The organism is Curtobacterium sp. MCBD17_026, assembly GCF_003234895.2.
Lineage (GTDB): Bacteria > Actinomycetota > Actinomycetes > Actinomycetales > Microbacteriaceae > Curtobacterium > Curtobacterium flaccumfaciens.
The window spans coordinates 849845-965187 of the sequence record NZ_CP126281.1 but is presented as its reverse complement, the minus strand read 5'-3'; the positions used below and the strand labels follow the sequence as shown (position 1 = coordinate 965187).

At 71.0% G+C, this 115343-nt stretch carries 100 protein-coding genes, 2 tRNA genes and 2 riboswitches (2 of these 104 running past the window's edge); of the genes, 39 read left to right on the top strand and 63 right to left on the bottom strand.

All coding sequences use genetic code 11. The features are described 5' to 3' along the window. Positions 1-171 carry the end of a LuxR C-terminal-related transcriptional regulator gene (locus DEI85_RS04590; RefSeq protein WP_111124220.1) on the top strand. 492 nt of this gene lie to the left of the window's left edge, so 171 of the gene's 663 nt are visible here — the last part of the coding sequence; its start codon lies beyond the left edge, outside the window; the stop codon is at positions 169-171. Between the two features lie 15 nt (positions 172-186). Here DEI85_RS04590 and DEI85_RS04585 read toward each other — a convergent pair whose 3' ends face one another. From DEI85_RS04585 to DEI85_RS04570, 4 genes are all read right to left on the bottom strand, one after another. Then, complete coding sequence (locus tag DEI85_RS04585) at positions 187-1035, bottom strand: ABC transporter permease (protein ID WP_051596514.1); 849 nt, start codon at positions 1033-1035, stop codon at positions 187-189. Continuing rightward, on the bottom strand, positions 1032-2033 hold the full coding sequence (locus tag DEI85_RS04580; RefSeq protein ID WP_111090623.1) for an ATP-binding cassette domain-containing protein: 1002 nt from the start codon (positions 2031-2033) through the stop codon (positions 1032-1034). Before DEI85_RS04580 ends, DEI85_RS04585 begins: the two co-directional genes overlap by 4 nt. A 59-nt stretch (positions 2034-2092) precedes the next feature. Further along, on the bottom strand, positions 2093-2884 hold the full coding sequence (locus DEI85_RS04575; protein ID WP_258370309.1) for a hypothetical protein: 792 nt from the start codon (positions 2882-2884) through the stop codon (positions 2093-2095). 120 nt (positions 2885-3004) lie between these two features. Continuing rightward, the gene (locus DEI85_RS04570) at positions 3005-4591 is read right to left on the bottom strand and encodes an inositol monophosphatase family protein (protein ID WP_181430110.1); all 1587 of its coding nucleotides are present in this window, start codon (positions 4589-4591) and stop codon (positions 3005-3007) included. A 585-nt stretch (positions 4592-5176) separates the two neighbouring features. On the opposite strand from DEI85_RS04570, the gene DEI85_RS04565 reads away from it, so the two are divergent. After that, positions 5177-5599 (top strand): DUF3054 domain-containing protein, encoded by a 423-nt coding sequence (locus DEI85_RS04565; protein WP_111192599.1) that lies wholly within the window; start codon positions 5177-5179, stop codon positions 5597-5599. Positions 5600-5606: 7 nt separating this feature from the next. On the opposite strand, the gene DEI85_RS04560 is transcribed toward DEI85_RS04565, so the two are convergent. Further along, positions 5607-6260: a spermidine/putrescine ABC transporter substrate-binding protein gene (locus DEI85_RS04560; protein ID WP_110862720.1), complete on the bottom strand. Its 654-nt coding sequence runs from the start codon at positions 6258-6260 to the stop codon at positions 5607-5609. Positions 6261-6330: 70 nt separating this feature from the next. Further along, positions 6331-7308 (bottom strand): DUF3097 domain-containing protein, encoded by a 978-nt coding sequence (locus DEI85_RS04555; protein WP_111090626.1) that lies wholly within the window; start codon positions 7306-7308, stop codon positions 6331-6333. A gap of 80 nt (positions 7309-7388) precedes the next feature. Between DEI85_RS04555 and DEI85_RS04550 the strand changes: the two genes are divergently transcribed. After that, positions 7389-8438 carry a zinc-dependent alcohol dehydrogenase family protein gene (locus DEI85_RS04550; RefSeq protein WP_111124219.1) on the top strand — a complete coding sequence of 350 codons (1050 nt, stop codon included), beginning with the start codon at positions 7389-7391 and terminating at the stop codon, positions 8436-8438. A gap of 105 nt (positions 8439-8543) precedes the next feature. Here DEI85_RS04550 and DEI85_RS04545 read toward each other — a convergent pair whose 3' ends face one another. The 9 genes from DEI85_RS04545 to mnmA all read right to left on the bottom strand — a co-directional run bounded on the left by DEI85_RS04545 (position 8544) and on the right by mnmA (position 21711). Continuing rightward, complete coding sequence (locus tag DEI85_RS04545; RefSeq protein ID WP_111124218.1) at positions 8544-9266, bottom strand: methyltransferase domain-containing protein; 723 nt, start codon at positions 9264-9266, stop codon at positions 8544-8546. Continuing rightward, positions 9263-10426: a type III polyketide synthase gene (locus tag DEI85_RS04540; RefSeq protein WP_111124217.1), complete on the bottom strand. Its 1164-nt coding sequence runs from the start codon at positions 10424-10426 to the stop codon at positions 9263-9265. Before DEI85_RS04540 ends, DEI85_RS04545 begins: the two co-directional genes overlap by 4 nt. Before the next feature lie 109 nt (positions 10427-10535). Then, on the bottom strand, positions 10536-12041 hold the full coding sequence (gene gatB, locus DEI85_RS04535) for an Asp-tRNA(Asn)/Glu-tRNA(Gln) amidotransferase subunit GatB (RefSeq protein WP_111124216.1): 1506 nt from the start codon (positions 12039-12041) through the stop codon (positions 10536-10538). Beyond that, entirely contained in the window at positions 12041-13588 is a 1548-nt protein-coding gene (gene gatA / locus DEI85_RS04530) for an Asp-tRNA(Asn)/Glu-tRNA(Gln) amidotransferase subunit GatA (RefSeq protein WP_111090630.1), read from the bottom strand. The genes gatB and gatA overlap by 1 nt, the downstream gene beginning before the upstream one ends. Before the next feature lie 11 nt (positions 13589-13599). Next, a complete protein-coding gene (gene gatC, locus DEI85_RS04525) occupies positions 13600-13899 on the bottom strand; it encodes an Asp-tRNA(Asn)/Glu-tRNA(Gln) amidotransferase subunit GatC (RefSeq protein ID WP_017887005.1) in 300 nt (99 codons plus the stop codon). 131 nt (positions 13900-14030) lie between these two features. After that, positions 14031-16343 carry a transglycosylase domain-containing protein gene (locus DEI85_RS04520; RefSeq protein WP_111124215.1) on the bottom strand — a complete coding sequence of 771 codons (2313 nt, stop codon included), beginning with the start codon at positions 16341-16343 and terminating at the stop codon, positions 14031-14033. Positions 16344-16573: 230 nt separating this feature from the next. Continuing rightward, a complete protein-coding gene (locus tag DEI85_RS04515) occupies positions 16574-18028 on the bottom strand; it encodes an alpha/beta hydrolase (RefSeq protein WP_111124214.1) in 1455 nt (484 codons plus the stop codon). Positions 18029-18207: 179 nt separating this feature from the next. Continuing rightward, on the bottom strand, positions 18208-20538 hold the full coding sequence (gene ligA / locus DEI85_RS04510; RefSeq protein ID WP_111124213.1) for an NAD-dependent DNA ligase LigA: 2331 nt from the start codon (positions 20536-20538) through the stop codon (positions 18208-18210). Between the two features lie 66 nt (positions 20539-20604). After that, complete coding sequence (mnmA, locus tag DEI85_RS04505; RefSeq protein ID WP_027464605.1) at positions 20605-21711, bottom strand: tRNA 2-thiouridine(34) synthase MnmA; 1107 nt, start codon at positions 21709-21711, stop codon at positions 20605-20607. Between the two features lie 56 nt (positions 21712-21767). Here mnmA and DEI85_RS04500 point away from each other — a divergent pair, with 56 nt between their 5' ends. From DEI85_RS04500 to DEI85_RS04490, 3 genes are all read left to right on the top strand, one after another. Beyond that, complete coding sequence (locus DEI85_RS04500) at positions 21768-23075, top strand: MFS transporter (RefSeq protein WP_111090634.1); 1308 nt, start codon at positions 21768-21770, stop codon at positions 23073-23075. 100 nt (positions 23076-23175) lie between these two features. Further along, positions 23176-23256, top strand: a tRNA-Leu gene (locus DEI85_RS04495). Positions 23257-23401: 145 nt separating this feature from the next. Beyond that, positions 23402-24109 (top strand): DedA family protein, encoded by a 708-nt coding sequence (locus DEI85_RS04490; protein WP_111124212.1) that lies wholly within the window; start codon positions 23402-23404, stop codon positions 24107-24109. Between the two features lie 120 nt (positions 24110-24229). On the opposite strand, the gene rdgB is transcribed toward DEI85_RS04490, so the two are convergent. The 3 genes from rdgB to murI are packed head-to-tail and all read right to left on the bottom strand — an operon-like array spanning position 24230 to position 26399. Continuing rightward, on the bottom strand, positions 24230-24823 hold the full coding sequence (gene rdgB, locus DEI85_RS04485) for an RdgB/HAM1 family non-canonical purine NTP pyrophosphatase (protein ID WP_027464602.1): 594 nt from the start codon (positions 24821-24823) through the stop codon (positions 24230-24232). Further along, on the bottom strand, positions 24820-25557 hold the full coding sequence (gene rph, locus DEI85_RS04480) for a ribonuclease PH (RefSeq protein ID WP_027464601.1): 738 nt from the start codon (positions 25555-25557) through the stop codon (positions 24820-24822). Before rph ends, rdgB begins: the two co-directional genes overlap by 4 nt. Next, positions 25554-26399 carry a glutamate racemase gene (gene murI / locus DEI85_RS04475; protein ID WP_027464600.1) on the bottom strand — a complete coding sequence of 282 codons (846 nt, stop codon included), beginning with the start codon at positions 26397-26399 and terminating at the stop codon, positions 25554-25556. The genes rph and murI overlap by 4 nt, the downstream gene beginning before the upstream one ends. Before the next feature lie 115 nt (positions 26400-26514). Between murI and DEI85_RS04470 the strand changes: the two genes are divergently transcribed. Continuing rightward, positions 26515-27804, top strand: a complete 1290-nt coding sequence (locus DEI85_RS04470) for a nicotinate phosphoribosyltransferase (protein WP_111124211.1) — start codon at positions 26515-26517, stop codon at positions 27802-27804. A gap of 173 nt (positions 27805-27977) precedes the next feature. Here the strand turns inward: DEI85_RS04470 and DEI85_RS04465 are convergent, their stop codons facing one another. The 3 genes from DEI85_RS04465 to DEI85_RS04455 form a co-directional block, all read right to left on the bottom strand. Further along, the gene (locus tag DEI85_RS04465) at positions 27978-28238 is read right to left on the bottom strand and encodes a DUF3039 domain-containing protein (RefSeq protein ID WP_099051947.1); all 261 of its coding nucleotides are present in this window, start codon (positions 28236-28238) and stop codon (positions 27978-27980) included. Positions 28239-28345: 107 nt separating this feature from the next. Further along, positions 28346-29917, bottom strand: coding sequence for an ABC transporter permease (locus tag DEI85_RS04460; RefSeq protein ID WP_111124210.1), 1572 nt, complete (start codon positions 29915-29917; stop codon positions 28346-28348). Further along, a complete protein-coding gene (locus DEI85_RS04455; protein WP_258376400.1) occupies positions 29893-31146 on the bottom strand; it encodes an ABC transporter ATP-binding protein in 1254 nt (417 codons plus the stop codon). The genes DEI85_RS04460 and DEI85_RS04455 overlap by 25 nt, the downstream gene beginning before the upstream one ends. 297 nt (positions 31147-31443) lie before the next feature. Here DEI85_RS04455 and DEI85_RS04450 point away from each other — a divergent pair, with 297 nt between their 5' ends. The 4 genes from DEI85_RS04450 to DEI85_RS04435 all read left to right on the top strand — a co-directional run bounded on the left by DEI85_RS04450 (position 31444) and on the right by DEI85_RS04435 (position 34194). After that, positions 31444-32139, top strand: coding sequence for a phosphocholine cytidylyltransferase family protein (locus DEI85_RS04450; protein WP_110862735.1), 696 nt, complete (start codon positions 31444-31446; stop codon positions 32137-32139). A gap of 43 nt (positions 32140-32182) precedes the next feature. Beyond that, positions 32183-33007, top strand: a complete 825-nt coding sequence (locus DEI85_RS04445) for an ABC transporter permease (protein WP_258370020.1) — start codon at positions 32183-32185, stop codon at positions 33005-33007. Continuing rightward, entirely contained in the window at positions 33007-33777 is a 771-nt protein-coding gene (locus DEI85_RS04440) for an ABC transporter ATP-binding protein (protein WP_111124209.1), read from the top strand. The genes DEI85_RS04445 and DEI85_RS04440 overlap by 1 nt, the downstream gene beginning before the upstream one ends. Positions 33778-33891: 114 nt before the next feature. Then, positions 33892-34194 carry a hypothetical protein gene (locus tag DEI85_RS04435; RefSeq protein ID WP_110860501.1) on the top strand — a complete coding sequence of 101 codons (303 nt, stop codon included), beginning with the start codon at positions 33892-33894 and terminating at the stop codon, positions 34192-34194. 47 nt (positions 34195-34241) lie between these two features. Here DEI85_RS04435 and DEI85_RS04430 read toward each other — a convergent pair whose 3' ends face one another. The 5 genes from DEI85_RS04430 to DEI85_RS04410 all read right to left on the bottom strand — a co-directional run bounded on the left by DEI85_RS04430 (position 34242) and on the right by DEI85_RS04410 (position 40430). Next, complete coding sequence (locus tag DEI85_RS04430) at positions 34242-35474, bottom strand: CDP-glycerol glycerophosphotransferase family protein (RefSeq protein WP_110860503.1); 1233 nt, start codon at positions 35472-35474, stop codon at positions 34242-34244. 42 nt (positions 35475-35516) lie between these two features. Next, on the bottom strand, positions 35517-36392 hold the full coding sequence (locus DEI85_RS04425) for a glycosyltransferase family 2 protein (protein WP_110860780.1): 876 nt from the start codon (positions 36390-36392) through the stop codon (positions 35517-35519). 44 nt (positions 36393-36436) lie between these two features. After that, complete coding sequence (locus tag DEI85_RS04420) at positions 36437-37258, bottom strand: CDP-alcohol phosphatidyltransferase family protein (RefSeq protein WP_110860505.1); 822 nt, start codon at positions 37256-37258, stop codon at positions 36437-36439. A 4-nt stretch (positions 37259-37262) separates the two neighbouring features. After that, positions 37263-38306 (bottom strand): glycosyltransferase family 2 protein, encoded by a 1044-nt coding sequence (locus DEI85_RS04415; RefSeq protein ID WP_110860507.1) that lies wholly within the window; start codon positions 38304-38306, stop codon positions 37263-37265. Positions 38307-38489: 183 nt separating this feature from the next. After that, complete coding sequence (locus DEI85_RS04410) at positions 38490-40430, bottom strand: S1C family serine protease (protein ID WP_258376324.1); 1941 nt, start codon at positions 40428-40430, stop codon at positions 38490-38492. Positions 40431-40621: 191 nt separating this feature from the next. Here DEI85_RS04410 and DEI85_RS04405 point away from each other — a divergent pair, with 191 nt between their 5' ends. Further along, positions 40622-41830 (top strand): aminotransferase class I/II-fold pyridoxal phosphate-dependent enzyme, encoded by a 1209-nt coding sequence (locus DEI85_RS04405; RefSeq protein WP_111123354.1) that lies wholly within the window; start codon positions 40622-40624, stop codon positions 41828-41830. Positions 41831-41862: 32 nt separating this feature from the next. Here DEI85_RS04405 and DEI85_RS04400 read toward each other — a convergent pair whose 3' ends face one another. The 4 genes from DEI85_RS04400 to DEI85_RS04385 form a co-directional block, all read right to left on the bottom strand. Beyond that, positions 41863-42702 carry a carbon-nitrogen hydrolase family protein gene (locus DEI85_RS04400; RefSeq protein ID WP_110860511.1) on the bottom strand — a complete coding sequence of 280 codons (840 nt, stop codon included), beginning with the start codon at positions 42700-42702 and terminating at the stop codon, positions 41863-41865. Between the two features lie 172 nt (positions 42703-42874). Continuing rightward, positions 42875-42951, bottom strand: a tRNA-Met gene (locus DEI85_RS04395). Positions 42952-43014: 63 nt separating this feature from the next. Further along, positions 43015-46002, bottom strand: coding sequence for a UPF0182 family membrane protein (locus DEI85_RS04390; protein WP_181436338.1), 2988 nt, complete (start codon positions 46000-46002; stop codon positions 43015-43017). 165 nt (positions 46003-46167) lie between these two features. Then, complete coding sequence (locus DEI85_RS04385) at positions 46168-47277, bottom strand: YlbL family protein (protein WP_111123355.1); 1110 nt, start codon at positions 47275-47277, stop codon at positions 46168-46170. A 152-nt stretch (positions 47278-47429) separates the two neighbouring features. Between DEI85_RS04385 and DEI85_RS04380 the strand changes: the two genes are divergently transcribed. Both DEI85_RS04380 and DEI85_RS04375 read left to right on the top strand, forming a co-directional pair. Further along, positions 47430-48848 carry a zinc-dependent metalloprotease gene (locus DEI85_RS04380; protein ID WP_111123356.1) on the top strand — a complete coding sequence of 473 codons (1419 nt, stop codon included), beginning with the start codon at positions 47430-47432 and terminating at the stop codon, positions 48846-48848. A gap of 60 nt (positions 48849-48908) precedes the next feature. Beyond that, entirely contained in the window at positions 48909-49766 is an 858-nt protein-coding gene (locus DEI85_RS04375; RefSeq protein WP_111123357.1) for a TOMM precursor leader peptide-binding protein, read from the top strand. Here DEI85_RS04375 and DEI85_RS04370 read toward each other — a convergent pair. Both DEI85_RS04370 and nudC read right to left on the bottom strand, forming a co-directional pair. Beyond that, a complete protein-coding gene (locus DEI85_RS04370; RefSeq protein ID WP_181435550.1) occupies positions 49657-51423 on the bottom strand; it encodes an ATP-dependent helicase in 1767 nt (588 codons plus the stop codon). The two genes, DEI85_RS04375 and DEI85_RS04370, sit on opposite strands and share 110 nt — an antisense overlap. Beyond that, positions 51420-52355, bottom strand: coding sequence for an NAD(+) diphosphatase (gene nudC, locus DEI85_RS04365; RefSeq protein WP_111123358.1), 936 nt, complete (start codon positions 52353-52355; stop codon positions 51420-51422). The genes DEI85_RS04370 and nudC overlap by 4 nt, the downstream gene beginning before the upstream one ends. 116 nt (positions 52356-52471) lie before the next feature. Between nudC and DEI85_RS04360 the strand changes: the two genes are divergently transcribed. After that, positions 52472-53470 carry a phosphotransferase gene (locus tag DEI85_RS04360; RefSeq protein WP_111090644.1) on the top strand — a complete coding sequence of 333 codons (999 nt, stop codon included), beginning with the start codon at positions 52472-52474 and terminating at the stop codon, positions 53468-53470. Between the two features lie 349 nt (positions 53471-53819). On the opposite strand, the gene DEI85_RS04355 is transcribed toward DEI85_RS04360, so the two are convergent. Together DEI85_RS04355 and DEI85_RS04350 are read right to left on the bottom strand one after the other, a co-directional pair. Continuing rightward, positions 53820-57131: an ATP-dependent DNA helicase gene (locus DEI85_RS04355; protein ID WP_258376326.1), complete on the bottom strand. Its 3312-nt coding sequence runs from the start codon at positions 57129-57131 to the stop codon at positions 53820-53822. After that, the gene (locus tag DEI85_RS04350; protein ID WP_111123359.1) at positions 57128-60283 is read right to left on the bottom strand and encodes a UrvD/REP family ATP-dependent DNA helicase; all 3156 of its coding nucleotides are present in this window, start codon (positions 60281-60283) and stop codon (positions 57128-57130) included. Before DEI85_RS04350 ends, DEI85_RS04355 begins: the two co-directional genes overlap by 4 nt. A 127-nt stretch (positions 60284-60410) precedes the next feature. Here DEI85_RS04350 and DEI85_RS04345 point away from each other — a divergent pair, with 127 nt between their 5' ends. Then, positions 60411-60635, top strand: coding sequence for a DUF3107 domain-containing protein (locus DEI85_RS04345; protein ID WP_110860791.1), 225 nt, complete (start codon positions 60411-60413; stop codon positions 60633-60635). 4 nt (positions 60636-60639) lie between these two features. Continuing rightward, entirely contained in the window at positions 60640-60936 is a 297-nt protein-coding gene (locus tag DEI85_RS04340) for a hypothetical protein (protein WP_111123360.1), read from the top strand. Between the two features lie 37 nt (positions 60937-60973). Here DEI85_RS04340 and DEI85_RS04335 read toward each other — a convergent pair whose 3' ends face one another. Beyond that, complete coding sequence (locus DEI85_RS04335; RefSeq protein WP_027464579.1) at positions 60974-61690, bottom strand: ferritin-like fold-containing protein; 717 nt, start codon at positions 61688-61690, stop codon at positions 60974-60976. A 135-nt stretch (positions 61691-61825) separates the two neighbouring features. On the opposite strand from DEI85_RS04335, the gene DEI85_RS04330 reads away from it, so the two are divergent. Further along, a complete protein-coding gene (locus DEI85_RS04330) occupies positions 61826-63334 on the top strand; it encodes a DEAD/DEAH box helicase (RefSeq protein WP_071246524.1) in 1509 nt (502 codons plus the stop codon). 154 nt (positions 63335-63488) lie between these two features. Here DEI85_RS04330 and DEI85_RS04325 read toward each other — a convergent pair whose 3' ends face one another. After that, positions 63489-64361, bottom strand: coding sequence for a PHP domain-containing protein (locus DEI85_RS04325; RefSeq protein ID WP_111123361.1), 873 nt, complete (start codon positions 64359-64361; stop codon positions 63489-63491). A gap of 70 nt (positions 64362-64431) precedes the next feature. Between DEI85_RS04325 and DEI85_RS04320 the strand changes: the two genes are divergently transcribed. After that, entirely contained in the window at positions 64432-65916 is a 1485-nt protein-coding gene (locus DEI85_RS04320; RefSeq protein ID WP_111123362.1) for an aminopeptidase P family protein, read from the top strand. A gap of 15 nt (positions 65917-65931) precedes the next feature. After that, positions 65932-66402, top strand: a complete 471-nt coding sequence (locus DEI85_RS04315) for a GNAT family N-acetyltransferase (RefSeq protein WP_181420080.1) — start codon at positions 65932-65934, stop codon at positions 66400-66402. A gap of 472 nt (positions 66403-66874) precedes the next feature. Here the strand turns inward: DEI85_RS04315 and DEI85_RS04310 are convergent, their stop codons facing one another. Further along, positions 66875-67786, bottom strand: a complete 912-nt coding sequence (locus DEI85_RS04310; RefSeq protein WP_111123363.1) for a YflT domain-containing protein — start codon at positions 67784-67786, stop codon at positions 66875-66877. Positions 67787-67916: 130 nt separating this feature from the next. Here DEI85_RS04310 and DEI85_RS04305 point away from each other — a divergent pair, with 130 nt between their 5' ends. The 5 genes from DEI85_RS04305 (at position 67917) to DEI85_RS04285 (ending at position 73259) form a co-directional block, all read left to right on the top strand. After that, positions 67917-69236, top strand: coding sequence for a magnesium transporter MgtE N-terminal domain-containing protein (locus DEI85_RS04305; protein ID WP_027464574.1), 1320 nt, complete (start codon positions 67917-67919; stop codon positions 69234-69236). 52 nt (positions 69237-69288) lie between these two features. After that, a complete protein-coding gene (locus tag DEI85_RS04300; protein ID WP_042539423.1) occupies positions 69289-69786 on the top strand; it encodes a DUF1003 domain-containing protein in 498 nt (165 codons plus the stop codon). Next, positions 69779-70939 carry a P-loop NTPase gene (locus DEI85_RS04295; RefSeq protein ID WP_111123364.1) on the top strand — a complete coding sequence of 387 codons (1161 nt, stop codon included), beginning with the start codon at positions 69779-69781 and terminating at the stop codon, positions 70937-70939. The genes DEI85_RS04300 and DEI85_RS04295 overlap by 8 nt, the downstream gene beginning before the upstream one ends. 10 nt (positions 70940-70949) lie before the next feature. Continuing rightward, complete coding sequence (locus DEI85_RS04290; protein ID WP_111123419.1) at positions 70950-71798, top strand: class I SAM-dependent methyltransferase; 849 nt, start codon at positions 70950-70952, stop codon at positions 71796-71798. A 162-nt stretch (positions 71799-71960) separates the two neighbouring features. Continuing rightward, entirely contained in the window at positions 71961-73259 is a 1299-nt protein-coding gene (locus DEI85_RS04285; RefSeq protein ID WP_220038930.1) for a carbohydrate-binding protein, read from the top strand. Positions 73260-73429: 170 nt separating this feature from the next. Here the strand turns inward: DEI85_RS04285 and DEI85_RS04280 are convergent, their stop codons facing one another. After that, positions 73430-73798: a twin-arginine translocase TatA/TatE family subunit gene (locus DEI85_RS04280; RefSeq protein ID WP_027464570.1), complete on the bottom strand. Its 369-nt coding sequence runs from the start codon at positions 73796-73798 to the stop codon at positions 73430-73432. A gap of 64 nt (positions 73799-73862) precedes the next feature. On the opposite strand from DEI85_RS04280, the gene DEI85_RS04275 reads away from it, so the two are divergent. Then, positions 73863-74495 (top strand): O-methyltransferase, encoded by a 633-nt coding sequence (locus tag DEI85_RS04275; protein ID WP_017887052.1) that lies wholly within the window; start codon positions 73863-73865, stop codon positions 74493-74495. A gap of 27 nt (positions 74496-74522) precedes the next feature. On the opposite strand, the gene DEI85_RS04270 is transcribed toward DEI85_RS04275, so the two are convergent. The 4 genes from DEI85_RS04270 to dapE all read right to left on the bottom strand — a co-directional run bounded on the left by DEI85_RS04270 (position 74523) and on the right by dapE (position 77994). Next, positions 74523-75242 carry an AAA family ATPase gene (locus DEI85_RS04270; protein ID WP_258369883.1) on the bottom strand — a complete coding sequence of 240 codons (720 nt, stop codon included), beginning with the start codon at positions 75240-75242 and terminating at the stop codon, positions 74523-74525. Positions 75243-75364: 122 nt separating this feature from the next. Further along, entirely contained in the window at positions 75365-75535 is a 171-nt protein-coding gene (locus DEI85_RS04265) for a DUF3117 domain-containing protein (RefSeq protein ID WP_017887054.1), read from the bottom strand. A 147-nt stretch (positions 75536-75682) separates the two neighbouring features. Then, entirely contained in the window at positions 75683-76927 is a 1245-nt protein-coding gene (locus DEI85_RS04260) for a hypothetical protein (RefSeq protein WP_111123365.1), read from the bottom strand. After that, complete coding sequence (dapE, locus tag DEI85_RS04255) at positions 76912-77994, bottom strand: succinyl-diaminopimelate desuccinylase (protein ID WP_027464567.1); 1083 nt, start codon at positions 77992-77994, stop codon at positions 76912-76914. Before dapE ends, DEI85_RS04260 begins: the two co-directional genes overlap by 16 nt. A 152-nt stretch (positions 77995-78146) precedes the next feature. On the opposite strand from dapE, the gene dapD reads away from it, so the two are divergent. Next, positions 78147-79112, top strand: coding sequence for a 2,3,4,5-tetrahydropyridine-2,6-dicarboxylate N-succinyltransferase (gene dapD / locus DEI85_RS04250; RefSeq protein WP_111123366.1), 966 nt, complete (start codon positions 78147-78149; stop codon positions 79110-79112). 468 nt (positions 79113-79580) lie between these two features. On the opposite strand, the gene DEI85_RS04245 is transcribed toward dapD, so the two are convergent. The 7 genes from DEI85_RS04245 to typA form a co-directional block, all read right to left on the bottom strand. Continuing rightward, positions 79581-80879 (bottom strand): citrate synthase, encoded by a 1299-nt coding sequence (locus DEI85_RS04245; RefSeq protein WP_110860547.1) that lies wholly within the window; start codon positions 80877-80879, stop codon positions 79581-79583. 164 nt (positions 80880-81043) lie between these two features. Next, on the bottom strand, positions 81044-82162 hold the full coding sequence (gene dapC, locus DEI85_RS04240) for a succinyldiaminopimelate transaminase (RefSeq protein WP_181420066.1): 1119 nt from the start codon (positions 82160-82162) through the stop codon (positions 81044-81046). Positions 82163-82173: 11 nt separating this feature from the next. Continuing rightward, positions 82174-82491 carry a ferredoxin gene (gene fdxA, locus DEI85_RS04235; RefSeq protein ID WP_017887060.1) on the bottom strand — a complete coding sequence of 106 codons (318 nt, stop codon included), beginning with the start codon at positions 82489-82491 and terminating at the stop codon, positions 82174-82176. A 35-nt stretch (positions 82492-82526) separates the two neighbouring features. Continuing rightward, positions 82527-83711, bottom strand: coding sequence for a PIG-L family deacetylase (locus DEI85_RS04230; protein ID WP_111123367.1), 1185 nt, complete (start codon positions 83709-83711; stop codon positions 82527-82529). A 19-nt stretch (positions 83712-83730) separates the two neighbouring features. Then, entirely contained in the window at positions 83731-84279 is a 549-nt protein-coding gene (locus DEI85_RS04225) for a hypothetical protein (protein ID WP_111123368.1), read from the bottom strand. Positions 84280-84396: 117 nt separating this feature from the next. Continuing rightward, on the bottom strand, positions 84397-85590 hold the full coding sequence (locus DEI85_RS04220) for an amidohydrolase (protein ID WP_220038931.1): 1194 nt from the start codon (positions 85588-85590) through the stop codon (positions 84397-84399). Positions 85591-85690: 100 nt separating this feature from the next. Further along, positions 85691-87613 (bottom strand): translational GTPase TypA, encoded by a 1923-nt coding sequence (gene typA, locus DEI85_RS04215; RefSeq protein ID WP_110860555.1) that lies wholly within the window; start codon positions 87611-87613, stop codon positions 85691-85693. A gap of 121 nt (positions 87614-87734) precedes the next feature. On the opposite strand from typA, the gene DEI85_RS04210 reads away from it, so the two are divergent. The 3 genes from DEI85_RS04210 (at position 87735) to DEI85_RS04200 (ending at position 89828) form a co-directional block, all read left to right on the top strand. Then, the gene (locus DEI85_RS04210) at positions 87735-88484 is read left to right on the top strand and encodes a CPBP family intramembrane glutamic endopeptidase (RefSeq protein ID WP_110860558.1); all 750 of its coding nucleotides are present in this window, start codon (positions 87735-87737) and stop codon (positions 88482-88484) included. Between the two features lie 119 nt (positions 88485-88603). Beyond that, complete coding sequence (locus DEI85_RS04205; protein ID WP_110860560.1) at positions 88604-89083, top strand: peroxiredoxin; 480 nt, start codon at positions 88604-88606, stop codon at positions 89081-89083. A gap of 193 nt (positions 89084-89276) precedes the next feature. Then, positions 89277-89828, top strand: a complete 552-nt coding sequence (locus DEI85_RS04200) for a PH domain-containing protein (RefSeq protein WP_181436340.1) — start codon at positions 89277-89279, stop codon at positions 89826-89828. Between the two features lie 139 nt (positions 89829-89967). Here the strand turns inward: DEI85_RS04200 and DEI85_RS04195 are convergent, their stop codons facing one another. Continuing rightward, positions 89968-91686 carry an ABC transporter family substrate-binding protein gene (locus DEI85_RS04195; protein WP_111123371.1) on the bottom strand — a complete coding sequence of 573 codons (1719 nt, stop codon included), beginning with the start codon at positions 91684-91686 and terminating at the stop codon, positions 89968-89970. 247 nt (positions 91687-91933) lie between these two features. On the opposite strand from DEI85_RS04195, the gene DEI85_RS04190 reads away from it, so the two are divergent. The 3 genes from DEI85_RS04190 to DEI85_RS04180 are packed head-to-tail and all read left to right on the top strand — an operon-like array spanning position 91934 to position 96002. Continuing rightward, positions 91934-92923: an ABC transporter permease gene (locus DEI85_RS04190; protein ID WP_309147149.1), complete on the top strand. Its 990-nt coding sequence runs from the start codon at positions 91934-91936 to the stop codon at positions 92921-92923. Between the two features lie 3 nt (positions 92924-92926). Then, the gene (locus DEI85_RS04185) at positions 92927-93865 is read left to right on the top strand and encodes an ABC transporter permease (RefSeq protein WP_111123372.1); all 939 of its coding nucleotides are present in this window, start codon (positions 92927-92929) and stop codon (positions 93863-93865) included. Then, the gene (locus tag DEI85_RS04180; RefSeq protein ID WP_111123373.1) at positions 93858-96002 is read left to right on the top strand and encodes an ABC transporter ATP-binding protein; all 2145 of its coding nucleotides are present in this window, start codon (positions 93858-93860) and stop codon (positions 96000-96002) included. The genes DEI85_RS04185 and DEI85_RS04180 overlap by 8 nt, the downstream gene beginning before the upstream one ends. Before the next feature lie 105 nt (positions 96003-96107). Here the strand turns inward: DEI85_RS04180 and DEI85_RS04175 are convergent, their stop codons facing one another. The 8 genes from DEI85_RS04175 to gcvT all read right to left on the bottom strand — a co-directional run bounded on the left by DEI85_RS04175 (position 96108) and on the right by gcvT (position 107142). Beyond that, positions 96108-96614 (bottom strand): PH domain-containing protein, encoded by a 507-nt coding sequence (locus DEI85_RS04175; RefSeq protein ID WP_110860573.1) that lies wholly within the window; start codon positions 96612-96614, stop codon positions 96108-96110. Positions 96615-96676: 62 nt separating this feature from the next. Next, positions 96677-98419: a dipeptide ABC transporter ATP-binding protein gene (locus DEI85_RS04170; protein WP_110860575.1), complete on the bottom strand. Its 1743-nt coding sequence runs from the start codon at positions 98417-98419 to the stop codon at positions 96677-96679. After that, positions 98416-99366, bottom strand: coding sequence for an ABC transporter permease (locus tag DEI85_RS04165; protein ID WP_110860577.1), 951 nt, complete (start codon positions 99364-99366; stop codon positions 98416-98418). Before DEI85_RS04165 ends, DEI85_RS04170 begins: the two co-directional genes overlap by 4 nt. After that, positions 99356-100285, bottom strand: coding sequence for an ABC transporter permease (locus DEI85_RS04160; protein WP_110860579.1), 930 nt, complete (start codon positions 100283-100285; stop codon positions 99356-99358). Before DEI85_RS04160 ends, DEI85_RS04165 begins: the two co-directional genes overlap by 11 nt. A gap of 223 nt (positions 100286-100508) precedes the next feature. Further along, positions 100509-102137, bottom strand: coding sequence for a peptide ABC transporter substrate-binding protein (locus tag DEI85_RS04155; RefSeq protein WP_111090654.1), 1629 nt, complete (start codon positions 102135-102137; stop codon positions 100509-100511). Between the two features lie 559 nt (positions 102138-102696). Further along, positions 102697-105618 carry an aminomethyl-transferring glycine dehydrogenase gene (gene gcvP / locus DEI85_RS04150; protein ID WP_111123375.1) on the bottom strand — a complete coding sequence of 974 codons (2922 nt, stop codon included), beginning with the start codon at positions 105616-105618 and terminating at the stop codon, positions 102697-102699. Beyond that, a complete protein-coding gene (gene gcvH / locus DEI85_RS04145) occupies positions 105615-105992 on the bottom strand; it encodes a glycine cleavage system protein GcvH (protein WP_110860585.1) in 378 nt (125 codons plus the stop codon). Before gcvH ends, gcvP begins: the two co-directional genes overlap by 4 nt. Before the next feature lie 4 nt (positions 105993-105996). Next, positions 105997-107142 (bottom strand): glycine cleavage system aminomethyltransferase GcvT, encoded by a 1146-nt coding sequence (gene gcvT / locus DEI85_RS04140; RefSeq protein ID WP_111123376.1) that lies wholly within the window; start codon positions 107140-107142, stop codon positions 105997-105999. A gap of 49 nt (positions 107143-107191) precedes the next feature. Continuing rightward, positions 107192-107293: riboswitch (glycine riboswitch) on the bottom strand. Further along, positions 107294-107414: riboswitch (glycine riboswitch) on the bottom strand. Between the two features lie 96 nt (positions 107415-107510). Between gcvT and DEI85_RS04135 the strand changes: the two genes are divergently transcribed. Genes DEI85_RS04135 through DEI85_RS04120 form a run of 4 tightly spaced genes read left to right on the top strand, consistent with a single transcriptional unit; the run spans position 107511 to position 109406 of the window. Then, positions 107511-107885 (top strand): BlaI/MecI/CopY family transcriptional regulator, encoded by a 375-nt coding sequence (locus DEI85_RS04135; protein WP_111123377.1) that lies wholly within the window; start codon positions 107511-107513, stop codon positions 107883-107885. Positions 107886-107898: 13 nt separating this feature from the next. Continuing rightward, positions 107899-108636: a M56 family metallopeptidase gene (locus DEI85_RS04130; protein ID WP_111123378.1), complete on the top strand. Its 738-nt coding sequence runs from the start codon at positions 107899-107901 to the stop codon at positions 108634-108636. A 36-nt stretch (positions 108637-108672) separates the two neighbouring features. Continuing rightward, positions 108673-109155 carry an FBP domain-containing protein gene (locus tag DEI85_RS04125; RefSeq protein ID WP_111123379.1) on the top strand — a complete coding sequence of 161 codons (483 nt, stop codon included), beginning with the start codon at positions 108673-108675 and terminating at the stop codon, positions 109153-109155. Then, on the top strand, positions 109152-109406 hold the full coding sequence (locus DEI85_RS04120) for a hypothetical protein (protein WP_017887084.1): 255 nt from the start codon (positions 109152-109154) through the stop codon (positions 109404-109406). The genes DEI85_RS04125 and DEI85_RS04120 overlap by 4 nt, the downstream gene beginning before the upstream one ends. A 46-nt stretch (positions 109407-109452) precedes the next feature. On the opposite strand, the gene DEI85_RS04115 is transcribed toward DEI85_RS04120, so the two are convergent. Then, positions 109453-110337: a LysR substrate-binding domain-containing protein gene (locus tag DEI85_RS04115; RefSeq protein WP_111123380.1), complete on the bottom strand. Its 885-nt coding sequence runs from the start codon at positions 110335-110337 to the stop codon at positions 109453-109455. A 68-nt stretch (positions 110338-110405) separates the two neighbouring features. Between DEI85_RS04115 and DEI85_RS04110 the strand changes: the two genes are divergently transcribed. Together DEI85_RS04110 and DEI85_RS04105 are read left to right on the top strand one after the other, a co-directional pair. Next, positions 110406-110894, top strand: coding sequence for a GNAT family N-acetyltransferase (locus DEI85_RS04110; protein ID WP_110860595.1), 489 nt, complete (start codon positions 110406-110408; stop codon positions 110892-110894). 80 nt (positions 110895-110974) lie between these two features. Further along, a complete protein-coding gene (locus tag DEI85_RS04105) occupies positions 110975-111160 on the top strand; it encodes a hypothetical protein (protein WP_017887087.1) in 186 nt (61 codons plus the stop codon). Between the two features lie 29 nt (positions 111161-111189). Here DEI85_RS04105 and DEI85_RS04100 read toward each other — a convergent pair whose 3' ends face one another. The 4 genes from DEI85_RS04100 to DEI85_RS04085 form a co-directional block, all read right to left on the bottom strand. Continuing rightward, entirely contained in the window at positions 111190-111570 is a 381-nt protein-coding gene (locus DEI85_RS04100; RefSeq protein WP_111123381.1) for a hypothetical protein, read from the bottom strand. Positions 111571-111965: 395 nt separating this feature from the next. Continuing rightward, positions 111966-113153, bottom strand: coding sequence for a MalY/PatB family protein (locus DEI85_RS04095; protein WP_258376331.1), 1188 nt, complete (start codon positions 113151-113153; stop codon positions 111966-111968). Between the two features lie 129 nt (positions 113154-113282). After that, positions 113283-114533 (bottom strand): SNIPE associated domain-containing protein, encoded by a 1251-nt coding sequence (locus tag DEI85_RS04090; protein WP_258376332.1) that lies wholly within the window; start codon positions 114531-114533, stop codon positions 113283-113285. A 116-nt stretch (positions 114534-114649) separates the two neighbouring features. Continuing rightward, positions 114650-115343: the 3' portion of a hypothetical protein gene (locus DEI85_RS04085; protein ID WP_258376333.1), read on the bottom strand. Its footprint extends 575 nt past the window's final position; the window shows 694 of its 1269 coding nt (coding positions 576-1269); the start codon falls outside the window, past its right edge; its stop codon occupies positions 114650-114652.

Below are 115343 nucleotides of genomic sequence, written 5' to 3'. Positions count from 1 at the left end.
CAGGAGGTCATGCGGCTCATCGCGCGTGGGTACGCCTACAAGGAGGTCGCGACGGAGCTGTTCATCTCGGTGATGACCGTCGAGACACACGTGTCGAAGGTCCTGCGGAAGCTCCAGCTGTCGAACCGGCACGAGCTGACCGCGTGGGCGCTGCAGCGCAAGCTGCTCTGAGCGCCCACGCCGGCCTCACTTCGCGCTGATGCGGGTGTATTTGTTGACCGCCCACGGGACGAACACCACGAGCATCACGGCGATGCCGATCAGCACCGTCAGCACGGGGTGCTGCATCGTCCAGATGTCCGGCACCGGCGCGGATCCGACGTTGCCGAACAGCTCCCGCGCGGCCTGCACGAGCGACGACACCGGGTTCCACTCCGCGAACACGCGCAGCACCAGCGGCAGGGTGTCGCTCGGCACGAACGCGTTCGAGATGAACGTCAGCGGGAACAGGATCATGAACGAGGCGTTGTTGATGACCTCGGGCGTCTTGACGCTCATGCCGAGCAGCGCCATGACCCAGCTGAACGCGTAGCTGAACAGCAGCAGCAGGGCGATGCCGGCCAGGAACTCGAGCGGCGACGAGTTCACCCGCCACCCGACCGCCAGGCCGGTGAGCATCATGATCGCCATCGAGATCGAGTTGAGGACGAGGTCGGAGTTGGTGCGCCCGACCAGTACCGCGGACGCCGACATCGGCAGCGTGCGGAACCGGTCGATCAGCCCTTCCTTCAGGTCCTGCGCCATCGCCGACCCGGAGAACGTCGCACCGAACACCACGGTCTGCGCGAAGATCCCCGCCATCAGGAACTGCGTGTAGTCGGTGCCCTGCACCTGGATGGCGCCGCCGTACACCTGGCTGAACAGCAACACGAACATGATCGGCTGCAGCACGGCGAACACGAGCATGTCCGGCGACCGCTTGAGCTTGATGAGGTTCCGCTTGGTGACGGTCCAGCCGTCCTCGACCCAGACGGCGAGCGGCGAGGTGACGACGACGGGCAGCTGGCGGCCCGGCGCGAGGGACGTGGTGGTCATCGTGCCGTCTCCTTCTGCTTGGTGGCCGCGGGTTCGTCGGCGGCGTCGTCCGTCGCCGCGTGTCCGGTCAGGCGGAGGAAGACGTCGTCGAGGGTCGGGCGTCGCATGCCGGCGTCGTGGAGCTCGATGCCGGCCTCGCCCAGGTCGGCGAGCACGCGCTGCAGGGCTGCCGGACCGGCCTCCACCGCGATGGCACGGGTGCGGCCGTCGCCCGAGGCCTCGACCTCGCCGACCCCGTAGCGGAGCAGCACCGTGGTCGCCGCGTCGCCGTCGGCCTCGTCGACCAGGGTCACGACCACCCGGTGCCCGCCGACCTGCGCCTTGAGCTGGTCCGCGGTGCCCTCGGCGATGACCGCCCCGTCGTCGATGACCGCGATGTCGTCGGCGAGCCGGTCGGCTTCTTCCAGGTACTGGGTGGTGAGGAGCACCGTCGCGCCCTCGGCCACGAGGTCCTCGATGATGCCCCAGAGCGCCAGCCGGCTGCGGGGGTCGAGGCCCGTCGTCGGCTCGTCGAGGAACAGCACGCGCGGGTTCATCACCAGCGCCCCGGCGAGGTCGATGCGTCGCCGCATGCCGCCGGAGAAGCCCTTCACCGGACGGTCCCCCGCCTCGGACAGGTCGAAGACGTCGATGAGCTCGCGGGCACGATCGCGCGCCGTCCTGCGGCCCAGGTGGTAGAGCCGCCCGATCATCTCGAGGTTCTCGAACCCGGTCAGGTTCTCGTCGACCGCCGCGTACTGCCCGGACACCCCGATGGACCGCCGAGTGGCCTGCGGGTCGGCGATCACGTCGATGCCGTCGATCGTCGCGGTGCCCGAGTCCGGCGTGATGAGGGTGGTGAGCACCTTCACCACCGTGGTCTTGCCCGCGCCGTTCGGCCCGAGCAGTGCCTTCACGGTGCCCTGCGGCACCGACAGGTCGAGTCCGGCCAGCGCGTGCACCGGCCCGGACTTCGACTTGTAGGTCTTGGTCAGCCCGGAGGCTTCGATGATGGCCATGTCGCTCCTTCGTCAGACACGGTGGGTACCCGGGGGTCCGGCGGAGCGACGGACGTCACTCAGACGTCGAAGTCACCACCACCGAAGTCGCTGAAGCCACCGCCGAAGTCGGATCCGCTGTCGCCCCAGCCCGCATTGTCGAAGCCGCCGCCGTCGGATGCGCCGCCGTCGGACGCCCCGGCATCGCCGGATTCAGCACCAGTGTCCTCCGAACCACCGTCACCCGCAGCGTCGGTACCGCCATCGAACGATCCGGGGTCGGGCAGGAACGCGCTCATGATCGCCGAACCGATGACGTAGCCGGCCACCGTCCCGAGGATCGAGGCACCGATCATGCTGCCGAAGGACGGGCCGCCGCGCTGGCCGCCGAAGCGTCCGCCGCCACCGCCGACGCCGCCGAGCGAGCGCTCCATGAACCCCGGCTGGCGGATCTCGGAGCGGGTCGCCGACTGGGCGAGCGAGCGGGGGTCGTCGCCACGGGGCGCCTCACCGGGAGGCGCGGTCCGGGTGAACTCGTCGTAGACCATGCGGCGCTGCTCGTCGGTCAGCTTGGCGAAGGCCTCGGCGTGGACCTCTTCGATGCGCTCCGGCGGTGCCGTGCGGAGCAGGTAGCGGTAGCGCTCGACAGCACGCTCGTCGTCGGTCGTCGCGCCCTGCTGCTGCGTCGGTGCACCGCCCCACTGCGGGACGCCGTACTGGCCGCCCTGCTGTGCGGACGGTGCCGGCTGCTGGTAGGACTGCTGGCCGTACCGGTAGCCCTGCTGCTGCTGCGGCTGCCCCCACTGGTTCTGCTGTCCGTCAGCGGATCGGTCACGCTCCGGACGTCCGAGCAGGCGGTCGAGGAATCCCATGGTCGATGCTCCTTCGGGTGCACGGTGGGTCCGGTCGGACCCGTCGTGGACTGCAACACTACGAACCCCCGGCGTCGGATGACTGAGCGCCCGCTCAGAGTCGGCCGGGAGCGCCGCGGCTCACCCAGCAGCGAGCGCCGCCGTCCACACCGCGTGCAGCTCGTCCGCGGCCCCCGGGTGCGCCACGAGGAACGGCTCCCCCACGGGCGGGAAACCCTCCACGGGGCCGGACGGCGTCAGCACGACGCCCCCGGCCTCGTGCACGAGCAGCACCGCGGCGCCGTGGTCGACCGGGTCGAACGCCGAGACGCAGCCGCCGATCCCCCGCCCGGCCGCGACCTGGGCGATCGTCAACGTGCCCGATCCCTGGACCCGGAGCGTGCACGACCGGTCGGCCAGGGCGTCGAGGAACGCCCCGAACCCCGGCCACGGGCGGTGTCCGTCGAGCTCGGTGCCGACGACGGCGCCGGCGAGCGGCCGGGGTGTGTCGTCGAGTCGGAGCTGGCGGTCGCGCAGGGTGGCGCCCCGGCCACGTCGGGCCTCGAGCACCTCGCCGCGCCAGGGGTCCGCGACGACGCCGACGAGCGGACGGCCGCCACGGGTCAGACAGAGCGACATCGAGGTTGAGGGCACGCCGTTCGCCAGGTTGGTGGTGCCGTCGACCGGGTCGAGGAACCAGCGGTGCCGGTCGCCGGGGGCCTCGCCGTACTCCTCGCCGGTGAACCCGTGCGTCGGGAACACCATCCGCACGCGGGAGCGGACGTGCTGCTCCACCAGGCGGTCGACGTCGGTGACCAGGTCGGCGGGGTTCGCCTTGGTGTGGACCTCGCTGACCGGGTGTTCGCGCGTGTAGGCGATGACCTCGTGGGCGATGCGGTGGGCCAGGGCCTGGGCGCGCGAGGCGACCTCGGTCTCGGTGGGCTCGCGGTCGCGCTCGGGCCAGCCGTCGCGCTCGGCCGCCGACAGGGCCGCTCCGATGGACCCGACGTCGTTCGTGGTGATCGAGTCGACACCGAGCCGGGCTGCCCAGACGGCGGGCTCGACGTCGTCGATGGTCCAGACGGCGACGCGCAGGCCCAGGGCGTGCGCGACCTCGACGGTCTGCGGGGTGAGGAACGCGACGTCGAGGTTGAGCGTCGACGGGTCGAGCGCCTCGAGGTCCGCCGACACGGGCGGGTCGAGCGACTCCCACGCCAGCCAGACGTCGGCGTCGGGCAGCACGGAGCGGACCGTCGCCATCGCCGCCGGCGCCCCGCACCAGGCCACCGCGGTGGAGCCGGTGAATCCCGCGACGGTGCGGGCGGCGACCAGGGCGTCCTCGGCGTCGGTCAGGTCGACGAGCAGGGTCGACCGACACCCGTCGAGCCGTTCGAGCGCACCGTCGAGCCGCGGGATCCGGTCGAGGCCATTGCCGAGCCGGGCGACGTCGCACCAGTCTACGTCGGACACCCGGCGGGCGTCGCCCCACATCCGGCCGAGGGTCTCGTCGTGCAGCAAGACGGCGACGCCGTCGGCGGTGCGGCGGACGTCGACCTCGATCACCTCGGCGCCGAGCGCCTCGGCGACCGCGATGGCGGGCAGGGTGTTCTCACGCCGGACACGCGGTGCACCGCGATGGGCGACGAGGCGTGGCGGACGCACGCCGGGCCTCCCGTCCGGGCTGGCCGGGACCACCTGCGTGACGGGGACCGGCGGACTCGTCGTCATCCGCGCATGTTCCCGGACCAGGGCGAACCGCAGGTGACGCCCCCGTGAACGGTGAGAGCCGCAGCGCGGGCTGTGCCCGCGGGGTGCGAGGTTCCGCGCAGCGTGGTGGCCTCGCGGCCCTGCACGGTGGTGGGAACCTCGCACACTCCGCCCGAGCACCTCGTGCGGTGCGAGCTTCAGCGCCGCATCGGAACGTTGGCCCTGCGCAACTCCTGCCGGAACGCGACCTCGTTCCACAGGTCGCTCCAGCCGAGCCGGACGACGCCTCGCACCACGTCGAACGACCGCTACCGGTTCTCGCGGTGCTTCTCGGCGATCACGGCATGGGCAGCCGTGCCCCCGCGTAGCATCGACGGGTCGCGGTACTTCACCTCGCCGTCGAACTCGATGACGTGGTCCCGTTCGGGCCAAGGGGACCAGGGACAGTCCGGAGCAGTGGGGAACGGTGGAAGTGCACGCATCCATCGACCGTCGCGGCAGCGGGGCACCGTGCGAGTCGGTGCGACCAGTCCGTGCACGGAACCGATCTCTCCACAGGTCCGACGGGCGCGATGGCCGAGGCTCGTCGGCTGCGAGAATGGAGCCGTGACACTTCGCACCTGGGGCTGGCTCGCAGCCGTGATCGACATCGTGCTGATCGTCCTGTTCGCACTCATCGGCCGTTCCTCGCACGGTGAATCGAACTCGGTGCTCTCGTTGTGGACGACGGTCTACCCGTTCCTGGCCGGGTGGGCGATCGCCTACGTCACGAGCGGCGCCTGGTCACGACCGCTGCGCTTCTGGCCGACCGGCGTCGTGGTGTGGGTGCTCACGGTGTTCGTCGGACTGGCGATCCGGGTCGCGACCGGTCAGGGAGACGTCGACGGCAATCCGCTGCCGATCTCGTTCGTGATCGTCGCGACGATCGTGCTCGGGGTGTTCCTGCTCGGGTGGCGCGGGATCGCTCGTCTGGTCCTGCGCGCTGCCGCACGTCGGTCGGACCGAAACGCGACCGTCGCCGGGCGCTGAACACCGCTCAGAACAGGCCCGAACGCGCCCCTTCGTCCGGCCCGTCGAACCCGCGGAACATGTCCGACACCAGCGCCTCGATCTGCGGCTCCACGAGCCGTTCGACGGCTTCGGCGATCCGCGGCCGGTGGTCGATGAGCGCCAGGCACACCGCGGTACCGGTCGACCGCGCACACTCGTCGGACAGCGCGATCTCGTGCCGGAGCGCAGCCTTCGCCTCGTCGGACAACGGCTCGCGCGGCGTCTGCTCTCCCGCACCGGTGCCGGCCAGCTCGCCCAGCGTGAACAGGAACGGCGACCCCGGCGACGGCTCGGGGTCCACGTCCAGGCCCTGGAACTCCGGCGACAACCCCTCGGCCGGCTGGTACCCCGCGTGCCGCTTCCGGGCCGCCGCCCGCTCGAGTTCACGCTGCAGCAGCGGCAGGTTCTTCGCCGTGTAGTCGTCGACGGCGTCCTCGACGATCGTCGAGATCCGCCCGATCAGCGCGTGCTGGACGGCGTGCGGCACGTCGGGTCCGAACCCGGCGGCCGCGGCGATCGGGGACCCGGTGCACTTCCGGCAGATGCGTGTGCGCGGGCGGGCGGTACCGATCTGCCAGCGCGGCAGCCAGCGCAGCCACAGGTCGACCGCGCCCCGCACGCGACCGTCGATGCCGTCCATCCCTCAACAGTAGGCCTGGAGGCGCGGATCACCCCCGGCACACCGCGCCGGTCGGGCAATCCGCCGGTTCTCAGGCCTGTGGTTCCGTCACGAAGTCGATCAGCTCCTCGACACGGCCGAGCAGCTCCGGCTCGAGGTCCGCGAAGGTGCGCACCTGCCCGAGGATCCGCTGCCACGCCCGGGCGATGTCGGCCTGCTCGGCGTGTGGCCAGCCGAGCGCCTGGCAGATGCCCGCCTTCCACTCGATCGAGCGCGGGATCGTCGGCCACGCCCGCAGCCCGACCCGCGCCGGCTTGACCGACTGCCAGACATCGACGAACGGGTGCCCGACGACGAGCACGTGCGCTCCCCACCTGCCACGCATCACGGCGTCGGCGAAGCGGGACTCCTTCGACCCGGGCACCAGGTGGTCGACCAGAACCCCGACCCGGCGCTCCCGCGTCGGCTGGAACTCCTCGAGCACGGCGGCCAGGTTGTCGACGCCGGAGAGCTCCTCGACCACGACGCCCTCGACGCGCAGGTCGGCGCCCCAGACCTTCTCGACGAGTTCCGCGTCGTGCTTGCCCTCGACCATGATGCGGCTGGGGAGCGCCACCCGAGCACGCTGCGACTCCACGGCGAACGATCCGGACGCGGTGCGGAGGCGACCACCGTCGGACGCCTGTCGCACTGCGGGCGCGCCCCCGGGCCTCCAGTCCGCATGCACGGCACCGACGGAACGAGCAGCGCCAGCACGGCCAGCGGAACCAGCAGCGCCAGCCCCAGCAGCACCCGCAGCCGACCGCCCGACCGGCGCCGACGGCCGCCCCAGCGTGACCAGCTCACCCTCGAGCAGGAACTGCCCGGTGAAGGGGAAGGAGCGCGTGCGGCCCTTCCAGTCCTCGAGCGCGATGTTGCCCGCCTCGAGCCCCACCACGGCACCGGCCCACCCGGAGTCCGGGTCCTCGAGCACCATGTCCCGTTCGAGCGGCACCTGCCGCACCTTCTTCACCCCGCGCGAGCGCCAGTCCCCCGAGAGCACATCGCCGCCGTACCGGTCGTCGTCCACCCGCACGAGGGTACTGTCGACGACGGCCCGGACGACGTCGACCGCGCCGGTTCCCCATCATCTCGACGGAAGGCCCGCCCGTGCGCGCAGCGATCATCCACGCCCCGAACGACATCCGCGTCGAGGAGCGCGACCGACCCGGGCTCCTGTCCGGCAAGGACGTCGTCGTCAAGGTCCTCGCGGCCTGCGTCTGCGGATCCGACCTCTGGCCGTACCGCGGCGTCACCGAGAGGAAGCGGCCGCGGCCGATCGGCCACGAGCTCGTCGGCGAGGTCGTCGCCGTCGGTGACGACGTCACCGGCCTGCACGAGGGCGACTTCGTCATCTCCCCCTTCACCATGAACGACGGCACCTGCCAGGCCTGCCGCCACGGCATGACCACCGGCTGCGAGCACCTGTCCGGCTTCGGCGGCACGGACGCCTACGGTGACCCCGTCGGTGGCGCACAGGCCGAGTACGTGCGGATCCCGGACGCGGACGCCACGCTCGTCGTCGTCCCCGGCCCGGTCGACCCGGCCCTGGTGCCGTCGCTGCTCACCCTGTCCGACGTCTTCTCGACGGGGCACCACGCCGCCGTGTCCGCAGCGGTCGGCCCCGGCAAGACCGTCGTCGTGGTCGGCGACGGCGCGGTCGGCCTGTCCGCCGTGCTCGCCTCGAAGCGGCTCGGCGCGGACCGCATCATCGCGATGAGCCGGCACGCCGACCGCCAGGCGCTCGCCCGCGAGTTCGGAGCGACCGACATCGTGGCCGCCCGTGGTGCCGAGGGCGTCGACGCCGTCCGGGAGCTGCTGGGTGGCGATCTGGCCGACTGCGCCGTCGAGGCCGTCGGCACCGAGGAGAGCATGGACCAGGCGCTGCACTCGGTGCGCCCCGGTGGCAACGTCGGCTTCGTCGGGGTCCCGCACGGGGTGCCGACGATCGGCACGCGCTACCTGTTCGACACGAACATCGCCATCGCGGGCGGCATGGCCCCGGCCCGGAAGTACATCCCCGAGCTGCTGCCCGACGTGCTGTCCGGCGCGATCGACCCCGGTCGCGTCTTCGACCTGGAGCTGCCGCTCGACCAGGCCGCCGAGGCCTACCGCGCGATGGACGAGCGCCGGGCCATCAAGGTGCTGCTGCGGCCGTAGCGGCGCGCGTCGCCACCGGCTGGCCGTTCGCGCTCAGCGACAGTTCACGCCTCCGCACGCCCGTGATCTGTCGCTGAGCACGAAAGGTCCGGTCGGCCCGCCCGCTCACGCGTCGCGGATCGCGAGCACCCGGTGCGGTGCGGCCGCCTCGGCCCGCCACCCGCCGGGCAGCACGTCGCGGAGTTCCGGCACGGTGAAGCTCCGGCGGATCGACCGCAGGCCGTCGACGCGGATGAACGTCCCCGCCGCCACGAGCGGCGACGCGAGCGCGTACGCCCGGTAGGCCGCCGTCGACCGCCGGATGTCCGAGTGCAGGCTGCGTCCGCTCGCGAGCTGCTCCGAGTCGGCGAGGAACCCCCGCCGCTCCTCGTCGCCCAGGTGGTGCAGCACGTGGTTCGACACGACGACGTCGAACCGCTCACCCGCCGCGACCAGGTCACCGCTCGACTGCTGCCGGAACGTCACACCGGTCGGGGACGACCGTCGTGCCGCGGCGATGGCGCGTTCGTCCGGGTCGACCCCGACGACCTCGAGGTCGAAGCCGTCGCTCGCCGCCCACCGCACCAGCGAGCGGGCCAGGTCGCCGCCGCCGCACCCCAGGTCGAGCACCCGCCCACGGCCGTTCGCCGGCAACGCGGGCACGACGTGCGAGCGCCAGGCTGCACGCCAGCCGCTCACGAGCGCGTTCACGACGGCGAAACGCCGGAACGTGCGGGCGAGCGCGCGCGGGTCGCAGTCCGGGTCGTCCATCAGTTCGGTCAGGTCGAGCGCGCGGGTGCGCAGGTCGACGGCCGGGAGGCCCGGGTCGTCTCCGGTGCGACGGCTCACGCCACGCCCGTGGTCGCGACCGGCACGCGCGCGGGCTCGACGGCCGGCACGCGCGCGGGTTCGACGGCCGGCGACGCCTCGGTCCGGACGGCGGTGAGCCGGGCGCTCTCCACCGTGAGGCCGGGGCCGAAGGCCAGCGCGACGACGGGGCTGCCGTCCTCGAGACCGGCGTCGACGGCGTCGCGCAGCACGAAGAGCACGGTGGCGCTCGACATGTTGCCGTGTTCGCGCAGCACCCGCCGGCTCGACTCCATCGCAGTGTCCGGCAGGCCGAGCGACTCCTGGGTGCGGTCGAGGATGGCCCGGCCGCCCGGGTGGACCGCCCACACCGGCACGTCCGAGGCGGGCCCGCCGTCGAGCAGCGGTTGCACGGCGCTCGGGACGTGCAGGCCGACGAGCTTCGGCACGGCGGTGGACAGGACCATCTCGAAGCCCTCGTCCCCGATGTTCCACGCCATCTCGGACGCTCCCTCGGGCACCACGGCCGTCGTGAAGTCGTCGAAGCGCAGACCGGCTCCGTCGCGGGCGACCACCGCGGCGGCCGCACCGTCGCCGAAGACGCTGTTCGCGACTATCTGGTCGGGGTCGTTCGAGGCGCGGACGTGCAGGGTGCAGAGTTCACCGCAGACCACGAGCACGACGGCGTCCGGGTCCTGGTCGACGAACGCCGCGGCGATCCGGAGCGCGGGGAACGCGGCGCAGCACCCCATGAAGCCGATGTGGTGCCGGAAGACGCCACCGGGGAGCCCGAGCTGCTCGACGACGTCGATGTCGGGCCCGGGCTGCGTGAACCCGGTGCACGACACGGTGACCAGGTGCGTGACGGACTCCGGTGCGATGCCGGCGCGTTCGACGGCGTCACGGGCGGCGGCGACGAACAGCGGCGGGGCGAGTTCGCGGTACCGGTCGTTACGGGAGCCGGTGGACGGCGAGCGCAGGGTGCCGTCGTCGTCACGGAAGGCACCACCGGCACGTGCGGAGTCGAGTTCCTCGAGCACGGTGTGCCGCTGGTCGACCGCCGACCCGTCGAACGCGGCGGGGACGAGCCGTTGACCGAGCCGCCCGAGGTCGGGTTGGGCGGAGAAGAGGTCACGCACCCGGGGCTGGTCGAGGGTCGTCTCGGGGACGGCGGTTCCGATGGCGCGGATCGTTGCGGACACGACTCATCCTGTCACCCGATCGCTGACGCGTCCCCAGGATGCACACGGCGACCGGGACGCACGGAGGGCACGGCACCGACCGGTGACGTGCCCTCCGTGGTGGGACTGCCTACGACTGCTGCGCGCGCTCCAGCACGAGTTCCCGCACGCGGGCGGCGTCGGCCTGGCCCTTCATGGCCTTCATGACCGCACCGATGATCGCGCCGGCCGCCTGGACCTTGCCGTCCTGGATCTTCGCCAGCACGTCGGGCTGCGCCTCGAGTGCTTCGTCGACCGCAGCCGTCAGGGCGGAGTCGTCCGAGACGACCTTGAGCCCGCGGGCCTCGACGACCTGGGCAGGCGAACCCTCGCCCGCGATGACGCCCTCGAGCACCTGGCGTGCCAGGCGGTCGGTCAGGTCACCGGACTCGACGAGCGCGATGACCTCGGCGACGTGCTTCGGCGACACCAGGTCACCGGGAGCGGCGTCCTGCGCGTTGGCGACGCGGCTGATCTCACCGGTCCACCACTTGCGGGCGGCCTGTGGTGCGGCGCCGGCGGCGACGGTGCCCTCGACCTCGTCGAGGAGACCGCCGTTGACGACGTCCTGGAACTCCAGGTCGGCGAAGCCCCAGTCACCCTTCAGGCGACGGCGACGTGCGACCGGGGCCTCGGGCAGCGAAGCACGGAGCTCCGCGACGACGGCCGGGTCCGGCACGACGGGCAGCAGGTCGGGTTCCGGGAAGTACCGGTAGTCGTCGGCGTCCGACTTCGGACGACCGGCCGAGGTGCGGCCGGTGTCCTCGTGCCAGTGGCGGGTCTCCTGCGTGATCGTGCCACCGGCGGCGAGGATCGCGGCCTGGCGCTGGATCTCGTAGCGGATCGCACGCTCGACGGCGCGGAACGAGTTGACGTTCTTGGTCTCGGTGCGGGTGCCGAGCTTCTCCTGCCCGCGGGGGCGCAGCGAGATGTTCGCGTCGCACCGCAGGTTGCCGCGCTCCATGCGGGCCTCGGAGACACCGAGCGCCCGGACGAGGTCGCGGATGACCTGCACGTAGGCGGCACCGAGCTCGGGGGCACGGTGCTCGGCGCCGAAGATCGGCTTCGTGACGATCTCGACCAGGGGCACACCGGCACGGTTGTAGTCGACGAGCGAGTACTCGGCGCCCTGGATGCGGCCGGTGGCACCACCGACGTGCGTCAGCTTGCCGGCGTCCTCTTCCATGTGGGCGCGCTCGATCGGGATGTTGTAGATCGTGCCGTCGGCGAGCTCGACCTCGACCTCGCCCTCGTAGGCGATGGGCTCGTCGTACTGCGAGACCTGGTAGTTCTTCGGGTTGTCCGGGTAGAAGTAGTTCTTCCGGGCGAACCGCGAGGACTCGGCGATCGAGCAGCCGAGCGCGAGCCCGAGCTGGATCGAGTACCGCACGGCCTGTGCGTTCACGACCGGCAGCGACCCGGGCAGCCCGAGGTCGACCGGGGTGACGTTCGTGTTGGGCTCGCCGCCGAAGAAGTTCGGGGCGTCCGAGAACATCTTGGTCTTCGTCGCGAGTTCGACGTGGACCTCGAAGCCGAGCACCGGCTCGTAGCGCTCGAGCGCCTCGTCGAAGTCCATCAGCGCGTCCTTCTGCGCCATCAGATCACACCTTCCTGCGCAGCGGACTGCTGACTCTGGTCGAGGTCCGGGACGGACGCGATGAGCGGCGCGCCCCACTGCTGTTCGAGCAGACGCTCGAGGGCGGCACCGTAGCGGTACAGCCGGGCGTCCTCACGCTGGGGCGCCATCAGCTGCACGCCGACGGGCAGGCCGTCCTCGGGCGCGAGGCCGTTCGGGATGCTCATGCCGGGGACGCCGGCGAGGTTCGCCGGGATCGTCGTGAGGTCGTTGAGGTACATCGCCAGCGGGTCGTCGATGCGCTCACCGATCGGGAACGCGGTCGTCGGCGCCGACGGGCTGACGAGCAGGTCGACCTGCTCGAATGCGGCCTGGAAGTCCCGCTGCACGAGCGTGCGGACCTTCTGCGCCGAGCCGTAGTACGCGTCGTAGTAGCCGGCGCTCAGGGCGTAGGTGCCGAGGATGATGCGCCGCTTGACCTCGGGCCCGAAGCCGGCTTCACGCGTGGCGGCCATGACGTCCTCGACGGTGGCACCGTTCTCGGGCGTGACCCGGAGGCCGAAGCGCACCGAGTCGAACTTGGCGAGGTTCGACGACGCCTCGGCCGGGAGGATCAGGTAGTACGCGCTGATGGCGTACGCGAACGACGGGGCGTCGATCTCGACGACGACCGCACCGGCCGACTCGAGCAGCGCGACCGTCTCCTGGAAGCGCTGGGTGACACCGGCCTGGAACCCGTCGCCCCCGGCGAGCTCCTTCACCACGCCGACGCGCAGGCCGCGGAGCGTGTCCGCCTGCAGCCCTTCGCGTGCGGCGGCGGCCATCGAGGGCCAGGCGTCCGGGATGGACGTGGAGTCCTTCGGGTCGTGCCCGCCGATGACGTCGTGCAGGAGCGCGGCGTCGAGGACGGTGCGGGACACCGGGCCGATCTGGTCGAGGCTGGACGCCAGGGCGATGGCGCCGTAGCGGCTCACCCCGCCGTAGGTCGGCTTCACGCCGACCGTGCCCGTCACGGCACCGGGCTGGCGGATGGAGCCACCCGTGTCCGAACCGAGGGCGAAGGGTGCTTCGTGCGCGGCGACCGCAGCGGCCGAGCCACCGCCGGACCCGCCGGGGATCCGGTCGAGGTCCCACGGGTTGCGGGTCGGACCGTAGGCCGAGAACTCGGTGGTCGAGCCCATCGCGAACTCGTCCATGTTGGTCTTGCCGAGCGGCACGAGGCCGGCGGCGCGGAGCTTCGCGACGGGGGTGGCGTCGTACGGCGGCACCCAGCCCTCGAGGATCTTGGACCCGGCGGTCGTGGGCATGTCCTGCGTGCACAGGACGTCCTTGACGGCGATCGGCACACCGGCGAGGGGCCCGAGGTCGTCGCCGGCGGCACGGCGGGAGTCGATCGACTTCGCCACGGCCAGGGCGTTCTCGTTGACGTGCAGGAACGCGTGCACGTCGCCGTCGACGGCGGCGATCCGGTCGAGGTGGGCCTGGGTGGCCTCGACGCTCGAGACGTCGCGCGCCACGAGGGCGTCGGCGAGCGCCGCGGCGCTCAGCTTCGTGATGTCGTCAGTCACTGTTCTTCGCCCTACTGTTCTTCGCCGAGGATGGCGGTCACGCGGAACCGTTCGCCGTCGGAGTCGGGCGCCCCGGAGAGCGCCTGCTCCTGCGTCAGCGTCGTGCCGACCACGTCGGGTCGGGTGACGTTGCCGAGCGGCACGGGGTGGCTCGTCGCCGGGACGTCGTCGGTCGCGACCTCGGCGACCTTGGCGACGCTCTCGACGATGTGCGACAGCTCCCCGGTCAGCTTCTCGATCTCGTCGGGCGTGAGTGCGATACGTGCGAGGTTCGCCAGGTGCGCGACCTGCTCGCTCGTGATGTCAGGCATGGTGCTCCGTCGATCGGTTCGTGGAATGCCCCACAGTCTATTGGCTGCGTCGGGCGCGCAGGCGCGGCTGTGGACAACGCCCCGCAAGGCCCGGTGCCGGTCCGCCGGACCGGCACCGGGCCTCCAGAGGATCACTTCCCGTTCTGGTCCCCCGCAGCCGGCACCGCCGGAGCCACCGTCGCGACGGGCGCTGGCGAAGCCGGAGCAGCCGGAGCGGCAGGCGCAGCCGTCGGCGTCGTCTGGTCGTCCTGCGCCGTCCTCTGCCCGGACGAGGACCCCGACGACGAAGAAGACGACGAAGACGACTTGCTCGCCTGTCCGATCATCGCCTGGCTCGGTGCGGGCAGCGCTCCCCCGCCGACGGTCTGGTCCAGGTACGCCATCATCGACTTCCCGACCCCGAACTTCGCGCTGTACCCGGTGGTGCCCTGCAGGAACGGCCAGTTCGCCAGGCTCACGCTCCCCTGCACGTTGCCGACCCAGGTGGCGTTCGTGTACTTCGTCGACGACGCGACCAGCCAGTTCTGCACGTCACCGTCGGTGGTGCCGGTCTTCGCGAACTTCGCCACGCTGTCCCCGGGGTTCGCACTCGCGGCCGTCCCCGACCCGGACAGCACGCCCTGCAGCGCGTAGTCGACCGTGCCCGCGACGTCCGCCGAGACACCCTGCGTGCAGGACGACGGCGTCGGGGTGATCTTCGTGCCGTCCGCATCGGTCACCGAGTCGATCGCGGTGGGCGTGCACACGATGCCGCCGTCGGCGAAGCCCGCGTAGGCCTCGGCCAGGTCGATCGGCGAGAGCTCGTTCACGCCGAGGATCGAGGACGGCGTCTGTGTCAGGTCACCGCCGTCGGCGCGGTGGATGCCCATCGACTGCGCGAGCTGGGCGATCTTGCACAGGTCGAGCTGCTTCCCCATCTGGGCGTACGCGGTGTTGATCGACTCGACCGTCGCCGCCTCGACCGACATCGACGACGGCACGCTCTCGGCGTTGGCGACGTTCCAGGTGCCGCCCGCGACGTTCTGGCAGGTGTTGGTGAACTCGGCGTTCTCGAACTGGTGCTCCGAGGTGGTGACCGAGTCGGACAGGGTGTGCCCACTGGCGAGCCACTCGGCCAGGGTGAACACCTTGTAGGTCGAGCCGGTCTGGAACCCGCCCGAGTTGCCGTACCCGGAGTCGGCGCTGTAGTTCACCGCCGTGGCGCCGGCCGCGGCGTTGTCCCCCTGCGTGTACGTGGTGTTCTGGACCATCGACATGATCCGGCCGGTGCCGGGCTCCACGGTGACGTTCGAGCCGCCGACGTCGACGCCGGCCATCGTGGCCGGCACGTAGGTGGACAGGGCGGACTGTGCCTGTCCCTGCAGGTCGAGGTCGAGCGAGGTGTGGATCTGCAGCCCCTTGGTGTCGAGCGTGGCGATGCGTGCCGCCGCGGTCTTGCCGAACGCGGGGTCCTGCAGCACCTGGTCGCGGACGTAGTCGCAGAAGTAGCCGGCGTCGTAGTTCGTCGCGGCGGTCGAGCACCCGTTCGCGGTCTCGGTGATCTTCGGCGTGACCGGCGTCGCGATCGCCTCCGTCATCTGTGCCTTCGTGATCGAGCCGTGCGCCTGCATCCGGCGGAGCACGTAGTCGCGGCGTTCCTTCGTCAGCTCGTACCCGTTGGCCGTGCCGTTGTCCTTGTCGCTCGGCACGTCGATGCGCAGGTTCGACGGGTTGTTGAGGATCGCGACGAGCGTGGCCGACTGCACGAGCGACAGGTCCTTCGCGTGCACGCCGAAGTAGTGCTCGGCCCCGGCCTCGGCACCGTAGACCCGCCCGCCGAGCCCGACGATGTTGAGGTACCCGGTCAGGATCTCGTCCTTCGAGTACTTCTTGTTCACCGCGATGGCGTACCGCATCTCCTGCAGCTTGCGCTGCGGCGTGATGCCGGCCGCGTCCTCGTAGCAGGCTTCGACCTTCTTCTCGGTGGCGGCCTGGTCCGTGCCCGTGAGCTCCTCGCACTGCTGCACCAGGACGTTCTTGACGTACTGCTGCGTGATGCTCGAGCCGCCCTGCACGTCCCCGCCGACGACGGTCGCGGCGACACCGCGGAGCGTGCCGAGCACGTCGATGCCGCCCTCGTCGTGGTAGCGCGGGTCCTCGGTGTCGATCGCCGCCTGCTTGAGCGGGTCCGCCATCTGGTCGGCCGTCACGTTCGTACGGTTCTCAGCGTAGAACGAGGCGATCTTGACCTGCTTCCCGCCCTTCTCCGCGTACACGGACGACACCTGCTGCGGGGTCTGCACGTCGAGGTAGGTCGGCAGGTCCTCGAAGAACGAGACCGCCCCGGAGGTCCCCTCTCCCACGACGGCGACCGCCGGGGTCACCGCGACGGCGACGAGCATGCCGGCGAGCACGGACATCACCACGAACATCAGGAGAGCACCAGGCCATCGCACCACACGCATGACGGCACCGTAGGCAGCAGGGCTGTACTGGTTCTGCCCTGGAACGAGTGCAGGCTGCGGTCGCGTTCAGGTTGCCCCCAGCCCGTTCCGGGGACGGGTCGCATGCGCACGCGCGTACCGATCCGGCCGGGAGGCCCGCGACGGCTCCGGCACGTCGGCCGCCGGTCACGATCGGGTCACGCCCACCGCGTCGCCACGACCGGCGGGTCCGCCCGGTCGGTCAGGGCCGCTCAGTCACGGGGCTGCAGGTCCTGCGGGCGCACGAGGTACATGTCCGGCGAGGCGCCGACGATGTCGTCACCACCCGACTTCCCGCGTCGGACCTGCTCGCGCACCAGGTCGCCGCGCCCGATGCCGATCAGGGCGACGTCGTGCAGCGATGCCGTGCCCGGCTTGAGGTAGTCGTTGTGCCCCACGGGTCGCCGGAACACGTCACCGGCCGACAGCGCGTCGGCGCCCCCGGCCAGGTCGAGCACGGTCGACCCGAACGACGCCCCACCCGGGTCGGTGCCGAAGTACCCGGAGCCCGCGATGGGGTCGCTGTGCGCACCGCCGACGAAGACCTGCCCGGTGGCGACGGCGAGGTCGGCCGCCGTCCGGACGTCGCTGCCCGGCGACCCGAGCACGGTCAGGGTGTCGGCGGTCATCCGCCCCGACGCCAGGGCCGTCATCGCCGTGGTCGACCCGTACGAGTGCGCGACGATGTTCACCCGCGGTTGGTCGCCCGCGCGGATCACGCGCAGCCCTGCGACGGTCCGTTCGAGCCGCTCCGCCCCGGTCCGTGCGAGCCCGAGCGACAGGATGTTCGACAGGTCCGGCGTCCGGTACCCCATCCACGCGACGACGGCGGCACCCGACCCGTTGCCGGTGGCGGCGAGCGGCGCCAGGGTGGCCTGCTCGCGGGACAGGTCGTTGGCGGTGTTCGTGAAGTCGGTCATCTGCCCGGTCACCGTGAAGAACATGCCCGGCACCACGACGGTGACGTCGGCCGCGGTGTCGAGGTCGCCGATGCTGATCGCCGCACGCCCGGAACCCCGGGTGTCGAGCGCCACCAGGAAGCGCCGCGGGTCGCCCGGCTCCTGCACCAGGGAGTCCCGGACCTGCCCGAGCATCGCGGCCCGGGCAGCACCGAGGTCGGCGTCGGCGAGGCCGGACGTCAGCGTCGCGCGGTTGGCCTGGTCACGGACGGCGTACGGCACGCCCTCGAGGTTCCCCACCAGGGCGGGTGCGTGCACCCGGAGCCGGTCCTGCTCGTCGGCCGGCAGGTGCGACCACCACTGCGCGACGGTCTGCGCGGGCGGCGGGTCGTCCTGCACCGTCGCCACGACACGACGGTCGGTGGCTGCGCTTCGCAGGTCGGCGGCGCCGAGTGCGCCGAGGTCCTCGACGAAGGCTCGTCCGTGCGCGGCGGCGAGGTCGTCGACCCCCACCCCCACCCCCGACGTCGACGCCGACGCCGCCGCTGGTGCCGCCGGTGCCGCCGCCGGTGCCGCCGCTGGTGCCGCCGCTGGTGCCGCCGCTGGTGCCGCCGAGAGCGTGGCGACGACGGGGTCCGCGACTGGGACGATGCGGGTCGCGGCGGTGCTGGTGACCGTGACCTGGTGCGCCGGGGGCATGCCTGGGGCCTCGATCACTCCGAGCGAGTGCACCGAGGCGGTGAGCAGAGCCGCAGCGATGAGCAGCAATCGGGTCTCCCCCGGGAAGGCCGTCCCGACGTCCCCCTGCAGACGACGGGTGATGCTCGGTCGAGTCTATGGAGATGTCCGTCGATCATCCATGCGCGATGCAACTTGTCCCCCGAACTGGGCACGTCCGACGGCGCGCGGCGCTCAGCGGATGCGACCGGGCGTGCTGTGCTTCCCGCTCAGTCCTCGGTCGTCGGCGCTTCCGGTTCGGTGAGCGCCGCCGGCCCCTCGGTCACGAGCAGGTGGAACTGCTCGGCGTCGATGATCCGGACGCCCAGCTGCTCGGCCTTCGTGAGCTTCGAACCGGCACCCGGACCGGCGGCCACGAAGTCGGTCTTCTTGCTCACGCTCGAGGCCGCCTTGCCGCCGGCGGTGATGATCGCCTCTTGTGCACCTTCTCGCGTGTAGCCCTCGAGTGACCCGGTCGCGACGACGGTGACGCCGCTCAGCACGCCGCCCTCGACGTCGGCACTGCCCGGGCCGGGGTGGCCCGGGGTGGCGAACTGCACGCCGGCCGCGGTCCAGCGGTCGATGATCTCGCGGTGCCAGTCGACGTCGAACCAGGCGAGCAGGGCGTCGGCGATGATGCCACCCACCCCGTCGACGGCCGCGAGGTCCTCGCGCGAGGCCGACCGGATCGCGTCGAGGGAGCCGAAGTGGTTCGCCAGGGCTCGGGCGGCGACGGGTCCGACGTGGCGGATGCTCAGGCCGACCAGGATCCGCCACAGGGGCTTCGTCTTCGCGGCGTCGATGTTCGCGAGCATCTCGAACGCGTTCTTCGACGGGTAGCGACTTGGCTCACCGGTGTAGTCGGCGCCCCGCGCCTCGGGGTCGAACGGCGGGTCGGTCTTCTTGCGCGCCCGGCTGAACGGTGTGACGCGCTTCGGGGTGCCGTCGTCGTCGACCTTCTCCATGCCCGTCTCGGCGTCGCGGACGATGACCTCGATCGGGACGATGTCCTGCATGGTCAGGTCGAACAGTCCGGCCTCGGTGACGAGCGGCGGGGTCTCCGGGCGGAGCGGCTGCGTGAGCGCCGCGGCCGCGACCTCGCCGAGCCCCTCGATGTCGAGTGACCCGCGCGAGGCGATGTGCTCGACCCGACCGCGCACCTGTGCCGGGCAACTCTTCGCGTTCGGGCAGCGCAGGTCGATGTCGCCTTCCTTCGCGGGGGCGAGCTCGGTGCCGCATTCCGGGCAGTTCGTCGGCATCACGAACTCGCGCTCGGAGCCGTCCCGGAGCTCGACCACCGGGCCGAGCACCTCGGGGATGACGTCGCCGGCCTTCCGCAGCACGACGGTGTCGCCGATCAGCACACCCTTCGCCTTGACGACCTGCTGGTTGTGCAGCGTGGCCTGGCGGACGACGGACCCGGCGACCTCGGCCGGGGCCATCACCGCGAACGGGGTGGCACGGCCGGTGCGGCCGACGCTGACCACGATGTCCGTGAGCGTCGTGTGCACTTCTTCCGGCGGGTACTTGTAGGCGATCGCCCATCGCGGCGCCCGTGATGTCGACCCGAGTTCCTCGTGCAGGGCGAGGTCGTCGACCTTCACGACGACACCGTCGATCTGGTGCTCGACGGCCGAGCGGCGCTCCCCCGTGGTCCGGACGAAGCCGTTGACCTCGTCGATGGTGTCGAACACCCGGTAGTGGCTGCTCGTCGGGAGCCCCCAGGTCTGCAGCAGCTCGTACACCTCGGACTGGCTGCGGACGTCGGTGCCCTGCTCGAGTTCACGCACGGGCCACGCGCCGATGCCGTGCACGAGCATCCGCAGACGTCGCAGCCGGTCGACCATCAGGGCACGCTTCGCCTCGGACTTGCCCTCTTCCTTCTGGCGGAGGGACCCGGCGGCGGCGTTGCGCGGGTTGGCGAACACACGCTCCCCCGCCTCGCGCTGGTTCGCGTTGAGCTCGTCGAACTCGGCGACCGGGAAGAAGATCTCGCCCCGGACCTCGACCAGGGGCGGGTGCCCGGTGCCCGACAGGCGGTCCGGGATCGTGCCCATCGTGCGGACGTTGCCGGTGACGTCCTCGCCGACCACGCCGTCACCGCGGGTGGCGGCCGAGACGAGCCGACCGTGCTGGTACCGCAGGTTGATCGCCAGGCCGTCGATCTTCAGCTCGGTCAGGAACCGCACCCGCTCGGCGCCGGCGTCCCGCTGCACCTTGAGGGCCCACTCGGTGAGCTCGTCGGGGCTGAAGACGTTGTCGAGCGAGAGCATGCGCTCGGCGTGCTCGACCGGTGCGAACTGCGTCGTCTGCGCCTGCCCGCCCACGGTCTGCGTCGGGCTGTCGGGCGTCAGGAGTTCCGGGAACCGCCGTTCGATCGCGTCGAGGCGGTGCACCAGGGCGTCGTAGTCGGCGTCCGACAGGGGCGAGGCGTTGCCCTCGTAGTAGTCGTGGCGCAGCTCGTTGACGCGGGCGCGCAACCGGTCGACCTCGCGCGCGGCCTGGGCGGCGTCGAGCCCGTCGGGGGCGATGGTCTCGAACGTCGCGTCGGTCTCGCTCATGGCATCAGTTCTACCGTGCACCACCGACGCGGCGTGCAGCGAGCGTGCGCCCCGGGAGCGGCGGGGTCAGGCGTCGACGGGGACGGCGCTGACCGTGGTGTCGATCGTGCACTGGCCGAGCACCCGCGTACCGACGTAGACCACGGCGGTCTGCCCGGGAGCGACACCGTGCAGCGGCTCGTCGACGTCGATGACGAGCACGTCGTCCTGCACCCGGGCGGTCGCGGGCACCGGGTCGGCGTGCGCGCGGATCTGCACGTCGCAGGCGAACGGCGTCGCGGGGTCGGCGGGGGCCGTGCCCGCCCAGGTGAACCGCGAGCCGGACATCGAGGTGACGGCGAGGGCTTCTTTCGGGCCGACGACGACGGTGTTGTCCTTCGGACGGATCTCGAGCACGAACCGGGGCTTGCCGTCGGGTGCCGGGCGGCCGAGGGCCAGGCCGCGGCGCTGTCCGACGGTGTAGCCGGTCGCGCCCTCGTGCGAACCGACGACCGTGCCGTCGCGCTCGACCACGTCCCCGGGGGCGGTGCCGACGCGGTCCGCCAGCCAGCCACGGGTGTCGCCGTCCGGGATGAAGCAGATGTCGTAGGAGTCCGGCTTCTGGGCGACCGTCAGCCCGCGCTCGGCGGCCTCGGCCCGGACCTCGTCCTTCGACGGGGTGGCTCCGAGCGGGAACATCGCGTGCTGCAGCTGCTCGGCGGTCAGGACCCCGAGCACGTACGACTGGTCCTTCGCCCACGCGGCCGACCGGTGCAGTTCACGGGAGCCGTCGGGACCGGTGACGATCGAGGCGTAGTGCCCGGTCGCGACGGCGTCGAACCCCAGGGCGAGCGCCTTCTCGAGCAGCGCCGCGAACTTGATCCGCTCGTTGCAGCGCATGCAGGGGTTCGGGGTGCGGCCGGCCTGGTACTCGGCCACGAAGTCGTCGACGACGTCCTCCTTGAACCGGGCCGAGAAGTCCCACACGTAGTAGGGGATCCCGAGCGCCGACGCGGCGCGCTGGGCGTCCATCGAGTCCTCGATGGTGCAGCACCCGCGGCTGCCGGTGCGCAGGGTGCCGGGCATCCGGCTCAGGGCCAGGTGCACGCCCACCACGTCGTGGCCGGCGTCGACCGCCCGGGCTGCGGCCACCGCCGAGTCGACACCACCGCTCATCGCCGCAAGAACACGCATGCCTCCAGGGTAACCCGCCGACGAAGCGGTACCGCTGGCGTACCGTTGGTCGGGCGATGGCCACGACGGGGAACGACTCATTCGACTTCCGGTCCGTCCTGCTGTCCGGGTTCCTGCCCGCCGCGCTGTTCGCGATCGGCGAGGGTGCGATCATCCCGATCATCCCGATCGCGGCCGACTCCCTCGGCGCCAGCCTGGCGTTCGCGGGCTTCGTCGCCTCGCTCATCCTGGTCGGGGAGCTCATCGGCGACGTGCCGTCCGGCATCGTCGTCGCCCGCATCGGTGAGCGGAACGCGATGATCGGCGCCGCGCTCGTCTCGGTGGTCGGGCTCGTCGTCGCCACGACGGCCGCGAACGCCTGGGTCCTGGCGCTCGGGGTGTTCCTGGTCGGCGTCTCCACCGCGGTGTTCGCACTCGCCCGGCACGCCTACATGACCACCGCGATCCCCCTGCGGATCCGGGCACGGGCGCTGTCGAGCCTGGGCGGCGTCTTCCGCTTCGGCTACTTCGTCGGACCGTTCATCGCCGCCGGCGTCATCCACCTGACCGGGACCACCAGCAGCGCCTTCTGGATCCACGTCGTCTGCTGCCTGGCGGCGGCGACCGTGCTCCTGGTGCTGCGCGACCCGGCGACGGGCACACGCGGCCTGCGGTTGCCACCACGGGCCTCCCGGCTGTCGGCCGACCACGCGACGGACGCGAGCCACCAGGCGACCGAACCGCCCGCCGACACCGGCGCGCAGTTCGTCCAGCAGGAGGCGCAGGGCCTCTTCCGCACCATCCGCGCGAACGGGGCGGTCCTGCTGCGGCTCGGCAGCGGAGCAGGCCTGATCGGCGCCATGCGCGCCGGGCGGCAGGTGATCCTGCCGCTCTGGGCGGTGAGCGTCGGCCTCGACGACTCGACCGCGGCGCTCGTGATCGGCATCGCCGGAGCCGTCGACTTCGCGCTCTTCTACACGAGCGGGCAGATCATGGACCGGTGGGGACGGCTCGCGAGCGCGCTGCCCTGCATGCTCGGCCTGAGCATCAGCTACTTCCTGCTCGCCTGGAGCGGCCACCTGGACGCCCGGGTCGGCTGGTTCGTCGCGATCGCGATGGGCATGTCCCTGGCCAACGGGGTCGGTTCCGGCATCCTCATGACGCTCGGCGCGGACCTCGCACCGCGCGACGCCCCGGCACCGTTCCTGGGAGCCTGGCGGTTCACCGGCGACTTCGGGTCGGCGGCGGCACCGCTCCTCATCTCCGGCGTGACCGCCGTCGCGTCCATCGCGGTCGCCAGCGGGGTGATGGGCGTGCTCGGCCTGGTCGGCGCGGGCATCCTGCTCCGGTACGTCCCCCGGTACCTGCCGCGCCCGCTGCGCTGACACACGGCGGCGCCTGCGTACCGCGCACGGTCCGCACCACGGCCTGGAGGCCCGGCGCACGTCCGCCCCGTACCCCGCGCTCGGTAGACTGCCGCTGCTCGCGGGAGTGGTGGAATCGGTAGACACGCAGGATTTAGGTTCCTGTGCCCCAGGCGTGAGGGTTCGAGTCCCTCCTTCCGCACCGAGTCCCTCCTGCCGCACCGTTGCGGTCATCCGCACGCCTCGAGCGGGTCAGCCCTGCGAGGGATGGCCCGGTCACTTCCGGGCGGTACCCTCGTCCCGCGGGAGTCCTCCCCGTGACCCCCGCCTCCACGACCGGAAGAACCATGCACTCCGTCGCACTCGCTCTGATCCCGTGGCTCGATCCGCAGTACATCCTCGACCACTTCGGGGCCATCGCCGTGCTCGTGGTCTGCGGGATCGTGTTCGCCGAGACCGGTCTGCTCATCGGCTTCATCTTCCCGGGCGACAGCCTGCTGGTCATCACCGGCCTGTTCGCTTTCGACCGCGGCGGCGAGATCGGCGGCATCCCGGTGTGGGTCGCGGCGCTGATGATCGGCGCCGCCGCGTTCCTCGGCGGTGAGCTCGGCTACTACATCGGCAAGAAGGCCGGGCCACCGATCTTCGAGCGCAAGGACAGCGGGCTCTTCTCGAAGGCGAACGTCGAGCGCACCAACGCGTTCTTCCACCGCTTCGGCCCCCTCGCCGTGATCCTGGCGCGCTTCGTGCCGGTCGTCCGCACCTTCGCCCCGATCGCCGCGGGCGTCGGCCGGATGGACTACAAGAAGTACTCGCTCTACAACGCGATCGGCGCCGTGGTCTGGGGCGTCGGCGTGACGTTCCTCGGGTACTTCATCGGCCACATCCCCTTCGTGGCGCACATCGTCCGCGAGTACATCGACATCATCCTGCTGGCCGCGGTCGTCGTGACCGTCGTGCCGATGGCGCTGACGTACCTGCGCAACGCCCGCAAGGCGAAGCACACGAACGAGGCCGAGGCCACCACGGCCCCGACGATCGACCCGACGCTCTAGCCGCAGCACCGGCTGTACCGGCGCTCCCGCGCTCCAGCGCACGACCGAAGTCGCCCCGAACCACGTGATCACGTGGTCCGGGGCGACTCCGGTTGTGCGGAACGGAAAGAGCGCTGGCGCTCAGACGCCGAAGTGCTCCCGAACTATCGGCGCGATCCCCCGGAACGCCTTGCTGCGGTGCGACAGGGCGTTCTTCTCGTCGCGGGTGAGTTCCGCCGACGAGCGGTCGGCGTCGTCCGGTCGGAACACCGGGTCGTAGCCGTGCCCGCCGTCGCCGACGGGCTCGGTCAGCACCTCGCCGTTCCAGACCGCCTCGACCACGTGCTCCTGACCGTCGGGCGTCACGAAGGCTGCTGCGCACACGAACGCGGCGGTCCGCTCGACGACACCCTGCAGGTTCGTGAGCAGCAGCGCGATGTTGTCGGCGTCCGAGCGGGTGCCGGCGTACCGGGCCGAGTGGATGCCCGGTGCGCCCCCGAGGGCGTCGACCGCGATCCCGGAGTCGTCGGCGAGCGCCGGCAGCCCCGTGTGCGCGACGGCGGCACGCGCCTTGATCAGGGCGTTCGCCGCGTAGCTGTCGCCGTCCTCGACAGGCTCGGGGCCGTCGTACCCGACGAGTTCGACACCCTCGCCCAGCGCCGACCCGAGGATCTCGCGCAGTTCGACGACCTTGCCCTGGTTGTGGGTGGCCAGCACCACCTCGCGGGACGTCACGCCAGACCCAGGACCGAACGCTGGATCGCTGCGAGCGACTGGTTGCCGGCCAGGCCGAGGTCGAGCAGGACGTTCAGCTCGTCACGGTCGAACGGCGCGTGCTCGGCGGTGCCCTGCACCTCGATGAACTTGCCCGACCCCGTCGTGACGATGTTCATGTCGGTGTCCGCGGCGGAGTCCTCGGTGTAGGCCAGGTCGAGCATCGGCTCCCCCTTGACGATGCCGACCGAGATCGCCTGCACGCTGTCGGTGAGCGGCGTGGCCTTCTTCGCGATGAAGCCCTTGGCGCGGCCCCACTCGATCGCGTCGGCCATCGCCACGTACGCACCCGTGATCGACGCCGTGCGGGTGCCGCCGTCGGCCTGCAGCACGTCGCAGTCGATGACGAGGGTGTTCTCGCCCAGGGCCTTCGTGTCGACGACCGCGCGGAGCGAACGCCCGATCAGGCGGGAGATCTCGTGCGTGCGACCGCCGACCTTGCCCTTGATGGACTCGCGCTGCATGCGCTCGTTGGTCGACCGCGGCAGCATCGAGTACTCGGCGGTGACCCACCCGGTGCCCTTGCCGGCGAGCCAGCGGGGCACGCCGTTGGTGAACGACGCGGTGCAGAGCACCTTGGTGTTGCCGAAGGAGATGAGCGCGCTGCCCTCGGCCTGCGTGCTCCACCCCCGCTCGATGGTGACGGGACGGTGGTCGGTGGCGGTGCGGCCGTCGACGCGGAGGTTGTCGGTCATGGGGTCCTTTCGGTGCGGGGCAGCGTGATGGCCCCCGTCTGGAGGTGGCCGACGCTCGAGACCTCGGGGCCGAGGAAGCGCCGGGCGAGCCGGATGAAGCCGTTCTTGTCGTCGCCCGTCGCCTCGAACGAGTACGTCGGGGCGGTGGTCGCGGTGCGCTCGAGCCCGTGCTCCACGAGCCGGCGGTAGACGTCGTTCGCGGTCTCCTCGGCGCTGGAGACGAGCGTGACCTCCGGACCCATGACGAACTGGATCGCGGCGGACATGAGCGGGTAGTGGGTGCAGCCGAGCACGAGGGTGTCGACGTCGGCGGCACGGATCGGGTCGAGGTACCCGGCCGCGATCTCGCGCAGCGACGGCGACGAGGTGTCCCCCGCCTCGACGAACTCGACGAACCGGGGGCACGCGGCGGTGGTCAGCGTGACGTCGGCGGCGACCGCGAAGGCGTCCTCGTAGGCGCGCGACGCGATGGTGCCGACGGTGCCGATGACCCCGATGCGGCCCGTGCGGGTCTGCTTGACGGCGGCGCGGGCCGCGGGCTGGATGACCTCGACCACGGGGATGCCGTACGCCTGCTCGTACCGTTCGCGGGCGTCGCGGAGCACGGCGGACGAGGCGGTGTTGCACGCGATCACCAGGGCCTTCACGCCCTGCTCGACCAGGTCGTCCATGACCTCGAGCGCGTAGCGGCGGACGTCAGCGATGGGCTTCGGGCCGTAGGGCGAGTGCACGGTGTCGCCGACGTACCGGATGCTCTCGCGCGGGAGCTGGTCGATGATGGCGCGGGCCACGGTGAGGCCGCCGACCCCGCTGTCGAAGACTCCGATCGGTGCATCCGTCACGGCACCAGCGTACCGACGCTCGCCGACGAGCCCGGACGCGACCACGCGCGCCACCCAGGCCGGGCGCCCGAGGTGATCCGGCCCTCCCGAGGGTCACGTCACTAGTGTCGGAGACGTGACCAGCGCGCTCCTCACCGACCAGTACGAGCTCACCATGGTGGACGCCGCCCTGAAGGACGGCACCGCCGACCGCCGATGCGTCTTCGAGGTGTTCGCTCGGCGGCTGCCGGACGGCCGCCGCTACGGTGTCGCGGCCGGACTCGGACGCTTCCTCACCGCCCTCGGCGACTTCCGCTTCGGCGACGAGGAGATCGGGTTCCTGCGCGACCGCGGCGTCATCGACGCCGGCACCGCCTCGTGGCTCGCCGACTACCGGTTCAGCGGCGACGTCCGCGCCTACCGGGAGGGCGAGGTCTACTTCCCGAACTCGCCCATCCTGCAGATCGAGGGCACCTTCGCCGAGGCCGTCGTGCTCGAGACCCTCGCCCTGAGCATCTTCAACGCGGACTCCGCGATCGCCTCGGCCGCCGCCCGCATGGTGTCCGCCGCCGACGGCCGCCCGCTCGCCGAGATGGGCTCCCGCCGCACCGGTGAGTGGAACGCGGTCGCCGCTGCCCGTGCCGCGTACATCGCCGGCTTCGGTGCGACGAGCAACCTCGAGGCCGGCCGCACCTGGGGCATCCCCACGATGGGCACCGCCGCGCACGCCTTCACGCTGCTGCACGACTCCGAGGAGCAGGCGTTCCGGTCGCAGCTCGACGCGCTCGGCAGCGGCACGACCCTGCTCGTCGACACCTACGACATCGAGGCCGCGGTCGAGACGGCCGTCCGGCTCACCGACGGCAAGCTCGGCGGCGTCCGGATCGACAGCGGCGACCTGCCGTCCGTCGTCGCCGCGGTGCGCGCCCAGCTCGACCGCCTCGGCGCGACGGGCACGAAGATCACGGTGACGAACGACCTCGACGAGTACACGATCGCCGCGCTCCGAGCTGCCCCGGTCGACTCGTACGGCGTCGGCACCTCGGTCGTCTCCGGCTCGGGGCACCCCGCCGCCGGCATGGTGTTCAAGCTCGTCGCGCACCGGGACGCCGACGGCGGCGAATGGGTCCCCGTCGCCAAGAAGTCGGCCGACAAGGCGTCGATCGGCGGCCGGAAGGAGGCGGGCCGACGACTCCGCAACGGCGTCGCGACCGCCGAGATCGTGCTCACGGGTGCGCAGGTCGGCCCGGACGAGCGGCCGCTGCTGGTCCCCGTCGTCACCGGCGGCGAGGTCGACCCGGCGTTCCTCGGCACGCAGGGCGTCGAGGCCGCACGCGCGCACCACAAGCGCGCGAAGGCGGAGCTGCCAGCCGACGCGGCGCGCATCGGGCGCGGCGACCCCGCCATCCCCACCCTGGTGGTCTAGGGCACGCGCGCACGTGCGTCGCGTCGCGTCGCCGCTTCGTGAGCAGCGATGGTCGGGTGTCCGAGGGTGACCCGACCTCTTCTGCTCACGATGTCCGGCCAGCTGACGCAGACGACGGACGGGAGGCCCGTGGCGGCGTCGCCACGGGCCTCCTGTCCGTCTGCTGGTCGCGTCTACTCGGCCTTCATCTTCTCGTAGATGGCCTTGCAGTCCGGGCAGACCGGGAACTTCTCCGGGTCGCGACCCGGGATCCACTTCTTGCCGCACAGGGCCTTGACCGGCTTTCCGGACAGCGCCGACTGCAGGATCTTGTCCTTCTTCACGTAGTGCGAGAACCGCTCGTGGTCACCGGGTTCGATCGCTTCGTCTTCGAGGAGCTTCTCGAGCTCCCGGTCCATCACGTCGAGGCCGCCGCCTGGTTCCGTCATGCTCATGGGTCCAGGGTACGACGGTCCGCCCTCGGGTGCGCCGCTCGTTCGTTGCGCTGTGCCGTCAGTTGCGCTTCGCCGCTCGCTGCGGTGCGGTGCGGTGCGGTGCGCCCCTAGTTGCGCTGGGCCGCGGCGAGCAGGTCCGGGCCACGGCGGTCGAACAGGCGTCCACCCGCGGACACACCGATGACGAGCACGACGGCACCGATCCCGACGCCCACCAGGAGCGTCAGCACCGACCAGGGCTCCGGTCCCTGCACGGCGGCGAGCACCGCGAGGCAGACAGCGGGGACCGTGCAGAGCACGATGCCGATCACCATGGTCGCCTGCGCGACCGTGGCGGTGACGCCGGCGGCCTGCGGCTGCTGGAAGGGGTGGTCGCCCGGGCGCACCGTCGGGTAGGGCATGAGCACGGACACGACGCTCGACAACCCGAGCCCGGACAGCAGCGCACTCGCACTGACGCCGATGAGCAGCGGGAAGGCAGCCCGGTCACCGAACAGCCACGCGGACAGCGCGGCCCCGGCGACGATCGCGGGTGCCCCCACGACCAGCACGGGCACGACCCGACCGAGCCGGTCGCTCCACCCGGGTGCACCGGAGGCGACGTGCAGCCACACGGCGGTGTTGTCGTACGAGACGTCGTTGTGCGGCAGGAACCCGGCGATCAGGGCCATCAGCGGCAGCGGCACGAGGGCGGTCCACTGCCACGGCACCCCGGCGACACCGAGCGGGATGACGACGATCGGCACGAGCAGGATGATCAGGTACGACGTGCGGTACCGCGGGTCGCGGACCCAGTAGGTGAGTGCCCGGGCGGCGACGGCCGACACCGGGGCGGAACCGAACCGGTCGAACCAGCCCAGGCCCTGGTAGCGGCGGGTGCGGGCGCGGTCGTCGACGGTCTCGAGCGCACGGCTGACGAGTGCCCACCACGCCCAGGCGAGGAGCGCGACGACGGCGACCGCGACGAGGAGCTTCACGACACCGGTGCCGACGTGGCCGCTCGCGACCTCGGCGGGCACGGCCCACGCGGCACCCCACGGGGTCCAGCCGGCGACGTCCGCGACGCGCTGCATCTCGGCGCCCTGCGGGTCGAGCCAGTCGACCCGCAGCAGCAGCGCCACCGTCGGGATCGAGAGCGCGATGATGACGAGGGCCACCAGCCACCCGGCGTCGCGGGAGCGGTCCGGCCCGATCAGCCGGGAGCCGACGGTGCAGCAGACGCGGATCAGGAGCGCGCAGGTCACGACGCCGAGCACCCCGCCGAGCACGGCGAGCAGGCCGAGACCGGGATTGCGCGCCCAGGCGACGACCTGGCCGACGGCGACGATGACGACGCCGATCACCGGGATGCCGACGAGTCCGGCGACGACGAGCCCGATCGCCAGGCGACGGCGCTCGATGCCGAACACCGCGAAGCGCCGCGGGTCGAGCTGGTCGCTCCGGCCGACGACGAGCGGCACGACCGTGAACCCGAAGGTGATCAGGGTGCCGACGGGCACGATGACCGCGCGTGCGACGTCCGGGTCGGCGTCACCGAGGGCGATGGTCTGCGACGCGACGAACACGGCGGCGAGGAGTCCGACGAGGCTGGCGAGCACGACGGCGACGGACCGGCGGGCGGTGCCGCGGACCTCGCCCGCGAGCAGGTCCGCCCTCAGCCGGAGAAGCTGTGCAACCATTCCATGCTCTCCGCGACGACACGACCGCCGGCGAGTTCGACGAACTTGTCCTCGAGGCTCTTGCGCCCGCGGACCTGGGCCATCGTGCCGGACGCCAGGACCCTGCCGCCGACGATGATGGCGACCGAGTCGCAGGTGCGCTGCACGAGCTCCATCGAGTGGCTCGACAGCACGACCGTGCCGCCGCCCCGGGTGTACCGGCGCAGGATGTCCGTGATCGTCGCCGCGCTCACCGGGTCGACCGACTCGAACGGCTCGTCGAGCACGAGCACGCGCGGCGAGTGGATCAGGGTCGCGGCCAGGGCGATCTTCTTCGCCATGCCGACGGAGTAGTCGGCGACCTGGCGGCCGAGCGCCTCGCCCAGCCCGAAGGCCTCGGCGAGGTCGGCGCTGCGCTTCCGTGCGGTGGCACCGTCGAGGCCGCGGAGCGTGGCCGAGTAGTAGAGGAGCTGCGCACCGGTCAGCCGGTCGAACAGACGGAGCCGGTCCGGCAGGACGCCGAGACTGCGCTTCGCCGCCGTCGGGTCGGCCCAGACGTCGTGGTCGAGCACGGTCACCGAGCCGGCGTCGGGTCGCAGCAGTCCGGTGACCATCGACAGGGTCGTCGTCTTGCCGGCGCCGTTCGGGCCCACCACGCCGAAGATCGAGCCCTGCCGGATCTCGAGGTCGACCTCGTCGACGGCCAGGGTCTGCCCGTACCGCTTGACCAGGCCACTCGCTGCGAGCACGACGGGCTGGAGCGTCTGCGGCTGCTTCGGTGCGGCGGAGCGGGGCGCGCGCTTCTTGGTCGCGGGCGGGGCGGCGGCGGTCGCCCGGCCGGCGTCGTCCGTCGCGTCGTCCGCGTCGGTCGGGACGGGAGGCTCGGCGCCGGTCCGCGGGGCGGCCTTCGTCGGGCGCTTGGTGCGTCCCTTGCCGTTGCGCGCCTTCGCGGGGCGCGGCGCTGCGGCCGTCATCGCGTCGTCGGTGCGGTCGTCCGTCGTCGCGTCGGAGCGGGCATCCGTCGTCGCGTCCGTACGGGTGTCCGTCGCGTCCGTGCGGGTGTCCGTCGTGGCGTCGGTCATGGCGTCATCAGTGGCGGCGTCGTCCGCATCGGTGTCCCCCGTGTCGTCGTCGGCTGCGTCGTCCTCAGCAGCCGCGGCGGTGTCCGCGTCGTCGACGTCCCCCGCCTCGGTCATCCAGGCAGCGTCGGCCGTGGCGTACACGTCCTCGTTCTCTGCTCGCGCTGGCATCGACCCACCGTACCAACGCTCTCCGACCGTCGGGAACCGTCGCGGCCAGGGTCACGAATTGAGTACGAAGCGCGCAGACCCGTACCCCGCGAGGGGGTGTTTCCGTATCATTCACCAGGGCACGAAGGAGTGTTCACCACTTGGAAACCTGCTCCAGCAGGCGATCCCGGCGGCCTCTTCGCAGCGACGACCCCGTCGACACGAACGGTTCTCGGGCAACTCGGACGTTGGAAGCGCAGACTCGACGAGGCCCGCCCGTACCCCAGGGTGCGCGGGCGGACACCAGAAGGGACCAGCATGACCACGCAGATCGTGATCCTCGCAGCGGGGATGGGCAGCCGTCTCGGCCGCAGCCTGCCGAAGCCGCTCACGGAGCTCAGTGACGGCCGCACCATCATGCAGCAGCAGTTCGACAACATCCGCGCCGCGTTCGGTTCGAGCGCCCGTGTGACGATCGTCGTCGGCTACAAGTCGGAGCACATCGTCGAGGCGTTCCCCGACGCGAACTTCGTCTACAACGAGTCGTACGACTCCACCAACACCTCGAAGAGCCTGCTGCGCGCCCTCAAGGCCACCGGCAAGAGCGGTGTGCTCTGGATGAACGGTGACGTGGTGTTCGACCCGATGGCGCTCGTCCGTGCTGCCGACATGATCGACGAGGGCCGTTCCTTCGTCAGCGTCAACACCGACAAGGTCTCCGACGAAGAGGTCAAGTACACCGTCGACGCCGAGGGCTTCATCCACAAGCTCTCCAAGCAGGTCGTCGGGGGTCTCGGCGAAGCCGTCGGGATCAACTACGTCTCCGCCGCCGACAAGCAGGCCCTCATCCGGCAGCTCGGTCGCGTCGACGACCAGGAGTACTTCGAGGGCGGCATCGAGGCTGCCATCGCCGAGGACGGACTACGCTGGACGCCGATCGACATCTCCGACCTGTACGCGGTCGAGATCGACTTCGCCGAGGACCTCGAGCGCGCGAACAACCTGTTCGCCTGAACCACCCTCAGGATCCCTCGGCGGTTCCGCCCGAAGGGAAATCGTGACCACAGCGAGTGCGCCGACCGCGCCCGTGGCTCCCGCACCCGCGAAGGCCCGGAGCGCCGGTCGGCGCTATCGTCAGGCCCTCTGGCTGCTGACCGTCCGCGACCTCCGCGTCCGCTACTCGACGTCGGCGCTCGGCTACCTGTGGTCGATCCTCGACCCGCTCGTGATGTCGGGGATATACTGGTTCGTCTTCACGCAGGTCTTCCACCGCGGCTCGGTCGGTGAAGATCCGTACATCGTGTTCCTGCTGTCCGCGCTGCTGCCGTGGATGTGGTTCACCGGTGGCGTCTCGGACTCCACCCGGGCGTTCATCAAGGAATCGAAGCTCATCCGTTCGACCACCATCCCCCGCACGATCTGGGTGGCACGGATCGACGCGTCGAAGGGCATCGAGTTCCTGCTGAGCCTGCCGGTCCTGGCCGCCTTCGCCATCGCGACGGGTGCGCACCTGCACTGGCAGGTCGTGTTCTTCCCGCTGGCGATCGTGCTGCAGTGCGCGCTGGTCTACGGCCTGGGGCTCATCGTCGCCCCGCTCGTGGTCTTCTTCCGTGACCTCGAGCGCGCCACCAAGCTCGTGCTTCGGTTCCTGTTCTACGCGTCCCCGATCATCTACGGCACGCACGCGCTGCCGCCCGCCCTGCGGGACATCGCCGCGATCAACCCGCTCACCGGCATCTTCGGCATGTACCGTGCGGCGTTCTTCCCCGGCCAGCTCGATTGGCTCGAGGTCGGCGCCTCGGTGGTCGTGACCGGCATCGTCCTGGTGGTCGGCTTCGCGGTGTTCCGCCGCAGCGAGCACCGTGTGCTGAAGGAGCTGTGATGACCGCGACCGACCAGACCCGACGCACCGAGACCGTCTCCCCGGTCATCTCGGTGCGCGACGCCGGCATCTGCTTCAAGCGCAACCGTCGCGCGAGCCGGAACTTCAAGGACCTGTTCGCAGGACGCGGGCGCCGCAAGCGTGCGGATGAGTTCTGGGCGCTCCGCAACGTGTCGTTCGACGTCCGCCCGGGCGAGGCGATCGGCGTCGTGGGGCGGAACGGACAGGGCAAGTCGACCCTGCTGAAGCTCGTGGCCCAGGTCATGCTGCCCGACGAGGGCCGTGTCGACGTGGGTGCCGGCGTCGCCCCGCTCATCGAGATCACGGGTGGTTTCGTCGGTGACCTCACCGTGCGCGACAACGTGTACCTGACGGCGGGCCTGCACGGCATGTCGCGGGCCGAGATCCGCGATGCCTTCGACGAGATCATCGACTTCGCCGAGATCGCCGACTTCGTGGACACCCCCTACAAGCACCTGTCGAGCGGCATGAAGGTCCGCATCGCGTTCGCCGTGATCTCGCGGCTCGACGAGCCGGTCATCCTGGTCGACGAGGTGCTGGCGGTGGGCGACAAGGCCTTCCGCGAGAAGTGCTACAAGCGGATCGAGCAGCTCCTGGCCGGCGGCCGGACGCTGTTCTTCGTCTCCCACAGCGACAAGGACCTCCGCCGCTTCTGCGACCGGGGGCTCTACCTCGACAAGGGTCGTCTGCAGCTCGACGGCACCATCGAGGCCGCGCTGGCCCGGTACGCGGCCGACTACGGCTCCTGACCGGCCGAGGTACTCCCCCTGCACCAACACGGGTGTCACTGGCTCCCTCCACAGCCCCGGCCCTCGTGGGCGCCCCGGGGTCCCGCCGTCGGACCCTCCCCTAGCGTTCCCCCCATGCACCACCCACCAACCGCGTACGCCGTCCCGTTCGCCGTCGACCGATCGCACGCACCGCGTCGGTACGACCTCGTCAACACCGGCCCCGAGCCGGTCGACGGGCTCTCCCTCACCCACCTGGGCAACGGCTACTGCCCGCCGCTCGCGGTGCGCCGCCTCGACCCGGGTCGATCGTTGTCCCTGGCGGTCTTCGGCGCCGACCCCGAGGACACGGGGGTCGTCATCGTCCGGTGGCGTCGACCCGACCGGTCCGAGTACCTCTGGCGGATGTCACTCGTCGGGCCGGGGATGCAGCCGTGACGCCGCACCGGCCTCCGGCACGGAGCACCCGGGGTGACGATCGACCGTCAGCGCCCGTCGCGTTCGGCGGCGACGGTCCGCCACCGCTCCAGCAGCCACTCCACGGCCGCGTGGAACCGCTCCGTGGCGGCGCCCGGCGTCGTGTCGCCGAAGTACCGGGCGACCCAGTGCTGCAGGCGCGCGAGCTCCTCGGCGTCGCTCGCGGCCGCGTCGACACGGGCCAGCACCGACGGGGCGTCGGCCGCGGTCAGCCAGTTCGCGGCGCTCAGGTAGCCCCGCTCGTCGACGTCGGCCTCGGGCGACACCGGCCGCGTGACGATGAGCGGCTTGCCCACCGCCAGCCGGTCGTAGATCATCGCGCTGATGTCGGTGATCGCCACGTCCGCGTCCGCCAGCTGCCAGCCGAGGTCACCGCCGTCGTCGTACAGGTGGTGCGCGGCCGGGTCGGCGGCGTTGGCCGTGCTGATCGCCGCGACGATCCGCTCGTGCGCCGCGCGGTAGGCGGGGTCGAGCACACCGCTGCGCGGGTGAGGGCGGTACACCAGACGGTGGCGGGGCGATGCGAGCACCTGCTCGGCGATGACCGTGCCGTGCGACGCGATCGACCCGTACGCCGCGGCACCGCGGTCGCCCTCCCACGTCGGGGCGTAGAGCACGACGGTCCGGTCGTCGTCGGGGTACGGGGCCGCTCCGGCGAAGTGGTCGGCCTGCGGGCGTCCGATCGCGATGGTCCGGACGTCCAGGTCGTAGTCCCACAGCGCCTCGGCCAGACGGTCACGTGCGGCGTCCCCCGCGATCAGGGCGTAGTCGTACGCCTTGAACTGGTTCGTCGTCATGTACATCTTGTCGCTCTCGCCGTGGTTGACGAAGACGTGCCACATCCGCCCGTACCGCATCATCTGGAAGTTGCGGGCGTTCTGGTTGACGTACAGCACCACCTTCGGCGCCTGTGTGTCGACGAAGTGTTCGAGGTCGACCACTTGCCGGGCGTAGACCGCGGGCACGGGCGACTCGTCGAGCAGGGTCAGCATGGTGCCCGGGCTCCGCGAGATGATCGCCACCGGGTGCGTCTTCGCGAGTTCGGCCAGCGGCGCGTACCACTGGCGCACCTGGTACATGTTGACCGGACCGTCGGCGAAGTACACGGCGATCTCGACCGAACCGGGCGCCGGCTTCGGCGCGGACGGCAGTCGCTGTGCGAGCTGCCGTCGGCTCCGGCGGGACGTCAGGAGTCGGTCGACGAGCCGCAGCGCGGTTCGCAGGTCGCTGATGATCGACATGGTCCTTCTCCGGGTCTGCTCTGGTGGGACGAGGCGTGCGGGTCAGACGACCGGCGGCCGCCCTGCGATGGTCATCCGTGCGACTGTGAGCCAGCCCATCGGGCGGACCGGACCGCAGTCGGTCGTCCATCCTTCACGGATCCCACCGAACCAGGTGGCCAGTCGGCGGGGGTGACGCCACCAACGCGCGATCTGGATCGCGGCCCACGACCCCACGTACACCGGGCGCAGCACCGGGGGCAGGTTGCGCCGAGCCAGCCACACCCGGTTCCGGGCGTTCAACCGGTAGTACTCGGTGTGCCGCGCCGGGTCGATCGCGGGGTGGTGCGCGACGAGGTCGCCGGCGTACCAGGTCCGACGGCCGGCGTCCCACACGCGCCAGGCGAGCTCGATGCCCTCGTGGGCGTAGAAGTACTCGGCCCCCCAGCCGCCGACGGCCCGGTAGACGTCCATCGGCAGCACGACGGCGCCTTCCCAGACCGAGAAGACCGGCGACGAGTGGTCCGGCTCGCCCTTCCGGATCCGCGGCACCCATCGGCGGGGGTTCGCGGCACCCGTGGGGTCGACGACCCGGGGCTGCACGAGGCCGAGCGACGGATCGTGCTCGAACATCGCGATCGCGTCGCGCAGGAACGTCGGCGACGGCACCGACGCATCATCGTCGAGGAAGAACACGTAGTCGCCGTCGACGACCTCGGCCCCGGCGTTCCGACCGGCCGGGATCCCGATGTTCTCGGGCAGGGCCAGGGCTCGCACGCCGTCCGGCAGGCCCGTGGGTTCCCAGCCGTTGCCGACGCAGGCGACGTCGAGCTCGACGTCCTGCTGGGCGAGCACGCTGTCCAGACCGCGGCGCAGGTCGTCCGGCCGGGTGCCCTGCGACAGGCTCACCACGGCGACGCGTGGTCGTCCGTGGTGCACCACCGCGTGACGGCGCAGGGTTCCGGGCACGGTCGTGTCGTCGGTCACGCCTTGACTCGCTTCGAGGCGATGATCGCCAGGAAGTGCCCGATCGTCGCGAGCACGGCGAGCGGCAACAGCGCACCGACCAGGATCCGGCTGGCGAGCGGGTCGCCGATCACCAGGGCGAGCAGGGCGAAGACGAACGCGAGCATGCTCAGCTCGACCGAGTGGTACAGGCGGTGGAACGGCAGGAACCGTGCCACGCGGCGGAGCGAGGCGAGCTTCCGACCGGACGGGGCGGTGGAGGCATCCCGCCGGTCGACCAGCTTGTCGAGCCCGGCGTTCGCGCGGGCCACGTGCACCATGTCGTTCAGGGCCTTGTTCAGCACGATGACCAGGCCGAGCGCGCACCCGATCGTGGTCCACATCCAGTCGGCGCCGTGGATCGGCCAGGTGGCTGCGCGGACGCCGAGCGCGACCGGGATCAGCCCCTCGGTCGTGTAGTGCCCCACCTTGTCCAGGAACACCCCGGCGGGCGACTTGGTGCCGCGCCACCGGGCGACCTCGCCGTCGGAGCAGTCGACGAGCATCTGCAGCTGGCCGAGGACCAGCGCCAGCGCGGCGCCCCAGATGCCGGGGATGAGCAGGGCGGCGGCGACGCTCCAGCCGACCAGGATCATCAGGCCGGTGACCTGGTTCGCGCTGACGCGGGTCTTCAGGAGCACCCACGTCAGGTACGGCGAGACGTCGCGCAGGTACAGCGAGGCCGTCCAGTGCTCGGCGTTGGCGCGCGCACGGACCTCGTCCGGCTGGGCGACGGCCCGGAGTTCGGCGATCGAGGTCGGCCGTGCGGATCCGCGGCCGGTCGTGGGGTGGTCGGTCATTCGGTCACCGTCCCGTGTGGGTGGTCAGCTCGGACGTGCGGGTCAGGAACCCGATGATGAACCCGAGCCCCCAGCCCACGTGGATGCAGGGCAGCACGACGAGCAGCCAGAGGAGCGTCGGCAGCCCGGAGCGGCGCGCCACCGCGATCGACCCCAGGACGACGAAGAGCAGGTAGACGACGGGCACCACGAACCCGAGCAGCGCCCAGGCGAGCGGGGTGCCGAGCGCGGCGCCGACGATGCCGACGAGTCCGGCGACGATGCCCAGCGCCATCGCCGCGACCATCGCTGGCGGCACGAAGTAGCGCAGGCCGTTGTTCGCCGGGAACCGACGCGCGAGCTCACCGCGCCAGAGCCCGGTGGCGACGAACTGCCGCACCAGGCGCTTCAGGCTCGGTCGCGGGCGGTAGGTGACGACGAGTTCCGGCGTGAACCAGACGGTCCCACCGGTCTGGCGCAGCCGCCGGTTGAGTTCCCAGTCCTGGCCGCGCTTGATGCCCTCGTCGAAGAGTCCGACGTCGAACAGCCGCTCGCGTCGGAACACGCCGAGGTAGGCGGTCTCGGCCGGGCCGGCGGTGCCGCCCACGTGGTGCGGCGTGCCGCCGAGGCCGACACGGCTGCCGTAGGCCAGGGCAACGGCACGCTCGAAGGGGGTCCGGCCCTCGGCGCGCATGATGCCGCCGACGTTGTCCGCCCCGGATTCCAGGAGCGTGCGCACCGCGATGCGCGTGTAGTCGGTGGGCAGGACCGAGTGCGCGTCGACGCGGATGACGACGGGGTGCACGGACGCACGGATCGCGACGTTCAGCCCGGCGGGCGTCGAGCCGACGGGGTTGTCGATCGCGCGGATCCGGGGGTCGGCAGCGCTCATCTCGGCGACGAGTTCGTTCGTGCCGTCGATCGACGGCCCGAGCGCGAGGATGACCTCGAACGGGCCCGTGTAGTCCTGGTCGAGCAGACTGCCGACGGCGGCCCGGACCTCGGTGACCTCGTTCAGCACGGGCATCACGTACGAGACGCCCGGCAGGGGCTGTCCGTCTGACTGCATGCGTACCTCGGGGTGCTGGCTGGCGGCACGGGACGCACCGGGGCGGTGCCGCCCCGCAGAGCGACCATGAGCCTATCAAGAGGCCGAACCGCCCACCTGCGACGGCGCGGGACGCGCCCCCGGGACGGACTGGAGGCCCGGCGCACGTCGTGCCCCGGGCCTCCTGTCCGTCCTGTGGTGGCGTCAGCCCTTGCTGTCGTACGTTCCGAGCTTCACGTCGGCCTGACGGGTCTGGCCGTCGCGCAGGTAGCTGATCGTCGTGGACGCGCCGCCCGCGAAGTAGCGCACCTGCGCGGTGAGGTCGGTGGCGTCGGAGACCGTCGCCGAACCGATCTTCGTGACGACGTCACCCTTCTGCAGACCGGCCTTCGCCGCGGCTCCGCCGGACGAGACCGACTTGATGAGCGCGCCCATCTGGGTGGCGTTGGCGTCCTCGGAGGCATCGCCGACGGTCGCGCCGAGCAGCCCGTGCGTGGCCGACCCCTTCTCCTTGATCTCGTTCGCGACCCGCTTCACCAGGTTCGACGGGATCGAGAAGCCGACGCCGATGCTGCCGGCGGCCGACTCGGACGACGAGGAGCTGCCGGCGGACGCGATCGCCACGTTGATGCCGATGAGCTTGCCGTCGGAGTCGAGCAGCGCACCGCCGGAGTTGCCGGGGTTGATCGATGCGTCGGTCTGGATGACCGGGAGCGACACGGTGGTGTTCGCGGACGAGCTGCTGCCGTTGTCCCCGTTGCCCCAGAAGTCGAAGGGACCCGAGCCGCCGTTGCCGCCCTCGTTCGAGTCGCCACCCTCGCTGGGGGCGCTCGAGGTGACCTGGATGCTGCGGTTCAGGGTCGAGACGATGCCGTCGGTGACGGTGTTCGACAGGCCCAGCGGCGCACCGATCGCTACCGCGGTGTCCCCGACGTTGAGCTTGGACGAGTCCGCGAACTCCATCGGCTTGAGGTCGGTCGCATCGATCTTGATGACCGCGAGGTCGACCGTCGGGTCGGTGCCGATGAGCTTGCCCGCGTAGATCTTGCCGTTCGAGGTCGTCACCGTGATCCGGCCGTTCGAGCTGTCGCCGTCGAGGGTGACCACGTGGGTGTTCGTGACGATGTAGCCGTCCTTGCTCATCACGACACCGGAACCGGTGCCGGCCTCGTTGCTCGCCGACACGTTGATGGTGACGACGGACGGGGTCGCCTGTGCCGCGACCGCGGTGACGACGGTGGCGGAGTCGTAGTCGTTGACGGTCAGGTTGCCGCCCTGCGACGAACCTGAGGACACCACGCTGCCACCGTCGTTCGCCGCCGACGATGCGAGCCATCCAGCACCGCCACCCACGAGCCCGGCCACGACGAGACCGGCGATGATCGGCAGGAGCAGCCTGTTGCGGCCCGAGCGCTCCTTGGTCGTCGTGGTCGCCGCGGCACCCGAGGCGTCGTCGCTGAAGTAGTGCCCGTTGCGCTGGTTCGCGCCGTCGACGTCGCCGAAGGCGCTCGTGGCGGACTGCGGGGCCTGCGCGGATGCGTTCGCGTACTCGGAGGACGAGCTCGGAGCGGACGAGGACGTCGGCTGGGCGTACTCGCCGTAGCGGGGGCGTTCGGCGCCCGGCTGGCCGTACTGGGACTGCTGGCCGTACGGGTTCTGGGACTGCTGGCCGTACGGGTTCTGGGCCTGCGGCGCCTGCTGGCCGTACTGCGACTGCTGGCCGTACGGGTTCTGGCTCGGCTGGGACTGTTGGCCGTACTGCGACTGCTGGCCGTACGGGTTCTGACTCTGCTGGGACTGCTGGCCGTACGGGTTCTGACTCTGCTGGGACTGCTGGCCGTACGGCGACGTCTGCTGGCCGTAGCCGCCCTGCTGCACGCCCGAGGACTCGCCGGAGACGGCGGGGTACGGCGCGGTGTAGCGGTCGGTCGGGTGGTCCGTCGACGACGGGATCACATCCGTGTGGTCCGGGGTCGTCTCGTCGTTCTGGTTCGGGCGAGGGGTCTCGTCCGGCTGGTCGGAGTCGTTCGGCATCGACGTGTTCCCTCTCGTGGCCGCTGCTGCGGCGTCCTCACTGGCGGCAGGCGGAGCCGCATCGTCCGGACGGCGGTCGTCGCCCTGCCCGTCGGGCGTGGTGTCGGTCATGCTGGACGTGCTCCTTTCAAGCTCGTGCAGTCTGTCGCAAGCACCTGAGCGGTCCTTCTGGCGAGGCTGCGAGCCACCCCTGGCGATCTTATGCGTGCGCTGCACACGGCGACCCGGTCCGCCGCGGGACGGACAGCTAGGTTGGGGTCCGTTCAGCGCGACACGTCGTCGCCCGCACGGGAGGGAACCACATGCGCCAGGCAGGACCGTGGCTGCGAGCCGCCGACGGAGCGATGCTGCTCGGAGCCGACGGGGTCCCCGCACCGACGGTGTTCGCCGAGATGAGCGCCCTCGCCGCCAGCACCGGCGCGGTCAACCTGGGGCAGGGGTTCCCCGACGAGGACGGGCCGGCCGAGGTGCTCGAGGCCGCCGTGCAGGCGATCCGCGACGGCGTGAACCAGTACCCGCCAGGCCGCGGCACCCCCGACCTGCGGGCGGCGGTCGCCGAGCACCAGCAACGGTGGTACGGGCTCGACGTCGACCCCGACCGCGAGGTCCTCGTCACCGCCGGCGCCACCGAGGGGTTGGCCGCGACGATCCTCGCGCTGGTCGAACCCGGCGACGAGGTGATCACCTTCGAGCCGTTCTACGACGCCTACGGGGCGCTCATCCGGCTGGCCGGCGGCGTGCACGTCACGGTCCCGCTCACCGCGCCCGACTTCCTGCCCGACGAGCGAACGCTCCGTGCCGCCTTCACCGACCGAACCCGCGCCGTGCTCGTGAACACCCCGCACAACCCGACGGGCCGGGTCCTGCCCACCGAGGTCCTGCAGGCGATCGTCGACCTGGCCACCGAGCGCGACGCGGTGATCATCACGGACGAGGTCTACGAGCACCTGACGTTCGACGTCCCGCACACGCCCATCGCGACCCTGCCGGGTGCCGCGGAGCGGACGGTGTCGGTGTCGAGCGCCGGCAAGACCTTCAACACCACCGGGTGGAAGGTCGGCTGGCTCACCGCTCCCCCGGCGCTCGTCGACGCGATCACGACGGTCAAGCAGTACCTGACGTTCGTGAACGGCGCGCCCTTCCAACCGGCCGTCGCCGTGGGACTCCGCCTGCCCGACGCGGTGTTCACCGGCATCGCCGCCGACCTGCGCGCGAAGCACGAGCTGCTCGCGAACGGGCTGACGGCAGCGGGCTTCGACGTGATGCGACCCGACGGCGGGTACTTCGTGCTCGCCGACGCCGCGCCGCTCGGGTACGACGACGCCCGCGCGTTCTGCCTCGAACTCCCGGCGCTGGCCGGAGTCGCCGGCGTGCCCGTCTCGGCGTTCGTCCGACCGGACCGTGTCGCCGGCTACCGGTCCCTGGTGCGCTTCGCGTTCTGCAAGCGCCGGAGTGTCCTGGAGGACGCCGCCGCGCGCCTGGCGACCCTCGGAGCGCGTCCCCGCGCCTGAGACGCGACCGCATCGGGGACGCGACGGACGCGTCAGCGCTGCCCCGGGCCTCCAGGCGGGGTGCGCAGTGCGACGTCGTACCGCCGCAACGACAACGACGGGTTCACCCGACGGACGGCGTCCGTGACGGTGGTGTCGATCGTGGCTGTGAGCGTGCCCGGCGAGGCACCCGCCGAGGCGACCGCGACGCCGGACGGGTCGAGGACGACCGAGCCGCCGATCCCGACGGGCGGCGTCTGGCCGACCCCGACGACCCAGACGGTGTTCTCGATCGCGCGGGCGGTGAGGAGCGTGCGCCAGTGGTGCTCCTTGCCGGGCCCGCGCACCCACTCCGCGGGGAGGACGACGACGTCGGCCGCGCCGGTCTCAGGAGCGGCGAGGCGCCGGGTGACCTCGGGGAAGCGCAGGTCGTAGCAGGTCTCGAGCCCGATGCGGACTCCGCCGAGCTCGAAGACCGGCAGCTGCTCCGGGTCGCCGGACTCGATGCGGTCCGACTCCCGCGAGCCGAAGGCGTCGTAGAGGTGGACCTTCCGGTACGTCGCCGCCACGTCGCCCGACGGGAGCACTGCGACCAGGGTGTTCCGGAAGCGCTCCGGCGTGTCCGCCGACTCGGCGACCCCGACGACCAGGGCGATGCCGGACACGCGGGCGACGTCGCGGAGGCCCGAGACGAACGGACCGTCCAGGGGCTGCGCCGCGGCGACGAACCGATCGTCGATGTCGGCGGTGAAGTACGAGGTGTACTCCGGCGTGACGAGGAGGTCCGCGCCCCGGGCCGCCGCGTCGACGGCGGCGGTGCGCACGGTGTCGAGGTTGGCGACGGGGTCGTCCACGGGGGCGAACTGCGCCGCCGCGATCGTGAGGGTGGCCATGCGGTGAGCGTACCCGGGGGTCCGTGGCGGGCGGGCCTGCGTTCGGTCGTCCTGCGGCCGGTCGTCCTGCGGCCGGACGTCCTGCGACCGGACGTCCTGCGACCGGTCGTCCTGCGGCCGGGGGCACGAAGAAGGCCCCGGTCCTGATGGACCGGGGCCTTCATGTGACGCTTGGTTGCGGGGGCAGGATTTGAACCTACGACCTCTGGGTTATGAGCCCAGCGAGCTACCGAACTGCTCCACCCCGCGGCACGTTTAGAAGCCTACACGGGGCCGTGGCGGGACACAAATCGAGTGCCCCGCCACGGTGTGTCAGTTGCCGTTCTCGGCTGCCGTGGCGGCCTCGATCGCGTCCTGGAGGCGCTGGTCGGCTTCCGCCGCAGCGACCAGGTCGTTGTCGGCGTAGGCCTCCTGGCGGTCCTGCAGAGCTGCCTTGGCGTCGGCCAGGGCCGCCTGCAGGGCGTCGTTGTCGGCCGAGCCGGAACCCGTCGAGCCGGTCGAGCCGGAGCCCGTGTCGGAGTCGGAACCCGTGTCCGAGCCAGACCCGCTGTCGGAACCGGAACCGGAACCGCTGTCGCTCTCGCCGCTGCCGTCGCCGCTCGCGCCGGAATCGCCGGCGGCCGCACCGGAGTCGCCGCCGAACAGCGAGTTCAGGGCCTCGTCGAGGGTGTCCTCGAACGCGATCTTGTCCCCGAAGGCCACGAGGACCTTCTGCAGCAGCGGGTACGAACCACTCGAGGTCGACTGGACGTAGACGGGCTGCACGTAGAGGAACCCGCCGCCGACCGGGAGCGTGAGCAGGTTGCCCTGCTTCACGGTCGAGTTGCCCCGCTTCAGGATGTTCAGCTCCTGCGACACGGTCGAGTCACCGTTGAAGAGGCTCTGCACCTGTCCGGGGCCCGGGATGTTGTCGGTCTTCGGCATCGTCAACAGCGTGAGTTTGCCGTAGCCCGACGCCTTCTCGCCCTTGCCGGCACCACCCGCGTCGGAGTTCACCGCAAGGTAGCCGGTCAGCACGTTGCGGTTGTTCGCCCCGGCCGACTGCTGCGGGATGTAGGTCGTGTACAGCGAGTACGCGGTCCCCTGGCCCGGCACCTTCATCGTCAGGTAGTACGGGTCCTGCAGGTTCGCCCTGTTGGCCGTCGTCGTCGTCTGCGCACCGAGCGCGTTCGTCGACGTCGCCGCGGTGTCGGCGTCGCTGTCCGACGTCGCCGTGCTCGTCGGTTCCTGCGGGGTGTTCCACGCGTCGTCACCCGAGTAGAACGAGTTGGCGTTGGTCACGTGGTACGTGCCGAGGATCGAGCGCTGCACCTTGAACAGGTCGGTGGGGTACCGCACGTGGTCGAGGAGCTCGGCGCTCATGCTCGAAACCGGCTTCATCGACGTCGGGAAGATCTTCTGCCACGTCTTCAGGACCGGGTCCTTCGTGTCCCACGTGTACAGCGTCACCTTGCCCGTGTACGCGTCGACCGTGGCCTTCACCGAGTTCCGGATGTAGTTCACCTGGTCGGTACGGTACGTCGAGGACTCGGCGCCGGCGATGCTGTCCGACAGGCTCTGGCTCTGCGAGTACGGGTACGCGTCGCTCGTGGTGTAGCCGTCCACCACCCACTGGATGCGGTGGTCGACGATCGCCGGGTACGCGTCGCTGTCGACGGTCAGGTACGGCGCGGCCTTCTGCACGCGGGTGATCGGGTCGCGGTCGTAGAGGATCTGCGAGTCCTTGTTCACCGCGTTCGAGAGCAGGATCTGCTCCGACTGGAACTTCGCGGCGTAGACGAGCCGGTTGAAGAAGTTGCCGAGGCTCGGACCGCCGTCGCCGGCGTACGTGGTGGTCGCGTTGCCACCGTTGTCGTCGTCGGAGCCGGACGGGTAGTCGAGCTCGACGTCCTTCGTGCCCTTCGGTGCACCCACGATCGAGTAGGGCGGCGAGGTCTCACCGAAGTACACGCGCTGCTGGAAGTCGCCCAGGGCACCGTTCGACGGGATTCCGGACTCGAGGAACACCGGCTTGCCGTCGCTCGCGCGCTGGTTGCCGTAGGCCGCGGTGACGCCGTAGCCGTGGGTGTAGACGAACGCCCGGTTGTACTGCGTGTTCGCGGCCGAGCTGAGCCCGGCGAGGTCGATGTCGCGGACCGCGATCACGGTGTCCTCGGTCTCGCCCTTGACGTCGTAGCGGTCGACGTCCAGCTCCTTCGGGAACTGGTAGTACTGCCGGTACTGCTGCAGCTGGCTGAACGTGTCGGAGACGATCTTCGGGTCGATGAGACGGATGTTGGCCGTGGTCTGCGCGTCCTTCGCGAGCGCACCCGAGCTCGTCTCGGTCGTGGCGTCGTAGTTCTGCTCCTCGACGCCGGCGACGCCGTAGGCGTCACGCGTGGCCTTGATGTTCCGCTCGATGTAGGCGGACTCGAAGGTGCGCTCCGAGGGCTTCACCTGCAGTCGCTGGACGACCCACGGGTAGATGCCGCCGACGACGATCGCGGCGACGAGCAGCAGGCCCGTGCCGACGATCGAGATGCGCCAGCGGCCGATGACCGCCGTGACGATGAAGAGCAACGCGACGATCGCCGCGATGCCGGCCATGATCTCGCGGCCCGGGATCACCGCGTTGACGTCGGTGTACTGGGCACCGGTGATGAGCGAGTTCGACTTCGTCAGGGCCGCGTACTGGTCGAGCCAGAGGCTGACGGCCTGCAGCGCGATGTAGAGCGCCGCCGTGACCGCGAGCTGGATGCGCGCGGCGCGGGAGATCCGGACCTCACGACCACCGAAGCGGAGCGCGCCGTAGAGGTAGCTCGCCGCGAGTGCGGCGAGACCGGCGATGAGGACGACGGCCGACGAGTACGCCACGATCGAGCGCCAGAACGGCAGCTCGAACACGTAGAACCCGATGTCCAGTCCGAACTGCGGGTCGGTCTTGCCGAACGGCGTGCGGTTGAAGTACTCGAGGACCATGCTCCAGCGCCCCGCCGTCGAGAGCCCGGCGAAGATGCCGAGGACCACGGGGATGCCGATCATCACGGCGCGCCGCAGGGGCTCGATGACCTGCTGGTAGCGGTCGAGCTGCGAGTTGAGCTTCGCGTAGACCGGCCGGAACCGGAACGCGAGCGCGATGCTCACGAAGACCGGGACCGCCATGCCGAGGAAGCCCGCCAGGAACATCAGGGTCCCGGCGATCCACCGGGTCGTGAGGACCTGCTGGAACCCGAGCTGCGCGAACCACGCGTAGTCGGTGTACAGGCTGGCGAAGATGAAGAAGGCGATCACCAGTGCGGCCAGCACGATGATCGTGACCACGATCGGGACCCGCGGCGAACGCCGCCCCGAGGTGGACGAGGTTGTCGTCACTTGATGTGCTCCAGACGTGTCGGACCGGCGGGCCCGGCTCGCGGCGGGCCGTCAGTGACACTGATCCTATGGGACCGGACCGGACGTGAAGCTGTACGGGGGCTCAGGACCGGGTCAGGAACCGCAGCGGGCGAGCTTCGCGGTACTCGTGCCGTCGGCGATCGTCTGCAGGTCGGTGACGGCCTGGTCGAGCGTGGAGACGCTGTAGACGTCGAGTCCGTCCGGCACGTGCCCGACGACCTCGTCGCAGTTGTCCGCGGGGGCGAGGAACACCGTGGCACCCGCGTCCGCGGCCCCGTAGAGCTTCTGCCGGATCCCGCCGATGGGGCCGACCTCGCCGTCTGCCGTGATCGTGCCGGTGCCGGCGACGTGCTTGCCGCCGTTGAGCTCGCCCGGCGTGATCTCGTCGATGATCCCGAGCGCGAACATCATGCCGGCCGACGGACCGCCGACGTCCTGCAGTCGGATCGACACCTTGAAGGGGAACTCGTAGCGCTCGGTGACGCCGACCCCGAGCAGCGCCGTGCCCTGCTCGCTGCGCGGTGTCACACGGATGTCCTTGGTCGCGCCGTCCCGTTCGACGGTGACGGTCGCGGGGCGCGAGGTGCCGTGCTTCGCGACGAGCTCCCGGAGGCTCGAGGCATCGGCGTTGGTCGTGAGCGACTCGCCGTCGAACGCCGTGATGACGTCGCCCTCCTCGATCACGCCGTCGGCCGCCGAGCCTTCCTGCACCGTGCCGACCTCGAGCTCCGTGGGCAGGTCGTTGCCCTGCTGGATGAGCGCCGCCGCGACGGCCGACTGCTGCGACGCCTGCATGTCGGCGGAGTCCCGCTCGTTCACCTGCTCGGTCGTGGTGCCGCTCGGGTAGATCGCCTCGACCGGGATGACCGCCTGTGACCTGGTGAAGATCGCGCGGATCACGCTGGTCCAGGACGGACGGTTCGTGGCGTCGCCCTGGATGCCGACCGTGAGCATGTCGAGGGCACCGGCCGTCGGGTACGTCTCGTGGCCGGACACCTGGATGAGCTTGACGTCCTTCGCGTCCTTGCCCGTCCCCTGCTTCTGCGTGCCGATGGTGTTGTAGACCGGCCCGGGGACCTCGATGAGGTACGGGCTGGGCAGCAGGCTCGCCAACAGGCCCAGTACGACCGCGCCGATCAGGAACGCCCACCCGATGGTCCGGGCACGCGAGCGACGACGGGGCGCGGGGGCGAAGAGGGTCACGCGGGGTCCTTCCGAGGTGGGCACCCGCGCCTGGCGGCAGGGTGGTCGCCCACGTCTCGCGACGGGGCTGTTCGCCCTGGGCGCAGCGCTTCGGGCGTTCCCACGGGGGCATCCCAGGTGCGGCCCCGTGAGCAGCGATTAGCGTAGTCGGCATGCCTGATGAACCACAGCCGGGGCCGGACGACGACTTCCAGGAGATGCTGCGCAAGCTGCTCTCGGGCGAGGGGCAGATCGACCCGTCGCAGCTCGCCGGTGCCGCCGGTCTGCCGAACGACCCGGCCTCCGTGGCGAACCTGATGAGCCAGCTCCAGCGCGCCGCCCAGTCCGGCGGTGACGGCATCGACTTCTCGGCCACCGCCGAACGCGCCACCGCGATCGCTCGCGACGGCGGCCACCCCGTCGACCCGGCCACCTCGCAGGCGGCCGACCAGGCGTTCCAGGTCGCCGCACTGTGGCTCGACGAGGTCACGACGGTCGCCGAACTGACCGCGACCCCGAGTCTCTACACACGTGAGCAGTGGGCCCGGGCGACCGTCCCGGTGTGGACGCAGATCGCCGAGCCGGTGGCCTTCAGCATCGCCGATGCCCTGACCGAGGCGATCGACCAGCGTGCTCCCGAGCAGCTCAAGGCGATGCTCGGCGACGTCTCGAAGGCGATGCGCGGCATCGGCGGTGCGCTGTTCGCGATCCAGCTCGGCCAGGTCGTCGGGCAGCTGTCGAAGGAGGTCGTGTCCGGCGGTGACGTCGGCGTGCCGCTCCTCGACGAGCAGGTCGCAGCGCTCCTGCCCCAGAACGTCGCCGAGTTCGCCGAGGGCCTCGACGTCTCCGAGGACGAGGTCCGCATCTACCTCGCGGTCCGCGAACTCGCCCACGCCCGGCTCTTCCGGTCGGCACGGTGGCTCCGGCTGCACATCATCTCGTCGATCACGGACTACGCACGGGGCATCCACATCCCCTTCGACCGCGTCGAGGAACTCGCGGCCGACATCGACCCGACCAACCAGGAGCAGCTGCGCGACGCACTCGCGTCGGGTGCCCTCATCCCGCCGCGCACCGCCGAGCAGGACGCCGCACTCGCCCGGCTCGAGACGATGCTCGCGCTGGTCGAGGGCTGGGTGGACACGGTCACCGCTGCTGCCACCGTCCGTCTCCCCAAGGCCGGGGCGATCGCCGAGATGGTGCGCCGTCGCCGTGCCGCCGGTGGCCCCGCCGAGTCGGCCTTCGCCACACTCGTCGGCCTCGAGCTGCGGCCGCGTCGTCTGCGTGAGGCCGCGGCGATGTGGCAGCGGGTGACCGACGAGCTCGGTGCCGAGCAGCGCGACGCCCTCTGGTCGCACTTCGACCTCGTGCCGACCTCGGACGACGTCGACGCACCCGATGCCCTCGTCGCACGGCTGCGGAACCCGTCCCAGACCGACGAGGACGACGCGTTCGACAAGGCGCTCGAGGACCTGCTGAACGACTCGACCGGTGCGCGCCCGCACGAGGACGAGTCCGGCCGCGTGGCCGACGACCCCGAGGGTGGAGCGGGCGACGAGCCCGGGAACGACACGGGCGACCAGCCCCGCTGAGTTCTCCACAGATCTCCCTGGTGACCCCACGCGTGCCGCGCACTCCGGCACCGTGGGGTCATGGGCATCCGCATCGATCCGACGCTCGAGTTCGTCTGGCGTGACCCCGCCACCGTCCAGCTCGGGGTCGATCCCCCGCGCGCGGTCGTCGCGGTACCCACCACGGGGGAAGAACGGTTCCTCAACGGGCTCCGACGAGAGACCGGACACGACGTGCTGTCCGGCCTCGCGGCCGCGTCGGGGTGTTCCCCGGAACGTGCTGCCGGGGTGCTCGGTGCCGCGTCGCCCGCGGTGGTCGAGGTCCTGCCCGAGCCGCTCGAACGCATCGAGGTGCACGGCGCCGGTGCCGTCGCCGACACCGTCGCGACGTTCCTGTCCGGCGAGGGCGTGACGGTCAGCCGCACCAACGCGCCCGCCGGAGGGCCGATCGTGCTGCCCGAGCCCGAACCGCGCCTCGCCGTGGTGGTGGCCGACCACGTCGTCGACCCGGCGCTCCGCGCCGCGTGGACCCGCCGGGGCGTGCCGCACCTGGCGGTCGTCGTCGGGGACGGACGTGTCCGTCTCGGTCCGTTCGTCGTGCCGGGAGCCGGGCCGTGCCTCCAGTGCGCTGAGTACGCACGCGTCGACGACGACCCTGCGTGGCCGGCCATCGCTGCCCAGGTGTGGGGGCGGCATCCGTCACCGCTGTCGCCGTGGCGGGCGGCGGCGGTGGCCGCCGCCACGACGCGGATGCTGCTGGAACGGCTCCCGCTCCGGACGCAACGGGCCGAGCCCGACCAGCTCGTCTTCGAGCGCGACGACCTGTCGGTCAGCCGTTCGCCGGTCCGACCCCATCCGCGGTGCGCGTGCCGAGCGCTGCCAGGAACCGACTCGGAGCCCGGGCTCCCCCACGCGTGGAGCCCTGTTGCGACCACGTGATCGTGACGGATCGGCGGGCTCGGGTCAGCCCGACGTAGAACAGGCGTCGTTCCTCGTCCACCTCGGTGTCGGTCGACGCGTGCGAGATCGGCAGGAGACCCTCGGCGGCGCCGGCGATGACCACGTGCGGCCACTCCAGACCCTTCGACGAGTGCAGCGTCGCGAGCGTGACGGCGTCGACCTCGGGCTCGTGGTGCGTCGCCGCACGGTCAACCAGGTCCTGGGTGAATTGCTGCATCGTCGTGCCGGCGGGGGCGTCCTCGGCCAGGCCCATGATCGCCTGCAGCGCTTCCCACTGCTCGCGCACTGCACCGGTGCCCTCCGGCGGCGTCTCCGTCCAGCCGCTGACCTGCAGCACCAGCCGGACCCGTCGGGTCAGCTCGTCGTCGGTCTGCCGGATCGCCTCGCCGCGCATGTGGTGGACGGCGAGCTTGACCTCCGGACGGTTGAAGAACCGGGTGCCTCCCTGCACGCGGTACGGGATTCCGTTCCGGCCGAGTGCGGACTCGAGCGCGGCGGACTGCGCCCCGACGCGGAAGAGCACGGCGCAATCCCCGTGAGATGCTCCGGCCCCGACGAGCTCGGCGATCCGACGGGCGATGGTCTGCGCCTCGTCGCCGTCGTGGACGCAGGCCAGCACGACCGGTTCTGGGCCCGGTTCCTGGCTCTGGGCCACCAGGTCGAGTGCCCCGGGCTGGCCGCGCATCAGCGTGTTGGCCGCGGACACGACCTCGCGGGTGGAGCGGTAGTTCCGCTCGAGGCGCAGGACCGACCCGCGCGGGAACTCCGACCCGAACCCGAGCAGGTAGTCGCTCGAGGCGCCGGCGAACGAGTAGATGGTCTGACTGGCGTCGCCGACGACGCACAGGTCGTCACGGCCACCCAGCCAGGCCCGCAGCAGGTCGTGCTGCACCGGCGAGACGTCCTGGTACTCGTCGACCACGAAGAACCGGTACTGCTGCCGCACGTACGACGCCACGCGGGGCTCGGACTCGACCATGCCGAGGGTCGCCAGCAGGACGTCCTCGAAGTCGAGTTGCCGCCGGTCGTCCTTCAGCCGCTCGTACGCCTTCATCAGGTCGATGACCCGGCGCGGTGTGGTGTCGCGCGGCATCACCCGGTCCGCGGCGGCGGCCTCGTACTCGTCGAGCGAGAGCATCTGCACCTTGCGCCACTCGACCTCGGCGGCCAGGTCGCGGAGCACCGGGGTGTCGACGTGCATGCCGACCGTATCCGCAGCGTGGGCGATCATCCGCCCCTTGGACTCGACGATCTTGGGGGCGTGCCCGCCGACGGTGTCCGGCCAGAAGTAGCTGAGCTGCGCCATCGCGGCGGCGTGGAAGGTGCGCGCCTGGACCGTCCCGGCACCGAGCGCGCGCAGGCGCGACCGCAGTTCGCCGGCGGCACGGGTCGTGAAGGTCAGCGCGAGGACGTGGTTCGGGGCGTAGGTCCCGGTGGCGACCCCGTAGGCGATCCGGTGCGTGATCGCACGGGTCTTGCCCGTCCCGGCACCGGCCAGCACCGCGACCGGACCGAGCAGGGTACGGGCGACCGTCCGCTGCTCCGCGTCGAGCGCGGCGAGCAGTTCGTCGGGCGACGGTGGCCGGGGCTCGACTGCCCCTGTGCCCGTTGCGCCGCGGGGACCGGTGACGCTCACGGCAGGCCCAGCGGCCCGCCGTACCACTCCTCGATGATGGCGCGGGCGATCGAGGTGCGTCCCGGCAGCAGCAGGGTGTCGCCGGCGCGCTCACGGATCTCGTCGCGCGAGAACCACCGGACGTCCAGGATCTCCACGCCGTCGGGGCGGGCGGTCGTCGGGTCACCGCCGGCTGCACGGGCACGGAAGCCCACCATCAGCGACGCGGGGAACGGCCACGGCTGCGAGCCCAGGTACTCGGGCTCCTCGACGCGGACGCCGGACTCCTCCCAGACCTCGCGGCGGACGGCGTCCTCCAGCGACTCCCCCGGCTCGACGAACCCGGCCAGCAGCGAGTACCGGTCGGCGTCCCACGCGGCGTTGGAACCGAGCAGGATCCGGTCGTCGGCGTCGACGACCCCGACGATGATCGCCGCGTCGGTGCGCGGGAAGAGGTCGTGTCCCTCGGGGTCGCGGCGGACCCATCCGCCGCTCACGACGGCCGTGGGTGAGCCGGTCCGCGGCGAGAAGCCGTGCACGGCGTGCCAGTTGGCCATCGCGACGGCTTCGACCGCCAGGCCCTGGTCGCGTGGCGAGAGCTCGGTGCCGAACATGCGGAGGCTCTGCCAGGCGTCGTCGTCGGGTTCGATGGCGGTGGCCGTCACGCTGTCGATCAGGGCGGCGACGAAGCGGGTACCCGCCGGGGCGTCCGCGGCGTCCGACACCGCACGGCCGAGGTACAGGGTCACGGTCTCGACCGGGATCTCCGTCGCGGCCACGAAGCGCAGGGTGCCGTCGGCGTTCCGGAGCATCTCAGCACCCCGCACCGGCAGGTACCGGGTGTGCTCGTCCTCGCGCAGGACGCGCTCGACGTCGTCGGTCGTGCGGAACTCGGCGTCGCGGTCGAGTTCGTTGCGGGAGAGCGGGAGCCGGGCGGCGAACTCGACGGTCACGGCGGGAGAGCTCCTCGGATCGGGTGCGGACGTGCAGGAGACGTGCGGTGGGCGTGCGGGCCGCCCGACAGCGTGGCGTGCAGCCGTGCACGCTTCACGCGCCTACCCTGAGGGGCATGGCGGGATCCCAGTTCACTCTAGCCGCGTTGGCGACGACGGCCGTTCCAGGTCTCCTCGTCACGGGCACGCGCACGCTCGGCTCGGCCGCGGCCGGCGACTACGAGTCGGCGCTCCTCCGCGACGCCGACGGCACCGAGATCGTCATCCGCCGCCCCCGGAACCAGCGCGCCGAGGCCCGGCAGTCAGCCGACCTCGTCGCCATCCGTGCGCTGAGCGCCGGCATCCGCACGCGGCTGCCGTTCGGCGTCGCCGAGTACCGCGGCCAGGCGCCGATCGGGTCGACGCGCGCCATCGTCACGACCCGACTGGCCGGGACCCACCCGACCCTCGCGTCGCTCGTCGAGCGCCCCGACCTCGCCACGAGTGTCGGCCGTGCCGTCGCCTCGATCCACCAGCTGCCGACGAGCTTCGTCTCCGACGCCGGTCTGCCCTCGCTCACGCCGTTCGAGGTGCTCCGGTCCGCAGTCTCGGTGATGGACCGCGCCGTGGCGACCAAGCTCGTCCCCGCCGCGCTCGTCGAACGCTGGGAGGGTGCCGCTCGCGACCAGCAGTTGTGGCAGTTCACACCGACCGTCGTGCACGGCTCGCTCGGCACCGGCGCCCTGCTCGTCGACGGCGATGCGGTGACCGGGGTCCTCGACTGGGGCGAACTGCGGCTCGGCGACCCGGCGAAGGACCTCGCCTGGGTGCTCGCCGGCCGCCGAGACGCCTTCGACACCGTCCTCAGCGCCTACGAGGCGAACGGCGGCGGACGCGACCGCCAGCTCGCACAGCGTGCACGCGTGCACCACGAACTCGAGACGGCGCACTGGCTGCTGCACGGCGTGCAGGCGAAGAGCACCGAGGTCGTCGACGACGCCGTCTCGATGATGCACCGCCTGGTCGACGCGGTGCACGCCCCGAGCGCGGAACCGCTGCAGTCCGTGTCACCCGAGACGATGGAGATCGGCGAGGTGGAGCAGCTGCTGTCCTCCACCGAACGCCGCCACGGCTGACGCCGCCGCGTTCCGCAGCGCCGCACGGCGGTCACGACTTCCCGCTCAGTTCCGCCGAGCGGTCACGACCCGTCGGTCGCAGCGCGGCCGCCCGACGGTCTGTGACCACTCGTGGTGCATCCTGCGGGGTGTGGTGACCGGTCCCGGCCGCCGACCAGGCAGCTGACGCGACCGTCTGGAGGCCCGATGCCGGCCCGACGGACCGGCACCGCGCCTCCAGGGCGGAGCACGACACGGGCCCAGCGCGACACGGGCGTGGTGCGCGACCGGCGTGGTGCGCGACCGGCGCAGCGCGCGACCGGCGCAGTGCGCGACGGGCGCGGCGCGCCTTCCGCACGACCGCGGGACGTCAGCTGCCGATGGCCTCGGACCACGCACGCTCGAGTCCAGCGCGGTCGAGCAGCTCGGTCGGACGGACCTCGAGGTCGTCGGCGACGAAGTAGAACACCGCGTCGACCTGGTCGAGCGGTCGCCCGGTGAACTCGGCGTAGGCGACGCGGTACAGAGCGAGCTGCAGCGTGCGGCGGGCCAGGTCGTCCGCACCGGACGGCGCCTTGCCCGTCTTCCAGTCGACCACCTCGGCACGCCCGTCGATCTCGTACACGGCGTCGAGCTTGCAGACCACACTGTGCCCGAGGAACGGGATGTGGATCTCCCGCTCGACCTCGATCGGTGTCAGCCCGGCCCACCGGGAGCGGGCGAACGTCGCTTGGAAGTCCGCCAGTCGACGGGCGTCGTCGTCGGTGACCACGGCGTCCGGCGACGCGTCGGCGAGGTCGTCGGCATCGAGGTCGAGCTCCCCGTCCCACACGTCGAGCGTCTCGAGCGCGCCACCGCTCCGCGCACGCTGTTCCACCCACTGGTGGAAGAGCGTGCCGAGCCGGGTGGCGCGGTACGGTCGCTCCGGCATCGGCCGGCGGAGCCGCTCGGCGACGGAGTCGGGTTCGGTCAGGTAGTCCTTGAAACCCGAGGCCGGCACCCGGTGCGGGACGGCGACCGCGTGCTTCGCGTTCCGGGTGGCGTGCCGTTCGGCGAGCAGCAGGTCGATGTCGGCGGCGAAGCGCCCCGCCGCTCCGGGATTCGCGTTCCGCACCCGCTCCGCGGCGGCCAGGACGCGCGGCGCACGCTGCCCGAACGGCACGTGCGGCCAGGTCTGGGTCGCGCCGCTCTCCCCCATCGGGTTCTCGTCGTGCACCGTCGTCTCCGGGATCGCCGCACCGTCGATGACGCCGGCGTCCGCCAGGTCGCGCAGGTAGCGGCTCGGCTCCGTGGGTCGGACCCCGCCGGCCCAGAACGAGCCGGACACCAGCAGGTCGTGCTTGGCACGGGTCAGGGCGACGTAGGTGAGCCGGCGTTCCTCGTCCTCGTTGCGGGCCTTCACCTGTTCCTTGAAGGCGTCGATCGCCGTGGTGACGTCCTTCTGGGTCTCCTGCCCGCGCCATGCGAGTCGTGGCAGCTCGGCGGCGTCCCCGCGGAACTCGTACGGCAGCCGGCCGAACCCGAGCCAGCCGGACGAGCCCTCCTGCGGGCGTGCCGGCAGGCCGCCCTCGACCATCCGGGGCACCGCGACGGCGTCCCACTCCAGCCCCTTGGACCCGTGGATCGTCAGGATCTGCACGGTGCCGGCCTCGGGCTCCTCGGAACGCGGTCCCATGTCGTCACGCCGGGCTGCGGCGTCGATCCACCCGAGGAACGAACCGAGGTCGGCGCGGTCGTCCGTCGAGACGAAGCCGGCGAGTTCGTCGATGAAGGCGTCGAGGTAGGCGCCGCTCCCCTGTTCGTGCGCGGCGACCTCGATGTCGAGCCGCATCTCCTGCACGACGAGCGTCACGAAGTCGACCAGGTCGCTCCCCGCGCGTGACCGGAGCATCGCGAGCTGCCCACCGAGCGCACGCATCCGGCTGCGACCCGCGGCGGTGATGCCCTCGAGCGCGCCGTGCTCGTCGGGCGCGGTCGCGACGAAGTCGAGCGCGTCGACGATCGACCCGTGCTCCCCGGCGGCCACGGAGGCCCGGAACGCCGCGGTCAGGTCGTCGTCGAGCCGCTGCTGGGTGTGGTCGCGCTGGAACAGCCACCGGGCGAGCTGGTGCAGGGCGACGATGTCCGCCGCCCCGACCCGCCACCGGGCACCCGCGAGCAGCCGGATCAGGTCGTTGCCGGCCGCCGGGTCGTGCAGCACCCGCAGGCACGCCACCAGGTCGACGATCTCCGGGCGCTGGAGCAGTCCGCCGGTGCCGAGCACGTGGTACGGCACCCCGCGGGCACCGAGCGCCGCCGTGAACGCCGCGAGGTCCTTCCGCGCGCGCAGCAGCAGCGCCATCGAGCGCGTCGGGTCCTGGCGGCGGTGGTCCTGGAACCACGCCGCGACCTCGTCGGCCTCTTCCGGCAGGGTCTCGGGGAACACCACCCGCACGGTGCCGGCGTCGGCGCCCGGCCGCGGCGAGAGCCGTTCGACGTCGACCTCGGACGCCGCGGACAGCGGCGACACGATCGCGTTCGCCCCCGCGAGCACGTCCACCGGGTTCCGCCAGCTGGTCGACAGCGCGAAGGTGACGGGTTCGGCCACGCCGGGTTCGTCGCCGCCGAAGTCGTGCGGGAACCGGGCGAGGTTCGCGGCACTCGCACCGCGGAACCCGTAGATCGACTGGTGCGGGTCGCCGACCGCCATCACCGAGTGCCCGCGGAACAGCCGGGCGAGGAACCGGGTCTGCACCACCGAGGTGTCCTGGTACTCGTCGAGGAGCACCACCCCGTACCGGCTCCGCAGGTCCGCGACGACGCGTGGGGCCGACTCGGCCGCGGCGAGCGCGAGGGCGATCTGGTCGGAGAACTCCACGAACCCGCGGTCCACCTTCTGACGCCGGAACTCGGCGACCAGGTCGGCCAGGGGTTCGAGGGCGCCGATCGCGGCGACCGCGTCGGTGATCGCCTTGTACGGCTTGCCGCGGTTGCCCGGGAGTTCGAGCAGCTCGGAGAACTCGATCGCGAACCGGCGGAGGTCCTCCGGCTCGACGAGGTGTTCGGAGGTGGCTCCGGCGAGCGCGACCACGGCGGCGGTCAGGGTGTCGACGTCGCGGTCGAGTCCGGCGAGCCGGTCGTCGCGGGCGGCCACCACGACCCGACGGGCGAGCTGCCAGGCCGAGGGTTCGGTCAGCACCTGGGACTCGCCGTCACGGCCGACGAGCAGGGCGTTCTCGCGGAAGACCGCGTTGGCGAAGGCGTTGTACGTCGAGACGGTGGGCGCTTCGAAGGCGTCCCCGGGGGCGATCAGCCCGACGTCCTCGAGCGCGCGGATGCGGTCGTTGATGCGGACGGAGAGTTCACCGGCGGCCTTGCGGGTGAAGGTCAGTCCGAGGACCTCGTCGGGTCGGACGAGTCCGTTGGCCAGCAGCCAGACGACGCGTGACGCCATCGTCTCGGTCTTCCCGCTGCCTGCACCGGCGACGACCAGCGCCGGCACGAGCGGCGACTCGATGACGGCGCGCTGCTGGGCGGTGGGACGGGGGCGGCCGAGGGCGTCGGCGATGGCGTCGGCGCCGTGCCGGATGACGGGCGGAGCAGCGGCAGCCGTGCCGGCCGCGTCAGCCGCAGCAGCCGTGCCGGCCGCGTCAGCCGTGCCGATCGTGTCCGCCGTGTCGGTCGTGTCCGCCGTGTCGCTCACCAGGTCACCTCCGCCACCACGTGGATCCGGCACTCGACCCCGGTCCGGGCCTTCTCGCAGTGGTCGTCCACGTTCGCCACGAACGTCCGGCCGGCCATGCCCCGCGCCACCCCGTGCAACCGCTCGCGGTAGGCCTCCCGCGCCTCGGCGTCGAACGCGTGCTGCGTCCGCTCGGAGAACGCCTGTCCACCGCGGGGGTTCTGGACGAACACCAGCCGGGCGTCGGTCATCGGGGACCCCGCCGGCACACCCTCGACCGCGCCGTCCTCGACCGCGAGTTGGTAGGCGCCGAGCTGCGGGTGTTCCGGCATGTCGTTCTTCTCGCTGGGCATCGAACGGCCGGTCTTCAGGTCGACGACGCTGACCCGGCCCTCGGGGTCGACCTCGATGCGGTCGATGCTCCCCCGGATCCGGGCTGGCCCGGTCACGAGCGCGAACGAGGTCTCGGCGCCGAGCAGTCGGCGCCCGGCGCCGGCGAAGGTGCGGAGGTAGTCGCTCAGCCCCTCGATCATGCGCCGGGTCCGGGCGCGTTCGCGGTCGGCGACCCAGGGCGACTCGAACGTCAGCTCGTCCCACCGCGCCTCGATCCGCTCCCACAACGACTCGACGTCGATCTCGGTGGCGTGCTCCATCGCTTCGTGCACGATCGTGCCGATGCCCATCGCCGGGCTCGGTGCCCCGCCGCCGAAGGTCTGCGCGAACCAGTGCACCGGGCACTCCTCGAAGGTGCCGATGCGCGATGGCGACACCGACACGGCCGGAGCGACGGGCTCGCCGCCCTCGACCTCGGGCGCGGGCTCGGCGTCGAGGTCGACCAGGGGGTCGTCCGTGGTCGGTTCGGCGAGCCCGTACCACTCGTCCGGAGCCGCCCCGGGTACCTCGGCCTCGGCCAGGCGGGCCAGCGCGGACGCGGCCTCGTGGTCGCCCGAGCCCACCACCCGGCGGCGCAGCGACCCGGCGAGCCCACGCAGGGACAGCGGGTGGACGGTCGGCTGCCGGTCCGGCAGCACCGGGACGAGTCGGACGAAGGGTGAGGGCGACTCGTCGTCGTTCGCGACCGTGCCGATGACGACCTGGGTGGTGGCCCGCGACACGGCCCGGGCGAACAGCCGGAGTTCGTCGGCGACCACGGCGGCACGGTCGTCGATGGGCGAACGCTCGACCCCCGCAGCAGCGCGGACCAGGCCGTCCGGGTCGAGCAGACTGCCGCGCACCCGGGTGTTCGGCCAGACGCCGTCCTGCAGACCGAGCACCACGACCACGTCGCACTCGAGTCCGATCGTCGCCGAGGGCGTCAGCACCCGCACCCGGCCGGCGGTCCGGTCGGGGCCGATCGAGTCCTCAGGCAGGTCTGCGCCGAGCAGGTCGTCGACGAAGACCCGCGCGGGGGCGTCCGGCGTGCGCTCGACGAAGCGCTTGGCCGCGGTGAACAGGCCGACGACGGCGTCCAGGTGCCGGTCGGCTTCCCCGGCGCCGACCCCACCGGCGGCGGACTGGGCGCCCCACGACTTCGCGAGACCGCTGCGTTCCCAGAGGCCCCAGAGGATCTCCTCGATGCTCGATCCCGCCTGGGCGTCAGCACGCGCCTGCACCAGGCTCCGGGCCAGCCGGGTCGCCCGTCGTGCGAACCCGGCGTCCACCGTCGCCAGGCGCTCCGGTGCGCCCAGGGCATCGACCAGCAGTTCGTCGGCGGTGCGGCTACCGTCACCCGCGAGTTCCTCGCGCCGCAGTGCGAGCCGGAGCCGGCGCATCGCCAGGGTGTCGAGGCCGCCGAGGGGCCCGGTGGCGAACGCGGTGGCCAGGGCGGCGTCGAGCGGCAGGACGTCGAGCGCCACCGCGGCCGCGTCGAGCAGCGCCCGCGCCGCGGAGTCGTCGCGCGGACGGACGGGCGCGGCACCGGCGGTCGCCGGGACCTCGGCCACGGAGAGCGCCCGGACGAGTTCGGGGATGGCAGCACCGCTGCGGGTGACCACGGCCATCCGGTGCCACGGCACACCGTCGAGCAGGCGGTGTTCGCGCAGTCGACGGGCGATCGCCACGACGAGTGCGGACCGGCTGGCGGCCTCGAGGTGCACGACGGCGTCGGACCGCGCATCCTGGTCGCCCGCCGACGCGCTGCGCTGCCGACCGGCCGCCGCGGTGCCGATGCGACCCGTGACGCCGGTGACCAGGGCGCGGATAGGGGCGGGGTGCCGGTGCACCGCGCCGAGGAACAGCTCGTCGACGCGGTCCACCCCGAGTCGCACGGCCAGTCGACCGAGCACGTCCGGTTCGGCGCCGCGGAACGCCGAGGCGGCGATGTCCGGGTCGCCGAAGGCCACGACCTGCACGCCGGAGCGCGCGAGCGCCCCGAGCAGGGCGATCTCGCCCTCCACCAGCTCCTGCGTGTCGTCGACCACGACCAGGCGAAGGGAGGCGATGCCGGCGGGGAGCTCGTGCCGCAGCACAGCGGCGGTGGCGTACGCCACGAGTTCACCGGAGTCGAGCCCGGTCGGCCGGAACGCGGTGACCGATGCCCGGTAGTCGTCCACGAAGTCGCCGACGGCCCGCCACTCGGGCCGTCCGAACTCGTCGCCGAGTTCCCGCATGTCGTCGGGCTCGACGCCGGCGGCCACCGCACGCATCATGACGTCGCGCAGGGCGGTGCGGAACCCCGCTCGCTCACGGACGACGGCGGTGATCGGGTCGGGCCAGGCCGGTCCGGCTCCGTCGAGTTCGTGCCCGGCGAGCAGGTCGGCGATGATCCGGTCCTGCTCCCCGCCGGTCAGCAGCGTCGGGGGTTCCTGCCCCTGCACCGACGCCGCGTGGGTGACGATCTGGAACGCCAGTGAGTTCACGGTGCGTGCGAGAGCACCCGGCACGACCCGGTCGACCGCCCGTGCGAGCCGGTCACGCAGGGCGGTCGCGGCCGTCCGCGCCGAGGTCAGGGCGAGGACCGTCGCGTGGCCGTCGGGGGTGATCGCGTCGGGTCGGGCCAGCCGGTCGGCGACGAGCCGTGCGAGCGTGGTCGTCTTGCCGCTGCCCGGTGCACCGATCACCGCAGCGTGACGGCCGTCCGGCAGCGCGAGTACCGCGGCCTGCGAGGGGTCGTCGACCAGAGCGCGCGCGAACCCGGTGTCCTCGGGAGCGGGCATCAGCGTGGTCTGCGGCACGCTCGTACGGTACCCAGGACCGCCGACAGCACCGCTGCGGACGCGCGGTGCACCGGTCGTCACGCCGTCGAGTGCGCCCGCGGCGAACGCCCGTTACCGCACGGGACCGCTCGGATACGCTGTGCTCGTGGACATCAAGATCGGCATCATCAACAGCCCCCGCGAGATCGCCTTCGAGACCGCCCAGACCGCGGACGAGGTCGAGAAGGCCGTGTCCGAGGCGCTCACCGCGCAGTCGACGCACCTGTCGCTGCAGGACGACAAGGGCCGTCGCTTCATCGTGCCCGTCTCGGCCCTGGCGTACGTCGAGGTCGGCGCGGAAGAGGCACGGCGCATCGGCTTCGTCGCCTGACGACGTGGAACTGCTCTTCGCCGTCCTCGGCGGCGTCATCATCGGCGCGGTCGCGCACGTGATCGTGCCGTGGCGGTCGAACCGTGGCGTGCTCGTCGGCCCCGCGGTCGGCGGCATCGCTGCAGCCGTCCTCTGGGAAGCGCTGACCTGGACCGGGTGGCGGTACGACGGCACCTGGATCTGGGTCGTGGCCCTCGTGGGGTCCGGCGTGGTCGCCATCACCGTCGAGTGGCTCCTCGGCACGCAGCGCGAAAAGCACGACGCCGAGTACTACGAGCAGCTCAAGACGCGCGGCGCCTGACCCTCGAGCAATCCTGACGCTCGAGCAGCCTGACCGCTCAGGCCGTCAGACCGAGCGCGTCCATCCGTCGGGTGTGCGCGGCGATGAGTTCGGTCCAGACCGGCTCGAGCCGCTCCTGGTCCTCGCGGGCGTGCGACGCCAGCGCCGACCGGGCGACCAGCAGGGTGTCGCCCACCAGGCGCCGTCCCCACATCGCCAGGCGTGAACCGATCCGCGGGTCGTTCTCGATGTGGGCCGTCAGTTCTTCGACGACCGCTGCTTCCTCGCGCGCGTCGAACACCGAACGCAGCCGCTGCCGCACGTCCGTCGGCAGGGAGCGGAGCAGGTTGCCGAACAGGTCGTTCAGGATGCCGGCCGTCACGTAGCCGGTCAGCATCGACTCGTACCAGTCGGCACCGCTCGTCCGTTCGAGGAACAGGTCGATCGCCTCGCGGTGCGGGGCCATCAGCGCCGCCGGGTCTCCGCCGCTGCGTTCGATCTCGGCCACGATCGTGCGGTGCCGCTCGAGCGCCGTGGTCGCGAGGACCCCGGTGACCAGACGGCCGGAGAGCGTCGGTGCCGAAGCACCGGCTCGTCCCATCGTCTCGTAGACGGAGAGCTGCAGGTACGCGGCCTGCCCCAGGTAGACGTCGAGCTCCGGGGTGACGTCGTCGAGCGCGAGCCGCTTGACCTGCGCGGCTCCGCGCGGGTTCCGCGACGCGAGCCATGCTGCAGCGAGCTGCGCCGCGCGCTTCCGGTTCCACCACGAGACCACCCGACCAGCATAGAGGGCGACTCCCGTGGCACCCGCCGGTCGCCCGCCGGGACGCCCCGACGCACCCCGGAGCGCCCCGGACCACGCGCCCGTCGGTAGACTGGCCGGGACTTCCACCAGAACTAAGGTGATTCTTTGACTTTCTCAGACCTCAACATCGACCAGGACATCGTCGATGCACTGGCCGGCAAGGGCATCATCGAGCCCTTCCCGATCCAGGAACAGACCATCCCGCTCGGCCTGACCGGCCAGGACATCATCGGCCAGGCCAAGACGGGTACCGGCAAGACGCTCGGCTTCGGCCTGCCGCTGATCCAGCGACTCGGTGCCGACCCGGCGCACGGCGTGAAGGCGCTCGTCGTCGTCCCGACCCGTGAACTCGCGGTCCAGGTCACCGAGGACCTCGAGCTCGCGGCCTCGAACCGCCCGACCACGGTCGTCTCGATCTACGGCGGCAAGGCCTACGAGGGCCAGGTGGAGCAGCTCAAGGCCGGTGCCCAGATCGTCGTCGGCACGCCCGGGCGGCTCATCGACCTGCAGCGGCAGCGTCTGCTCGACCTCTCCCACGTGCAAGAGGTCGTGCTCGACGAAGCTGACCGCATGCTCGACCTCGGGTTCCTGTCGGACATCGAGCGCATCTTCCAGGCCGTCCCCGAGGTGCGGCACACGATGCTGTTCTCGGCGACGATGCCCGCGCCGATCGTCGCCCTCGCCCGCCGGTTCATGAGCCGTCCGGTGCACATCCGGGCGACCGACCCGGACGAGGGCCTCATGCAGGCCAACATCAAGCACCTCATCTACCGCGCGCACTCCCTGGACAAGGACGAGGTCATCGCCCGCATCCTCCAGGCCGAGGGTCGCGGCAAGACCGTGATTTTCACCCGCACCAAGCGTGCCGCGGCGAAGCTCGTCGAGGAGCTGAAGGACCGCGGGTTCAACGCCGCAGCGGTGCACGGCGACCTCAACCAGGAGCAGCGCGAGCGCGCGATGGCGGCGTTCAAGGCCGGTAAGCGTGACGTGCTCATCGCCACCGACGTCGCTGCCCGCGGCATCGACGTGGACGACGTCACGCACGTGATCAACCACACGATCCCGGACGACCCGGACACGTACCTGCACCGTGCCGGCCGCACGGGCCGCGCCGGCAAGACCGGCATCGCGGTCACGTTCGTCGACTGGGACGACCTGCACAAGTGGACGCTGATCGACAAGGCCCTCGAGTTCGGCATCCCCGAGCCCGTCGAGACCTACTCGTCGTCGCCCCACCTGTTCGAGGAACTCGACATCCCCAAGGGCACCAAGGGCCGCCTGCCCGGCTCGTCGTCGCACGCCGCCTCGGCGGGCGCTCCCGTCGAGAAGCGCAGCAGCGACCGCCCGGCGTCGGGTTCGCGTGACGCGTCGCGTTCGCGGTCGCGCAGCCGCACCCGGTCAGGAGGCTCGGAGCAGTCCGCCCCGCAGGCTCCGGCCACCGAGTCGGTCGCCCCCACCGCCGCGGCGGGCACCGAGGACGGCTCGGCCGTCGAAGGTGGTTCCACCACCGACGGCGCCGCGAAGCGTCGCCGTCGTCGCCGCCGTCGCGGAGCCGGCACCGGCGATGCCTCGGCGACCGCCTCGGCACCGCAGGGTACGTCGGACGGCGAGTAGCGCCTCCAGACCGAAGGGCCCGTCGCTGACGCGACGGGCCCTTCGTCGTCTCCACCCGCGGACTGGCATCGCGCGCAGCGACAGTTCACGTGGACGCCGACGCGTGGACTGTCGGCCAGGCCGAAGACGCAGTGGCCAGTCGTTCGGTCGGCCGTCAGGCCAGACGCGAACCGGGGCCGACGACCGGGGCGCTGCCGGTGGCCTCGGACACGATCGCGTCGAACGAGACGCGTGCGGTGCGGTGCTCCCCCAGCCGGTTCGGCTTGCCGGTGCCGTGGTAGTCGCTCGAACCGGTGACGAACAGGCCGTAGCGCGTCGCCCAGTCGAGCAGGGTGCGCTTGCCGTGTGCCAGGTTCTCGCGGTGGTCGACCTCGAGCCCGCCGAGCCCGGCGTCGACCAGGTCGCGGAGCATCGGCTCGTCGATGACGATCCCGCGCGAGGACGCCGCGGGGTGCGCGATGACGGGCACGCCGCCCGCCTGCCGGATGAGTTCGACGCCGCGCAGGGGCGATGGTGCCTCGTGGGGTTCGTAGTAGCCGGATGCCGGGTGCAGGATGCCGCGGAACGCCGCGGACCGGTCGGACTCGAGCCCGCGGGCGACCAGGGCGTCGGCGATGTGCGGACGGCCGATCGTGGCACCGGGGCTGGACTGGGCCAGGACGTCCGCCCAGGTGATCGGGTGGTCCTCGGCGATGCGGTCGACCATGCGGTGCGCGCGGGAGAGCCGGCCGTCACGGATCCGGGTCGTCTCCTCGACCAGTCCGGGGTGCTCGGGGTCCACCAGGTAGCCGAGCACGTGCACGCTGCGGTAGCCGATCCGGGTGCTCAGCTCGAGGCCCGGCAGCAGGGTCAGGGGCAGCTCGTGTGCCGCGGCCGCGGCATCCGCCCATCCCGCGGTCGTGTCGTGGTCGGTCAGCGCGACGGCGTCGAGTCCGGCGGCCGCGGCCGCTCGGACGAGCTCCGCGGGACGCTCGGTGCCGTCGGAGACACTGGAGTGCGCGTGCAGGTCGATGAACGGGTCTGGCACGTGGACAATGCTATCCACAGGTGAGCAGCCGCACAGGCCGGGTGTCCCCGGGCGGTGCGATGATGGACGCATGGCCGACACGACTCCCCGCGCGACGAGCAACCGATCCACGACCCCCGGGTCCTCGACCTTCAAGGACTTCATCGGGTCGCAGTGGGCCGACCGTGGTGAGGAGCAGCCCGAACCCCGCGAGCAGGCCGCGTTCGCCGCCGAGCGTCGCGCGCGCATCTCCGAGCTGCACCCGGGCCGCACGATCGTGGTGCCGGCCGGGCAGGCCAAGGTCCGCTCGAACGACTGCGACTACCCGTTCCGCCCGCACTCCACCTTCGCGCACCTGACCGGCTGGGGCACCGACACCGTCGTCGGCTCCGTGCTCGTGATGACGCCGAACGGCTCCGGGCACGACGCCACGCTGTACTTCCGCGCCACCGCCGGCCGCGACTCGGAAGAGTTCTACGCCAACCCCGAGATCGGGGAGTTCTGGGTCGGTCCGCGCCCCTCGCTCGACGCCGTCGCCGCCGACCTCGGGCTGGCCACGGCCGACCTCGGCGCGTTCACGGCCGTCGCCGATGCAATCGACGCGTCGGCGCTGCTCGTGCGCGAAGCCGATGACGACCTGACCCGTTCCCTCGACGCCCGCATCGGCGCGGCGATCGGTGGCACGGACGAGACCGAGGGGTCGCCGGCCACCGACGACCTGCTCTCCCGCGACCTGTCCGAGCTGCGACTGGTCAAGGACGCGTACGAGGTCCGCGAGCTCCGCAAGGCCGTCGACGCCACGAAGCACGGGTTCGACGACGTCATCGCCGACTTCGACGCCGTGCTCGCGCACCCGCGCGGTGAGCGCATCGTCGAGGGCACGTTCAACCGCCGAGCGCGCGCCGACGGGAACACCGTGGGCTACGACACCATCGCCGCCTCGGGCCACCACGCCTGCATCCTGCACTGGACCCGCAACGACGGCGCCGTGCAGCCGGGCGACCTCATCCTCATCGACGCCGGGGTCGAGGTCGACTCGTTCTACACCGCCGACATCACCCGCACGCTCCCGGTGAGCGGCACGTTCTCGCCCGTGCAGCGCATGGTCTACGAAGCAGTGCTCGAAGCCGCCGATGCCGCGTTCGCGATCGTCAAGCCAGGCATCACGTTCCGCCAGGTGCACGCCACCGCGATGGAGGTCATCGCGCGAAAGACCGCCGAGTGGGGCTTCCTGCCGGTCTCGGCCGCCGAGTCGCTCGAGCCGGACAACCAGTTCCACCGCCGTTACATGGTGCACGGCACGAGCCACCACCTCGGGCTCGACGTGCACGACTGCGCCAAGGCCCGCCGCGAGATGTACCTCGACGGCACCGTGCAGGCCGGCATGGTCTTCACGATCGAGCCCGGGCTGTACTTCCAGCAGGACGACCTGACCGTGCCGGAGGAGTTCCGTGGCATCGGTGTCCGCATCGAAGACGACATCCTGGTGACCGAGGACGGAGCCGAGAACCTGTCCGTCGGCATCCCCCGGACCCCCTCGGAAGTGGAGGGGTGGATCGCCCGCTCGGGCCGCTAGCCTGATCGGGTGACCATGCCCGAGGCCTCCCCGAACACCTTCTCGATCGAGGTCGAGCACTTCGACTCGCCCGACGCCCAGCGACTCCGCGCTGCTCAGCGCCTGGAGATCGACCGGGCGCACGGCGGCGACACCGAACCGGGTGAGAAGCCGACCGCCGAGTCGATCGCGGTGTTCTTCGTCGCGCGGGACGAATCCGGTACTCCCCTGGGGTGCGGCGGCCTGCGCATCGTCGACGACGGCATCGCCGAGATCAAGCGGATGTACGTCCGACCGGAATCCCGCGGGACCGGCGTCGCGGCCGCGTTGCTGCGACGGCTGGAAGAGGCCGCACTCGACCTCGGGTCTCCGGCGCTCGTCCTCGAGACGGGCACGGAGCAGCAGCGCGCCGTCGGCTTCTACCAGCGCGAGGGGTTCCGGCGGATCGCGAACTTCGGACCCTACGTCGGGGCGCCCCTGTCGGTCTGCTACTCGAAGGTCCTCTAGTCGTACCGAACCTGCCCGGCGAGTCCGTGCCGTGTGGCGCCGTGCGCTGCCGTGCGGTGAAGTGCCGTGCGATTCCGTGCCGTGCCGTGCCGTGCGATTCCGTGCCGTGCCGTGCGGTGTGACGCGGTGCTCGCGGTGCCGCGCCCGGGACCCGCACCGCGCCCGGCCATGACGTGCCGTCTGCCCGAGGCCGAGCGGTCACGAGCCGTCGTCTGGGCCGACGCCGAACGACGATCTCCGACCGGTCGACGCCGTGCGCGCGGGGTGTTGCGACCGCCCGGACCACCCCGACCGCCCGGATCTCCCGGACCGCGCCGCTGAGGTCGCACGACGTGCCGCCCGCGGTGGTCGGCGGCGACAGTCCGCGTGACCTCGGCAGACGTGAACGGCGTGTCGAACGACCTGGCGCCCGACCGGGTCCCCGACCACGGAGCACTCCCGTCGAAGCCCGATCGCGCCAGCCGAAGCGCCGCTAGCGGCGGTCGCTGACCCCGTCCCCGTCACCGTCGCGCTGTGGGTCCGGCGAGGACGAGGGCTCCGGCGGCGTGGCACCGGCGACCCGCTCACCGTAGCGCGGCGGCTCCTCGGGCCGGCGCTCCGGCACCGGCGAGGCCGCGGGGGCGGCAGCCGTCTCCGGGGTCTCCCCGTACCGGGGTCCGTCGTTCGTGCCGTAGCGCGGCGGGCCCGAAGGCGCACCGGTCTGCGCGCCGGGGGCCGACGTGCCGGGGTTCTGCGGGCCTCCCGGCTGCTGGTGCGGCGTGGCGTGTCCGCCGTACGGCGACTGCTGCTGCGGCGGGACCCCACCGGGGCCCGGACGCCACGGCTGCTGCTGCTGCTGCTGCTGCTGCTGCTGCTGCTGCTGCTGCTGAGGAGCGTCGTTCCAGTGCGTGGACGGGGTCGCCCCGTGCTCGCCGAGGATCCGCTGCGCCTGCCCGGTCAGCTGCGGGTTGACGACGATCTGGTAGTTCGTGGCGAGCACCTGGTGCACGCTCGTGAAGTCGCGCTGCCGCTTCGTGATCGCGAACGAGACGATGCCGTAGAGCATGCCGAACGCGGCACCGATGATCGCGGCGGCCAGGATCAGGCCGCCGGCGCTCGGCGAGAACAGCGTGAGCACGATGCCGAAGAAGATGCCGAGCCACAGCCCGGACAGCGCGCCGGCGATGGCGGCACGGCCGTAGGTCATCTTGCCGGTGACCCGTTCGACCGTCTTCAGGTCGTTGCCGACGATCGAGAGCTGGTTGACGGGGAAGTCGGCCTCGGCCAACTTCGCCACCACGCGCTGCGCGTCGGGGTAGCTGTCGTACGTTCCCAGGACGTCGCCCTTGGGCAGCGTCGGGAACGCCTGGGCGGTCCTGCCGGCGAAGGGGCTCTGATTGCTCACACAGCCATCATTCACCGCACACCTTGCAATCGCACGTGCACTCTCAGGGAAGCCGCCGACCGGTCGGCGCCGACGGCGCCGTTGACCGCGCGAGCGAAACGCCCACACCCGAGCGACTACGCTGGGTCGGGTGAGCGCCACGAAGGTCTTCGTCGCCCGCCTCGCCGGGTGCTCCGTCTTCGACCCCGCGGGCGACCGCGTCGGCAGGGTCCGGGACGTCCTGGTCGTCTACCGCCGGGCCGATCCCCCGCACGTCGTCGGGCTCATCGTCGAGGTGCCCGGCAAGCGCCGCATCTTCGTGAGCATCGGCCGCATCACCTCCATCGGTGCCGGGCAGGTCATCACGACCGGTCTGGTCAACATGCGCCGCTTCGAGCAGCGCGGCGGCGAGGTCCGCGTCATCGCCGAGATGCTCGGCCGCAAGGTGCTCATCAAGAACCAGCGGATCCGCGCCACGATCGAGGACGTCGCGATCGAGGACCGCGGGCAGGGCGACTGGGAGGTTGCGCAGCTCTTCCTCCGCAAGCCGAAGACCACGCCGTCGCCGTTCGGCAAGGGCCCCACGACGTTCGCGACGTGGAACGAGGTCACCGAGGACGAGCTCCCCGGCGAGGCCCAGTCCGCCGAGCACGTGATCGCCGCCTACTCCGACCTGCTGCCGGCCGACCTGGCGTCGACGCTGCTCGACCTGCCCGCCGAGCGCCGGTTCGAGGTCGCCGAGGAACTTCCCGACGACCGCCTCGCCGACGTGCTCGAGGAGATGCCCGACCAGGAGCGCATCGAGATCCTCACCCGGCTGGTGGACGCCCGTGCCGCCGACGTCCTCGACCAGATGCAGCCGGACGACGCGGCCGACGTCCTCGCCCAGTTCTCCGACGAGCGGAGCGAAGCCCTCCTGCAGCTCATGGAGCCGGAGGAGGCACAGGACGTCCGCATGCTCCTGGAGTACGAGCCGGACACCGCCGGTGGTCTGATGACCACCGAACCGGTGATCGTCTCGGCCGACGCCACCGTGGCCGAGGGCCTCGCGCTGGTCCGCCGCCACGAGCTCGCGCCGGTGCTCGGCGCCGCCGTCTGCGTCACCCTGCCGCCGTACGAGCCGCCGACCGGTCGGTTCCTCGGGCTCGTGCACTTCCAGCGGATGCTCCGCTACCCGCCGAACGAGCGGCTCGGCACGCTCATCGACCAGCAGACCGAACCGGTCCGGGTCGACGCAAGCGCCGCCGAGGTCACCCGCATCATGGCGACCTACAACCTGCTGTCCGTCCCCGTGGTCGACGACGCCCACCGTCTCGTCGGGGTGGTGACGATCGACGATGTCCTCGACCACGTCCTGCCGGACGACTGGCGAAGTCAGGGCGAGGGGGAACCCTCACCGCTTCCACGCCAACGCCCGCGCAGGACACCCGTGACGACGGGAAGGAGGACCACCCGTGGCCCGAACGGATGACAACCGTCGCGACCGTGACCGGCAAGAGGTCCGGCTCGACTCCCCGAAGGGCATGCGCACGCGTGTGCTCCCCAGCCGCCGCCGTGGTCGCGGGGACACCTTCGGTCGCGCGACCGAGGGCATCGCCCGCGGCATGGGCACGCCCTGGTTCCTCATCGGGCTCACGCTGTTCTGCGTGGTCTGGATGGGCTACAACACCCTGGCGCCGAAGCCGTGGCAGTTCGACTCGGCGGCCATCGGCTTCACGGCTCTGACGCTCGTGCTCTCGCTGCAGGCCTCGTACGCCGCCCCGCTGATCCTGCTCGCGCAGAACCGGCAAGACGACCGCGACCGCGTGCAGTTCGAGCAGGACCGCCAGCGCGCAGAACGCAACCTGGCCGACACCGAGTACCTGGCCCGCGAGGTCGTGGCCCTGCGCCTGGCGATGCGGGACATGGCGTCGAAGGACTTCATCCGCGCCGAGCTCCGCTCCCTGCTCGAGGAACTCGACCGCCGCGACGCCGACGAGGCCGGCTACGCGGACGAACACGACAGCTCCACCCGTGGCTGACGCCGCCCCCACCGACGAACAGCTCGGCACGGCGGTCCTCGCCGCGCTCGGCCGCGTCATCGACCCCGAGATCCGCCGCCCCGTCACGGAGCTCGACATGATCCGCGGTGTCGACGTGCAGCCAGGAGGCACGGTGCGCGTCGACCTGCAGCTCACGATCGTGGGGTGCCCCGCCGCCGACACCATCGAGCGCGACGTCCGCGTCGCCGCCGGGTCCGTCCCGGGGGTCGCGGCAGTCGATGTCGACGTGTCCGTGATGGCCCCGGCCACACGCGCCGCGCTGACCGAGCGGCTGCGAGCCGGTCGGCCGAAGGGCGTCCAGTTCACCGCGGACTCGCTCACCCGCGTCATCGCCGTCACGAGCGGCAAGGGCGGCGTCGGCAAGTCCACCGTCACCGTGAACCTCGCCGTCGCGCTCGCCCACCGGGGCTTGCGGGTCGGGGTCGTCGACGTCGACGTGCACGGCTTCAGCGTCCCCGGCCTGATGGGCCTGACCGACGAGCACGGGGTCGCACCCCGCCCGACGCGGGTGGACAGCATGATCCTGCCGCCGGTGGCGCACGACGTGAAGGTCGTCTCGATCGGCATGTTCGTCGACGACGTCTCGACCGCGGTGTCGTGGCGCGGACCGATGCTGCACCGCACCGTGAACCAGTTCCTGACCGATGTGTGGTTCGGTGACCTCGACGTCCTGCTGCTCGACCTGCCTCCGGGCACCGGCGACGTCGCGATCTCGGTGGGGCAGCTGCTGCCGCACGCCGAGGTCCTGGTCGTGACGACCCCGCAGGCCGCCGCCGCCGACGTCGCCGAGCGCAGCGGGATCGTCGCTCGGCAGACCGGGCAGCGGGTCATCGGCGTGATCGAGAACATGGCCGGGCTCGTGCAGCCCGACGGCTCGGTCCTGCACCTGTTCGGCGAGGGCGGTGGCGCCGAGACCGCCGCACGACTCTCCCGCGGGCAGGACACCCCCGTTCCGGTGCTCGGCAGCGTGCCGCTGTCCGTGCCGCTGCGCGAGGGCGGCGACGCAGGCGTCCCGGTGGTGCTCGGCGCCCCGGAGGACCCGTCCGCCGTTGCCCTGACGGCGATCGCCGACCGGATCACCACGATGGGACGCGGGCTCGCCGGCCGGAAGCTCGGGTTGTCGCTGTCCTAGGCTCGTGGTCATGAGCACCGATCACGTCGATGTCGACTGGGACCAGGCACGCGCCACCAACCGCGCGAACTGGGACGACCGGGTGCCGATCCACGAGGGCGCCTACGCGATCGATGCCCTGTCCGACCCCGGCCACCGCTCCGACGTCGTCCGCGAAGACCTGCCGGCCCTGACGCCCTGGTTACCGAACGGCTCGCTCGCGGGCCTCGACGTCTGCCACCTGCAGTGCCACATCGGCACCGACACGGTGTCGCTCGCCCGCGAGGGCGCCCGACTGACCGGCGTCGACTTCTCCCCCGCCGCCCTCGCCTCGGCCGCCGGACTCGCATCACGGCTCGGCCTCGACGTCACCTGGGTCGAGACCGACGTCCTCGATGCCCGGGCCGCCGTCACCGGTGACTTCGACGTCGTGTACACGAGCATCGGCACCATCTGCTGGCTCCCCGACCTCGACCGCTGGGCTGCGCAGGTCGCCGGCCTGCTGCGCCCCGGCGGCGTGTTCTTCATCCGCGACGGCCACCCGGCGATGTACGCCCTCGACGAGGAGGCCGACGAGCTCGTCACCCGGTACCGGTACTTCCCGGACGGCACGGCCCAGCAGTGGGACGACGCCGGTACCTACGCCGGCGACGGCACGGTGGCGAACACCCGCACCTTCGAGTGGCCGCATCCGCTGTCCGAGATCGTGAACGCCCTGCTCGGCGCCGGACTGCGGCTCCGACGGCTCGACGAGGGCCGGACCCTGCCGTGGCGGTTCAGCCCCCGCATGGTCGAGACCGGCACCGGCTCGTGGGCCTGGCCGGAGCACGACCGTGACCGCATCCCGACCACGTACACGATCATCGCGACGCGAGACTGATCTCGACCCCTGGTCCGTTCGACGCATCCTGTGCGTTCGTTCATGGACAGGTCGTTCTACCACGGCGCATTATGCAAGGGCATTACACAATGCCCTTGCGGAATGTCTCGTGAGGGCTCCACCCGCCGGACGACGACGTCCGACCGAGGACAGGAGAACCGTGTGAACCAGAACACCCGCGTGCGATCGGGCCTCGTGGCCGCCATCGCCGCCGTCATCGTCGCAGGGGGCTCGCTCGCTGCGGCACCCGCCCTCGCCGCGACGACCTGCGCGACCGCCTGGAGCGCCGGCACCGCCTACAACGGCGGAGCAACCGTGAGCGAGAACGGCTCGAACTACACCGCGAACTGGTGGACACAGGGCGACGAGCCCGCGACCCACTCCGGGGCGACCGGCAGCGGTCAGCCGTGGACGTCGGCCGGCGCCTGCACCGGCGGCAGCACCGGCGGCGGGACCACGACCCCGGGCGGTGGCGGGACCACCACGCCCGGCAACGGCAGCACCGGCACCGCGAGCGGCCTGGTGTTCAGCCCGTACAAGGACATCACCGTGAACCTCGACTGGAACACGAACGTCATGAACACCGCGGTCACCGGCACCCGGATCCCGGTCGTCGGGTCGAGCAACAGCCTGGTGTCGACGCGGGAACCGGGCCTCAAGGCCATCACGCTCGCCTTCGCGACCGGCACCTGCGGCAGCGAGAACTGGGGCGGAGTCGCTGCCGACGCGTTCGCCAGCGCCAACATCGCGAAGCTCGACGCGGCCGGGGTGAACTACATCGTCAGCACCGGTGGCGCCGCAGGCTCGTTCAAGTGCTCCGGCGCCGCGCTGCAGTCCTTCATCGCCCGCTACGCCTCCCCGCACATGATCGGCGTCGACTTCGACATCGAGAGCGGGCAGTCCGCGGCGGACGTGCAGAACCTGGTGAGCGCTGCGGCCCTGGCGCAGTCGAAGTACCCGGGCCTGCGCTTCTCCTTCACGCTCGCAACCCTGGCCGCGTCCGACGGTTCGTTCGGCGGGCTGAACAGCACCGGCGACGCCACCGTCAAGGCGATCAAGGCGTCGACCCTGTCGAACTACACGATCAACCTCATGACGATGGACTTCGGACGCGCTGCCACGGCCAACTGCGTCATCGTCGGGTCGACGTGTCAGATGGGGCAGTCCACGATCCAGGCGGTGACGAACCTGCAGCACACCTACGGGATCGCCTCGTCGAAGATCGAGGTCACCCCGATGATCGGCGTCAACGACACCACCGACGAGGTCTTCACCCTCGCGGACGCCGACACCGTCGCCGCGTACGCCAAGTCACATGGGCTCGCCGGGGTGCACACCTGGTCGCTCGACCGGGACACCCCCTGCCCGACGGCGCAGAGCACCGCATCGCCGACCTGCAACTCCGTGGCCGGGTCTGCGCCGCTCGCCTGGACGGACCGCTTCCTGGCGGCCCTGAAGTAAGGCAGAGCCCGGCGTACCTGGTCGGATCGGGCGTACCTCGTCGTTCCTTCCGACCAGGTACGCCCGATTCCACTCGCCATCGGGATCGCCACGCGACCCCACGACGGACTGGAGGCCCGGTGCCAGCTGGCACCGGGCCTCCAGTCCGTCGCGTGGGGACGTGACGGGCGTCAGGTCGCTTCGGCGTCGAAGGGTGCCGGTTCACCGGCGGCCAGGGGCACGACGGGAGCCGTTGCGCGCACCTTCGAGGCCGTCACCTGCGCGGTCTGGACGGCTGCGGCACTTGTGCCGGAGTCGAGCAGGGCGTCTCGGATGATGCGGCGCGGGTCGTACTGGCGCGGGTCGAGCTTCTGCCACTCGATGTCATCGAACTCGGGGCCCATCTCGTCGCGCATCCGCTCCTTCGCGGTGTCGGCGAACCGACGGACGGCCTTGACGAACTCGGCCAGCTTCTGGGCGTACATCGGCAGGCGCTGCGGCCCGAGCAAGAGGACGCCGATGACCCCGATGATCAGGATCTTGTCGAGCGGGATGTCCACGCGAGCGAGCCTAACGCGTGCTGCTGCGTTGCACCTCTAGAGTTGTCTCCCGAACGGAGTGTGCGTGTCAGAGAAAGAGTCGAACTGGAAGTTCGCCGAGGACATCGTCTCGGAGACCGAGGCGATCGCCCGTGCTCGTGAGCACTCCCTGGAACTCGGGGTCGAAGCGATCTCGCCCGCGATCGGTGCGCAGATCGGGGTCATCGCCGCAGCCTCGCGAGCCACGAGCATCATCGAGATCGGCACCGGTCTCGGGGTCTCCGGCCTGTACCTGCTCGCCGGCGCCCCGAACGCGACCCTGACGACGATCGACGTCGAGGTCGACCACCAGCAGTTCGCCCGCGACGCGTACATCAGCGCCGGCACCGCTCCCGCACGGATCCGGCTCATCCCCGGTCGGGCGAACCAGGTGCTCCCCCGCATGAACGAGGCCTCGTACGACGTCGTGCTCGTCGACGCCGACCCCGAGCACGTGATCGAGTACGTCGAGCACGGGCTGCGGCTCGCCCGTCTGGGTGGCACCGTCCTGGTGCCGCACGCCCTCTGGCGCGGACGCGTCGCCGACCCGGTGAAGCGCGACCGCGCCACCACGGACTTCCGGCTGCTCCTGACCGAGGTGTCGACCTCGGGTGCGGTGCGCAGCGCGCTGTCGCCCGCCGGTGACGGACTGCTGCAGTTGACGAAGGTCACCAACTAGCGCTCGATTCGCCGGCGTACGCGCAGGTCAGTCCAGGTGCCGCAGGTACCGCTCGGGCGACTCGAGGAACGCACGCTCGTTCCGCACCAGGTCGAGGTCGCGCCATTCTGTGCGCCGCAGGCCCCACTCGCCGACCTCGTGGATCTCGGCCCCGGGGAACGCGGCGAGCACGGGTGAGTGGGTCGAGAGCACGACCTGGCCGACACCCGTCTCGACGATGGACTGCAGGAGCCCGATCAGCGCCAGGCACCCCGAGAACGACAGGGCGGACTCCGGCTCGTCGAGGATCCAGAGCCCGGGCCACTGCGACCGGTGGATCACGAAGTCGAGGAACGACTCACCGTGGCTCCGCTCATGGAACAGCGGCTCGGCTCCCCCGGGGTGCTGTTCGAGGTAGGTGAAGACCCCGTGCATGGTCTCCGCGCGCAGGAAGAAACCGGACCGCACCGCGCCGGGCTCCCGGTGCAGGGCGATGTGCTCCCAGAGCTGCGATTCGCTCGGGCGGGTGCTGTGCCCGGACTTCGTCGAGCCACCCTCCGGCCCCATGCCGAAGGCGAGCGCCATGGCCTCGACCAGGGTGGACTTGCCGGCACCGTTCTCACCGACCAGCACCGTCACCGGAGCGAGGTCGAGCCCGTCGTCGAGCAACTGCCGCACGGGCGCGAGCGTGGCCGGCCAGACGTCGCGCCGCATCGGGTCGGGCGCGTACTCCTCGACACGGCGGATCGGCAGTCTCGTCCTCGGCACGGCCCCATCCTGCCGGAGCCCACCGACAGGGCCGCGGATGCCCCGTCGCGGGGTCGGCAGCGGACAGACGGAAGGCCCGGAGCGTACACGCTCCGGGCCTTCCGTTCTGGTGCTTCGACGTACTAGGCCGAGACGACCTCAGCGAGTGCGTCGTGGAGTTCCTTGGCCTCGGCATCGTTGACCGAGACGACCAGGCGGCCTCCACCTTCGAGCGGAACCCGCACGATGATGAGTCGACCCTCCTTAACAGCCTCCATCGGCCCGTCACCGGTCCTCGGCTTCATGGCTGCCATCAGATGTCCCCTTTCGTGCAGTAAATGCAGCTCCATTATCCCGTACGGAGGGGGCAACTGCGAAACCGCCCAGGTTGGGGGTGTCGGATGTGCCGTCCGGATGCTCCGCAGAACGCGGATCCACGGGCCTCCGGCGCCCCGCATCGATCACGGCGGGGTCCAGTCGTAGCCGTCGATCCACCACGTGGAGTACAGCCAGACCCACTGCAGCCCGACGAACGCGACGACGACGACCACGCGGTACACCCGCGACCGTGGCAGCGCGACGATACCGAGCAACGGCGCGATCGGCACGAGGATGCGCCACGTGCTCGACTGCGGGAAGAACACCGCGAGCAGGTACACGAGGTACGCCACGCCCCAGAGTCGGAGCTCGATGCCGATCGAGCGTGCGGCGGGCATGCACACGAACGCGGCGAACCCGGCGAGCACGACGACGAGCAGCACCGTTCCGGCCGGCTGCCCGAACCACCACCCGAACCCCTGCACCCACGGCGCGAACGGCACGAGTTCCTTCCACCCGATGTACGACGACCGCCAGGCGAGCTCGGTGTCGGTGTAGGCCTTCGGCACCCCGGTGACCGCCCACGCGATCGCCGGCCAGGCCAGACCGACCAGGCCCGACACCGTGGCGACCACCGCGGGCGGTACGAGCCGGCGGAGGCTCAGCGGTTCCGACGAGCGCACCCACGCCGGGCGGATCGCCCACGCGGCCACGAAGAGCACCACCAGGAACGCGAAGGCGAGCCCCGTCGGCCGCGTCATGCCGAGCAGCAGCACGACGGGCAGCATCGCCCACCACCGCCGGTCCACCATGAGCAGCAGCGCGACGAGCAGCAGGAACAGCCCCATCGCCTCCGCGTAGGCCACCTGGAACATCGCCGACACCGGTGCGACGCAGAACAGCACCGTGGCGAACGTCGCCCGTGCGGGGTCGAGGAACCGGCCCATGAGCCGGCGGAACACCAGCGCGGCCCCGAGTCCGGCGAGCAACGACACCGAGACCGCCACGAACTCGAACGACGCTCCGGTGAGCGTCATGAGCGCCCGCACCGTGAACGGGTACGCGGGCATGAACGCCCACGCGTTCTCGGTCACGTGCCCGGCGGCATCGACCGGCAGCGTCGACGGGTACCCGCCGGTGGCGATCACGCGGTACCAGGCGCCGTCCCAGATCGCCGCGAACGACAGGTAGCCCGGGCTCTGCACGGTGAACGAGTTCGCCGCTTGCACACCCGCGAACGCGAGCATCATGGCACCGGTGACGAGCCGCGCCAGCACGTAGACGACCGTGACGCGCACCCACCACGGGACGACCCGGTACCGGGCCCGCCAGCGGCTCCGAGCAGGGGTCCTCCGGGTGGCCCCCGCCGTCGTCAGGCCGTCAGCCACCGACGCAGCCCGGCCTCGACCGCGGTGATCTGCGCGACCGGCACCTGCTCGTCGTCGTGGTGGGCGAAGACCGGCTCGCCGGGGCCGTAGTTGACCGCGGGGACCCCGAGCGCCGAGAAGCGTGCGACGTCGGTCCAGCCGTACTTCGGACGGGGCTCCGGTCCACCGACGGCGGCGACGAAGTCCTGCGCGAGCGGGGCGTCGAGACCGGGGCGGGCACCGGCGGCGAGGTCGACGATCGTGACCTCGTACCCGTCGAACAGCTCGCGGATGTGGGCGACGGCCTCGTCGGCCGAGCGCGAGGGGGCGAACCGGTAGTTCACGTGCACCATCGCCTCGTCCGGGATAATGTTGCCCGCGATGCCGCCGCTGATGCCGACCGCGTTCAGGCCCTCGCGGTACTCGAGCCCGTCGACCGTGACGGTGCGCGGCTCGTACGCGGCCAGGGTGGCCAGGATCGGGGCGGTCTTGTGGATGGCGTTGTCGCCGATCCAGCTCCGGGCGCTGTGCGAGCGCTTGCCGAACGTGCGGATCTCGGCGCGGAGGTTGCCGTTGCACCCGCCCTCGATCTGCGCCCCGGACGGCTCGCCCAGGATGGCGAAGTCGGCGGCGAGGAGTTCGGGTCGCGTCCGGGCCAGGCGGCCGAGGCCGTTCAGGGCGTCGCTCACCTCTTCGTGGTCGTACCAGACCCACGTGACGTCGACCGAGGGGTCGACCAGGTCGTACGCGAGCTTGAGCTGCACCGCGCAGCCCGCCTTCATGTCGACGGTGCCGCGGCCCCAGAGGATCTCGGTGCCGTCCTCGGCGGTCCGGAACTCGGTCGGCAGGTTGTCGTTGAGCGGGACGGTGTCGATGTGACCGGCGATGACGACCCGGCGGTCGCGGCCCAGGTTCGTCCGCGCCACGATCGCGTCGCCGTCACGGATCACCTCGAGGTGCGGAAGCGGTGCGAGCACGGCCTCGATCGCGTCGGCGAGGGCCTGCTCGTTACCGGACACCGACTCGATGTCGCAGATGGCACGGGTGATGTCGATGGACGAGGCGGTGAGGTCGAGGTGCTCCGGCATGCGGGCAGCCTACCGGCCACCCCTCGCACCGCCCCGGCAGTCCGGACGGTCGGCAACCCAACCGCCCCGGCAGTCCGGACGGACGGCAACCCAACCGCCCCGGCAGTCCGGACGGACGGTGCCTGCCGACCGGCGCTCGGTACCCTGGAGCCGTGACCGACACGACTGCCACCGACCGCCCGACCCACGCCTGGGGCCACGGCCTCGCGACGATCGCCGCCGACGGCACGACGCTCGACGCCTGGTACCCCGAGACGCACCTCGGCGCGCTTCCCTCCGACGCCGTGTTCCCCGCCGAGCTGCAGGCGCACGTCGGTGACGACCCCCGCCGCGAGGTCCGGATCGAGGCCGTCACCACCGAGATCACGATCGACGCCGGCCCGACGAGCACCCCGGACGCGTACCTCCGCCTGCACCTGCTGAGCCACCTGCACGTCCGCCCGAACGAGGTCTCCCTCGACGGCGTCTTCGGCCACCTGCCGATCGTCGCGTGGACGAACGCCGGCCCGGTGCACCCCGAGTCCCTGACGCGCCTGCGCCCGTCGCTGCAGCGCGCCGGCATCGCCGTGCACGCGATCGACAAGTTCCCGCGCCTGGTCGACTACGTCGTGCCGGACCGCGTGCGGATCGGCGACGCGAACCGCGTCCGCCTCGGCGCACACCTGGCGCCGGGCACGACCGTCATGCACGAGGGCTTCGTGAACTTCAACGCCGGCACCCTCGGCGACGCCATGATCGAGGGCCGCGTCTCGCAGGGCGTCGTCGTCGGCAACGGCACCGACATCGGCGGCGGCGCCTCGATCATGGGCACCCTGTCCGGCGGTGGCACGCACCGTGTCTCGCTCGGCGAACGCGCGCTGCTCGGCGCGAACGCGGGCCTCGGCATCTCGCTCGGCGACGACTCCGTCATCGAGGCCGGTCTCTACGTCACGGCAGGCACGAAGGTGGTGCTGGTCGGCGCGGCCCCGAACGCCGACGGCACCCCGAAGACCGTCAAGGCCGCCGAGCTCTCCGGAACCCCGAACATCCTGTTCCGCCGCAACAGCGTCAGTGGCGCCGTCGAGGCGCTGCAGCGCAAGGGCGAGGGCATCCAGCTGAACACCGCGCTGCACGCGTAGCGTCCCGCGGCCGACGCACCGGGCCTCCAGACCGTTGCGTTCAGTGCCACGCCCCGCGAGCGGTCACGACACGCCGCCCGCGGGCGCCGAGAGCGCATGAACCGTCGGTTCGACACCCGCCGGACGACAGTTCGCGACCACCCGGCGGAGGCGAGCGGCGCGTCCCGCCGCCTCACGCAGACCGACGCACGCATGGGAGGCCCGGCGCCGGTCCACGAGACCGCCACCGGGCCTCCAGGCCGTTGCGTCCAGTGCCCCACCCCGCCCCGCGAGCGGTCACGACACGCCGCCCGCGGGCGGCGTGGGCGCACGAACCGTCGGTTCGACACCCGCCGGACGACAGTTCGCGACCACTCGGCGGAGGCGAGTGGCGCGTCCCGCCTCCCTGCAAGCGGGCGGAATACCAACCGGCGCACACGCACGAGCGCCCCGCGCCACGGAACCGTGGGGCGGGGCGCTCGGAGTCGGTCAGCGCGTGGGGACGTCGCGCTCGGGCGCGCCCACGTAGAGCTGCTGGGGGCGACCGATCTTGTTCAGCGGGTCGTTGTTCAGCTCGCGCCACTGGGCGATCCAGCCCGGCAGACGACCGATGGCGAACAGGACGGTGAACATCCGCGGCGGGAAGCCCATCGCCTTGTAGATGATGCCGGTGTAGAAGTCGACGTTCGGGTAGAGCTTGCGGCTGACGAAGTACTCGTCCTCGAGCGCGATCTGCTCGAGCTCCATCGCGATGTCGAGCAGGTCGTCCTGCACGCCGAGGGACTCGAGGACCTCGTGCGCGGACTCCTTGACGAGCTTGGCGCGCGGGTCGTAGTTCTTGTAGACGCGGTGTCCGAAGCCCATGAGCTTGACGCCCTGCTCCTTGTTCTTCACCCGCTCGACGAAGCGCGTGACGGGCTCGCCCGAGTCCTTAATCTGCTGGAGCATCTCGAGCACGGCCTCGTTCGCACCGCCGTGCAGCGGGCCGTACAGGGCGTTGATGCCGGCCGAGATCGAGGCGAACATGTTCGCCTTCGTCGAGCCGACCATGCGCACCGTCGAGGTCGAGGCGTTCTGCTCGTGGTCCTCGTGCAGGATGAGGAGCCGCTCGAGCGCCTTCGAGAGCACCGGGTTGGGCTTGTAGGTCTCGGCCATGGTGCCGAAGTTCAGCCGCAGGAAGTTGTCGACGAAGGACAGCGAGTTGTCCGGGTACAGGAACGCCTGCCCGATGGCCTTCTTGTGGGCGTAGGCCGCGATGACCGGGAGCTTGGCGAGGAGCCGGACGGTCTGCAGCTCGACCTTCTCGGGGTCGTCGACGTCCATGTCGTCCTCGTAGTACGTGGACAGGGCGCTCACGGCGCTCGAGAGCACGGACATCGGGTGCGCCGAGTGTGGCAGGGCGTCGAACAGGCGGCGGAGGTCTTCGTGCAGCAGGGTGTGCCGACGGATGCGGGCGTCGAACTGCTCGAGCTCGGTGGGGGTCGGCAGCTCGCCGTAGATCAGGAGCCACGCGACCTCGAGGAAGGTGCAGTTGCCGGCGATCTGGTCGATCGGGTACCCGCGGTAGCGCAGGATGCCCTGGTCGCCGTCGATGTAGGTGATCGCGCTCTTCGTCGCACCGGTGTTCACGAACCCGTAGTCGAGCGTGTTCATCCCGGTCTGCTTCTTGAAGGTCGAGATGTCGATCGCGGACGCGCCGTCGACGCTCTGCAGGATCGGGAACTCCGCCGTGCCACCCGGGAACGTCAGCGTCGCGGTCGCGCCCTGCTGTTCGGCGGCGGGACTCACGGGGACGGGCGTGGTGGGCGGTGTGGCCGTCTTCTGAGCGTCATTGGCAGTGTCAGTCACGAGGACAGCCTAATCGCGGCACCTGTCGGTCGTGCACACATCCCAGGTGACGATTTGGTGGTTCCCACGGATTGCGGGTCCCACCCGGAGTACTCGTGTCCGTGCTACGCGGTGCCGAGGCGACGGCTGCTCGCCAGTCGCTGCGACGCTGCGGCGATGCGTTCGTCGGTCGCGGTCAGGGCCACGCGGACGTGTTCGCCCCCTGCTGCGCCGTAGAACGTGCCCGGTGCGACGAGTATCCCGCGGTCGGCGAGCCAGGCCACGGTGTCGAGTGCGGGTTCGCCACGGGTGGCCCAGAGGTAGAGCCCGGCCTCGCTGTGGTCGATCCGGAACCCGGCGTCCTCGAGTGCTCCCCGGAGCATGTTCCGGCGCGCCCGGTAGCGGGCCTTCTGCTGCTGCACGTGGCTCTCGTCCTGCAGCGCGACGACCATGGCCTGCTGCACGGGCAGCGGCGGCATGAGCCCGGCGTGCTTCCGGACGGCCAGGACGTCGGCCAGGATCGCGGCGTCACCGGCGACGAAGGCCGCACGGTAGCCGGCGAGGTTCGACTGCTTCGACAGCGAGTACACGCTCAGCACGCCGTCGAGCGAGTCACCGACCACCCGGGGGTCCAGGATCGTGGGCGTCGGGGTGGTGGCGTACTCCGGGTCCCACCCGAGCTCGGCGTAGCACTCGTCGCCGACGATGACGGCCCCGAGCTCGCGGGCGCGCACCACGGCGGCACGGAGTTCGTCGAGCGTCAGCACGCGGCCGTCCGGGTTGCCCGGGGAGTTCAGCCACACGAGCTTCGTGGTGGACGGCCACGCCGCGGGGTCGTCCGAGGCGAGGGCATCGGCCCGGACCAGTGCGGCGCCGAGCTCGTACGTCGGGTACGCGGCGGCCGGGAACACCACGGTGTCACCGGGGCCGATGCCGAGCCAGAGCGCCAGGCCCGCGATGAACTCCTTCGAGCCGATCGTCGGCAGCGCGTTCGCCTCGGTCAGGGCGACGCCGTGTCGGCGGCCGTACCAGTCGGCGATGGCCTGCCGCAGCGCCGGGGTGCCGGCGACCTGCGGGTAGGCGTGCGCGTCGGTCGCGGTGGCCAGGGCGGTGCGGACGACCTCGGGCGTGGGGTCGACGGGCGATCCGACGCTGAGGTCGACGATGCCGCCCTCGTACGCCGCGGCGCGCTGCTTGAACGGGACGAGCTGGTCCCAGGGGAAGTCGGGGAGGTCGAGCGCCACGAGGGGTCCGGTCAGCCGCGGACGGGCTCGGCCGCGACGACGGGGTGGTCCTTGTGGATCACGCCGACCTTCGCGGCGCCACCGGGCGACCCGACCTCGTCGAAGAACTCGACGTTGGCCTTGTAGTAGTCGGCCCACTGGTCGGGCAGGTCGTCTTCGTAGTAGATGGCCTCGACGGGGCAGACCGGCTCACACGCACCGCAGTCGACGCACTCGTCGGGGTGGATGTAGAGCGAGCGGTCACCCTCGTAGATGCAGTCGACCGGGCATTCGTCGATGCAGGCTCGGTCCTTGACGTCGACACAGGGCTGGGCGATCACGTAGGTCACGGTTCGGGTGCTCCCTTCGACGAGCGGGTTCGAGTCTACTCGCGGCCCGGGGCCGTCCGGGACCGCAGCCCCGACAGGTCCGGCCACGCGAGGACCAGGGCGGCGATGACCGCGGGGGCGAAGGTCCACACGTACCCGGCCGCGTTGGCGAGGACGAGCGGCGAGCTCTCCCCGCCGACCGACACGAGCACCTGCGTCGCGACGAGGATCCCGATGCCGATCGCGGCCGTCATCGCCCGCGAGCGGTAGACGAGCCGCACGCCCACGGTCAGACCGAGCACGATGAGGGTGGTGACGACGAGTCCGACCGGGAACGCGCCGATCGTCTGCTGGTGCGTGACCGTCCCGAGGCCGCCGGCGAGCATCCCGAGCAGCAGCGAGACGACGACCGCCGCGGCCTTGCCCTGACCGGACATCTCGGCGTAGCTCTGCGGCGCCGCCGGCTGCGGGGCCGCGTCGTGCCGGAACGCCTCGACCGCCGGGGCGTGCTGCCGGACGCCGTGCGGCATCACCCACGACAGGTCCGCGGGGTCGGCGGGGTCCACGGGGTCGACGGCGACCTGGGAGCGGTACTGCTCGACCGCCGCACGCACCTTGGCCCGGACCGGCAGGACGTCGACCGTGACGTCGGCCTGACCGCCGGCGGGGTCGACGATCATCGAGAACGGGACTTCCTCGGCTCGGGCCGCGTACCGCGCCGCGTGGTGCACGCGCACGTGGTCGGGGTGCCCGTAGCCGCCGTCGTCGGCGTAGCTGATCACGGCGTCGGCACCGGTGGAGCGGATCGCGGCGCGGACGTCGTCCACGACTTCGCCCAGGTCGGCCGCGGTCAGCGAGTCGGCCGGGGCGTCGTCCGCGGCGGTGGCCCGCCCGTCCGGTCCCCACTGCATGCCGGAGTCGACGTAGCGACGCTCCGGCAGGTCGGTCGGCCGGGCACCACGCCCGCCGAGCCACAGGTGCTGCGGACCGCCGAGGGCGGCGAGGGCCGCGGCGATCTCGGTCTCCCGGTGCCGTGCCACCCGCGCGGGGTCGCCCGCCAGCGGGGCCAACTGCTCCGTGAGCATCTCGCCGCGCTCACCCCGGGTCGCGGTGAGCACGGTCACCTCGGCGCCGCGCTCGAGCAGGGTCGCGATGGTCCCGCCCGACGAGAGCGTCTCGTCGTCGGGGTGGGCGTGCACGATCAGGACGCGCTCGGGGCGCGTGGCGGGGGCCTTCGACATCGTCCCCCAGGGTACGGGACTAGCGGGGCGTGACGATGTAGGTCGCCGTGACGCCGCCGCTGTCCTTGCTCTCCGAGAAGGTCAGGACGACGCGGTGGGCGTCGCTCCGGAACATGCCGAACGCGCTCGACGAGTCCACACGCTTCGCCGACTCGGTGTACCCGGCCTCGGTGAGCTGTTGCACGGCGGCTTGGAAGTCGTCGACCGAGGCCGCCCGGACCTGCGCCACCCACCCCGAGCCGTTCGGTCCGGCTCCCCCGCCGAGCACGGTGCCGTCGACGAGCGGGACGTCGGCCGACGGGAACCCGTCCGGCACCTTGCCGTCGGAGGTCACGTCCGCGCCCTTGAGCGCCGTGTCGAGCGCGCCGTCGATGCCACCGGCGACCGAGGACATGCCGTCCTGGATCGCCTTGCCGTCGATGCCCGCGACCCCGTCGGCCACGTTCGACGCGACGGAGGACCCGAGGTCGGTGGCCTGCTGCACGGCCTGGGTCGAGCAGCCGGTGAGTCCGGCCAGGGCGATGCCGGCAGCGACCGCGGCGATCAGCGGGGTACGGAGGGAGCGCATGGCGCGACCGTAACGGACGAGCCGGGAGGCCCGGCGCGAGTTGGCTGTGAACGCGCCGTCCCCGCCGCGGTCACGTGCGCGGCGGGGCCGCCCCGGGCCTCCTTCCCGACGAACGGGTCAGGCGACGTACGCGCGCGTCGCCGCGACCAGGGCATCGACGCCGACCGGGATCGCGGTCTCGGCCTGCGGCGCGTAGAACGGCGAGTGGTTGCTCGGGATCTCCTCGCCGCGGCGGAAGCGCTCCGGGTCGGTGATGCCCGTGAACCAGTACACGAGCGGCGCTCCGGCGGCGGTGGCGAGCTGGCCGACGTCCTCCGACGCCATGGCGAGCCCGATCTCCAGGTCGCGGGCTCCCGGCACCTCGGCGCGGATGGCCTCGAGCACGGTGGCAGCGGCCTCGGCGTCGTTCACGGTGACCTCGGCGCCCGGTGCACGCACGATCGTCGGCTCGGACAGGCCGCCGGCCGTGCTCTCGGCACGGACGATGCGCTCGATCGAGGCGATGATGCGCTGGCGGGTCTCCTCGTTGCGGGCCCGGGTCGAGATCTCGATGACGGCCTCGTCGGGGATGATGTTCGCCCGCGTGCCGGCGTGGAAGCTGCCGACGGTGACGACTCCCGCGTCGCTCGGCGAGACCTCGCGGGCGACGACGGTCTGCAGCCGCACGACGGCCGAGGCCGCGGTGACGACCGGGTCGAGCGAGGCCTGCGGGGCCGAACCGTGCGCCCCACGACCGTTGAAGGTCACCGTCAGCCGGTCGCTCGACGCCATCACGGGGCCGGTGCCGACGGCGACGATGCCGACCGGTGCGGGTGCGGAGTGCTGCCCGAGCACGACGTCCGGCTTCGGGAACCGCTCGACCAGGCCGTCCTCGACCATCGCGCGGGCGCCGGAGATGACCTCTTCCGCGGGCTGGAAGACGGCGACGACCGTGCCGCGCCAGTCCCCCGTGGTCGCGACCAGGCGCTCCAGCGTGCCGAGCAGCCACGTGACGTGGATGTCGTGGCCGCAGGCGTGCATGGTCGGGACCTCGCGGCCCTCGTCGTCGGTGCCGACGTGCTCGCTGGCGTAGGCCAGGCCGGTCCGCTCCTGCACGGGCAGGCCGTCCATGTCGGCGCGGAGCCAGACCACGGGGCCCTCGCCGTTCGACACGACACCGACGACGCCGGTGCCGCCGACGCCCGTCGTCACCTCGATCCCACCGATCTCGGCGAGCTTCGCAGTGATGACACCGGCGGTGCGGTGCTCCTGGAAGCCGAGCTCCGGGTGGGCGTGCAGGTCCTGGTAGATCGAGAGCAGGTCGAGAGTCACGGTGCCCACGGTACAACCGCGAACGGCCCGGCCACCTGCTGCAGGTGACCGGGCCGTCGGACGGAGGACGGGCCTCCGCGGGTGTTGCGCGTGCTGGTGCCTACGCGTCCTGACGCTTCAGGCGGGCGTAGGAGCGCTGGCGGGCCTGCGCGTCGAGCTCGACCTTGCGGATGCGGACGGCGTCGGGGGTGACCTCGACGCACTCGTCCTCGCGCGCGAACTCCAGGCACTCCTCGAGGGAGAGCTGGCGCGACGGCGTCATCGACTCGAAGGAGTCGGCGTTCGCCGAGCGCATGTTCGTGAGCTTCTTCTCCTTCGTGATGTTGACGTCCATGTCGTCGGCGCGCGAGTTCTCGCCGATGACCATGCCCTCGTAGACCTCTTCGGTCGGGTTGACGAAGAACGTCATCCGCTCCTGGAGGTTCGTGATGGCGAACGGCGTGACGACACCCGAACGGTCGGACACGATCGAGCCGTTGATGCGGGTCTGGATCGAGCCGGCCCACTCGTCGTAGCCGTGCGAGATCGCGTTGGCGATGCCGGTACCGCGGGTCTCGGTCAGGAACGACGTGCGGAAGCCGATCAGGCCACGCGACGGGACGATGAACTCCATGCGCACCCAGCCGGTGCCGTGGTTCGTCATGTTCTCCATGCGGCCCTTGCGAGCGGCCATGAGCTGCGTGATCGCGCCGAGGTACTCCTCCGGCGTGTCGATCGTCATGTGCTCGTACGGCTCCAGCAGCTTGCCGTTGTCGTCACGCTTCGTGACCACCTGGGGCTTGCCGACGGTGAGCTCGAAGCCCTCACGACGCATCTGCTCGACGAGGATGGCCAGTGCGAGCTCGCCGCGACCCTGGACCTCCCACGCGTCCGGACGACCGATGTCGAGGACCTTGAGCGAGACGTTGCCGATGAGCTCGCGGTCGAGGCGCTCCTTGACCATGCGGGCGGTCAGCTTGTGGCCCTTGACCTTGCCGACGAGCGGGCTGGTGTTCGTGCCGATCGTCATCGAGATCGCCGGGTCGTCGACCGTGATGGTCGGCAGCGGACGGACGTCCTCGGGGTCGGACAGGGTCTCACCGATGGTGATCGTGTCGAAACCGGCGACCGCGACGATGTCACCGGGGCCGGCCGACTCGGCCGGGTAGCGCTCGAGCGCCTTGGTGATGAGGAGCTCGGTGATGCGGGCGTTGACGACGGTGCCGTCGTGCTTGACCCACGCGACCGTCTGACCCTTCTTCATCGTGCCGTGGAAGATGCGCAGCAGCGCGAGGCGACCGAGGAACGGCGACGCGTCGAGGTTGGTGACGTGGGCCTGCAGCGGGTGCTGGTCGTCGTACTTCGGCGCCGGCACGTGCTGCAGGATGGCCTCGAACAGGGGCTCGAGGTCGTCGTTGTCGGGCAGCTCGCCGTCGTTCGGCTTGTTGCGCGACGCGGCACCGTTGCGGCCCGAGGCGTAGACCACGGGGACGTCGAGGATCGCGTCGAGGTCGAGGTCGTCGACCTCGTCCGACAGGTCCGAGGCCAGGCCGAGGAGCAGGTCCTGCGACTCGGAGACGACCTCGTCGATGCGGGAGTCGGGGCGGTCCGTCTTGTTGACGAGCAGGATCACCGGGAGCTTCGCTGCGAGGGCCTTGCGGAGCACGAAGCGGGTCTGGGGCAGCGGGCCCTCGGACGCGTCGACGAGCAGGACGACACCGTCGACCATGGACAGGCCGCGCTCGACCTCGCCACCGAAGTCGGCGTGGCCGGGGGTGTCGATCACGTTGATGGTGATGGGACCGCCCGCGCCGAACTCACTGGCGTGCTTGCCGTTGTAGAGCACCGACGTGTTCTTCGCGAGGATCGTGATGCCCTTCTCGCGCTCGAGGTCGTTCGAGTCCATCATCCGGTCTTCGCCCTCGAAGTGAGCGTCGAACGAGTTGGTCTGCGTGAGCATCGCGTCGACGAGGGTGGTCTTGCCGTGGTCGACGTGTGCCACGATGGCGACGTTGCGCAGGTCGGACCGGGTGGCGAGCGCCATACAGGACATCCTTCAATTTCTGGGAGAGTGTCGGGCCAGTGTTTTCACAGCACCGCACCCGTGGGCAGAACGCCCGACACGCCAGTCTACCGGTAGTTCGCAAGCGACAGGAGTACAGCGCATGAGCCGTCGGCGAACGTGGGTCGAGATCACCATCGTCCTGCTGCTCTCGCTCGGTGCCAGCGCCCTCTACTCGATCCTGCAGATCATCGACGACCTGTCGCAGACGACCCCGCTCGGCGAGCAGTCGACGGCCCTGAACACCTCGTCGACGACGGTGCAGTACGTCGACCTCGCCCGGCAGCTCCTCGGCATCGCGGTGGACCTGGCCCCGGTCGCGCTCGTCTGCTACCTGCTGTGGAGCACGTCGCGGCCGCACCTCGGCCGGCTCGGGATCGACCGGTTCCGGGCGAAGCCGGACCTGGGTGGCCCGGCGCTCATCGCCCTGTGCATCGGGATCCCGGGGCTGGCGCTGTACTTCACGGGGCGGGCGCTCGGCATCACGGTCGCGGTCGACCCCGCCGCGCTCAACTCCTACTGGTGGACGGTCCCGGTCCTGCTGCTGTCCGCGATCCGCTCGGGCCTGCAGGAAGAGGTGATCGTGATCGGGTACCTCTACGCCCGACTCGGCGACCTCGGCTGGGGCCGCTGGCAGATGATCCTGTCGACCGCCCTGCTGCGCGGCAGCTACCACCTTTACCAGGGGTTCGGGGCGTTCATCGGCAACGCGGTGATGGGCATCGTGTTCGGCTGGATCTACACGAGGTGGGGCCGGCTCCTGCCACTCGTCATCACGCACGCCCTGCTCGACGCGGTGGTCTTCGTCGGGTACCCCTGGGTGGCGCACGCGTTCCCGCAGATGTTCTCGTAGACCACGGCAGCGGCGCGTCGACGCGCCACTGGCCGTTCAGCGCGTCACGGAGCGCATCCACAGCCCCCGCACAGCGCGCCGAGGGGCAACCCCCGCCGGGCCGCCCTACCGTTGGACCCATGAGCATCCCCGCGATCGGCGAGTCCGCCCCGTCGTTCACCCTGCCGGGGATGGTCGTGCGCGGCGGCGTCCGCACCGACGACGAGTACGACCTGTCCGCCGAGATCGGCCGGACCGTGGTGCTGGCCTTCTACCCGGGCGACGCGACGGCGGTCTGCACGGCCCAGCTCTGCAGCTACCAGGCCGAACTCGACGAGTTCACCGACCTCGGCGCGACCGTGTGGGGCATCAGCCCGCAGGCACTCGACTCGCACGAGGGGTTCGCCCGCGGGTCCTCGCTCGCGTTCCCGCTGCTCAGCGACACCGCGGGTTCGGCGATCCGCGCCTACGGGGTGCAGGCACCGGGCATCGGCCTGCGCCGATCGGTCTTCGTGATCGGCCCCGACGGCGTGGTCCGGTGGCGGCACATCGGCCTGGTCGGCCTGCGGTTCCCGAAGGCCGAGACCATCCGCGAACAGATCGAACTGCTCGTTTCGTGACCCTCGGCGTGGGAGTCCGCTGAGTGCGCCGAGACAGGGTATTGACACCCAAACTGGGGGCGACGACCATGGACGGCACGAGGGTCCGTCCAGGATCTGCCTCCCCGGGGAATCGGGTCGTCCGGAGATACGCGCCGGTGTGTCACACCCGCTCCCCGGGCGTCTCCGGGGAGGCATCTCGTACCCTCGTCCGGTGCCCACCACCATCGTCGCCCCCGGCCTGCGCGCCCTCGCCGTCGTCCTCTGGGTCGTGGCCGTCGTGCTCGTCCCGCTGGCCCTGCTCGGCGGCGGCGCCCCCTTGCTCGTGCCGATCCCGAGCATCGCCGTCGCGTTCGTCGCGTGGGCGGCGCTGTGGCGTCCCCGGATCGAGCTGACGCCCGAGCACCTGCGCATCGTGGACGTCCGGCGGACCAGCACCTACACCTGGTCACGCATCGGCGAGGTGCGCACGAAGTACGGCATCGAGGTGGTCACCAGCGAGGGCGTCCGTCGCGTCTGGATCGCGACCCGCCCGACGGCGCGTCTCGCCGCGCACAGCGGCGACCAGCCGGGAGGCCCGGATCGCCTGGACGTCGACGCTGCGGCCGCGCGGATGCTGGCCCACGTGCCCGCCCCGGCCGAGCAGGACGGCCCGCCCCCGTCGATCGTGACGGCTGCGCCGATCACGCACCGCACCCACGGCTGGACGATCCTGGCGATGGTCGTGCTCGGGGTCGCGGCGTCGCTGGCAGCGGCACGGTTCTAGCGGTCGCGCAGCTCTGGTCGCCGTGCCGGTCGGACGGTAGGCCGACGCAGGACGACACCCCCGACGTCGTGCGACGTCGGGGGTGTCGTTCGTGAACGGTGTCGTTCGTGCGCGCTGTCGTTCGTGCGCGCGGTGCCGACTACTTCGTGTAGCCGACGTCCTGCCACTTGACCGAGGACTGCTGGAACTGCGCCGGACCGTAGTTCACCAGGTCCTTGCGCACGCCCCAGGCGTACGGCTCGGCGAACAGCGGGATGGTGCCGGCGACCGCGACGATCTTCTTGTCTATGGCCTGCGCGTCCTTGATGCGGGCATCCGGGTCGAGCTCGCCGTTCGCCTTGTCCCAGGCGGCACCGAGCGAGTCGTCCGTCACGCCGGTGTAGTTCTGGCCGGCGTCGGCGGGGTAGTAGATCGACTTCAGCGACGAGATCGGGAACGGCGTGCCCTGCCACGCGAAGTACGTGGCGTCGAAGTCACGGGTCGTCGTGGTGATGTACTTCGTGAAGAAGTCGTCGGTGGGCACGGTGTCGATGGTCACCTTGAAGCCGGCGAGCTTGGTCTGCTGCTGCACGAGCTGCGCGACGTTCGCCGAGTTCGGGTTGTCCGACGGGATCACGAAGCGGACGTCGAGCTCCTTGCCGCCCTTGGTCGCGTAGCCGTCCGAGCCGATCTTCCAACCGGCGTCCTCGAGCTTCGACTTCGCCTTGTCGGTGCTGTAGCCGTAGACGCTCGACACGTCGTCCTGGTAGCCCTGCTGACCGGGCAGGTACGTCAGGTTGTTGAGCACGTCACCCGGGCTCTTCACCGGGGACAGGATCGCCTGGGCGAGCACCTTGCGGTTGATCGCCTGCGCGAACGCCTGGCGCACGTCCTGGTCCTTGAAGACGTCCGACGTGCCGTTCAGCGTGATCTGCCGCTGCGTGGTGCCGAGCGACCGCTCGATCTTCGAGTCGGAGCGCGAGTTCGCCGTCTTGAGGTTGTCGGCGCTGCCGTTCAGGTTGAAGGCGTCGAGCTCCTTGTTGCCGTACGCCTGGGCGACACCGTCACGGGAGACCGTCTTGAAGACGATCGTGTCGAGCTTGCCCTCGTCGCCCCACCACTTCGGGTTCTTCTCGAAGGTCACGACGCCACCGTTGGCGTCGAAGGACTTCAGGATGTACGGGCCACCGGAGACGTAGGTCGTGCCGTCGGCGGCGTACGGTCCCTTTGCCCAGGCCTTGTTGAAGTGGTCCGGGGTGTCGACGGCCCAGTACGGGTAGATCGCTGTGAAGACCGACGCCCAGTCGGCGTTGGTCTTCGAGAACGTCATGATGACGTCACGCTCGTCGGAGCCCTGCTTGACCGAGTCCACGTCCTCCCACACGTTGGTGGCGAGGGGCGCGAAGGCCTCGTTCGTGCCGTTCAGCGCCTTCCAGTTCGCGATGACGTCCTTCGCGCTGATCGGGGTGCCGTCCGACCACACGGCCTTCGGGTTGATCTTGATCTCGACGGTCTGGGGCGAGTCCTTGGTCAGCTCGATGGAGTCGACGAAGTCCTTGTTCGCCTCCCACTCGCCGTTCTCCTTGAACTGGATGAAGCTCGGCAGGTAGGTCTGCGAGATGGTGGTGTCGTCGACCGTCCCCGAGTCCAGGTTGAGCAGCTGCCAGTTCGCCGGAGCGGTGTCGATCGGCAGGGTGATCGACCCGCCGTCCTTGACGTCAGCGCGGTCCGCGACGGTCCAGCCGGTCGACTTCAGCGACGACTCGGCGACCGCGGAGCTGCTGTTGCCAGCCTGTCCGCCGCCGGAGCAGCCCGCCAGCACGACGGCGGCAGCCGCAGCGGTGGCGAGGACGGCGATGCCCTTGATCCTCTTTCGCATGGCGAGGATTCCCTTTCCTTGTGGTTCGCGCAGATCGCGCTGGACCGCGTACGGCCCCCGCCGTCGCGTCTGTTGGTTGAGAACCCTAGCCACATCCGAAGGCGGCACAAGGGTCTGTGCGACGAATCGAAACACGCTCGTAACGAATGTTGCATAGCGTCACTTCCGTTGTCCCACCCGGTCGCCCGAACGGCTAGCCTGTCGCCACCGACAACGCCGTCCGGTCGGACGGCCGCACCCAGAGGTCATGAACCACATGCTCGCCTTCATCGCAAAGCGGATCGTCAACTACATCGTCCTGACGATCGTGGCGACCACGCTCGGGTACATCCTCGCCAGCACGACGCTCAACCCGGCCGCCCGGTTCCTGGGGCGCAACCCGGCCGTGCCGCAGGGCACCATCGAGGCGTCGCTCCGCAAGCTCGGTGCCGATCCGGGCACCCCGCTCCTCGTCCGCACCTGGGACTGGTGGGTCGGCCTGGTGACGCACGGCTCGCTCGGCATGAGCACCCGCGGCACCGAGGTGACGGCCGACATCATCGCCCGCTCCGGCACGAGCCTGCGGCTGCTCGTGATCGGCACACTGCTCGGCGCGATCCTCGGGGTACTGCTCGGCGTCTGGAACGCGGTCCGGCAGTACCGCACCTCCGACCAGGTGTCGACGTACCTGTCGTTCGCGGTGCTCGCCACCCCGACCTTCGTCATCGCGGTCGTGCTGATGATCCTCGCGACCTCGCTCAACCAGGGCGTCGGGACGCAGGTGATCCGGTTCACCGGCGAGTACACGCCGGGGGTGACCGGGTTCTTCCCGGTGCTCGGCGACCGGCTCGTGCACCTGTTGTTACCGACGATCTCGCTGACCATCGGCGCCGTCGCCACGTACTCGCGCTACCAGCGCTCAGCGATGCTCGACGTGCTGTCGAACGACTTCATCCGCACCGCACGGTCGAAGGGCCGCACCCGAGGGTCGGCGATCATGCGCCACGGTGTGCGGGTCGCCCTCATCCCGATGTCGACCTTCTTCGCGTACTCGTTCGGACTCATCCTGACCGGCGCGAGCATCACCGAGCTGGTCTTCAGTTGGCACGGCATGGGCGAGTACTTCGTCCAGAGCATCAGCAACAACGACATCAACGCGGCATCGGGCACGATCCTCTTCACGGCGATCCTCGTGCTCATCGCAGGGACCCTCGCGGACCTGCTGTACGCCGCGCTCGACCCGCGAGTGAGGGTGTGACCCGTGTCTGTTCTCGACCCCACGACCACGACCACCGCCGGTGACCCCGGCGACGGCGCCGCCGGTACGCCGGCGCACGTCATCGAGGTGAAGGGCGGCCGCACCCCGCTCTGGCGCAAGGTGTTCGGCACCTGGCGCGCGCGCATCGGCGGCAGCGCCCTGCTCCTCATCATCCTCTGGGCGTTCCTCGGCCCGTACCTGTACCACTGGAACGCCGTCGACTCCGACGGGCTGGCGTTCGGCATGCCGCCGAGCGCCGCGCACTGGTTCGGCACGAACGACATCGGCCAGGACATCTACGCGCAGACCCTGGTCGGCCTCCAGAAGTCGCTGCTCATCGGCCTGATCGCCGGTCCGGCAGCGACCCTGATCGCCGGCGTCGTCGGCGCGATCGCAGGGTACTTCGGCGGCGTCACCGACCGGCTGCTCGTGTGGGTCATCGACCTGCTGCTCGTGATCCCGTCGTTCTACGCGCTCGTGCTGCTCAGCCCGGTGTTCAAGAACCTGACGTGGGTGGCCCTCATCGTCGGCCTCGCGGTGTTCAGCTGGATGGTGATGGCCCGGGTGATCCGCGGTCAGACGATGTCGCTGCGCGAACGCGACTACGTCAAGGCCGCCCGGTTCATGGGCGTCCCGGCGTTCACGATCATCCGGCGGCACATCCTGCCGAACGTGGCGTCGCTGCTCATCATCGACGCCACGCTCGGCGTCGGCGCCGCGATCCTGGCGGAGAGCTCGCTGAGCTTCTTCGGCTTCGGCATCCAGATCCCCGACGTCTCGCTCGGCACCCTGCTCGCCGCCGGCAGCCAGTCCGCCGTCACCCGCCCGTGGCTCTTCGTCCTGCCCGCCGCGACGCTGGTCGCGACCGTGCTCTCGACCAGCCTGCTCGGCGACGCCCTGCGCGACGCCATCGACCCCACCTCCGGAGCCAACCGTGACTGAGCCGCTGCTCACCGTGTCCGACCTGTCGGTCACGTTCAACCCGAAGACCAAGCCCGTCTACGCGGTCCGGGGTGTCGACTACTCGGTGGCTCCCGGCGAGTTCCTCGGCATCGTCGGCGAATCGGGTTCCGGCAAGTCGGTGTCCTCGATGGCCGTGATGGGCCTGCTGCCGTCGTCCGCCCAGGTGCAGGGCAGCATCCGGTTCGACGGACAGGAGCTCGTCGGCAGGAACGACCGCGAGATGTCGGCGCTGCGCGGTCGTGACATCGCGATGGTGTTCCAGGACCCGCTGTCCGCCCTGACGCCGGTGTACACGATCGGCCAGCAGATCATCGAGGGCCTGCGCCTGCACGACCGCTCCCTCACCCAGCACGCCGCACGCACCCGCGCCGAGGAACTCCTGCGCATCGTCGGCATCCCGAACCCGGCTCGACGACTCGACGCGTTCCCGCACGAGTTCTCCGGCGGCATGCGACAGCGGGCGATGATCGCCATCGCCATCGCGAACGACCCGAAGCTGATCATCGCGGACGAACCCACCACCGCGCTCGACGTGACGATCCAGGCGCAGATCCTCGACGTGCTGCAGACCGCCAAGGACATGACCGGTGCGGCCGTCGTGCTCATCACGCACGACCTCGGCGTCGTCGCCGGCAACGCCGACCGCGTGGCCGTGATGTACGCCGGCCGGATCGTCGAGACGGCGCCGGTGCTCCCCTTGTTCCGCGAGCCGGTGATGCCGTACACGATCGGGCTGCTCCGCTCGATGCCGAACATGACGTCCGCCCGCACCGAGCGGCTCGTCCCGCTCGACGGCCGCCCGCCCCTGCTCACCCAGAAGCCGACGGGCTGCCCGTTCGCCGACCGCTGCCCCGCCGTCATCGACGCCTGCCGCGACGGCGAGCCCGCCCTCGTCGCTCCGTCGGTGCCGCAGAGCGCCGACAACCCGGTGCTGACCGGCGCCGTCACGACGATCGGCAACGGCACGCTGCTCGACGACCACACCGCCGCGTGCATCCGTCGCGACGAGATCGCCGCGGGCACCCTCGAGCGCTCGGAGATCTTCCCCCGCCCCGAGGACGTCCCCGAGGCGGCCGTCGACCACGGCGACGACGTCGTGCTCGAGCTGCAGGACGTCGTCAAGACGTTCCCGCTCACCAAGGGCGCGCTGTTCCGCCGGCAGATCGGCGAGGTGCACGCGGTCGACGGCATCTCCCTGACGCTCAAGCGCGGGCAGGTGCTCGGCCTGGTCGGCGAGTCCGGCTGCGGCAAGACGACCACCATCATGGAGATCCTCGAGCTCGCCGGTGCCCAGCACGGCACCATCCGGGTGAACGGCGTCGACACCGCCTCGCTGTCCAAGAAGGACCGCCTGGCACTGCGCCGCGACCTCCAGGTCGTGTTCCAGGACCCGATGGCGTCGATCGACCCCCGGCTCGACATCGGCTCGGTGATCGGTGAACCCCTCACCGTGCACGGCGTGGCGAAGGACGAGATCCGCCGGCGGGTGCGCGAGGTGCTCGAGCTGGTCGGGCTCGAGCCGAGCTACATCGACCGGTACCCGCACGAGTTCTCGGGCGGCCAGCGGCAGCGCATCGGCATCGCCCGTGCGCTCATCGTCGAGCCGAAGATCCTGGTGCTCGACGAGCCGGTCTCCGCGCTCGACGTCTCCGTGCAGGCCGGTGTGATCAACCTGCTCGAGGACCTCAAGCACCGCCTCGGGCTGTCGTACCTGTTCGTGGCGCACGACCTGTCCGTGGTCCGGCACATCGCCGACGACGTCGCGGTCATGTACCTCGGCCGCATCGTCGAGTACGGCGACGGCGACGCCGTGTTCTCGGACCCGCAGCACCCGTACACCCGGGCCCTGCTGTCCGCCGTGCCGGTGCCGGACCCGATGGCCGAGGCCGCCCGCGGGCGCATCCTGCTCGACGGCGACCTGCCCTCCCCCACGGAGCGCATCCCCGGTTGCCGGTTCCGCACGCGCTGCCCGCTCTACCAGCTCCTCGACGAGGGCCGGCAGGAGCAGTGCCGCACGATCGACCCGGGTCTCGAGCCCGTGCACGGCCGCGGTGTCGCCTGCATCCAGACCGACCAGGAGCACCTGCTCACCGAGCGGGTCGGCGCGGTCGTCTGACGACGCTGGTCACGCCGTGGACGTGACCAGCAGACGGACGGGAGGCCCGGAGCACGTCGTGCTCCGGGCCTCCCGTCCGTCCTGTGGTCGCGATCGCGAGCCGTATCAGGCTCCCAGCCACAGGCTGAGCAGCGAGGCGGCGAGCAGCGCCAGCGCGGCTGCGCCGACCGCCAGGGCCGGCACGTCCCAGCCACGCACGGCGTCGCCGGCACCGGCGCGCTCGCGGTGCTCGGACCAGCGGTCGAGCAGCACCGTCATCTCGTCGGGCTGTCGCAGGACGGCCCGCTCGCCGCGCCGGGCCGGTTTCGGCCGCGGCAGCGACGGCCCGCCCCAGCACTGCACCTTCCGGCCGGCGACCGTCTCGATCACGATCTGCCAGCGGAGCCGCACGTCGGCGACGGCGTGCCACGGCACCACGGTGCGGCGCAGCGGGTTGACCACGGTGACCGCGCGCTCGTCGATGACGATGCACGGGCGGTAGGTCAGGACCCAGAGCGCCCAGACGAGCACGGCGATCGGGCCGGCGGCGCGGAGGAACACGTCCCAGCTCCCCCGGAACGCCGCATCGCCGAGCAGGAACAGACCCAGGACGGCGACGAGGCCGGACGCCACCGCGCCCCCGCGACCAGCGCGGAGGACGACGGGGCGTCCGGCCTCGTTCGTGTCCAGGTGGATCAGCGTCCGAACTCGAACCCGGCGCCGGGGATGGCGGCCAGGAGGTCCTTCGTGTACTGCTCCTTCGGGGCGGCGAAGACCTCGTCGGTCGTCGCCTTCTCGACGATCTGCCCACGGCGCATGACGCAGACGTTGTCCGCGACGAGGCGGACGACCGCGAGGTCGTGCGTGATGAACAGGTACGTCAATCCGAGCTCGGTCTGCAGCTCGGTGAGCAGATCGAGGATCTGACCCTGCACGAGCACGTCGAGCGCGGAGACGGCCTCGTCGAGGACGATGACCTCCGGCTTGAGCGCCAGCGCGCGAGCGACGGCGATGCGCTGTCGCTGACCACCGGACAGTTCGTTCGGGTAGCGGTTCACCATCGACTTCGGCAGCGCGACCTGGTCGAGCAGCTCGAGCACCCGGGCGCGACGCGAGGCCTTGTCGCCCACCTTGTGCGTGGCGAGCGGCTCGGCGATCGTATTCCCGACGTTGTACATCGGGTCCAGGGAGCCGTACGGGTCCTGGAACACCGGCTGCACGCGGCGGCGGAAGTCGAAGAGGTCCTTGCCCTTCAGCGCGCCGATGTCGATGCCGTCGAACTGCACGGTGCCGCTCGTGATGCTCTCGAGCTGCAGGACGAGCTTCGCGACGGTCGACTTGCCCGAACCGGACTCGCCGACGAGCGCCGTGGTGGTGCCCTTCTGGATCGAGAACGACACGTCGTCGACGGCCTTGAGCTCGCGCGTGGCGCGGTTCTTGCCGCGCAGCTTGTAGACCTTCTCGAGGTTCTTCACCACGATGAGGTCCTCGGTCGGACGGTGCTCGCGCTCCTGGGCCCGGTGGATCAGCTCGGCGTCGTCGTTGCCGGCGTCGGCGATGTCGACCCGCTGGTGCTGCACCTTCGACTGGATGCGGCGGCTGGCCAGCGACGGGGCCGCCGCGACGAGACGCTGCGTGTACGGGTGCTGCGGGTTGGCCAGGATCTCCTTCGAGGGACCGGCCTCGACGACCTGGCCCTTGTACATCACGACGAGCTTCTCGGCACGCTCGGCGGCGAGTCCGAGGTCGTGCGTGATGAACAGCACCGAGGTGCCGAAGTCGCGCGTCAGGGTCTCGAGGTGATCGAGGATGACGCGCTGGACGGTGACGTCGAGCGCACTCGTCGGCTCGTCGGCGATGAGCAGCTGCGGGCGGCTCGACAGGCCGATGCCGATGAGCACGCGCTGCCGCATGCCGCCGGAGAACTCGTGCGGGTACTGCTTCAGACGGGTCGACGCGTCGCCGAGGCCGGCTTCCTGCAGGACCTCGACGGCACGGTCACGGACGGCCTTCTTGCCGGTCGCCATGCCGTTCGCACGGATCGCCTCTTCCACCTGGAAGCCGATCGACCACAGCGGGTTGAGGTTCGACATCGGGTCCTGGGGGACGTAGCCGATCTCCTTCCCGCGGATCTCCGACATCTCCTTGTCGCTCAGACCGACGAGCTCACGCCCGTTGAACTTGATCGAGCCCCCGGTGACCTGACCGGTACCGGGGAGCAGCTTGATGATCGCCTGGGCGCTCGTCGACTTGCCGGAACCGGACTCGCCGACGATGGCCAGGCGCTCGCCCTGCTCGAGGGTGAGGTCGACGCCGCGGACGGCCTGCACGAGGCCACTCTGGGTCTTGAAACCGACCTGCAGGTCGCGGATCTCGAGCAGCGGGGCACCGGAACCGCCGGTGCGGCTGCTGTTCGGCTGGGTCAGTGTCTCGCTCATCGGCGGGCCCTCGCCTTCGGGTCGAGCGCATCGCGCACCACGTCACCGAGGAGCAGGAACGCGAGCACGGTGATGGACAGGGCGGCGGACGGCCAGAAGATCGTCGCCGGGTTGGTCCGGATCGAGGTCTGGGCCGTACCGATGTCGAGGCCCCAGCTGAGCGCCGACGGCGGCAGACCGATACCGAGGAACGACAGCGTGGCCTCGGCGACGATGAACGTGCCGAGGGACACCGTCGCGACGACGATGACCGGAGCCAGCGAGTTCGGGATGACGTGGCGGACCAGTGTCTTGAAGCGGCTGACGCCGAGGGCAGCGGAAGCCATGACGTAGTCCGACTGCTTGGCGCTGAGCACGGCACCACGCATGATGCGGGCGATCTGCGGCCAGGCGAAGGCAGCGAGGACGAGCGCGACGGTGATGGCGTTCCGGGCGGGGATCACCGACATGATCACGATCGCGCCGAGGATGGTCGGGATCGAGAAGAAGATGTCCGCGATCCGGGACACGATCGTGTCGAGCCAGCCGCCGTAGAAGCCGGCCAGCGAACCGATGATGATGCCGACGAGCGACACCAGGACCGTCGCGACGATGCCGACGATGACCGAGTTCTGTGCGCCCCAGATCACGCGGGCGTAGACGTCGTAGCCCTGGCGGGTGTAGCCGAGCGGGTGCCCGGGGCGCGCGCCCTCGTCACTGAAGTCGAGGTTCGACGCCCGCGGGTCGACGTGCGTGAAGAGCCCGGGGAAGATCGCGACGACGACGATGAGCAGGATCAGGACCGAGGAGATCCAGAACGTCGGTCGGGTCCGCATGGACTCCCACGCGTCCGTCCACAGCGATCGGGTCTTCTCGTCCTCGTTGACCTGGTCGACCGCCTGCAGGGGGGTCTCCTCGATCGGGGCGACGTAGTGCGTCGCCGAACGGGGTGCGGCGTTACTTGGCATAGCGGATCCTCGGGTCCAGGACGGCGTAGAGCAGGTCGACCAGGAGGTTGGCGAGCATGAAGATGATGACCATCACGGCGACGAAGGACACGACCGTGGGGCCCTCGCCGAGCTTGACGGCGCGGAACACCGTGCCGCCGACGCCGTTGATGTTGAAGATGCCCTCGGTGACGACCGCGCCGACCATCAGGTTGCCGATGTCGACACCCAGGTAGGTCACCACGGGGATGAGCGAGTTGCGGAAGATGTGCACGCCGACGACACGACGACGCGGCAGGCCCTTCGCGGTGGCGGTCCGCACGAAGTCGGCGCTGGTGTTCTCGGCGACGCTCGCTCGGGTCAGACGAACGATGTAGGCGAACGAGACCGAGGCGAGCACGATCGCCGGCAGCACGAGCTCCGACCACGGTGCGTCACCGGACACCGTGACCCGGAACAGGCCGAGCTTGATGCCGAACACGTACTGCAGGACGAACCCGACGACGAAGGTCGGCACCGAGATGAGCAGCAGCGACACGACGAGTGCGGTGGCGTCGAACAGCTTGCCCTTGCGCAGACCGGCGATGACACCGACGACGATGCCGGCGACGGCCTCGAAGACGAGCGCCAGGATGGCCAGTCGAGCCGTGATCGGGAAGGCCTGGGCGAGCTGCGAGCTGACCGGCTGGCCCGAGTACGTCAGGCCGAGGTCACCGCGGAACACGCCACCGATCCAGAGCAGGTACTGGATGATGAACGGCTTGTCGAGGTTGTACTGCTGTCGCAGCGTCTCGATGACCTGCGGCGACGGCTGGCGGTCGCCGAACAGCGCGGCGATCGGGTCGCCGGGCAGCGAGAAGACCATGAAGTAGATGAGGAACGTGGCCCCGAAGAACACGGGGATGAGTTGCAGGAGGCGCTTGCCGAGGTACCAGAGCATCAGATCACTGCCCGGTCCGGAGCGATGTCGATCAGGTTCATTGTGGTGAGGGGTGGACGGTCCGAGGGTCGGCACGGATGTCCGGTGCGGGCGAGCGCCCGCGGTGTGGGGAAGGTCTTACCGCCGCGGTACGGGGGTTCGGGGACCGTGTGGTCCCCGAACCCCCGTCCGGTGGTCGCGAGGCAGGATACCTGCTCGCGTGGTGGTCTCTACGAGACCAGCGTTACTTCTGGACCTCGATGTCGTAGTACAGCGGCACCGAGTTCCAGCCGAACTTCACGTTCGACACGTTGTCCGCGTTCCAGACACCGGTCACGTTGGAGTACCAGAGCGGGATCTCGGGCAGGTCCTCGAACAGGAGTTCCTGTGCCTGGTCGAAGATCTTGTTGCCCTCTTCGACGGTCGCAGCCGAACGGCCCTCGGCGAGGAGGTCGTTGTACTCCTTGGAGTCGTACCGCGAGTAGTTGTTCGACGAGCCCTCACCCATGGTCGGGCCGAGGAAGTTGTACAGCGACGGGTAGTCGGCCTGCCAACCGGTGCGGCTGCCGCCCGTGAGCTTGTCGTTCGTCTGGAGGTCCAGGGCTTCCTGGAACGTCGGGATCGCGTTGCCCTCGGCCTTGATGCCGAGCGTGTTCGAGATCGAGTTCGTGACCGCGGTCACCCAGGCCTCGTGGCCACCATCGGCGTTGTACGTGATGGTGAGGGTGTCGTCGTACTTCGAGATCTTGTCGGCCTCGGCCCAGAGCTTCTTGGCCTCGGACTTGTTGAACTTGAGGACGTCAGCGCCCTTGAGGTCGTCGCTCCAGCCGTCGATCACCGGGGAGGTGAAGTCCTTGGCCGGGGTGCGGGTGCCGTCGAAGATCTTGTCGGTGATCTGCTTGCGGTTGATCGCCATCGACACGGCCTCGCGGCGGAGCTTGCCCTCTTCACCCTTCCAGTGGTCGAGGTAGTAGGGCAGGTAGATCGCCTGGAAGATCGCAGCGGCCTGGTTGACGTTCGAGTCCGGGAAGTCGGACTTGTAGGTCGCGAAGGCTGCGTCCGGCACTGCGTCGAGGACGTCGAGGTTGCCGCCCTGGGCGTCGGAGTACGCGGTGTCCTGCGAGGTGTAGAACGTGATCGTCAGACCACCGTTCTTCGGCTTGCGCTTGCCCTCGTAGTCCTTGTTGGTGACGAGCTTGATGGACTGGTTGTGGGTCCAGGCGCTCTTGCCGTCGAGCTTGTACGGACCGTTGCCGATCGGGTTCTCGCCGAACGCCTTGGTGTCGTCGTAGAACGCCGAGGGCAGCGGCACGAACGCCGAGTAACCGAGCGACAGCGGGAAGTCCGACTGCGCCGACTTCAGCGTGACGGTGAACTCGTCGTCGTCGACGACCTTGAGACCGGTCAGCTTCGAGTCCTTCTCGGCGTCGTAGCCCTCGATGTTCTCGAAGAAGTAGCTCGCGCCCTGGGCGTTCGACTTCTGCGCAGCCCAGTCCCAAGCCTTGGTGAACGACTCGGCCGTGACCTTCTCGCCGTTGGTGAAGGTGTAGTTCGTGTTGAGCGTGATGTCGAAGGTCTTCGAGTCATCGGTCTTGATGCTCTTCGCGACCTCGTTGACCGGCTTGCCGTCGGCGTCGTACGAGACGAGGCCTTCGAAGAGCGAGTCGATGATCTTGCCGCCACCGGTCTCGGTGGTGTTCGACGGGATCAGCGGGTTCTGCGGCTCGCTGCCGTTCGTGGTGACGATCCCGGACGCGTTCGCCGAACCCGAGTCACCGCCGTTCGACGAGCTGTTGCTGGAGCAGGCGGTCAGGGCGAGTGCTGTGGCCCCGAGCACGGCGAGGGCTGAGAGCCCGGCGCGCTTCTTGATCAAGGTTCCTCCTGGTGCATGGGACGCGCAAGGGCACAGCGGTGTCACCCGGGCGCGTTTGACCTTTGCACTGTAGGCAAGGTGAACAGCGGCGTCCAAACCCTGGGGCGAACGGTTACACGCCGGTAACCAACTTGCACGATCGTTGCGAGAAGATGCAAGATTTGCGCGCCTGTCGATGGAGGGTGCGTTTTTGTTGCATCTGCATGAAATCCGTTGCACTCCGCCACACTTCTGTGCAAGTCGGGGACGGGCGAGCATCGCTCAGGGGTATGGCTGAGGGAGTGCGTCGAGCGGTCGGGACCTGCCGTGGGTGGCGCGCCGAGTGGTCACGATCTGTCGGTGGGAGCGGGCCCGGACGACGGTTCGCGACCACTCGGCGGAACTGAGCGGGGTGTCGTGACCGTCCGACGCTGCGCCGGACGCTCGGACGCTCGGACGCCCGGACGCCCGGACGCCCGGAGGCCCGGACGCGAACGTGCCCCGCCCGGAGAACCGGACGGGGCACGAAGCGTTCGGCGACCGAGCGCGGGGCGACGACGGGGTGTCGGCGCCGGTCGGATCAGGCGAACGCCTCGATCGGCGGGCAGGCGCACACCAGGTTGCGGTCCCCGTACGCCTGGTCGATGCGACGCACCGGCGGCCAGTACTTCCGGCCGCTGATGCCCGGCAGCGGGTAGACGGCCTGCTCCCGGGTGTAGGCGTGCGCCCACTCCCCCGAGATCACCGACGAGGCGGTGTGCGGCGCGTGCACGAGCGGGTTGTCGTCCGCCGGCCACTCCCCGCGCTCCACCGCTGCGGCCTCGGCCCGGATCGCGAGCATGGCGTCGACGAAGCGGTCGAGCTCGGCGAGGTCCTCGCTCTCGGTCGGCTCGACCATGAGCGTGCCCGCCACCGGGAAGGACATCGTCGGCGCGTGGAACCCGTAGTCGACCAGGCGCTTCGCGACGTCGTCGACCGTGATGCCGGTGGTGTCACGCAGCGGACGGAGATCGAGGATGCACTCGTGCGCGACCAGTCCGTCGTCGCCCGTGTACAGCACCGGGAACGCGTCGCGCAGACGAGCCGCGATGTAGTTCGCCCCGAGGACCGCGGCCTCGGTCGCACGCGTGAGGCCCTCGAGCCCCATCATCCGGACGTACGTCCACGTGATGGGCAGGATGCTCGGGCTGCCGTACGGTGCCGCACTGACCGGGCCGCCGGCGTGCGCAAGGCGGCCGTCCGCCTCGGCGGTGATCGCGCCGGAGCGCCGGTCGGCCTGCTGCGCGAACGGGTGGCCGGGCAGGAACGGTGCCAGGTGCGCCTTCGCAGCGACGGGTCCCACGCCGGGACCGCCACCCCCGTGCGGGATGCAGAAGGTCTTGTGCAGGTTGAGGTGCGACACGTCGCCGCCGAAGTCACCGAAGCGGGCGTGGCCGAGCAGCGCGTTGAGGTTCGCGCCGTCGACGTAGACCTGGCCGCCGGCGTCGTGCACGGCGTCGCAGATCTCGCGGATGTCGTGCTCGTAGACGCCGTGGGTGGACGGGTACGTGATCATCAGGGCCGCGAGGGTGTCGGCGTGGGTGGCGACGCGGGCGCGGAGGTCCTCGAGGTCGACGTTGCCGTTCTCGTCGCAGGCCACGACGACGACCTTCATGCCGGCGAGCACCGCGGACGCCGCGTTCGTGCCGTGGGCGCTCGACGGGATCAGGCAGACCGTGCGCTCGCTGTCGCCGTTGGCCTGGTGGTACCCGCGGATGGCCAGCAGGCCGGCGAGTTCGCCCTGGCTGCCGGCGTTCGGCTGCAGGGACACGGTGTCGTACCCGGTGACCTCGGCAAGCCACGACTCGAGGTCGCCGATCATGTCGAGGTACCCCTCGACGTCCTCGCGCGGTGCGAACGGGTGGATGTTCGCGAACTCCGGCCAGGTCACCGCCGCCATCTCGGTCGCCGCGTTGAGCTTCATCGTGCAGCTGCCGAGCGGGATCATGCCGCGGTCGAGCGCGTAGTCCTTGTCGGACAGGTGCTTGAGGTACCGCATCATGCGGGTCTCGCTGCGGTGTGCGCTGAAGACGGGGTGCGTCAGGTAGTCGCTCTCGCGCTGCAGGGCGGCCGGGAGGCCCGTGGCCGCGTCGCGCACGGCGGTCTCGGTCGCGGGGACGGTCACGTCCACCGCCCCGAGCACGCCCGCCAGCGCCACGACGTCGTCGGGCGTGGTCGTCTCGTCGACGGACAGCTGGAACGTGTCGGCGTCCACGACGTGCAGCAGGTAGCCGGCGTCCTGCGCTGCCGCGACGATCGGCTCGGCGCGACCGACGGCCCGCAGGGTGAGCGTGTCGAAGAAGGCGTCGTGCACGACCTCGACCCCGGCGTCACGCGCCACGGCGGCGAGCGCTCCGGTGGTCCGCGCGACCCGGCCGGCGATGAACCGCAGGCCCTCGGGCCCGTGGTAGACGGCGTACATCGAGGCCATCACGGCGAGCAGGACCTGCGCGGTGCAGATGTTGCTCGTCGCCTTCTCGCGGCGGATGTGCTGCTCGCGGGTCTGCAGGCTGAGGCGGTAGGCCATCGCTCCGTCGGCGTCGAAGGACACCCCGACCAGGCGACCGGGGAGCTGGCGCTCGAGGCCGGCGCGCACCGCGAGGTAGCCGGCGTGCGGGCCACCGAAGCCGAGCGGGACGCCGAAGCGCTGGCTCGTCCCGACGGCCACGTCGGCACCCAGGTCGCCGGGGCTGGCGAGCAGGGTCATCGCGAGCAGGTCGGCTGCGACGACGGCGATGCCGCCACCGGCGTGGACCCGCTCGATGACGGACGACGGGTCGACGATCCGGCCCGAGGCACCCGGGTACTGCAGGACGACGCCGAACGCGCCGTCGAGCTGGTCGTCGCTCGGGCCGTCGGCGGCGTCGAACGCGCGCAGCGTGATGCCCACGGCGTCGGCACGGTGGTCGAGCAGCGCACGGGTCTGCGGCAGCAGGTCGGCATCGACGAGGAACGCGTCGCCCTTGACCTTGGACGCGCGGCGGGCGAGGAGCATGCCCTCGACCACCGCGGTGCCCTCGTCGAGCATGGAGGCGCCGGCGGTGGCCATGCCGGTCAGGTCGGACACCATCGTCTGGAAGTTGATGAGTGCTTCGAGGCGGCCCTGCGAGATCTCCGGCTGGTAGGGCGTGTACGCCGTGTACCAGCTCGGGTTCTCGAGCACGTTCCGCTGGATCACCGCGGGCGTGTGGGTGCCGTGGTAGCCGAGGCCGATCATGGCGCGGTGGACGGTGTTGCGGCCGGCCTTCGCGCGGAGCTCGGCGAGCGCCTCGGTCTCGCCGACGGCGGCCGGGATCACCGAGTCGGCGACGGGGCCGACGTGGATGGATTCCGGGATCGCCGCACGGACCAGCGCGTCGAGCGACGGCTGCCCGACGACGTCGAGCATGGCCTGCTGGTCGGCCGGGGTGGTGCCGATGTGGCGGTCGGCGAAGGACGTCTGGAGGTTCTCGAACGCGGTCATGCGATGGAGGCCCGGTACGCGTCGTGGTCCATCAGGTCCTCGGGGAACGAGGTGCCGTCGACCTTGATCTTCACGAGCCAGCCGGCACCGAACGGGTCCTGGTTGACGGTGTCGGGGGTGTCGACGACGGCGTCGTTGACCTCGACGACCTCGCCCTCGATCGGGGCGAAGAGCTCGCCGACGCTCTTGGTCGACTCGATCTCGCCGATCTGCTCACCGGCGGTGGTGGCGGTGCCGACGGCGGGGAGCTCGACGTAGACGACGTCGCCGAGCTGCTCGGCGGCGTGGTCGGTGATGCCGACGGTGACGGTGTCGCCCTCGACGAGCAGCCACTCGTGGTCGGCCGTGTACTGGAGTGCGGTCTGGTCGGTCATGGGGTCAGCCTTTCGAGGCGCGGCGGTAGAAGGGGAACGCGGAGACCGTGCTGGGGACGGCAGTCCCGCGGACATCGATGTGGAGGACCTGTGCCCCGTCGGACACGGCGGCGAGCGCGGCCGGGTCGACGAAGGCCATCGCGACCGGGTGTCCGAGCGTCGGTGAGAGCGCGCCCGAGGTCACGGTGCCGACGACCGTGCCGTCGAGCACGACGTCGTAGCCGGCTCGGGGAGCACGGCGGCCCTCGGTCACCAGGCCGACGAGCACGCGAGCGTCCGCGGACGGGGTGACGCCGGCCGCACCGACGAAGTCGCCGTCCTTCGCGACGACACGGCCGAGGCCTGCCTGGGCCGGACGGACGTCGGTGCCGAGCTCGTGCCCGTACAGGGGCATGCCGGCCTCGAGCCGCAGGGTGTCGCGTGCGGCGAGCCCTGCGGGGACGACCCCGCGGTCGGCACCGGCCTCGAGCAGGGCGTCCCAGAGCACCGGGGCGGTGTCCGGGTCGGTGTAGACCTCGAAGCCGTCCTCGCCGGTGTACCCGGTGCGCGCGACGAGCACGTCGGCACCGTCGAACAGCGCGTGCAGCACCCGGTAGTAGCCGAGTTCGTCGAGCGGGGTCTCGGGCTGCAGGCGGTCGGCGACCACGAGGGCGTCGAGCGTGCCGGCCGCCGCCGGTCCCTGCACGGCGACGAGGGCCGTGGTGTCGGAGTCGTCGGAGACCTCGATGTCGAACCCGTCGGCCCGCGCGGTGAGCGCACTGACGGCGACATCGCGGTTGGAGGCGTTCGCGACGACGAGGAAGACGTCGTCGTCGGTCCGGTACACGACGAGGTCGTCGAGGATCCCGCCGTCCTCGGCGAGCAGCAGCGAGTACTTGGCGCGGCCGATCGGCATCGTGCCGAAGGACCCGGCGAGCGCGTGGTCGAGGAAGGCGACGGCCTCGGTGCCGGTCACCCCGATCTCGGCCATGTGCGACAGGTCGAAGACCCCGGCGGCCTGGCGCACGGCGTGGTGCTCGGCGAGGTCCGACGAGTAGCGCACGGGCATGCGGTACCCGGCGAAGTCGGTGAAGGTCGCTCCGGCGGCTTCGTGCACGGCTTCGAGCGGCGACGAACGCGGACCCGGCGTGGGCAGTGGGGACGGACTCATGGCGGAGTTCTCCTGGCATCGGCAGGACCCGGCGACGATCGCCGGGTGGAACTCCCCCTCTGTCATGGGCCTGAGAGTTTCACCGCGGCCCGTGAGGTCCGGCGGCTTTCACCGTGGGCGAGACGACCGAGCGTCTGCTTTTCAGAGTGGCCTGTCCGCTGCGGTGTGGGACCTGAGAGATTGACGGGGGGATTGCTCCTTCGGTGCCGTGCGTGCGCCCGGGGGCACGACGTACCCGGAGGTACGTGCACGGCGTCTCCCGCGACGGATGAGCGGCCGGTGTGTTCAGTTGTCCGCCCAGAGCATACCGAGACCGCGTTACGAGCGTGTGTCGTGGCCCGGCCTTCGACATCTCGTAGAATTCGGGGATGGCCGGACAACGATCGCGCCCCCGCGGGCAGCTGGAGCAGGCGGTGCTCGACGCACTCCGCTCCGCCGACTCCGGGCTCACCGCACGCCAGGTGCTCGACGCGTTCGCGGAGCCCCGCCCCGCGCTGACGACCGTCCTCACCGTGCTCGACCGGCTCGGCCGGAAGGGCCAGGTGGAACGGGAACAGCACGACGACGCTCCCCTGACGTTCCGCGCGGTGCACAGTCGCGACGAGCAGACCGCGTCCCTGATGTCGAGCGCGCTGGCCGCGTCGTCCGACCGCGAGGCCGCGCTGCTGCAGTTCACCGGCTCGCTCGCCTCGGACGACCTCGAGGCCCTGCGCCGCGCCCTCGACGCCCGCGCCCGCTCCTGACCGGCTGCGCACCGTGGTCGTCGCCGGCATCACGCTCATCGTCCTCGCACTCGCGGTGGTGGTGTTCGCGCCCCGGGTCCTGACCCGTTCCGCCTGGACGATCGACCTGCCCCGCACCGCGCTGGTCTGCTGGTCGGTCGCTGTCCTGCTCGGCGTCGTCGGCTTCGTGGCCGGCATCACCCTCGTGGTGCTCGCGGACCGTCCGGTCACGGAGCTGTTCGGCGGGGACGGCTCCCCCACGCACGGCTTCAACGTCGGCGTCGCGATGCTCGCGGTCGTCGCGTTCGTCGTCGCGGTCCGGGTGCGCCCCGGCCCGGAACACGAGGCCGTCCGGCAGGCGATGCGTTCCGGCGTGGCCCCGCACCGCGAGATCGACGGCACCCCCGTCGCCGTCGTCGAGGCCGACCACGCACTGGCGTGCGCCGTGCCGGGTCGGAGCGGTGGCGTCCTCGTCAGCACCGGCTTGGCAGACCGGTTGCGCACCGACGAACTGGAGGCCGTGGTCGCCCACGAACGCGCTCACCTGACCCAGCACCACGCGGCTGCGGTCGCGGTCGCGGAATCGATCGAACGTGCGGTGCCGTGGGTGCCCGGTGCGCGCGCCATGGCGCGGTCGACGCGTGTGCTCGTGGAGTTCGCCGCGGACGACGCGGCGGCCCGTCGCGTCGGACGCGACGCCCTGCGCCGGGCGGTGCTGGTGGCGGACGGGAGCAGCGCGCTCGGGGTGATCCGCGCCTCCAGGCTGTCGTAGCGCCCTGTCGGAGGCGAGGAATAGGGTGTCAGCACCGTGAAGCCACTGACCGAAGCCGACATCCGATCGTCGTTCGTGAACGCCACCCCCGACGAGCTCGCACAGCTGCCCATCCCCGGCCTGCACGAGACACTCTGGGACGAACGCGAGTTCCTGGGCTGGCGCGATCCACAGGCCGCCCGCCGCGGCTACATCGTGTCCTGGATCGACGAGCGCCCCGTGGGCATCGTCGTCCGGTCCGCCGGTGGCTCGCTGCGCCCCGGCATCGCCGCGATGTGCTCGTTCTGCCACTCGCCGCAGCCCGCGACCCAGGTCCGGCTGTTCTCCGCCGCATGTGCCGGTGAGTCCGGGCGCAACGGCAACACGATCGGCACGTACATCTGCGAAGACCTCGGGTGCCCGATGCTGATCCGCACCGCGCCCCCGCACCTGAACCCGCCGGCGACGATCGCGATGCGTGGCGCCTCCCTGCTGCAGCGCGTGCAGAACTTCACCGCGGACATCACCAAGACGGCGTGAGCCGGTTCGGCACCGCCCGCTGGGCCGTGGTCGAGGAGCTCGGCGACGGCCGGTGGCGGCTGACGCTGCGGGACGAGGCCGACGACGAACTCGGCGCGTTCGGCCTGGGCGTCGAGGGGCCGTGGGACCCCGACGTCGAGCCGCACGTCGGGTTCGTGCTCGTCCAGCTCGGCCTGACGCTGCGCGGGGCTCGGCCGTGGCGCATCGACGAGCTCGGTGACCACCGGGCGCCCGTCCTGTCGCTCGGCTGAGCGAGGATGCGCGACCGGCGTCCGCTCGCGCGCCCGGTCCGCTCGGTCAGTCCGCGGCGACGAAGTTGCGCAGGATCTCGCGGTCGTCGTCGGCGCGCATCGCCCAGGCGAGCTCGCTGCGGTGGTCGCTGCCCTCGAGCGGCAGGAGCGCCACCGTGTCGGGTGCGGCGAGCGCGGCACTCTCCGGCACCACCGTGACACCGAGGCCCACCCCGACCAGGTGCAGCACGGTCGCCCAGGTCGTGGCCTCCTGCACGACGACGGGCCGGCGGCCGCCGGCGGTGACCGGTGCCAGGTTGCGCTCGGTCGCCAGGGCCCCCGCGACCGCCGGGAAGAACACGAACGGCTCGTCGACCAGCTCGGTGCCGCGGATGCGATCCCGATCCGCCAACCGGTGGCCGCGCGGGACAGCGGCGACGAAGGCCTCGGACCGGAACGGCAGCAGTCGCACGGCGGGGTCAGGGTCGGCATCGCGGACGACGGCGAGGTCGAGCTCGCCGCGGACGATCCGGGCGAGCAGGGTCGACGAGTACCCCTCGGTCAGTTCCACCCGGACCAGCGGGTAGCGTTCCCGGAACGCCTGCACGCGTTCGATCGGACCGAGGGGCAGCGCGGAGACGACGAACCCGACGTCGAGCCGACCGACCTCGCCCCGACCGACCCGCACCGTCTCGTCGAGGTCCCGTCGCACCTGCCCGAGCAACGACCGCGCACGCCCCTGCAGCACCCGGCCGGCGGCGGTCAGGGCCACGCTGCGGCTGGTCCGGATGAACAGGTCGACCTCGAGCGCGCGTTCGGTCCGCCGGATCTGCTGGGACAGTGCGGGCTGGGCGATCCGCAGCTGCTCGGCAGCTCGGCCGAAGTGCAGCTCGTCGGCGACGGCCAGGAACGCCCGCAGCTGCCGGAGGTCGACGTCCGGTTCTCGATCCATGCACCCAGCGTATCAATCAGCGCGAACGAGTATTGGACGTGACTGCATCGTCGATCGAGGATGGTTGCATGCCCGAAGCGACCTCCACCGTCACCATCGCCGACCTCGCCACTCCCGCGGACGCCGAAGCGTTCCGCACGCTCAACGAGGCCTGGATCACCCGGTACTTCACCCTCGAGGACGAGGACCGCGTGTTCCTCTCCGATCCCGTCGGCCGGGTCGTGGAGCGGGGCGGGGCCGTCCTGGTCGCCCGGCTCGACGACCAGGTCATCGGGTGCATCGGGGTCGTGCCCACCACCCCCGGCGTGTTCGAGCTCGTGAAGATGGCCGTCTCCCCAGACCACCAGGGGCACGGCACCGGGCGGAAGCTCATCACCGCGGCACTCGACCGGGCACGCGAACTCGGCGCACGCCGCATCGACCTGGAGAGCAACGCACAGCTCACCAGCGCCGTGCACCTGTACGAGGCGTTCGGCTTCCGGCACCTGCGCGAGGACGAGATCGCCCCGAGCCCGTACGTGCGGGCCGACGTGCACATGACCCTCGACCTGCACTGACGTTCGGCCTGCACTGACGTTCGGCCTGCGCTGATGGTCGGCCTGCACTGACGGCGGCCCGGTCCCGGTACGCTCGCGGCATGGCGACGTACGAGGTGCAGGCGGTCCGCGAGGCCGGCGCGTGGCAGGTCTTCATCGACGGCTTCATGGTGACCGAGGTGTCCCGGTGGCCGTCCGTCGGGTTCGTGGCCCGCGAGCTGCTCGCGATGGACCGCGACGACGACCTGCGCATCCGCGTCGTCGGCCGCAACCAGTACGTGGCCTGACCGCAGCGGGAGCCCGATCGCTCGGGCCGTCAGCGAGCGGCGGCGACCAACTGCTGCGCTCGCTGGTGCGAGACGTGGAGCAGCGGTCCGATCTCGCGCACCGTGAGCCCGCACTCGTGCAAGACCAGCGCCGCGGCGGCCGTCTCCTTCGCTGCCTCGACGCGTGCGCGCTCGGACTCCTCGCGGAGCGCTACCGCACGGTCCAGGTGCGCCTGCGCCGCTTCGGGCATCGTCACCTCGACGACGAGTTCGAAGGACTCCGGATCGCGGTCGTCGTTCATCACCGAGAGCCAGTCGCGGGCCATCAGCTCGATCTCTCGTTCGCGCTTCGCCTGCGTCCGGATGACGCCGTCGATCCAGATCACCCAGTACTTCCTGCCACGCTCCGCGCGCACCGTGTGTCGGCTCATCGTCGCCCATCTCCTTGTCGGTCGCAGTCACGGAGGATGCCGCGCGCCGTCAGCTCCTCCACCTCTCGGTGTCTCGGAACGACGACCGTGTTCCGACCGAAGCGGAACAGGTCGTGGCTCCCGCCGTGGCGGTGGAACACGAACTCGACGTCGTTCTCGTCAGCCTTCCGAGCGAGCCGGCGGAGCAACTCCGTGCGCTTCACCGTAGCTGGCCAACCGTGACTAGGCAATCTTGCCTATCTCGATTGGACACTGTGGGATGGGATCTCTGCATGCACCGACCGTGGCGCTCCGCGGAGCACGATCCAGGAGACCCAACGCGATCTGTGAACAGATTTCAGCCAGGGCGAGTTGTGGAGGACGAGCCTTCCAGCCGCATCGCCGGCAAGCACCGGTCAGGCGACGTGCCAGACCAGCCCCTCCTGCGCGCTCGACGGGTACGCCGCGGCGATCCGGAACACGGCCTCGCGCAGGGTCTCCGGCGAGCACGCCAGGTTGAGCCGGACGAACCCGCGCCCCTCGGACCCGAACCCGAGCCCGGAGTTCAGCGCGACGTACGCGTTCTCACGCAGCGGCACCGCGGGGTCGTCACCGAGACCGATGCCGCGGAAGTCGAGCCACGCCAGGTACCCGGCGCGCGGCCGCGTGTAGACGACCCCGGGCAGGTGCTCGGCGAGGAGCTTGGCGAGCAGTCGGTCGTTCGCCACGATGCGCGCCACGACGTCGTCGAGCCAGTCCGTCGCCAGGGTGAACGCCGCCAGGTTCGCGTGCAGCCCGAGGATGCTCGTGCGGCAGGCGACCTCCTCCCACAGGGTGTCGAGGAGCGCGGCGGTGCGAGGATCGCCGGCGACGATGACCGAGCACTTCACACCGGCGAGGTTCCACCCCTTGCTCGCCGAGGTCACGCACACGCTGCGGGCACCGAGCGGCTCGGCGACGGCGGCGAACGGGGTGAACTGCACGCCGGGGTGGGTCAGGGGCGCGTGGATCTCGTCGCTGATGACGAGGACGTCGTACTTCGCGGCCAGTTCGGCGATCGCGACGAGGTCGGCCCGGTCGTGCACGAGTCCGACGGGGTTGTGCGGGTTGCAGAGCAGGAAGACGCCGACCCCACCGGCGAACGCGCGCTCGAGGCCCTCGAGGTCGAGCCGGTACTGCCCCCACTGCTCGAGCAGTGGGACTTCCGCGACCTGACATCGAGCTTCTTCGACGAGCTCGAAGAACGGCGGGTACACCGGCGGCGTGATCGCGACGCGGCCGCCGTCGGGCAGCGCCAGCCGGAGCGACTCGACGATCCCGACGCTGACGTCGGTGGCCAGGTGGATCCGCGACGGGTCGATCTCCCAGCCCCAGCGGTCCAGCGCGAACTGCGCGAAGGCGGGAGCGAGCGGCCCGGGGCCGTCGAGGTACCCGAGGTCGGACTGCGAGACCCGCTCGATCAGGGCCTGCCGGATCGCCGGCGCGACGTCGTGGTCCATCTCGGCGACGAACAGGGGCAGCACGTCGGGCGCGTACCGCGTCCACTTGATGCTCGTCCGGACCCCACGGAGCGTGCCGACCGGGTCCTGCTCGTCGCTCGCCATGCGTCCCAGCATGCCCCTGCCCGGAGGCCCGGCGCGACTCCCGACGTCATCCCACGTCGTCTTGGGGTGGGCTCGCGGCCGGGGGCCGCCCCGTCTCGGGCCCCAGCGCCTAACGCGAGCCGGCTGGGTTCAGGGGCGAGACGGCCAAGCGCCTACTGACTGCAAGTACTCCGTGGCATCGGCATCCTCCCGGAATTCCAAGAGCGCCCCGACCTTCTGCAAGAGGACCTCGCGCACCTCTGCTGGAGTAGCGAAAAAGAACTCCTTGCGGGAATTGGCCTGATTCAGCGCCCGGGCCGCGAAGTGCCGGTGGAGCTGTGTCTCCAGGGTGACGGCGTCCTCGGAGAAGTAGATCGTGTGCACGTCGAATCGGAACGGCACTGAGGCTCCGCTCAGTTCGCTCACACGATCCAGAGGCTCAAGTCGTCGAGTCAAACCGATCTTGACGACGTCCGGACCGAATGCGCCCCTGTTCGAGATCACGTAGACGTAACCCGCACGGATGTTGGCAGCACGGAAGTCGTTTTGAGCGATGGCGTCATCGATGGCGAGCAGTCGATGTTCGAGGTCCGCGTCACTCTGCCCACTGCGGTGTAGCTGCGCGAGAGTCTGTTGAATGAGCGCGCGTTCTTTGTCGAGTCGCTCACGCTCGGCGTCGAGCTCCTGCTGAACGCGCCGCTCCTCACGGAGCTGCGCTCGCTCGTCGCGCTCCCGTTCACGCTCTTCCTGCTTCTTCATCAGCCAGTCAGCCGTGAGTTCGATTTCTTCTTCGCGAAGTGAGTGGAACCCGGGAGCGATCCGCATCTCCATCATCGAACCGAGCTTCGCAATGGCATCGCGTGACTTCTCGAGTCGGCGCTTCGCTGTCTCCGCATTTCCCGCACGAAGTGATCGGATTGAGTTGTCAGCTTCGGCGTTGTACGCGCGGAGCATCAGCTTTGACAGATCATCGGTCATCTTCCGTCCCTTCGCGAGGGAGTTGTCGAAAGTGAACATGTTCGAGCGTTCGATCGCCCGACCGGAGCGGACGAGACCGGCGATTCGTGCCTCGATGTCCTTCAACCGTTCTTTGTAGGCGGCCGCATCTTCGAGGGGATGGTGGTAACGGTAGATACCGACCTCTTGGAGGACCCGCTCATCATCAAGCGGCACAACTTGCTCGTCGGCGCCCGAGTTGAGGGCAGCACGGAGGTCCCGAATCGTGGCTTCGAGCGAATCGATCTTCTCGTCGCGGGAGTCCCCGTCGGCTTTCAGGCGTGCCGAGCGGCGCTCGCGGACAACAGCCGTGCTCGCAGGTTCTGCAGGACTCGGAAGCGAGGGTTGACCGGACGGTGTATGAGCATCTGGCGACGGAGCCGGATCACCTTCTGCGAGCCACAATTCCCACCCCTCAGGAGGGGTGGGCCAGTCGGCGGGAGGGGTCCAAGACGGGGGCGGCGTCCATCCCACCGGCACCGCAGGCCAGCCCGGAGGCGGGTTGAACCGACGTCCAACGTTCACGAGCGGCGCACCCCGCCGGGGTCAACGACGACGAGTCCAGCAGGATTCTTCGAGGTAGCTGCTCCGAGGAGTTCCAGTGTCGCCGACGGCACAACCCCCGTGAGGTCGAACGCCGTGAATTGGTCCCGTGAGGCGCTCACGGCGACGAGCGGGAAGAAGCGATCCAGGCCGGTCGCGGGGTCTTTCGTCGCCGGTCCGACCTGCAGTGCCACCGTCTGAATGATGCCGCGGCGATCTGCTTCGAACACCTCGTGCAGCGTCCGCAGTGCGACCTGCGCCAACGCGTCGCCGTACCGCTCGTTGATGTCTTTCTTCGTTGCGGGGCTGCCGACGATCTCGTCGTTGGCCTTCACCCAGCGATAACTCTTGACGGCCGGGACCGCGTCCGGCGCCGGAGTCACCGCCCGGATGAGCGCCTCGGACGTACTTCCATCGAACTCAGCCTGGTGCGTCACCTCGAAGGCGTCCGGGTACACGGAGTTGGCCAGCACGATGTCGACGTACTCTTCGACAGCCTCCGTCACGCCGTAGCCGAGTCCGGCGATCAGCGCGTCGATCTCACCGTTGTGCTCCGCAACCTCAGCCTCGCGAAGTCGGCATTCAGCGTTGTAGCGCTCTCGCTCAGCGCCGAGGAGTTCCACCCGACGCTCTTCGATCTCGTTGTGCTGCCGGTCCGCTTGAGCCTGCCGT

Bases quoted from the DNA above. Each gene is read 5' to 3' on its own strand.
- DEI85_RS04585 (WP_051596514.1), bottom strand. From the start codon at position 1,035: ATGACCACCACGTCCCTCGCGCCGGGCCGCCAGCTGCCCGTCGTCGTC.
- DEI85_RS04580 (WP_111090623.1), bottom strand. From the start codon at position 2,033: ATGGCCATCATCGAAGCCTCCGGGCTGACCAAGACCTACAAGTCGAAG.
- DEI85_RS04575 (WP_258370309.1), bottom strand. From the start codon at position 2,884: ATGGGATTCCTCGACCGCCTGCTCGGACGTCCGGAGCGTGACCGATCC.
- DEI85_RS04570 (WP_181430110.1), bottom strand. From the start codon at position 4,591: ATGACGACGAGTCCGCCGGTCCCCGTCACGCAGGTGGTCCCGGCCAGC.
- DEI85_RS04560 (WP_110862720.1), bottom strand. From the start codon at position 6,260: ATGGACGGCATCGACGGTCGCGTGCGGGGCGCGGTCGACCTGTGGCTG.
- gatB (WP_111124216.1), bottom strand. From the start codon at position 12,041: ATGGCGCAGAAGGACGCGCTGATGGACTTCGACGAGGCGCTCGAGCGC.
- gatC (WP_017887005.1), bottom strand. From the start codon at position 13,899: ATGCCTGACATCACGAGCGAGCAGGTCGCGCACCTGGCGAACCTCGCA.
- DEI85_RS04520 (WP_111124215.1), bottom strand. From the start codon at position 16,343: ATGCGTGTGGTGCGATGGCCTGGTGCTCTCCTGATGTTCGTGGTGATG.
- ligA (WP_111124213.1), bottom strand. From the start codon at position 20,538: ATGAGCGAGACCGACGCGACGTTCGAGACCATCGCCCCCGACGGGCTC.
- mnmA (WP_027464605.1), bottom strand. From the start codon at position 21,711: ATGCGTGTTCTTGCGGCGATGAGCGGTGGTGTCGACTCGGCGGTGGCC.
- DEI85_RS04500 (WP_111090634.1), top strand. From the start codon at position 21,768: ATGGCCACGACGGGGAACGACTCATTCGACTTCCGGTCCGTCCTGCTG.
- DEI85_RS04490 (WP_111124212.1), top strand. From the start codon at position 23,402: ATGCACTCCGTCGCACTCGCTCTGATCCCGTGGCTCGATCCGCAGTAC.
- rph (WP_027464601.1), bottom strand. From the start codon at position 25,557: ATGACCGACAACCTCCGCGTCGACGGCCGCACCGCCACCGACCACCGT.
- DEI85_RS04465 (WP_099051947.1), bottom strand. From the start codon at position 28,238: ATGAGCATGACGGAACCAGGCGGCGGCCTCGACGTGATGGACCGGGAG.
- DEI85_RS04460 (WP_111124210.1), bottom strand. From the start codon at position 29,917: ATGGTTGCACAGCTTCTCCGGCTGAGGGCGGACCTGCTCGCGGGCGAG.
- DEI85_RS04455 (WP_258376400.1), bottom strand. From the start codon at position 31,146: ATGCCAGCGCGAGCAGAGAACGAGGACGTGTACGCCACGGCCGACGCT.
- DEI85_RS04450 (WP_110862735.1), top strand. From the start codon at position 31,444: ATGACCACGCAGATCGTGATCCTCGCAGCGGGGATGGGCAGCCGTCTC.
- DEI85_RS04440 (WP_111124209.1), top strand. From the start codon at position 33,007: ATGACCGCGACCGACCAGACCCGACGCACCGAGACCGTCTCCCCGGTC.
- DEI85_RS04435 (WP_110860501.1), top strand. From the start codon at position 33,892: ATGCACCACCCACCAACCGCGTACGCCGTCCCGTTCGCCGTCGACCGA.
- DEI85_RS04430 (WP_110860503.1), bottom strand. From the start codon at position 35,474: ATGTCGATCATCAGCGACCTGCGAACCGCGCTGCGGCTCGTCGACCGA.
- DEI85_RS04420 (WP_110860505.1), bottom strand. From the start codon at position 37,258: ATGACCGACCACCCCACGACCGGCCGCGGATCCGCACGGCCGACCTCG.
- DEI85_RS04415 (WP_110860507.1), bottom strand. From the start codon at position 38,306: ATGCAGTCAGACGGACAGCCCCTGCCGGGCGTCTCGTACGTGATGCCC.
- DEI85_RS04410 (WP_258376324.1), bottom strand. From the start codon at position 40,430: ATGACCGACACCACGCCCGACGGGCAGGGCGACGACCGCCGTCCGGAC.
- DEI85_RS04405 (WP_111123354.1), top strand. From the start codon at position 40,622: ATGCGCCAGGCAGGACCGTGGCTGCGAGCCGCCGACGGAGCGATGCTG.
- DEI85_RS04400 (WP_110860511.1), bottom strand. From the start codon at position 42,702: ATGGCCACCCTCACGATCGCGGCGGCGCAGTTCGCCCCCGTGGACGAC.
- DEI85_RS04380 (WP_111123356.1), top strand. From the start codon at position 47,430: ATGCCTGATGAACCACAGCCGGGGCCGGACGACGACTTCCAGGAGATG.
- DEI85_RS04375 (WP_111123357.1), top strand. From the start codon at position 48,909: ATGGGCATCCGCATCGATCCGACGCTCGAGTTCGTCTGGCGTGACCCC.
- DEI85_RS04360 (WP_111090644.1), top strand. From the start codon at position 52,472: ATGGCGGGATCCCAGTTCACTCTAGCCGCGTTGGCGACGACGGCCGTT.
- DEI85_RS04320 (WP_111123362.1), top strand. From the start codon at position 64,432: ATGGCCGACACGACTCCCCGCGCGACGAGCAACCGATCCACGACCCCC.
- DEI85_RS04315 (WP_181420080.1), top strand. From the start codon at position 65,932: ATGCCCGAGGCCTCCCCGAACACCTTCTCGATCGAGGTCGAGCACTTC.
- DEI85_RS04300 (WP_042539423.1), top strand. From the start codon at position 69,289: ATGCGCACGCGTGTGCTCCCCAGCCGCCGCCGTGGTCGCGGGGACACC.
- DEI85_RS04290 (WP_111123419.1), top strand. From the start codon at position 70,950: ATGAGCACCGATCACGTCGATGTCGACTGGGACCAGGCACGCGCCACC.
- DEI85_RS04265 (WP_017887054.1), bottom strand. From the start codon at position 75,535: ATGGCAGCCATGAAGCCGAGGACCGGTGACGGGCCGATGGAGGCTGTT.
- dapE (WP_027464567.1), bottom strand. From the start codon at position 77,994: ATGCCGGAGCACCTCGACCTCACCGCCTCGTCCATCGACATCACCCGT.
- DEI85_RS04230 (WP_111123367.1), bottom strand. From the start codon at position 83,711: ATGTCGAAGGCCCCCGCCACGCGCCCCGAGCGCGTCCTGATCGTGCAC.
- DEI85_RS04225 (WP_111123368.1), bottom strand. From the start codon at position 84,279: ATGCGCTCCCTCCGTACCCCGCTGATCGCCGCGGTCGCTGCCGGCATC.
- typA (WP_110860555.1), bottom strand. From the start codon at position 87,613: ATGGCGCTCGCCACCCGGTCCGACCTGCGCAACGTCGCCATCGTGGCA.
- DEI85_RS04210 (WP_110860558.1), top strand. From the start codon at position 87,735: ATGAGCCGTCGGCGAACGTGGGTCGAGATCACCATCGTCCTGCTGCTC.
- DEI85_RS04205 (WP_110860560.1), top strand. From the start codon at position 88,604: ATGAGCATCCCCGCGATCGGCGAGTCCGCCCCGTCGTTCACCCTGCCG.
- DEI85_RS04195 (WP_111123371.1), bottom strand. From the start codon at position 91,686: ATGCGAAAGAGGATCAAGGGCATCGCCGTCCTCGCCACCGCTGCGGCT.
- DEI85_RS04190 (WP_309147149.1), top strand. From the start codon at position 91,934: ATGAACCACATGCTCGCCTTCATCGCAAAGCGGATCGTCAACTACATC.
- DEI85_RS04170 (WP_110860575.1), bottom strand. From the start codon at position 98,419: ATGAGCGAGACACTGACCCAGCCGAACAGCAGCCGCACCGGCGGTTCC.
- DEI85_RS04165 (WP_110860577.1), bottom strand. From the start codon at position 99,366: ATGCCAAGTAACGCCGCACCCCGTTCGGCGACGCACTACGTCGCCCCG.
- DEI85_RS04160 (WP_110860579.1), bottom strand. From the start codon at position 100,285: ATGCTCTGGTACCTCGGCAAGCGCCTCCTGCAACTCATCCCCGTGTTC.
- gcvP (WP_111123375.1), bottom strand. From the start codon at position 105,618: ATGACCGCGTTCGAGAACCTCCAGACGTCCTTCGCCGACCGCCACATC.
- gcvH (WP_110860585.1), bottom strand. From the start codon at position 105,992: ATGACCGACCAGACCGCACTCCAGTACACGGCCGACCACGAGTGGCTG.
- gcvT (WP_111123376.1), bottom strand. From the start codon at position 107,142: ATGAGTCCGTCCCCACTGCCCACGCCGGGTCCGCGTTCGTCGCCGCTC.
- DEI85_RS04135 (WP_111123377.1), top strand. From the start codon at position 107,511: ATGGCCGGACAACGATCGCGCCCCCGCGGGCAGCTGGAGCAGGCGGTG.
- DEI85_RS04115 (WP_111123380.1), bottom strand. From the start codon at position 110,337: ATGGATCGAGAACCGGACGTCGACCTCCGGCAGCTGCGGGCGTTCCTG.
- DEI85_RS04110 (WP_110860595.1), top strand. From the start codon at position 110,406: ATGCCCGAAGCGACCTCCACCGTCACCATCGCCGACCTCGCCACTCCC.
- DEI85_RS04105 (WP_017887087.1), top strand. From the start codon at position 110,975: ATGGCGACGTACGAGGTGCAGGCGGTCCGCGAGGCCGGCGCGTGGCAG.
- DEI85_RS04100 (WP_111123381.1), bottom strand. From the start codon at position 111,570: ATGAGCCGACACACGGTGCGCGCGGAGCGTGGCAGGAAGTACTGGGTG.
- DEI85_RS04095 (WP_258376331.1), bottom strand. From the start codon at position 113,153: ATGGCGAGCGACGAGCAGGACCCGGTCGGCACGCTCCGTGGGGTCCGG.